Genomic DNA, 115343 nt, shown 5'->3' on the forward strand with positions numbered 1-115343 from the left:
AAAAATAGTTGCAAGTTCAGTTAATTTATTTAAGCAATTTTTAAGTTAATTTATATATTCATTCCCTGAATTATTTCTATTTTTGGGAAAATAACGTTTTAGAGTTATGAATAAAAAATCAAGACTTGGATTAAGTTGTGCAATCGTTTGCATTACTGCGAATTTTATAGATGCACAAACTTCTATTCAGGTGAAAAATACTCAGGATTTTGCACGAAATGAAGTGGTTGCGATTCCGGTGGGCCACTTGAAGTCGTTTTTAGGGAAAAATAAAGAGTCAGATCTTAGAATTAAGGATGCTCAAAATAATTATCTTACGATTCAGTGGATGGATAACAATGGAGACGGGAAGAGTGATGAACTGCTTTTTCAAGCGAAAGTGGAAGGGAAAAAGACTACTTTTTATACTATTGTTGCGGATGGAAAAACTCAGATACCGGTAAGTAATGTGACTACATATTCAAGGTTGGTTCCTGAACGTGTGGATGATTATACTTGGGAAAATGATAAAATTGCATTCCGAGTGTATGGCCCGAAAGGACAACAGGAGGCTTTGGCTGGAGTAAAAGGTAGTACGCTTTCAAGTGGAGTGGATATTTGGCTGAAAAGAACTGATAAATCAATCATTAACGAATGGTATAAAGGATATTTGACTGATCCGATGTATTATCACAGAGATACGAGAGGAGAAGGTTATGATCCTTATCAAGTAGGAGACAGTCGTGGAACAGGAGGAATTGGAATCTGGAAAGATGAAAAGCTTCAGGTTTCGCAAAATTTCGTCACCTCCAAAACAATCGCAGAGGGCCCGTTGAGAACGGTCTTTGAATTAACTTATAATCCATGGAGTGAGTTTGGAGTGAAGGAAACAAAGAGAATTTCTCTGGATCTGGGTTCTAATTTTTCAAAATTTGAATCGACTTTTGAAGCTGAAAAGCCGGTTCCGAATTATACGATCGGAATTACGCTTCATAAGAATGAAGGGGAAGCAAAGCTGAATGATAAAAACGGGTATTATTTGCATTGGGAGAAAATTGATGATGCTTTTGTGGGAGAAGGAATAGTTGTTGATCCTAATATCGTAGAAAAATCAATGGCTTTTAAATCTGAAATTCCGGATCAGAGTAATTTGTTGGTTGTTACAAAACCTCAAAAAAAACTGACTTATTATGCCGGATTTACATGGCAGAAAAGCGGACAAATTCAAACACAGAAAGATTGGGAAAATATGTTGCAAAAACAGGCTCAGATTATAGCAAATCCTTTAGAAATAAAGGTTAAATAATATTTTAAGGATGAAATTAAAAATATACGTATTCGCTTTTGGGTTAACTGCCGTTAACCTTTCCGCTCAGGTAAAAGATACTTTAGCAGAAAAAATGTTGATCTATCAGCTTCCAATTGGAGGTTGGGGAAAACAGCTGGAAGATAAATCTGTAGTCAATTACAGTTTACCGTTAGATAAAGATCTTTTAAGAAAAATAAAATCTACAGGGGATGATCATGCAACCATTGATAATAATGCCACTTCAAAGGAAATTAATGCTTTGATCAAGGCATATTCAACGACAAAAAATCCTGAATATTTGAAAGCGGCAGAAAAAGGAATCAGCTATCTTCTTTTAATGCAGTATAAAAACGGAGGTTTTCCGCAATATTATCCGAATACAGGGTTGTATAGAAAGCAGGTGACATACAATGACAATGCGATGATTAATGCTTTGACGGTGTTGTACAATGTAGCGGAAGGTAAAAATGATTTCGATGTTGTCGATTCAAAATTAAAAGAAAAATCAAAAGATGCGGTTAAAAGAGGAATTGACTGTATTTTAAAAACTCAGGTATTACAAAAAGGAACTCCGACCATTTGGGGAGATCAGTATAACGAAGTGACTTTACAACCCGATAAAGCCAGAGCTTTCGAACCGATTTCGTTGGCAACAGGAGAGTCAGTTGGGATTGTACGTTTTTTAATGTTGCAGTCAGTAACTCCCGAAGTTGAAAAATCAATAAAATCTGCGGTAAAATGGTTTAGACAAAATAAAATTGAAGGCTATAGCTACAATGTTTCAAAAGTGAACGGAAAAGCTGTCCGAACGTTGACGGAAGATAAAAAATCTGTAATCTGGGCGAGATTTTATGACGTTAACAATAACAAACCTCTTTTTGGAGACCGAGATGGAAGTGTAAAATATAATTACAATGAAGTTTCGGAAGAAAGAAGAAATGGGTACAGTTGGTATGGTGATTTTGCAGAGAAACTCTTAGGAAAAGAATATCCAAAATGGTTGGAAAAAAATAAAATTTCTGATAACTAGTTCATTTAGGTTCTCGGAATATTTAGTAAAAAAAGAGCTTATTAAAAATAAAAAAAGACTGAGAAATTTCTCAGTCTTTCTTGTTTTTATAGTGTTTAATTATAAAGAATTACAGATGTTTCCTGTAAGAGTTGCACCAGCATTGGCTGTTACGTCAGACTTTACAGATGATAAAGATAAAGTCGGGATAGAATATGGTGGAGTAAATGCTGTTCCGCTTCCTGCCGTATTTCCTGTAACATTCGTAAAAGTGTTGTTTGAAGTCACAGTTACTGCGGTGTATCCGCTCATTAAATTGATAGGCTCTTTTACATTTTCAAAAACGTTTCCGTCTACACGAATGTTAGCCTGAACTCCTGCTGCAATACATTTATTGCTTACGGTGCTGTTGAAATAGCTGTTCACGATATGGATTTTTCCAAATCTCACTCTTGGCATACGCTCTCTGCATCCCGGAGCCCACCAGCAACGAACGAATGTTACATTTAGTTTTCCTACATCTGTTGTAGAGGAATCGCTGGAACCGATAAGATTAGAGAATCTGTGGTCGTCTGTTCCGCCTGAACCTCCTGCTTTCGGAGCTTTTAAATAATGAAATTTAGTATAAGAAACCGTGATATAATCCGATTTGTTTTTAATGTCGAAATTCCCGTCAACACCATCTCTGAATTCACAGTGATCGATCCAAACATTTCGGCAATCATCTAAAATAGCGTTGTCCCAACCGTCTGTATCATAGGCTCCCGGTCCTTCAAAAATCAGATTTCTGATAACGATATTGTCACATCTTTTAATGTTGATAATTCCTGAACCGTCTTTTGTCTGATCGGTAGACACCAATTTTGCACCACTTGTTCCGTAGATTGTTTTTCCACTCTGATCCTGAAATGATAAACGTGCTGTGATGGTAATGGTTCCGGTTACTTTGATCACTTTTACGGCGGTATTTTCAATAGCTGCTTTTAGTTGAGCATACGTGGTAACTGTTGTTTCTGCAGCGGTTCCGCCTCCAGTTGTTCCCCCGTTTTGAGAAGCCCATCCCGGAGCAACGCAATTCGCTAAAGGAACAACTGCATTGGTCTCAAGAATGTCATTCATGGTAAGGCTGTTCGGATTTTCTGTAAGATCAGTTTTGATGTCTTCCTGTCCGCATCCGGTTAAGGCAAAAGTTGAGCTCAGAGCTACCATCAGAATGGCAGCTTTCAATGTTTTTTTCATAGTAATAATTTTGTTGTTATTTGATACAGGTGTAAAATTATATATTTAATATGTAAATGTTTTATATTTTAACATATTAATATTTATATAATTATAATGTTATTAATTTAATTAATTCAATCGGTTGCATTTTATTATTTATTTAAAATATTTGAATAAAATGAGTTTTTTAAATAAAATTCCTGCAAATCTCAAAATTAACAGAAAATAATCTATGTAATTTTGAAATCTATGGGAGATTTACGTTTTATTATTTGTTAAATAGTATTTATTTAAGCCATTCCCAGCGTTTTGCCCAATCAAGAAGAATATCGTTTTTCCATTTAACAATTGTTTTTCCACCTTGGTATTTTCCTTCAAAAAGAGCGGGATCAGACTGATCTGTAAACCAAGTGTTGCCTAATGGATAATCTGTGTTGTGCTGTTTTCCCGGCCAAAGATTGACAATGTTTAATTTTCCTTCATGATTGTTAAGTTCCGGAATATCGGAAACAAATTTATAGTTAAGAGTTTCTGTGGCTTTAGGAGCATATTTCAAAGCGTAATTTCCATCTCCGAGATAAGAACCGGGCCATTTTTGAATATCTTTCTTATGCATCGTTTCCATATAAAAAGGAACTTTTCCTGAATTTTCCTTTAATAGAGGACCTTTAAAATGAAATTCAATTAATGAGCAAAATGCAATATCGTCAGAAGTTCCTTTTATACCGTCAACAATAATGTTCGGACTGTATTTTATTTTTTCAAAACTTCCACCCCAGCTTTCTCCGGTGGGATCTTCAGGGTTTCCATTCATCAAATAAAAAAGAGAAGGACTGTCACCCATTTTCACCTCACCATTGTAGTAATTTTTGAAGTCTTTTCCCATCGCTCCATATCCTTTGATGTAATGGTCATAATATTCCGTACTTTTCAGAATATTGGGGTCATCATTTTTAGAGAAGAAAGAATAATAGGTAGAATTGACTTCAATAAACCAGAGATCAGGAAAATTCTTCACAAGATAAGAATAGGAATTGGCACTCCATTTTTTATTGGGTCCGCCGATCCAGTAGATTTTAATCTTATTCTTAATATCAGGTGCATCATGTAAAGCCTGAGCAACATCTTCCAAACCACCCCAAACCAAAACCCATAATGGTTGAGCAGATTTTTTTCTGGCGGACTTTACAATCCATTCCGAACCTTCCGTTGATTTTGAAAACCCTTCGAAAGGCGCATTTCCACGTAACCCTTGTTTTGAAATTGAACGAAGATAGGATGGGGAAGGAAAGCCTGAACTGTGTTTTTTTAGTTTTGGTAAGTCTTTTTCGTAAAGATTAATCATTTTTACAATTTCTTCCTTGCTACCATCTCCGAAAGATGGAGAGGAAACCAACCCTTCAATATTGAATTTATCAGCATACATTAATAGATGGGTCATTGATTGATTGTCATCCGGATCTGTACCTCCGATATCTGTACTTATGAGTATTCTTGGTTTTTCTGCAATTGATTTTTGCGCTTTAATACCAATAATACTGCAAGTAATGATCAGTAAGTGAATGATTTTCTTCATGATGGTAATAAAATTTGATAGGAGAGGTTGGAGTCTAAGAGTTTCTTAAAATCGGAGCTAATTTTTTTAACGCAAAGTTTTTTTTTAATACTGTATATTAAAGTGAGCCAAGAAAATAATCAACAAGTTGATTTGATGAAGCTATGTTTTCCACGCTTCGCGAAGCAAATTTTATTTGTCTTTGCCTTCTAAAATAATATTTAGCATCAATATAATCTTTGCGTTAAAAATCAATAAGGTATTTCCGTTGCTATACATCTAGGAAAAGCAAAACTTTATTTCACTTCAAAAGTATACGTTCCTCCTTTCTCCGTAGCAAAATCAAAAACCTGAGTTTCGGGAACCGAATATCCTTTTAATTGAGCTTTCTCTGAAACTAAAGGTGTTTTAATAGAATTTACCTGATAGTATTCGTTTGGATTTTCCCCTTTTGCTGAGGTTAAATTTGTTTTAGATTTTAAGTTTAAATTCTTTGCCACTCTGATTCTCACATTTCCTCCCAGAGTAGATCTTAGAACCAATTTTGTTAATTTAGAATTTTTCCAGTCAATATCAATTTCAAAACCGCCTCTTGCTTTCAGTCCTTTTACAGAACCATTAGGTAAAGCATCCGGAAGTGCCGGTAAAATGTAAAGATACCCATCATAGCTTTGTAATAACATCTCTGCAATACCTGAAGTACAGCCAAAATTTCCATCAATCTGGAAAGGGGGATGCGCATCTAAAAGATTGGGATACGTTCCTCCGGACTGACCTTTGGTTTCCATCGGTGCGGGAGTCAATTGATCTGAAATTAATTTAAAAGCACGGTTTCCATCCAGTAATCTTGCCCACCAATTCACTTTCCATCCCATTGACCAACCTGTAGATTTATCTCCTCTGTAGGTCATTGAATTTTTTGCAGCTTCTGTAAGATCAGGATTTCTGAACGGAGAGATTTGTCCGGAAGGGAAGAGGCCGTAAAGATGCGAAATATGTCTGTGTTTATCGTCGGTTCTGTCCATATCTTTCAGCCATTCCTGCAATTGAGCGTGTTGCCCAATCTGCATAGGCGGAAGTTTGCTTAAAGCTGATTTTACTTCCTCCGAAAGATTTTTAGCTTCATTTAAAATTTTTGAAGCATTGATGAAATTATTAAAAACATCAAAAACCAATTGATTGTCCATGGTTGTTCCGGCTGTAATTCCGACGCTCTTCATATACGTGTTTTCAGGAGACATAGAAGGGGAAACAACAAGGTATTGTTTGGAAGGATCCTGCTGAAGAACATCCAGATAAAATAAAGCGCAACCTTTTAAAGCGGCGTAGTTTTTCTTTAAAAATTCTTTATCTCCGGAATATAAATAATGATTCCAGATATGCTGTGTTAACCAAGCTCCGCCCATTGGCCACATTCCGTAGAAACCACCGTCAACAATTCCTGTGATTCGCCATAGATCGGTGTTGTGATGCATATTCCAGCCTCTTGCGTGATACATTTCTTTTGCAGATTCCTGTCCCGTTACCGACAGATCCTGAATCATGTCGAATAAAGGTTCATGCATTTCACTCAGATTCGTATTTTCCGCAGGCCAGTAATTCATTTCCGTGTTGATGTTCACGGTATATTTACTGTCCCAAGCCGGATTCAACTGGTAATTCCAGATTCCCTGAAGATTGGCGGGCTGAGTTCCCTGTTGTGAAGACGAGATTAAAAGGTAGCGCCCGAACTGGAAATATAAAGCTACCAAATCGGGATCGCTCGAAGTTCCGAATTCTTTGATTCTGATATCGGTTGTCTTTTTCGCCTGTTCAGAAGTTCCCAGATCTAAGCTTACCCGTTTGAAGTATTTCTGGTATTTTTCAATGTGAGCCTTTAGCTCAGTATCATATTTTTTGTTTAAAGCGGATTGTAAATATTCTGAAACTCTTGCATCAGGATTTCCGGAAAGGTCATTGTACTTTTTGAAATTCGTTGCAATAGAAACATAAATTACCACTTCATCAGCTCCGGAAATTTCTAATTGATCTTTTGTTGAGGTTAATTTTCCTCCTTTCAACACAGGAAAAGCGACCGTTTTAAAATTGATTTTTCCGGTTTTATTATCCACAGAACCACTTGTTCCATTGATGACTAATTGGTTTTTCTCTGTGAAAATAGATTTCTGTAAGTGTGGAGTAGAAGCATTTATGGAGAAGTTTAAACTGCCTTTTTTGCTGGAAGAAAGTTTGATGATAATCACATTATCCACAAAAGAGGAGAAGATCTCACGTTTGAAAGTTACCCCATTTACTTCATAAGAAACGGCGCTGAGTGCTTTTTCAATATCTAAAGACCTGTTGTAGTTTTTCACTTTTTCATGTCCTTTAAAATCTAAAAACAAATCGCCCATCGTCTGATAAGGCATTCCGTAATTTAAATCTTTCGGAGCCTGTCTTGGATATGTTCTGTTGGAAACATTTTGTGCTTCCTGAAATTTACTTTCATTCAACAGTTTTCTGATTTTCTGTATACTGTCGAAGGTGTTTTTCGGAACATTATTTCCCGGTTCTCCTGCCCAGATTGTTTCTTCGTTGAGCTGTAGATGTTCCTGAGAAGCACCTCCGAAAACCATAGCTCCTAACTTTCCGTTTCCGATCGGTAAAGCTTCGTTCCAGTTTTCTGCCGGCTTGTTGTACATCAGTTTTAAATTCTGCTGTGCATGAACCGAAACCGAAATAATGGTTCCGCAAGCCAGCAAAAATATTTTATGTTGAATGATCTTCAGCATTTTTAGATTATATGAAAATTTTAAAATTACTCATTACTTATTGCCAATCGTTTTCAGCCAGTCAGAGCACAGTTTTTTCCAGTTATCTGTCAGTTCAGATTTGTTGGTGATTCCGATATTATGCTCTCCTTCAGGAAAAATGAACAGGGCTCCTTTTACTTTATTTTTAATCATAGCTTCATAATATAGTATACTGTTAATAACCGGAACGGCGGGGTCATTTTGTGCATGAAACAAAACGGTTGGAGGTGTTTTTTCTGACACCCGGTTTTGCATAGAATATTCTTTGATCTTTTCCTGAGAAGCATTTTCTCCTAAAAGATTGATCCGGCTTCCTTTATGGGCAAATTCTCCCAGATCGATCACCGGAGAAACCAGAATCGCAAAATCCGGAATTGTTGATAAATTTTCCCAATCTCCTTTTAATTCTGTGTAATCTGTTGCGATATTACTTGCCATTGCAGCCAAATGTCCTCCCGCGGAAGTTCCCAACACTCCTATCTGATCAGGAGAAATGCCATATTGATCTGCCTTTTTTCTCAGTAATTTTATGGCCGCCTGAACATCCTGTAAAGGACCGATTTCTCTTTGTTTAAGGTCGGGAGAAGTAGGAAGTCTGTAATTGAGAACAAATGCTGAAATTCCTAAAGTATTCAGCCATTTTGCATATTGAAAACCTCCCAAATCATACGTAAGATGTCTGTAACCACCACCCGGAATGACAATAACTGCCATTTTTTTTCGGTCTTCTTTTGGGGGTAAAAAAGCAAAAAGTTCGGCTTCCTGAATCTGAGTAATCCGTCCTTCTTTTTCTTCTTCAATTTTTAATTGTAATCCCTTCGAATTTGGCATCTGACCTTTTTGCCAAACTGTAATTTTTTCCTGTGCAGAAATATGAAGTGAGAGAAAAATAATGACGATTGAGAATATTTTTTTCATTGTAAATGCTTTTACAAAACAGAATTTGAAACTTTGTTACTTATTATCTATGGTTTTCAGCCAATCAGAACATAATTTTTTCCAATGATCAGTTAATTCCGATTTATTGATCACCCCGATTCTGTGTTCACCTTCAGGAAAGACAAAAAGGGCTCCTTTTACTTTATTTTTAGTCATTGCCTGATAATAAAGCAGACTGTTCATTACGGGAACAGTTTTATCATTTTGGGCATGAAGCAGTAGGGTCGGTGGTGTTTTTTGCGTCACCTGATTCTGCATGGAATATTCTTTGATTTTTTCCTGAATGGCATTTTCGCCCAGAAGGCTGTTGCGGCTTCCGACATGGGCAAATTCTCCCAAATCGATCACGGGAGAAATTAAAATGGCAAAATTCGGTAGAGTAGAAACAGAGGTCCAGTCTCCTTTTAATTCTGTATAATCTGTTGTGATATTACTTGCCATTGCAGCCAAATGTCCTCCTGCGGAAGTTCCCAACACTCCGATCTGATCAGGAAAAATTCCCCATTGGGCTGCATTTTTCCTGATGTATTTTATAGCCGCCTGAATGTCCTGCAACGGAGCCAGCTCTCTTTGTTTGACGTCCGGAGAAATAGGCAGTCTGTAATTAAGAACAAACGCTGAAATTCCTAAAGTATTCAGCCATTTGGCATTTTGAAAACCTCCCTGGTCATAAGTAAGTTTATAATATCCACCTCCCGGAATGACAATCACCGCCATTTTCTTCCGGTCTTCTTTTGGAGGTAAAAAAGCAAAAAGTTCGGTTTCTTTAATCTGAGTGATCGTTCCTTCTTTTTGCTCTTCTATTTTTAAGTTCAGACCTTTGGAATTCGGCATTTCTCCTTTTGGCCAAACATTGATTTTTTCCTGTGCGGATAATTGAATGAAAAGGAAAATGACTAGTAGAAAATTAATTTTTTTCATAACCTTTTGATTTTGGTGAAGTATAGATAAAGCTCATAGGTTACAAAAATCTATGAGCTTTAATTTTTTTAATTAATCTTTAAGGAAATCCTCTCTGAATGGGGTAAAAGCATCAATCAGTTGTCCTGCTTCCAGACATTTTACTCCATGGAAAATATTAGGTTGGGCAAAAAATCCGTCACCCTTTTGCAATATTTTCGTTTCACCATCCACAGTTACTTCAAATTTTCCTTCTGCAACATACGTAATCTGAGAATGAAAATGCTGATGTAAAGCACCAATAGCATCTTTTTCAAATTTTACAATCACCATCATCACCTGAGAATTGTACCCGACAAATTGTCTTGAAACTCCGTCTCCTAAATCTTCCCATTCGGAATTACCGTCAAAGAAGGGGGCTTTTTTGAAATTCATTTTTTGTATGTTTTTGAATTTTAAATCTAAATTATTTATTTAGTTTGTCATTCCGTCGGAATCTAGACTTTGAAAATTCTCTGTTGAATTAATTGGCCTAGATTCTACTCTTTACTTCGTTCCGCTCTGAATGACAAGCTAATTATTTTTCTTTCGCTGATTTTGCAGATTACGCTGATTTTTAAAGTTGTCATCTGTGAAAATCTGTGTAGTTTGTTGGTAACTATTTAATATACTTTTCCAGTCCGATTTTTAAAGTCTTCAGATTTTTCACCGCCAATTTAGCAATAGATTCTGCTCCCAATGTTGATAAATGGGTATCATCATCTTTTCCTTTCGGATAATAAGGATCTTCTCCTTCTTTGTAATGCAGGTGCAGTTTTTTTGAATTTTCAGGACCGTAAGAAACTTCCAGTTGTTCAGTTAATAACTGCATATCTACAAACGGAACTTTCAAATCATTGGCTACCATTCTTACTACCAAAGGATATTCTTTGTGGGTATCGATTAAAACTCCATTTTCATTGAAGTTTCTTCTTACAATAGAAGTCATCAGAATGGGGATCGCTCCTTTTGCTCTGGCTTCGTTCACATATCTTTCCAGATTGGCTCTGTACTGCGTGTAAGGATTGGTGAATTTTGTTGAATCTTTTAATTTCTGGTCATTATGCCCAAACTGAATGATGACAAAATCTCCTTTTTTCAATTGTTTTTCCACTTTATCCCATCTTCCTTCCGTTCTGAAGCTTTTTGAACTTCTTCCGTTCATCGCGTGATTCTGAATTTCAATTCCAGTAGTAAAAAATTGTGGTAACACCTGTCCCCATCCGTGTTCAGGATTTTTATCCGGATTTTCTTTGTTGGCCATGGTGGAATCACCGATTAGGAAAAGGGTTGGTTTTTGTTGTGCAAATAAGAATGTTGCTAAACAAATGCAGAATGTTAAAAGTATTTTTTTCATTTTAAAATAAATTTTTAATTAATATTCTTTTGTCTTGAAACAAAAGAATCAAAAGTTCAAGACTTGAAAAATTCCGCTAAAAATTATTTCTGCTCTCTAAAAATTCTAAAACTCGCGCGAATTCAAGATTTGTCTTTCAGTTAAATTTTTTTATCGCGCTCAAACAGTAGAATCTTCTTAACGTTCACAGAACTAATTTTCTTAACGCTCCATTTTCCTATGTCAATTTAGCTATGCTTATAATTATTCATTGCCTATTACTTATTACTCATGTTTGGGTTCCAGCCGTTGAATATTTTTTCAACAGTATAATTTTTCGACTCTTTTTTGGTCAATTGATGCGACCAGCTCACGCGTTTTGAAGTGTTTCCGCCTTCTCCTTTGCTTCCGGATTCGGCGTAATAAGCAGTCTTTTCTTTATCCGGGAACATTTTGTCACCTTTCCATGGGTTCCAGCCTTCGGGAAGAATGTGTTTTCCCATTTCGGTGTTGATGAAAACAGTTTTCGCGTAAGGTCGCCACGGTCTTCCCAGATAGACTTTGGTGATCCCTTCTTTAGCAATCAATGTACAGTCAAAAAAGACAAAACCATATTGTCTGTCGGCTTCTGTCGCTGCTGCGGTGATATAAGAATCGGCTAAACTTTTAATGGTACAGTTTTTAAAAACAACGGTGGCTTGTCCGAAAATAAAATCAGTCGTTCCTTCGATATAACAGTTTTCAAAATATTGTCTGCTGTGATTGGTTGCGGAATAAATTGTGTCCTGACAACCTAAAATATTGGAGTTTTTAATCACAAAACGGTCACCTTCCACATGGAGAGAAACCGCTTGTCCTTCGTTGCAGGAAGAGTTCTGAATGGTCAGATTACTGATTTTAATATCATCACCCATTACCAGTAAAGTGTAGGAATTGAATGTCGTCATTTTTTCATTAAACGAATCTTTTTTTCCTGAAAAATCATTGTTGGTAATGATAGTATTGTCTTTATTCTCGCCTTCTAAAGTGATTTTATGTTTCGACGAACCAATAATCACTTTTTCATTATACGTTCCGGATTTAATAAAAACCAATGCTTCTCCCGGTCCTAAATCTCTGATGGAGTTTATTGCTTTCTGAATGGTGGTGAAATCTCCGCTTCCGTCTTTGGCAACGGTAATTTTTATGTAGGGTTCATTTCCTGCAAAGAGAAAATTTGCTGCTGAAAGGAGGAGAATTAAAAATAATTTTTTCATAGGTTGAATTATTTTTTTTGACGCAAAGTTTGTTTTTTCTGGTTGCAGATTTTTAGTGAGCAAAGGAGAAATCAATGTATTGATTTTTATTAAGCAGACGCATTATCATTTAGCTTCATCAGCGACTTGTCGCTTTCTTTGCCCTCTTAAAGATTTAATATTATTGTTTATAAATCTTTGCGTTTAAAATTATTACTTCAAAACTTTATTTAAAAAGTCCAATGTCAAATTCAAAGTTTCTGTAAACCAAGGTTCTGCCGACCAGAATGAATGCGGAGTATCTTTGATCTCGTGAAATTCTGTTGGAATATTATAGCTCTTCAGTTTTTTCATCATATCATCACGTCCTGCGTGAAAACGGGGTTGTGAACTGTTGATGAAAAGGGTAGGAGGTGTATTTTGATCCACATACTCCAATGGAGAAGCTTCTTTCCAGATTTTCGGATTGTCTTTTTGCTGATAACCCAGCCAATACGCATCGTAGGTTCCTTCTTTTCCGGATTCTTCATGAACAAAAGAAACAACACCATCAACATTTACAATAGCCTGAAGTTTATTCTTTTTCTTAACGCCAACCAAAGTTGCAATTTGTGCTCCTGCAGATTCTCCCAAAACCACCATTTTCTTTTTATTCAAAGAGTATGTTGAGTGGTTTTTCTTTAACCATTGAATTCCTGTTTCAATATCTTCGACTCCGGCAGGATATTTGGCAACATCAGCTAATCGATAACCGATAGCGATTACCACATAGCCTTTTGAAGCCAGTTCCATGGCCATAAACTTTTCATTATCCTTACTTCCTGAAACCCATCCACCACCATGAACCATGGCAATTCCCGGATATTTTTTTGATTTATCTAAAGGATAATAAACATCTGCTTTTAAAGAAAGTCCGTTGATATTGGTATATTCTACATCTTTATCGACTTTGATGTTTTGTGGAACCGGTCGGTCGATAGGGGTGATGAAAGGATATTTTTTCTTGAATTTTTCAAAGGTTCCTTCGTTTGTGTAAGGAGTAGCATTCGGTCGATTGACCTGCCCGAATGCCATTGTCCCCACAAAAAAAATAGAAATATAAGTATGTTTTCTGTTAAAAATCATGTTGTCAAATTTTAAAATTTTGAACCATTAAAAAGATTGAAAAAATTAAGTTTATTTAAGAAAATCATTTTGATATTACCTTAGAGCAAAGGCACTTAAATATTCTTATTCACTTAATTAATCTTAATGGTTTAATTCATTGATACATTTATTTAACTGCATTTTTCGCTACATCTGTTCCGATAGAAAGTGAATTTTTATCGGATGTTACTTCTTTCGGTAACAATACTGCTCCCGTTTTGTTTCCTAATACTTTTACAACCGGTTTATTGGCTGATTCAAATTTCACGGTAGAAAGGTTAATATTTTTACTGTTGTAAATGGTTGCCCCTGTTCCTTCAGCATATTTCAGTTTTACATTTTTCAACTGAATTCCGTCTGCATCTACGATCGTTAAAGCTTTTCTCGTTTCAAACTGAGAATCTTCAATCACAATATTTTTAAGGTTCATTTCAGCCAAACCAAATAGGGTAATTGCTTCATCAGAATTCACTGCACTGATGTTTTTAAAGTAAATATTTCTGAAAATCGGGGTTTCTTCCGTTACAGCATACACTTTTTCCGGAGCTTTGTTTCCTTCTTGTTTTTGTCCGTCTTCAAGCACCGGTGAAGCTCCTTCATAGAACATATTGAATCCGATTACCTGAGTCGGAATATTAATCATATCAATATTCTTGATGTAAATATTTTCAACAATTCCTCCTCTTCCACGAGTCGTTTTGAAACGAAGCCCGATATCTGTTCCAATGAAAGTACAGTCGGAAACGTGAATATTTCTCGCTCCTCCAGACATTTCGCTTCCGATCACAAAACCTCCGTGACCATGGTATACGACATTGTTTTTAATGATTACATTTTCAGTCGGCACTCCTCTTTTTCTTCCGTCCTGATCTTTTCCTGATTTAATACAGATCGCATCGTCACCAACATCAAACGTATTGTCATAGATCAAAACATTTTTACAAGATTCTAAATCTACCCCGTCACCATTTTGAGAAAACCAAGGGTTTCTAACGGTAAGGTTTCTTAAAATAACGTTTGAACACATTAATGGGTGAAGATTCCAGGCAGGAGAGTTTTGGAAAGTAGGTCCGTCTAACAACACTTTGTCACAACCTACCAAGCTTACCATTACCGGACGAAGGAAATCTTTTACTGTTGTTAATTCATCTTTAGAAATTTTATCTGGAACATTGAAGCTTGAGCTGCTTTCAAATCCTTTTTTATAACTTTCTGAAGGGTACCAGTTTTTACCGTCTGCTGATAGAATTCCGCCGGATTTTACGATATTTTTCCATTCAGATTCTGAAACTTTGCTTTTTTTGATCGCTCTCCATGCATCACCGCTTCCGTCGATTACTCCTTTTCCCGTGATGGCAATATTGGTTGCATTTTTTGCGGAAATAGGAGATTGGCAACGGATTGTATTTAATCCTTCAAAGCTTACGTCTACCAAAGGATAATCGTTTTTATCTTTACTGAAAACGATAAATGCTCCTTCTTCTACATGAAGATTGATGTTGCTTTTTAACTCAATAGGACCTGTTAACCACATTCCTCTCGGAACGACTAATTTCCCACCGCCTTTTTTGCTAAGGTCTTCAATTGCTTTTTTGAAAGCTTCGGTATTTTTTACATTTCCTCCCGAAACACCACCATATTGTGTGATGGAAACTGTGTTGGCTGCAAATGACGTTTCTGTAACCTGAGGCATTTTAAACTCAATGTTTTTATAAATATCCAGATTCTGAGCATAGATTTGCCCTGAAAACATCATTGCTGCTACTAAACCGATCACTTTAAGAGACTTCTTCATTTTATTTTTTTTGAGTTTTAATTACTTTTTTAAATTCCTGATATACTATTGATGCCACTGCTTTTGCACCATCCGGCTGAAAATGGGTGTTGTCTTTTTGGCCTTTCGGATAGGCTTCGTACACATTCTCCGGAAGATTCATGAAGTAATGGCTGGTTGTGAAATCCTGTCCTTTTTTAGTAAAATATTCCATTGAAAGTTTGTTTAAATCGATATATGGAACATTCATTTCTTTGGCAATATCAATGGGAGCCTGCCCATATTCTCCGTGTACATTTTCCAATTTTCCGTCTTTCCAAGGGTAATTTCTGGCAACCGGAGTCAGAATAATCGGATTTCCTCCTTTTTGTTTGGTTTGGGTTACAAACAATCTTAAAAATTCTTTATACCCTTCAATATTTACATAGCGTTCCGGATTTTTTTCTGAACCGTCATTATGTCCGAATTGCATAATGACATAATCGTTTGGCTGTAAATGTTCGTAAACATATCTCCATCTTCCTTCCTGAAAAAATGTTCTTGTGCTTCTTCCGCCATGCGCTTTGTCGATAATCGCAACAGAATCAGTTGTAATAGCAGGTCGTAAAGATGTTAAACCATCTTTTACAAAAAACGGCTGAAAAACTTGTCCCCATCCTGTAATTGGGTAACGGACTTTCATATAGTCTTTTCCGGGTTCGTAATTTCCGGTATAATCCGCCATCGTAGAGTCTCCGATGAGGTATATATGGGTAACTTTTTTATTGCGCTTTGCCGCTGTCTTTTGAGCATTAGTTTGTGATTGGCATGCAGACAACAGCAAAACGACGAATAAAAATGAAACTATATTGTAAATTTTTTTGTTCATTAATTTATTTCAAAATCTTTCTTTTCTCCCACGGATTTCACAGATTTGCACAAATGATTGTGCATAGTTTTTAAAACTTAAAAAAATCAACATAAACATCTGCGTTATCTGCTAAATCTGCGAGAACTTTAAAATTTAATTTTTAGTAATTCTAAACCAATCGAAATCTGCATATCCTCCACGTGGTGCTTTTGCAGTGCTTATACTGTATAAACCGACTTTAGCACCAATCCATTTTCCTGGTTTTGCCTGAAAAACGTCACCTACTTTTGTGAAATTTTTTCCGTTTTCGCTGTAGCTGAACTGGCATAAACCGTTTGGTTCGTTTACATTCACTTTTAAATACGCTTCGTTTCCTTTTAATTTGGTTTCGAATAAAACTTTTTCCTCACCTCCTTTATCTGCTTTTTCAGCTCTTCTTAACTGAAGGTAGAATCCGTCAGGTTTGTTGGTGATCACAATCGATTGATGATCTAATCCCATTACTAAAAGCCCTGCGGTTTTTCCTTCTTTGGCATCTTCCGGAGCTAATTTAACTTTTGTAGATGCTGCAAAATTAGGAGCCGGAAATTTTTGAGTTAATAGATTCGGAACGTTCCATAAGTTTTTTTCGCCTTCAGGAACTTTTATAGAGAATAATCTTAAGAATTTCTGTCCGGGAAGTTTGGAAGACCAAACGATATTTTCGTTCGCACTCCATTGCCACTGTATGCCTAATTTTTCACCATCAAATTCATCAGTTTCCGGTGGAGTAACGATAGGATAAGTTTGCCCTACGTTTGGTTTTTTATAGGTTAAAACCGGTTCTCCGATTCCGTTTTTATTATTGTCAATTCCCATAACAGGCCAGTCCTTTTCCCATTTCATTGGCTGTAAGTGGATAATTCGTCCTCCTGCATCCACATCCTGAAAATGATAGAACCAATCTTCACCTGAAGGGGTATCTACCCAGGCTCCCTGATGAGGTCCGTTGATCTTTGTTGTACCTTGTTCTAATACAACTTTTTCTACATAAGGACCATAAATATTTTTTGATCTTAATACCAGTTGCCAACCTGTAGCCACTCCGCCTGCCGGTGCAAAAATGTAGTAGTATCCGTTTCTTTTATACATTTTAGGACCTTCAACCGTCGGATGAGATTCGTGACCGTCGAAAACATGAACGCCTTTATCCAAGACTTTTGTTCCTTCAGGATTCATTTTATTAAGGGTCAGAATACTTTTTACTCCGGCACGGCTTCCTGCCCAACCATGAACTAAATAAGCATTTCCGTCTTCGTCCCAAAACGGACAAGAATCAATTAATCCTTTTCCTTCCATGACCAAAACGGGTTCTTCCCATTTTCCAAGTGGGTCTTTGGTCTTCACCATATAAATTCCGAAATCAGGATCGCCCCAATAAATGTAGAATTCTCCTTTATGAAAACGCATACTTGGTGCCCAAACAGCATCTCCTCTTCTTGGAACTGAAAAATGTTCTTTAGGTAACACATCCTGTATTGCATAATTCACTAATTTCCAGTTTACCATATCTTTTGAGTGAAGAATCGGTAATCCGGGAGTTTCATTGAAACTGGATGCTGTCATATAGTAATCTTCCCCTACACGAATGGCATCCGGATCAGAATAATCTGCGTAAAGGATTGGGTTTTTGTAATTCTTTCCCTGATCGGCAGTCCAGACTTCGGAAACGTAGTTTTTTTCCTGTGCGTTCAAATAGTTTGATGCAATTGAAAAAATGGTTACTGAAAATATATTTAAAATGTTTTTTGTCTTCATAAAATCAGATTCATTATTTAGGTGATAGGAATTAGGTTACAGGTTTTAGTCTTACTTTTCAAATTCCAAACTTGCCAAGATAAATGGTCCTGTTCCTTTTCCGTCGTTGGAACGGATCTCTTCATTTACATAATATTCGTAAGAACCGTCTCTGTAAGGTTTTCCTCCTAATCCGGCAACTGCACAACATTTGTTTAAGTTAACCACACCGTTTTCATCAACAGTAATTAAATTTTTGATAATTCCGTCGTAGCCTTTTTTTGCTGCGGCTTTGTATGATTTTGGAAGATAACCCTCATTTACTGATTTGATAATAGTATAAACAAACATTGATGATGCCGTAGCTTCTTCATAATTTCCTTTTTCTAAAGGTTTATCCAATACCTGATACCAAAGACCGGATTTTTTATCCTGAACTTTAATCACCGCATCTGCGTAAGATTTGATGTAAGAAATTAATCTCGCTCTTCCCGGATGGTCTTTAGGTAAATAATCCAATACATCTACCATTGCCATTCCGTACCAACCCATTGCTCTTCCCCAGAAGTTTGGCGAAAGCCCTGTTTGTTTATTAGCCCAAGCTTCCTGTTTGCTTTCATCCCAAGCGTGATACAGTAATCCTGTTTTTTTGTCTAAAAGATTTTTCTGAACGGAATCAAACTGCAGCATAATATCATCATATGCTTTTGTAGCATCTGCTCCTTTTACAAAATCATGAGTGTAATGAGTATAGAAAGGCATTCCCATATACAACCCATCCAACCAAACCTGATAAGGATAGATTTTTTTGTGCCAGAAAGACCCCTCATTTGTTCTTGGTTGCCCGTCAATTTGTAAACGAAGCGTTTGAAGCGCTTTCAGGTATTTATCTTTTTTCTCTTTTTCGTAAAGATAAAGAAGAACATTTCCGCTATTAAGCATATCGATATTATACTTATCAAGATCGTAGGTAAGAATGGTACCGTCTTCTTTGATCAGGTCTTTTCCGAAATTACTGATGTAATCGTAATATTCTTTTTTACCAGTTTTTGCATATATTTTTTCGGCACCATCCAAAACAATTGCTGATGGATAGGTCCATTTCGGACTTTTACTGAAGTCAAGCATCCAAGCTTCCGGGAAACGGTGCATTTCGGAAAGCATCATTCTTTCTGACCATTTCAAATTGGTAGGGACTACTTTTCCGGATTTTGCAGTTTCTGTAGCTGGTTTTGCCGGAGCTACAGATTTTGTTTGAGCGCAAGCTAAGAACATTCCAGAACCTAAGACTGCAACAGCGTATGCTTTTATTTTATGATTAATGAAATTCATGAGTTCTAATTTTAAAGTTGGTTGTTTTTATCTAAAATTTCCAGTTTTTTATCTAAATCCTGATAAAAAGACTCTTCTGTTGTTAAACCATTAGGCTCCAAAGACCAGGCTCCCAAAAAGTAATAGGATACATTTTTTGTTTTCTTGAAAACGATGGTATGGGTAGATTTTGTTTTCACATATTTATCAAAGTTTTCGAGAGGGTAGAAGACTGCCATTCCCAGATTGTCGTCTTTTTTGGTTTCGGTTTGGTTACCGTACGTGGCAATATAAGCCCATTTTTTATTTTGACTGATTCCTTGTTTTAACGGAATGTTTTTAATAGCAACAATTCCGGTACATAATCCTGAAATGGTATTACTTAAATTTAAATCTACTTTTACAAAGCGATCTTTGTTGAAAATTGTGAGTTTAGATTGTAGATCGATTGCATCACCCCAAGTTTTCCAGCCTTTGTAATTGATAGTAGCGTAAGATTGCTCTTTTTCATTGACAACTTTTACCGTGGTATTTTTTACGATTTTAAAAGTTTCAACAAAATCATTTTGTTCATCATATCTTCCGTAAGAGCCAACGCCAATGGTACGACCGGATTTCAAAACGTCTTGTCCCCAAGTTGCATCATGATGATAAGATTCAAAGCCGTCTTGTCCTACTTCAGGTAAAACCAACGTATTTACTTTTTTACCGAAAATATCGGTTGCATTTCTCCAGTCCAAATACAATCTGTACGCGATTTGGTTATTTTCTAAACCAATTCCTTCGTATCTGATGTACGTAGAATGGTCAGTGTGCGATTCGGGAAGCGTAAGTTCCTGAATATTTTTGAAAGTTCCACCAATGTACTTATTACCGTCCCATTTTCCGCCTTCTTTTACGGAAAGCTCAGCGTAAGAAAAGCTTTTATTTGGGTTCTTTTTAATGCTTTCAATCACAGAAGTCTGTGCTGAAAGATTTGAAGTTATAAATACCCCTGCAATTAATATTTTAAACACTTTAAGTTTCATAATATTTTTCATTAGATAACCGATTAATAAAGAGTTTTCATGGTTATTTTATTGTTTTTCGGTTATTTTCTTCACTATATCATTAAAATAGACTTCAATATTATCGTAGTTTTTATCTAAATCTCTTCCGTTGGCGTTGGCAAGCTTTGGATCTAAATGATTTTTAATTTCCCATTCATCAGGCATTCCGTCATTATCCGAATCGGGTAGAGGTTTACCTTGTTTTAATTCTGGAAATCCACCGACATCTTTTTGAGAATCGATGATTCCGTTGGTGCTTCCTTTGGAACCTTTGTATTTGAAAGTTCCGTTTTTTACATCTTTTATGACATGTACATCAACAGCGTCTCTTACAAGACTTGCTCCTCCAATCTGTAAAACTTTATCATAAGCTTCTTTCGGAGCATCTGTTTTTACATTATTTTGAATATCGTGAGGCTGATTGATTTTTATGTCATTTTTATCTTTTTCCGTTAAGTTGTAAGAAGACTTCATCTGTGCAAAAACACCTTGTGTCCAATTGTCTTTCGATATTTCCGGATTGCCTTCAACTAAATTTCCGTTGATGTAATATTTACCCCAAATATTGTAAACTTCAGTCTCCGGTTTTTCATTTTTGTCGATGGCAACAATTCGTTGTTTAGTCATTGTCGCAGGTCCCGGTTTGTAATAATTGTTGACAATATTTACATTCATTCCTTCACCGCCATAAACGTTGTTATGTCCCCAGTTGTAAATGACATTGTTTCTGAAATCGGTAAGGTCTGTCAATGCAAATTTACTTCCCGCATATTCTCCCAATCTAGGATTTCTGCTGTCGTGGTGAGCATAGAGATTATGATGAAAAGAGGCGAATTTTCCTCCTGCAATTCCACCATAGCCATGAGCTCCTTTCTGATGCGCAGAATTTCTGAGACTTTCTGTAATCATACACCATTGAAGCGTTGTATTTTCGTTTACATAAATAGAAACCGTTTCATCTGTTGACCAACTCATTGAGCAGTGATCAACGATCAGATTTTTAATGAATCTCGCGCCCAACGCATCGCCTTCAAAATTTTTCTGGTCACCCATTCTGAAACGCATATAACGGATAATCACATTATCAGCTCCAACAAATGTTTCATAATTGGCAATGGTGATTCCGTCTCCGGGAGCGGTTTGCCCGGCAATGGTAACGTCGCCTTCTTTTATTTTTAAAGGAGATTCAAGGTAAATGGTTCCTCCTGTTTTAAATACAATATATCTCGAACCTTTTTGATCTAGTGCATATCGTAAAGTTCCTTCTGAACCGTCATCCGAAAGTTTGGTCACAACATAAATCTTTCCGCCACGACCACCTGTTGTATATCTTCCAAAACCTTCTGCACCAGGAAAGCTTAAAACATTCTGAGCGTTAATTAATGTGGAAATACCGCATAAAATTCCTATTGTGAAGAGTTTTGTGAGATGTTTTTTCATGACTGAAAATCCTTTGGTTTGTTGAGGTTTTAGATTGGCTTATTTCAAATTTTTCTTAACGTTCCAGTTATCTTTTCCTTTTAAAATAATATAGGTTTTGTATTTTTTACTTTCTTCTTTTGTTAATTGATGTGACCACGGAACTCTTTTAGTACTATCTGATCCTGCTCCTTTTGAATTAAATTCTGCGTAGAAAGTGGTCTTTTCAGCATCGGGCTTGCTCCAGTTGTGCCATCCTTCAGGTTTGATAGTTGAGTTGATCTCACAATCAATGTAAACCGTTTTGGCAAAAGGTCTCCATGGTCTTCCTAAATAGACTGAATTTTCTTTTGCATTTCCAATGATTTTTGAATTGATAAAAACAAATCCGAATTGGTTTTCCTGTGGAGTAGAAGCGGCCGTTACGTAGCTTGCTGTTTCTTTTGAATAAATTGTACAGTTTTCAAAAACACCAGTTCCCGCTCCGAAAATATAGTCAGTCGTACCTTCGATATAGCAGTTTTTAAAATAATTTCTTGAGGGTTTTGTTTTGTCCGGTGAATCCTGTACTCCTTTTAAATATAAAGTGTCCTGATTTCCCAGGAGCCTGCAATTTTCAAATGCTATTCTGTCTCCTGAAGTTAATACTGCCACTGCTTGTCCGACTCTTCCAGAACTGTTTTCAAATGAAATATTCTTTGCTGTAAAGTCATTAGAATAGATGAAAATGGTAGAAGAACCTGTTGTCCCAATATCTTTTCCTTCCGAATTCTTTTTTGAAGCAAAATCATCATAAGTGATGATGGTCGTTTGAGGATTTTCACCTTCCAGTAAAATTGCGCCCTTTGTGTCCGGAATGATGATTTTTTCTTTGTAAGTTCCTGCTTTAATTAAAATTTTTGTTCTTATGGAAGAACCATTTTCAACCGCATCAATGGCTTGCTGTACTGTGGTAAAGTTGCCTTTTCCGTCTTTTGAAACCACGATCGTTTTATCAGCAGTTTTAAAAGAAAGAAGACTTAGCAAGATGATTGAAAAGATTGAAAGTGATGTTAAATTTTTAAGAAAAGTGGAAGTTTTCATTGAAAAATTTTTAGTTAAAATACAGACTTCTCTTTTTACGGAGGAAGTCTGTATTCTTTGATATGAATGTGAATTTTTTATCTAGTAACCGTAATCTTGGGTAAGATTGTAGTTGGAGTTAATAACATCCAAAGCTATTGGAAGTAATTCTTTTTTGTTTGGCTCGAAATAGTATGCATAACTCTTGATCGGGTCACCACTGATGTATGGCTGAGTCATCGCAAGTCTCCAGTTTACTTTTGTATAGCCGGAAGGTGTTGCCACACTTTGGTTCGGGCTATAGAAAATGTCTGCTTTTGCTACTCCTGTTGCTGTATAGAAATCAATATCAGTAACATTTTGCTGAGCTGTTTTTGTTGGTGTATAGGTTACTTTTTTATAGAAAATATATTCCGGAACATTGGCATAAGCCCCTGTGCCATTCATGAATTGGGTAAGCTTAGCTCTTGTTTCGTTAATTTTAGTTTCCAATAAATTCCAACGGATCAGGTCATACTTTCTAAGTCCTTCTCCTCCGAATTCCAATTGTCTTTCTTTAACGATATAATTAAAGAATCCTGTTTTATCTGTTGGGATAGTTCCTACCTGACCTAAATTACCTGCGTAAGCTCTTTGTCTTACAGCTAAAACGGCATTAATAGCTTCTGTAGAAGGTCCGCTATGAAGCTCATTGTCTGCTTCAGCAAACATAAGTAGAATGTCAGAATATCTTAATAGAGGCCAATCGATTCCAAGGTTTTGAGAAGTTCCCGTGATAGAGGTCCAAGATTTTCTAAATTTACCATCATTCCAGTTAACAGAGGTCTGAAGTTCTTCTTGTTTTGTCGTGTTTACTCTGAAGATGGCAATATTGATATCTCTTCTCAGGTCATATTTTGTAAATTCATAAAAATATACCGGAATTGCACTGATTCCTCCAGAAGATTTCCAGTCTGTGTCATCATGTCTCAATCCATTGTAATATCCAATTTTACTATCTGTTTTTGAGTTTCCTCCAAATGCACCGATTGCATAGATTACCTCATTAGTTGTATCCTGAGAATTGGTATGCAATGATCTGAACATTCCTTCATAACTTGGATTCAATTGATGCTGTCCAGAGTTGATGATATCTTTACACTCATCATAAGCGATCTGATAGTATTTTTGAGGATTAGATCCCTGTAACATTTGCTGAGGAGCTCTTCTTAATGAATATCCTGCTCTTGCTAATGCTATTCTTGCTCTTAATCCTTTAACGGCTCCTTTTGAAATTCTTTGAGCTGTAGTACCTCCTTCCGATCTCCAAGGAACAAGATTTTCAGCTTTTAATAAATCATCCAAAAGTTTATCATAGATAACGTCTCTGTCTGTTTTTGCTAAATATACGCTCGGAAGATCAGCTGAAGGAACATCCTGAAAAGGAACATCTCCCCAGTTTTTAATAAGGTCAGAATAGAATTGGGCTCTTAATGTTAAAGCCTCACCCAAATATCTGTCCATAAGTTTTTTATCTGCGTCAGAACCGGTTTTGTAAACAGGAGAAAGAGGGATGTTTTTAATAACAAGATTGGCTCTTTCAATTCCTGCATAGGTATCTAAGAAAGGTCTTAAAAGCTCTGTATTGGTAGGAATAGCTCCAAAGCAGCTAACTCCTCTTCTGTCATTGGCATTATAATCACCAGAAGTTCTTAAATCGTCTCCTGATTGTGTAAGGATTAGGTTCATTCTCTGACCATAAGTATTATCACCCATGGTAGAGTTGTAAACTCCCACTAATGCGGAAAATGTATCCGGAGCGGAATCGAATTGCTGTGCTTCAGCGGTATTAGATAAGCTTTCTACATCCAGATATTCTTCACATGAGTTTAATGAAATTAATCCTGCAATGGAAAATAGAATTGCTAAAAATTTATTTTTCTTCATAATATTAGGTTTAAAAAGTAATATCAACTCCTGATAAAATAAATCTGCTACGCGGATAAGCTGCATAATCTACACCAGGTGTTAAAGGGTTTCTTCTTGTGTTGGCTTCCGGATCGTACCCAGAATATCCTGTGATTGTAAACACATTATTCATGGTGAAATACAATCTGAAATTTGAAAGACCTAATTGTTTAGTAAAATCTTTTCCAAGAGAATAACCGATAGTTACGTTGTTTAATCTTAAGAAAGATCCGTCTTCGATAGCATATGAATGAAGGAAGTAAGCACCTGCAGGAGGAGTCCATCCCGTTGTATTGGCGTTTAGAGCTGCCAATGCTGTTGGGTCATTCACCTTGTTACCTGCATCATCAAACCATCTCCATCTGTTAGCGACTTCTGCTAACATGTTATTGTCTTTATATAAATACTGTGTTGAATATTCAATTTTGTTGGCATTATATACTTTATTTCCAACAGAGAAGTTGAACATTAAGCTCATATCCCAGTTTTTGTAACGGAAAGTTTGGTTGAAACCTCCATAGAACTTAGGTTGAGCATTTCCTAAATCGGTCATATCTTTATTATCAATAATACCGTCACCATTTAGGTCCTGAAGTTTAAGGTCTCCTGGCTGTACCGCTTTTGCTCCGTTTGCTGCAGCAGCTGAACTTGGAACTCCTGCTTTTAGTGTATAAACCTGCGTAGCCGCATTATAATCGAAATCACTTACTTCATATCTTCCTGCTGTTACATATCCCCAATAAGTACCTACCGGTTTACCTACCTGTACCAAGAAATCATTTAAACTGTTTTGCCAGCCTGAAGGGTACAAATAAGAATTAGCCGTAGCTGAAGCACTATTTCCTAAACTTTTGATGGTATTTTTGTTTGAAGAGATATTCGCATCAATTTTCCATGTGAAGTTATTCTTATTAATGATGGTACTTCCCACAGAGAATTCAATCCCTTTGTTAGTTGTACTCCCCGAATTTTGATATTGATATTCGTAACCTGATGTCTGAGGAATTCTAGCTAAAAGTAATAAGTCTTTAGTATCTGTTTGATAAAGATCAAGAGTACCATATACTTTCCCTTTAAATAATCCAAAATCCATCCCAATATTTTTAGAAGCTGATGACTCCCATTTAACATCAGGGTTAGCCATAGTATTTCCGGTTGTTGCACCAGGAGTTACATTGGTTCCGAAAGCATATCCATAATCGGATGATGTAATAAAGAAAGTATCATATAAGAAAGCTCCGATTCTGTTATTTCCGGATAAACCGTATCCTGCACGAAGTTTTAATTCACTAATTACTTTGCTATCTTTTAAAAACTCTTCTTCGGCAACTTTCCAAGCTACAGAAGCTGCAGGGAAATATCCCCATCTGTTTCCTGGACCAAATACACTCGAACCGTCGGCTCTCATAGAGGCTGTTAAGATATATTTGTTCTTAAATATATAATTGGCTCTCCCAAAAAATGAGGCTATTCGATCGGGTAAAACATTTGTTCTTGGAGCATCCTGAATCATTCCAGATGGAGCTGAAACAGACTGGATGTTAGCAAATGCTTCCTGAGCGCTTATCGATTTAGGAAGCCATTTAACATTCATTGATAATGACTCGGCATCTGTCTTTACAATTTCTTGTCCCACTAAGAAATCTAATTTATGATTTCCAAGTGTTTTTCTGAAATTTAATGTATTCGTATTGGTTATTCTTCTGGATTGTGTTTTGCTTAAAAAAACGACCGGTTGATCATTATTTTGTCTTGCAAGGCTGGTAATCGGACCAGAGAACTGATTGACAAATTCATCTCTTTGAACATACCCAATTACACTTCTGAAGGTAAAATCTTTATTGATTTTATATTCAAGAATTCCATTAAGAAGCAAGTCGTTTCTCCCATTTTCTTTAACTTCATTGTTAGTTAAAAGGATAGGGTTTACAAGATTGGTTTCATTAGCAAACAAAGGATCAAAATCATCTACGTTTACAGTAGATCCTCCTTCAAATGGTTGATATCTTACAGCATTTCTTAGTCTATTGGTTCCTTGTGAACCTGTAGAAGATGTACCTGCACCAAAAATAGTTTGTCTACTATATCTGGCGTTCAAAGTCATACTTACTTTCTTTGAAAGTTCGTAATCATATTTGAAATTGGCCATATTTCTCTTAAACCCAGAACCAATCATAATTCCGTCTTCCTGTACATTATTTAATGATAGTGAGAAAGATGAATTGTCAGATCCTCCAGTGATAGCAAGATTGTGAGTAAAGTTGAATGCTTCCCTTCCAAATACTTCATCCTGCCAATCTCTTTTTTTGACATCTTTGTATTTTGAAAGCTGATCATAAGTACCATATCTCGCTTTAAAAGCATCTATATCAGTCTGTACCCCTGCTTTATTGTACAATTCGTATTGATAAAGTACATATTGATATGGGTCTAATACATCAATGGTATTTTGAATTTTTCTTACCCCTAAGAAACCATTATAGTTAATAGACGTTTTAGCCCTTTTACGGCCTCCTTTTGTGGTAATCAAAACAACACCATTTGCTCCTCTTGCTCCGAAGATGCTGGTAGAAGATGCGTCTTTTAAAACCTCAATAGATTCAATCTCTTTTGGGGATAAAATGGATAGTGCATTATCCATTTGAACTCCGTCTACAATATATAGCGGAGCATTACTCCCTGTAATTGAGTTACCTCCTCTGATGACGATATCTACATCGGCACCGGGAGAACCTTCACTTAATGAAACCTGTACTCCGGCCATTCTTCCTTGGATGGCTTCCGCAGCATTTGTAGAAGGCATATCTTTAATTGCATCCGCCTTTACAGAAGAAACAGCATTGGTTACATCTTTTTTGGAAACCTTTGTATAGCCTACCAAAACCACTTCATCAATGGTGGTTTCCTTTTCCTTTTTTGGCTCTTTTTGCTGAGCCATTGCAAGGATAGGAAGTAGAAAGACAGTTAAATATAACCACTTTATTGATTGTACTTTTTTATCCATTTTGTATCCTTATAGTTTTATTTTGGTTGAAAGTTTTTTTTCAATCTTTGTTTTTTTTGGATTTTAAGTATTCTACTGTTTTTTAGTGGTAAATATTCTTAGAAATGAGTTACGCTTTTAAGTGCAATCGATTGCGTAATTTTTCATAAAAAATATTCTGGCTCCTAAACTAATATTATTTTCCAATACGCAAAGAAAAAAATATTATTTTTTCATTAATTTGATTGTTTAAATGAATAGTTTTTATAAAACTTACGTTTGTTAGGTATTTTTAATTTATTGATAATCATGTATTTATTTTTATTTTTGATATTTTTACGAATGTGTTAATTTTTTTTAAATTTTTTCGTGTTTAATATTTGAAAACTTAAAAAATACTTAAAATTTAAATCGATTTCTAGTTTGAAAATTCCCCAAATTAATGCTCGAGAACAAAAAAAATGAACTTTTCCTGATTTTTGTCATATTTTTGAGATAGATTTTAAACTCAATTTTCTACTTAATAATAATTAATCCTATTGTCTATAATATAAAGAGTGATTATAGGTAATTTTTATAGAATCAATATTGGCTATACCCGTGTTTTATTTTGGCATGATTTTATATTCGTACATAAGTTGAGTATTAATTTTGGTTAATCTCACGCATAGAATTCTCTTAGAATATTTCTGTTTTTCTTACTTAATTTAATTTTATTCATTTGTAAATCAGTTTGTTGAAAATTAAAATTAATTTTTTGTTAACTAATTGAAGAATAATTATATATTTAACCCACAAGTATTTCTACAAAATTTTAGTGTAATTTTATGCAATCGATTACGCAATGTTTAACAGGTTTTGATAAAACCGCAAAAAGAAAAAGTATAAAGTAGTATGACAAAATCAGAATTTCGTTACGCCCATCATCCCGAAGATGTAAAAAAATATACAACTGAGGATTTGAGAAGGGAGTTTTTGATGAATGATTTATTTAATGAAGATCAGATCAATGTAGTGTATTCTATGTATGATAGAATGATTGTTGGTGGTGTAATGCCTGTAAAAAGTGCTTTAAAACTGGAACCAACAGACGATCTTAAAGCAGAGAATTTCTTAGATAGAAGAGAATTAGGAATCATCAACGTAGGTGCTGCCGGAAAGGTGACTGTTGATGGTGAAGTTTTCGAATTAGGAAACAAAGAAGCTTTATACATCGGAAAAGGAGCAAAAGATGTAGTTTTTGAAAACGGAAATGAAGGTCAGACTTTATTTTATCTCAATTCTGCACCGGCTCATCATGCTTATCCTACAAAGAAAATCACGAAAAACGAAGCTGAAATTGTAGAGCTAGGCGAAACAAAATATGCAAACAGAAGAACAATCAATAAACTGATTGTAAACAGCGTATTAGAAACTTGCCAACTACAAATGGGAATGACCGAGCTACACGAAGGAAGTGTTTGGAACACAATGCCTTCTCACACGCACACAAGAAGAATGGAAGCTTATTTTTATTTTGATTTGGAGGAAGGTCAGGCTGTAAGTCATTTCTTAGGGCAACCCAACGAAACCCGTCATATTTTTATGAAAAACAATGAAGCGGTATTGTCTCCGGAATGGTCGATTCACTCAGGCGTTGGAACTTCCAACTACACATTTATCTGGGGAATGGCAGGAGAAAATATGGACTACGGTGATATGGACGCTGTTAAAACTAACGAACTAAAGTAATTTTTCTAATGAATTTATTTGATTTATCCGGCAAAGTAGCTGTCGTTACAGGTGGTACTCACGGATTAGGAATGGCAATGGCAGAAGGTCTTGCCGCTGCAGGTGCTGAATTGGCAATCACAAGTACAACGCCGTCAAAATTAGAGGAAGCTTTAAACTACTATCATTCCAAAGGATACAAAGCAACCGGTTATCTTTTTGATGTGACGGATGAATTGGAAGCCGCTCAGAAAGTAGCTTTAATGGAAGCTACCCATGGAAAAATAGACATCCTTGTCAATAATGCAGGAATCATCAAACGTATTCCGGCAATTGAGATGGAAGTAGAAGACTTTAGAAAAGTAATTGATGTAGATCTTACAGGACCTTTTATCATGTCCAAATTAGTTGGGAAATATATGATCAAAAGAAAATCTGGAAAGATCATCAACATCTGCTCGATGATGAGTGAGCTGGGTCGTGACAATGTAGTAGCGTATGCTTCTGCAAAAGGCGGTCTGAAAATGCTTACCAAAAACTTGGCGACAGAATGGGCGAAACACAATATTCAGGTGAACGGAATCGGTCCCGGATATTTTGCGACTTCTCAGACAGAACCTATTCGAGTAGATGGAAACCCTTTTAACGATTTTATCATCAGCAGAACTCCGGAAGGAAGATGGGGAAATCCGGAAGACCTTGCAGGAACAGCTATTTTCCTGGCTTCAGATGCAAGTAAGTTCATCAACGGACAAATTATTTACGTTGATGGAGGAATTCTGGCAACCATCGGGAAACCTGCTAATGAATAACAACAGAATTAGACTAGAATGAAACCTTTTATTACCGATAATTTTTTATTACAAAATAAATACGCTGAAGAATTATACTTCAAGTACGCAGAAAAACAACCCATCATTGATTATCACAATCACTTGATTCCTAAAGATATTGCAGAAGACACTGTTTTCGAAAATATCTCAAAGGTTTGGATCGCAGGTGACCATTACAAATGGAGAGCAATGCGTACTATGGGCGTGAACGAAAAATTCATCACGGGAGATGCTTCCGATAAAGAAAAATTTGAAGCTTGGGCAAAAACAGTTCCGTATACTTTGAGAAATCCTTTGTATCACTGGACGCATTTGGAATTGAAAAGATATTTCGGAATCGATGAATTGCTGAATGGAGACAATGCATCAGAAATTTATGATAATATTTCATCTCAGCTTCAGACTCCTGAAAAATCAACAAGAGGTTTATTAAAAATGATGAATGTAGAATCTCTGTGTACAACGGAAGATCCTACAGATATTTTGAATTACCATCAGGATTTAGCGAAAAGCGATTTCTCGATTAAAGTGAGTACAGCTTTCCGTCCTGATAAAGCAATTTTAATTGAAAACCACAACTTTGCAGATTATATTTCTAAACTAGGCGAATCTGCCGGAATCGAAATCAACTCTTACCAAACGTTGTGTGATGCTTTAACGAAAAGAATTGAATATTTCCATGAAAACGGATGCAGACTATGTGACCACGGGCTGAACAATATTTCTTTCGAGGAAGTTTCAGAAGCAGAAGTAAGCGCAATTTTCACGGATAAATTGAACGGGAAAGTTATTGCTGAAAAACAGGTAAATCAATTCAAAACAGCCATTTTATTATTCTTAGGTGAAGCTTACCATAAATATGGTTGGGTTCAGCAGTTCCATTTAGGAGCCTTGAGAAATAATAACGAAAGAATGCACAGAATTTTGGGCCCTGATACAGGTTGGGATTCTATCGGTGACTTCGTTCAGGCTGAAACGTTATCTAAATTGTTGAATACTTTAGACGGAAAAGATAAATTAACGAAAACCATTTTATATAACTTAAATCCTGCTGACAACGAAATTTTCGCGACGATGATCGGGAATTTTAACGACGGAAGCATCAAAGGAAAAGTACAATTTGGTTCAGGATGGTGGTTCCTTGATCAGAAAGACGGAATGATTAAACAGATGAATGCCCTTTCAAACATGGGATTAATCAGCTGTTTCGTTGGAATGTTGACAGATTCAAGAAGTTTCCTTTCTTTCCCAAGACACGAATATTTCAGAAGAGTATTGTGTAACCTTTTTGGTGAAGAAATGAAGAACGGTGAATTACCTGATGATATTGAACATGTTGGAAAAATAATTTCTGATATTTGTTATCACAATGCCAAAAATTATTTTGATTTTTAATTAAATAAAAACTCTCGCATATTTGGCAGATTAAGCTTTAAAAAAACACAATCATTTGCTAAATCTGCGAGAGATAAAAATAAAATTCACCTTGAATAAAGGTTAATTAAAACTATGAGCAACAAAATAGTCACATTCGGAGAAGTCATCATGAGACTTTCGCCACCCGGAAACAGAACGATGAAGCAAAGCCATGAGATGGAATTCTTTTTCGGTGGAACCGAGCTTAATGTAGCATCTTCATTGGCAACAATGGGTTGTGATGTGAGACATATCAGTAGTGTTTCAGATGATTTTGTGGGAGAATCGGCACTTTCTTTTGTAAAAAGCTTCGGAATTGATACTCATTTTATTTCTAAAAATGAACATCCTCTAGGGTTGTACTTTTTAGAAGTAGGATCATCGGTTCGTGCAAGTAGAATTGCTTACAACAGATTGAATGGTTCGTTTGCCAATATTCAGCCTGAAAATATTGACTGGAAAAAAGCACTTGAAGGTTGCCAATACTTTCATTGGACAGGAATTAGTCCTGGAATTTCTAAAACTGTTTATGAAGCTTTAAAGGAAGGTTTGCAAACAGCCCGTGAATTGGGAATTGAAGTGACAACTGATCCAGCTTACCGTTCCAATCTTTGGAAATACGGTAAAAACGGAAACGAAGTGTTGAAAGAACTGGTTTCTTTATCGACTATTTTTATTGGTGGAGTGAATGAAATCAACGAAATTTTAGGAACTCAGTTTTCATCAGATAAAGAAGGTTTCATGGAAGCCTGCAAAGAGTTAAAACAACAATGTCCTTCTATTCATAAAATTTTCGATAAAATAAGAATCGGTGTTACAGCAAGTTCCCAGCAAACGCAGGGGAGAGCTTTAGTCGATGATAATTATTTTGAAACTGAATTGTTGGAAGTAAATCCTGTCGTTGACAGAATTGGAACTGGTGATGCTTTTGCAGCTGGGTTAATTTATGGCTTGATCAATTTCGATGACGAAAAAGCATTAAACTTTGCCAATGCAGCTTGTGCCATAAAACATACTATTTTAGGAGATATCAATTATTGCAGTGCAGAAGATATTCTGGAAGTAATGCAAGGGAACTCAGGAGGTCGAATCAAAAGATAATTCGTTTTAACTAAGACTAGAACATTGCGAACTTTGTTAAGTGAACAGCTTTTGAGAGCTTAAAAATTTACATCAAGTTTTAAAAAGAAATCTTACGTCCTTCGCGTTAAAAATAAAGTATTGCAAGTACAGCATACTAAAGGATGGATTTGATCCCATCAAAAATTATTTTTAAACAAGATAATTAAACAAAATGACAAAAATTCAAACCGTTACCAACGCCATCATCAATCAGGGGATCTTACCTCTGTATTACAATGCTGATGAGACGGTAACTATAGAAATACTGAGATCACTTTACAAAGCAGGAATTCGTGCCGTAGAATATACAAGCCGAGGCGAAGCTGCGTTGAGTAATTTCACCAAAATGGTAGAAGTTCGTAATTCAGAAATGCAGGATATGCTTTTGGGAATAGGAACGATTAAAAATATAGCGCAAGCAGAAGAATATTATAAAGCAGGTGCAGATTTTTTCATCAGTCCGGGTTTTGTTGCTGAAGTGGCAGCATTTCTGATTCCTAAAGATCTGTTGTACAGTCCGGGTTGTATGACTCCGACTGAAATTATCGAAGCAGAGAATTCAGGAGTAACTTTCGTTAAATTATTCCCTGGAAACGCTTTAGGAACCGGATTCATGGGTGCGATAAAAGATGTTTTTCCCAATCTGAAATTTATGCCGACTGGTGGAGTTGATACGACGAAAGAAAGCATTGAAAGCTGGTTCAAAGCCGGTGTTTCTGCAGTAGGAATGGGGAGCAAATTGGTAAGCAAAGAATTGATGCTTGCTAAAGATTATGCAACGATTGAAAATGAAACGAAGAAAGTACTGGAAATCATTCAGACTTTAAAATAATAACTAAATTCTAAAGATTGATATGAGTTCAGTTAAGTCTCTTAAACCGACTAATTTCAGATGGACAATTTGTGTATTGTTGTTCATTGCAACAACGATCAATTATCTGGATCGTCAGGTTTTATCATTGACATGGAAAGATTTTATTGCTCCGGAATTCCACTGGAACAATAATGACTATGGAAATATTACTGCTTTATTCTCTATTTTTTATGCGATAGGAATGCTTTTCGCAGGGAAATTTGTAGATTGGATGGATACTAAAAAAGGTTTCCTTTGGGCGATCGGAATTTGGTCTATCGGTGCAGTTTTACACGCTTTCTGCGGAATTGCAACCTCAGGATTTCTTACAGGAAACTGGTTTGCAGGTTTTCATGGTTCTAAAGAACTAATAGGAACAGTATCGAATACTTCTGCAATTATCAGTACCAGTGTTTCGCTATTTATTTTTGCACGTTTTGTATTGGCAATTGGAGAGGCAGGAAATTTTCCGGCGGCAATTAAGACGACTGCAGAATATTTTCCTAAAAAAGACAGAGCATTATCTACCAGTATCTGGAATGCAGGAGCGACAGTAGGAGCTTTGGCTGCACCTATTACAATTCCTTTCATTGCAAAATCAATGGGGTGGGAATGGGCGTTTATCATTATTGGTGCATTAGGTTTTCTGTGGATGGGACTTTGGGTATTTTACTATAAAAAACCTCACGAACATCATAAAGTTAACGAACATGAATTAACATATATTCAGCAGGATCAGGAAGATTTTCCGACTGAAGAAAATACAACACAAACAGAAGAAAGAAAATTCTCTTTCAAAGAATGTTTCAGTCACAGACAAACTTGGGCTTTTGCCTTTGGTAAATTCATGACAGATGGAGTTTGGTGGTTCTTTTTATTCTGGACTCCGGCTTATTTAAGCTCGGTTTACCAAATGGATTCCACACAAAGTGCATTCCCACTATTCGTTCTTTACATGATTACTTTATTGTCGATCATTGGAGGGTGGCTTCCAAAATATTTTGTGGAAAAGAAAGGTATGAACGCTTATTCTGGAAGAATGAAAGCAATGTTAATTTTCGCATTCTTCCCTTTATTAGCTTTATTGGCGCAGCCTTTAGGTTCAATGACGTACTGGATTCCGGTTTTAATTATTGGTATTGCAGGAGCTGCACACCAAGCTTGGTCGGCAAATATCTTCTCAACTGTAGGCGATATGTTCCCGAAAAAAGCGATTGCAACCATCACTGGAATTGGTGGAATGGCAGGTGGAATCGGTTCATTCATTATCAATAAATCTTCAGGAGTATTGTTCGATCACGCTCACAAAGCCTGGTCAACGGTAGACGGAATTCCTTTATTGGAAAAATATCCTCAATACATCAACGAAAGATTACCGGACGGATTCTTCGAGCAATTGGAAAAATCCGGAGCAGTAGTGGTAGACGGAATTGATAAAGGCTACATGATTATTTTCTCAGTGTGCGCGGTTGCATACCTGATTGCATGGAGCGTGATGAAAACATTAGTTCCAAAATATAAAGTGATAAAATAATTGTTGAACCATTAAGAAAATTAAGAAGTTAAGAGGCGTTCAGAATTTGCAAGCAAATTAGAAAACAAGCTTAAGAAATTTATTTCTCTTAAATCATCTTAACTCTTTAATAAAATCTTAATGGTTTAAATTAATATAGAAAGTAAAATTGAATTAAAACTTTGTGATCTTATTTAAGTGAAATCGAAGATTCGACGGAGTCAAACGCCTTTGCGAACTTAAAAATATACATAGAGTTTTAAAAAGAAAAATCTTAGCGCTCTTTGCGTTAAAAAACAAAATCATCGAGTTAGAAAGATGGAAAATCAGATAAAACAAAAATTAAATCGTGAATTAAACGGTTCTCAGGAAAAGCTTCCCATCAAAATTGTACAATTTGGAGGTGGAAATTTCATGAGAGGATTCACAGATTATGTGATTGATAAATTAAATAAAGAAGCAGAATTCAATGCAGGAATTGTAAACGTACAGCCCACTCCAAATGGTTCAGTTCACAAATTAGAAGAGCAGGACAATTTATACACGCTTTTTACAAGAGGAATTAAAAAAGGAGAAATCCATGATGATAAGCAGGTGATTTCTGCGATTCAAAAATCGATTAATCCCTATGCAAATTATGATGAATTCTTAGCATTAGCAAAAGAAGAAGAATTAGAATTTGTATTTTCAAACACAACAGAAACTGGAATTGCTTACGATGAAACGGAAACTTCTTACGAAGGTCCGCACAGGAATTTTCCTGCGAAAGTTGCGGTGTTGCTTTACGAAAGATTCAAACATTTTAATGGAGCAACAGACAAAGGTTTGAGAATTATTCCTTGTGAATTAATTGAAGACAATGCGTTTGCCTTAAGAGATATTATAGTTAAATATGCCCAGCTTTGGGATTTGGAAGCTGATTTTGTGCAATGGATTACACAAAATAATTATTTCCATAATACATTGGTTGATAGGATTGTTCCGGGTTATCCAAAAGACGATGCAGAATCTTACGAAGATCAGCTGGATTATGAAGATAAAATGATGGTAGTTTCTGAATGTTTCCTACTTTTTGTGATTCAGGAAGCAGGAAATTTAAATGAAAGAATTCCATTCAACAAAATCAACGAACAGATTTTGGTAGTTGATGATATTCATCCGTATCGTTTAAGAAAAGTGAGAATTCTGAATGGAGGTCATACGTTAATGTTAGCTCCGGCGGTTTTATCAGGAAAAGAAACGGTAAAAGAATCTATTGATGATGCATTTATCGGGAAGTTTTTAAGCGAAACCATCTTCAATGAAGTCAATCCTACTTTAGGGTTAGATGAAAACGAATTGAAAGATTTTGCAGAAGAAGTTTTCGACAGATTCAGAAATCCTTTTATCAAACATTATCAGGCAAGTATCGCTTTATATTTTGTTTCTAAATTTAAAGTAAGGGTTCTTCCTAGCTTGTTGGGATATGTTGAAATCAATAAAAAATTACCATTGAATCTGACATTCTCTTTAGCAAGTTTAATCAGATTCTATCAGGGAAGCTTTGGTGAAAAATCTTTGCCAATCAATGATGAAGAAGCAATTGTTGCTAAATTTAAAGAGATTTGGGCAAACGGAGAGTATGATAAAGTTGCGGAATTATCATTAAGTGAAACAACTTTCTGGGGAACAGACCTGACTCAGGTTGAAGGTCTGAAAGAGGCAGTAGTAAAAGCTTTGTCGGAAATCGATAACAATGGCGTAGAAACTGCATATAACAACTTTATACAATCTTATTCTTAAGAAATCATGCAAAAGAAAGTACTGAAAGTAAATCCGAAAGACAACGTTATTGTAGCGTTGTTGGACTTACCTGCAGGAGAATCGGTACATCTTGACGGTGCAGATTACACGATTCTCAAAGATATAAAGGCAAAACATAAATTTGCTGCCACAGATTTTGAAGATGGCGATCACATCATTATGTATGGAGTAATTGTTGGAAAAGCCAACCAATCCATCAAAAAAGGCGAAGTGATTACTACCGAAAATGTAAAGCATCAAAGTGCAAAAGTGGAAGGTAAAACGGCTACCTTAGGTTGGAATCCACCTAATGTAGACAAATGGAAAGACCGTACTTTCATGGGATATCACCGTGAAGACGGGCAAGTAGGAACAGAAAACGTGTGGCTGTTCTTTCCTTTGGTTTTTTGTGAAAACAAAAATATTGAAACATTAAAAGATATTTTTGAGAAAGAATTATTACACGAAAAAGCAAGTAAACATCAACTTTTATTAAGATCCTTACTAAATGGTGGAGCAACTTCTGATGTAGCTGTTGAGGAAGAAGAGGATACTAGAGTATTTAAAAATATTGATGTAAGATTTATCACTCACCAAGGTGGTTGTGGTGGAATTCGTCAGGATGCGGAAGCATTGGGAAGATTATTTGCAGGATATGTTAACAATCCAAATGTGGCAGGAGCGACTGTTTTAAGTTTAGGCTGTCAGAATCTTCAGGTGCAGATCTTTATGGATGCACTTCAGGCTTTGGCTCCCAATAATAAAAAACCGATTGTTGTTTACGAACAGCAAAAATCGGGAACGATAGACGAAATGCTTACCGGAGTTATTAAAGATTCATACGAAGGAATTAAAAAAGCTAATGATATTGAAAGAAAGCCAGCATCGATCACGAAACTGAACATTGGTTTGGAATGTGGTGGTTCAGATGGTTTCTCTGGAATCTCAGCAAACCCGGTTTTAGGTGAGGTTTCCGATATTATGTCTGCGGTGGGAGGAACAACTATGCTTGCTGAATTTCCTGAACTTTGCGGGGTAGAACAGGAGCTGGTCAACCGTTGCCTTAACGATGAAGACGGAGTGAAGTTTCTTAAGCTGATGAAAGATTTTGAAAAATCCGTTGTAGCAGCAGGATCAGGTTTTGATATGAACCCATCTCCCGGAAATATCAAAGACGGTTTAATTACCGATGCGATGAAATCTGCCGGAGCCTCTAAAAAGGGTGGAGCAGCTCCTATTGTAGAAGTTCTTGATTTTACAGAATATGCTACAAAACCAGGGCTTAATCTGCTTTGTACACCCGGAAACGATGCTGAATGTACTACGGCTTTAGCCGGATCAGGAGCTACTGTTGTGCTTTTTACAACCGGTCTTGGAACTCCAATGGGAAATCCTATTTCACCGGTAGTGAAGATATCTTCCAATACGGTTTTGGCAGAAAAAATGTCGGATATTATTGACTTTAATGCAGGTACTGTTATCAGTGGAGATAAAACAATTCCTGAAGCGGCAGACGAGCTTCTGGAGTTTATCATCAAAGTGGCAAGCGGCGAAGTAAAAACCAAAGCGGACACTCTTAATCAGAATGATTTCATTCCATGGAGACGAGGTGTCTCTTTGTAATGGGTTAATTATATTAAATATTAGGGTTGAAACTGCTTCTTACTTTTTTGTAAGGAGCAGTTTCTTTTTGGTTTAGTTAAGACTTTGTATATTTGAATTATACCAGGAATTTTCTCAAAATTTTGTTGAAATATGAAAGTTAAGTTATTCTCTATAATCCTAATCTTGTTCATTTTTTATGGTTGTAGCTTTTTAAAAACGGAATGGCGAATTGATGAGCTTTATATACAGAAAATAGAAGGTTCATCTAAAGTTATTTATAATTTTAGTGCTTGGGGAGGACTTGATTCAAATCCTCGTGGATTTATTGTTTTAGATTCAACAGAAACTTTTCAGGTAGATGTTGAAAAGATTCTACCAATTTATCAATTATCTGATATTCCAAATAAATCTTACTTTGAAGGGATAACACATGATTGCTATGGAACTTGCGGAGAAACATATTATGATAGTGCTCCTATTTTTAAGCCTATGAAGTTAGAAAAAATGAAAATCGAAGATATTGAATTTACAAATCGAATCTATCAGTATAAAGGTTATTCAGAACATGATAGAGGTTTGGAAAACTATGTTTTTGAAAAATTTAAAGAGACAAAAGATAGCTTATATTTTTATAATTTAGATGATGTGGAAAGTATGGATGGACAGCATCTGAATGAATTAAAAGTGAGAAAAGGAGAGATTTACATTCAATTGGCTAAAAATAAAGACATAAAAAAAATAATTGCAGATGATGTAAGACTGAATTCAGAAACAAAAGCAGTCGAACAAATTAGACATATTGTTCTTACTCCTAAAAGTAAAATAAAAAATGACAAATTATCAGAAAGAGGAATATTCAGAGAAGTGAAAATTTCAAATTGACCTTTCTTATTTTCTTAAAACAAAAAGAGAGCTGGAGCTTTATTAGGCTTATTTAATGAAGTATTTACCCTATAATAAAAGATTTTAACCCATTTTGCTTTTTGAATTCAGACCAAATTTCGATTAGTCTACTCTCATCATTACTACTGTGAGTGTCTACAGTATGCTTATTTTGAATGATACATAATGCCCAATGAATTGGTAATTGATGCTCTATAAAAAATACTCCATAATCATCTTCCAGATCATTAAGTAAGTTTACAAAATATGTATAGAAGTCATTTTTAATAATTTCTTTTTTAAAGAAATCTGTAATTAAGAGACAAACGAATTCAAAATATTTTTCTCTCAAAAATATTTTTGTATTACCATCATCACTAAATATAAATTGATTTTCTTTGATAGGAGTCATTACTTCCTTTTAGAAGATTTTCTAATATAAATCTGCGGTTTCAAAACTACTTTTTTCTCAATAGAAACACCCGAAGAGTTGTCTTTAATACGATCAAGGAATACCTGTCCTGCCATTTGTCCCATCGTAACAGGAGTTTGATCAACAGAACTCATGGGAAGCTCCATAAACTGGGTAAAAGGCTCATTAGAAAAACCAATAACAGCTACTTCTTCCGGAATTTTAATCTTACGCTTTTTTAATTCCTGACAAGCACCCAATGCGGCAAAATCACTCGAAGAGAAAATAGCATCCGGAACTGATTTTTTACTCCAAAGCTTCTTTATTGCTTCAATTCCTGCATCAATAGAACTTCCGGTAGTGATGATGTTATCCTCTTTTACAGGCAATTTATGATCAATTAAAGCTTGCTTGTAACCATTCAGACGGTTTTGATAAATTTCAAGGTTTAGATCCCCTGCAAAGTGGCAGATATTTTTATAGCCTTCATCAATCAAATGGGTTGTAGCCATATAACCTCCTCGATAATCATCTACGGTTACCGTACTGATTCCGGGGATATCTTTCTTACGGTCAAAAAAGATAATTGGCGTATTGGAAGTACTTAAAATATTCTGAATATGTTCCGTATCCACAGTGGTTCTGGAAACAGACATAAAGATTCCGTCAACCTGAGCATTAAGTAAGGTGTTGAGATGCTTTTTCTCAATATTAACGTCTTCATGGCTCTGACAAATAATGACATGATAGCCATAGGTAGAAAGCTCTTCTTCGATCCCGCGAATAACCGATGAAAAGAAATTGGTGTTTACGAACGGAACAATGATTCCTACATTTTTAGTTTCACCACTTTTTAGCGCTTTAGCAAGATTATTTTGCTTGTAGTTCATTTCCTTTGCGGTTTTTACTACAAGCTCTTTAGTTGCCTGGCTGATTCTCGGATGATTGTTTAATGCCCTTGAAACGGTTGCTACACTTATGTTTAGCTTTTTTGAGATATCATAAATCGTGGCATTTTTTTTTGTCATAGGTATTCTGGACTAACGTTAAATTTCCCTTCAATACTCCTTTCAGAATAGACGTAAATTTAATCAAATTAATGATACCGATAGCCGAAAACCTGCTTTTTTATCATTTTTTATAAAGGACAATCTTTTTTTCAGGATTTTCAGTTTTTAAAACGAGCTTATCATCTTTAGCAGTCACAATTTTGAATGATCTGCTTGGAGTATTTTCCTTTTCAGAATCTTCATATTCCAAGGTTAATATTTCGCTTCCGATCAGGTAGCTTCCTGTAGTAAATGTGTTTACATCAAACGAAAATGTTTCTTTAAACTTTTTTCTGTCTAATATTTGTAAACAATATCGCTCTGTTTTTGTACAATATTTTCCGGGTTTAATTTCTTTTGTTTGTGAAAATAGAAGGTTGGAACTGAAAACTGAAAACACAATAAGACAAAAAAGTAGTGTTTTTTTCATATGCTAATGGGATATTTTAAATAATTTCCAAGTTTAAGAATTTTCTTTTAAAATTTTGTGAAATAATTTGAAAATTTAATAAAAAATTAAGTGAAAGTGGTTTGTTCTTCATATTTGGTACTCTTTTTTTATCTTTTTGAAATTGATGTGTTTATATTCTAAATTTTATTCTTGTCATTCCGTAGGAATCTAGGTTCATTTATGTAAATGATTTAGAGATTTTCCATTCTTCTTGATTGATTTGGAATAGTTCCATTTCTTTATGGTTAAAAATCACTTTTCGGCCTAATTGCATTCCATTTTTAAGGGCGACTTTTTTAGAGTTTTCGTTTTCAGAAAAGATTATAGAAACGAGCCTGTCATGAAAGTTATTTTCAAAAGCAAAATCTTTGCATTTTTTTGCGGCTTCATAGGCAAAACCTTGCATTCTGTACTGAGGAAGAATTGAGTAGGCAATTTCAAGTTCAAAGGAATTATCAATTTCTCTCACTAAAAGTCCACTTTGTCCGATGATTTTATCATGTTCTTTGGAAACTAAAATATTTTGTCCACCAAGATTATTTTCATACCTGTAAAAAGTCCATTCAAACCATTTTGCACATCTTTCTTCTGGAGTTTTAAATTCATCCATTCCAAGAAGTTTTGTGGTATTGTCATCTTTGAATAAATCTTTCCATATTTCAAAATCGGAATTTTCAAGTTTTCTGAATTGTAGCCTTTCAGTGTCTTGATTTATTAAGAGAAATTTCATGCCGTTTTTTGGTGAATATTTATTCAAAAATAAGCAAATCCAAGAAAAAATTGGATGTAGAACAATATAAAAAGAGCATCAAAATCTGATGCTCTCAATTTAAATGATGATATGAAAAAAATAATTACTGTTTCCAGAATTTTTCGATTTGTTCCAGAGATTTACCCTTCGTTTCGGGTACCCATTTCCAGACAAATACTAAAGACAGAACACTCATTACACCATAAAAGCCATACGTGAATGCTCCACTGAATTCCATCATAAAAGGATACGTTGAAGAAATCAGATAATTGGCTGCCCATTGAGCGGCAACAGCAATAGCAATAGCTCCTCCACGTATTTTATTAGGGAAAATCTCAGAGATCAATACCCAACAAATCGGTCCCCAAGACATCATGAATGATGCCGTGTAAAGAATGATAAATATTAAAGTTGCGATACCAATGATATGCAAATAAGAGAAGATCGCAATCGCAAACATTCCGATAGCCATTCCGATAGAACCGACAATCAAAAGAGGTTTTCTTCCCCATTTATCCACTGTGAAAATGGCAATGACGGTAAAAACTACATTCACAAGTCCCATCACTACAGTTTGCAGCATTGATGCATCTTTGTGAACACCCATGCTTTCAAAGATTCTCGGAGCGTAATACAATGCTACGTTGATTCCTACAAACTGTTGAAAAACTGATAATAAGATTCCTATGACAATGACTGTTTTTCCAAAAGCAAAAATTTCGCTTTTAGCTTCTGCTACGGTTCCTTTGATCTCTGCGAAAATTTCTTTAGCACGATCCTGTCCGTTAATCTTTGTCAGAATTTGTAAAGCTTCTTCATCTTTTTTAATAAAAGTAAGATAACGCGGAGTTTCAGGAACAAAGAATAATAAGATTCCGAATAGAGCAGAAGGAATCGTTAATGATAAAAACATATATCTCCATCCGATTTCATTGATCCATTCTACCGTTTGTCCGCTTGCTATTCCCCAGTTCACAAAATAAACGACCAACATTCCGAATATAATGGCAAACTGATTCAGAGAAACCAATCTTCCGCGAATTTCGGCAGGAGCAATTTCTCCAATATACATCGGGCAGACTGCAGAAGCAAGACCTACACCAATTCCTCCGATAATTCGATAAAAATTGAAAGCCAGTAAAACACCCATAGAATGTTCACCTTGCTTAAAAAATAAAAATTCAGGATAAGCGGCTCCTAAAGCACTGATGAAAAATAGGAAAGCAGCCAACATCAAAGACTTTTTTCTTCCTAATTTAGTTGAAAAGTAGCCTGAAATAGCTCCTCCAATGATAGATCCGATCAATGCACTTGATATCGTTGCTCCATGTGCCAATGAACTTAAACCCAAAGGAATAATAAGATATTCCTGAATCGATTTTTCAGCTCCTGAAATCACAGCAGTATCATATCCGAACAGTAGTCCTCCCAAAGTCGCAACCAAAGTCAGTACGGTAACGTACACCATGTTGATCTGAGCTTTTGTTTCCGAAGAATACTGAGGTCCAGAATCAATTATTTGCATAGTTTCATATAGTTTTAATTATAATTAATTTGTGTTTAATTTAAAATTAGTTAAATATTTTATAAGTATTGATTGATCAGGCTTTCCAAATATTCCTGCTTTCCGCTTTCTCTTCCTACTTCTCCAAGACCTTCTGCATGAGACGCTAAATCGGTTAAAGCAAGTTTTCCTTCTTCAAAATCTTTTCCTTTTCCGCTGTCAAAAGAAGAATATCTGTTCGTTCTGATTTCAGAATATTTTGATTTTTCTAAAATTGCATCTGCCGCAAGGAATGCTCTGGCAAAATTGTCCATTCCGCTGATGTGAGCAATGAAAATATCTTCCAGATCCGTTGAGTTTCTTCTGATTTTAGCATCGAAATTTACTCCACCACCTTGGAAACCTCCGGCTTGAATAATTACCAACATCGCCTGAGTCATTTCGTATAGATCAACTGGGAATTGGTCGGTGTCCCAACCGTTCTGATAATCTCCTCTGTTCGCATCAATACTTCCCAACACATTATTGTCTGCAGCTACCTGAAGTTCATGTTCAAAAGTATGTTGAGCTAAAGTCGCGTGGTTAACTTCCAAATTAAGTTTGAAATCATTTAATAAATCATACTGACGAAGGAAATTTAAACACGTTGCAGCATCAAAATCATACTGGTGTTTTGTAGGTTCCATCGGTTTAGGCTCGATAAAGAAAGTTCCCGTAAAACCTTGTGAACGCGCATAATCTTTAGCCATATGTAAAAACTTGGCCATGTGTTCCTGCTCACGTTTCATATCCGTATTAAGCAAAGACATATATCCTTCACGACCACCCCAAAACACGTAATTTTCTCCGCCTAATTTAATAGTAGCGTCCAAAGCGTTTTTCACCTGACCTCCTGTATAAGCCAATACATCAAAAGATGGGTTGGTTGCAGCACCATTCATGAATCTTGCATTGGAAAAGCAATTGGAAGTTCCCCATAGTAATTTTACGCCGGAAGCAGCCTGTTTTTCCTTAGCATAATCAGTGATGAATTCTAATCTTTTAGTAGACTCTACGAAATTATCCGCCTCGTCAATCAGATCATAATCGTGGAAGCAGTAGTAAGGAACGCCTAGTTTTGTGAAAAACTCAAACGCAGCATCCATCTTTTCTGTAGCTCTTTGTTTAGCGTCACTTGCCGTTAACCAGTCAAATTGCTGTGTTCCCACTCCGAACGGATCTCCGCCGGTTGCACAGAACGTATGCCAGTATGCCGTTGCAAATTTGAAATATTCTTTCATTGTCTTTCCACGGACAATTCTATTCTCATCATAAAATTTAAAAGCCAAAGGATTGTCAGATTCTCTTCCCTCAAACTGTACTTTTCCTATCCCTTTGAAGTATTCTTTGTTACCAATTGTAATTGCCATTATATTTTAATTTGTTTTAAATTTCTTTTTAAACTGCAAAATGCAATCGATTGCATTTTTGAAGCGAATTTTTCCGAAAACTTATGTTGTACTACGTAATGATTTTTGGAAATTCTAGGACTTACTTATTTATCAATATCATTTATTAATTAAAAGGGTTGTTTTATTAATAAATGAGTGTCTCTAAATGTAATAATTTTATATAATATGCAATGGAAATTTTTATATATCTTATTTTTTATGATAAGGGTAGGTGTATTTCTTTATTTAGTAGCGTATTGAAAGTTTTTTTATGATGATAATTTTAAGATAAAAATTAATTTTTTTTGTTTTTAAGTATATTTTATTTCCCGAAAATTGCAGTCAACAAACTTTTTTAATGAGTGAACTAAATCTTATGAAAGATTGTAGTGATTTTCCTTAAAAATTCTATTTTTGAGTATGAATAACAGAAACCGTGGAAAAAATACAGGAGATGACACGCTGTTTGGAACCGGAAAACAAATTGATAAATTAAAATCGGCAGTTCAGGACATGCAGTATTTGCTGAGCCGTGATTACGCTGAAAAAGCTTCTTCCGAACTTGTAGGAAATAGATACAGACTGAAAACCCGACAAATTCAGTCGGTTCGTGGAGCTTCTGCTTCTAATGCTCAGATTCAAAATAGAAAATCTAAACAACTGGAGGTTTCGGAGCTGGAAAATACAACCATTTATTTGGATGGTTTTAATGTGTTGATCCTGTTGGAAAGTCTGCTGTCGGAAGCCTATATTTTTCAGGGCTTAGACGGTTGTTTTCGTGATCTGTCAGAAGTTCACGGAACTTACAAAAGAGTCAATCAAACTTTTTCTGCAATAGAACTGATTGCAAAATTTTATCAAAATTCTAAAGTCCAAAAGATTGTTTGGATCTTTGATAAACCCGTTTCCAATAGTGGGAGAATTAAACAAACCATTCTTGACTTTGCAACGGAAAATAATTTCAACTGGGAAGTAGATTTAGAATTCAATCCGGATAAATTTTTAGTGGAAAATGCTGAAATCGTGGTTTCTTCCGATGCCTGGATTTTAGATCATTGTAAAAATTGGTTTAATCTGATTCAATATGTAATGGATGAGGAAAAGCTTGCCGTTAATCTCATAAAAATGTTTTAAAAATGAATCTTTTCGAAAAATATATTCCCTTATTTTCTGAAGGTTGGAAAGAAAAATATCAAGCTATTTTGGAAACTGAACATGTAGAGGCTTTACATAAAAATACTCAGGATTTTCAGCAGAAAATTTCAGATTGGGAACTTCCTTATTTTAATGAAGAAATAAAGATTGACAGAAAAGAAAGCTTCAATCTGTTTCTGGATATTTTTAAAAGTGAAGAACCGGAAGAAATTAAAATTCAAAAATTAGAAGAAATTCCATTTGAACACTGGCTGAATATCTTAGGGCAAAGATTGACTTCGGCAAGTATTCGAGATGAAAGCACCATTCCCCCTTTAAGAAAAACTCTGATTGAGGCTTGTCAGCAACCCTTCAATGATGAAATTACCATTGCGCAAAGAGCTTGGGAAAAACACGTGGGAAGAATGGATGATCAGTTTTGGGGTGAAGTGAAAGGAAACAATCAGCAGAAACAGGAAAAAGTAATGGAGAAAATCAATTTCATCTTAGATAATAAAACATGGTGGAATTTATTCTTTCATTATAAACACGAACTGGTTTTTGAAGTACGTGAAAAAGACGGTCACGGAATCCGTTGGAGTCATGGCGGAAAGCATTTAATCGGTTTTCTTGAAGTTTTTATGAATGAATGAAATGAGATTGAAAATATTTTTTCTGTACGTAAAAACATTGCGTACTGCTCCGATAATTTTGCATGAGTAAAATAAAAAGCAATGGATTTTTCTAATCACAACTTTACGAAAAACGAATGGGAAACATGTCTCAAGGTGCTGAATGCTTTGAAAGATGAACCGTTTCAGAATCCTGATAATAAAACCTTTTCGGGATTAATTACGAAAATTCATAAGAACGCCAAAAAACAAAATCGTCAGGAAAGTTATGCCGAAATGAAAACACATGACTTGGAAATCAATTCCGAATCTGTCCTGATGAAAAAGGCTTTGGCGGGAGCTTCTGCTTTTTATGACGATCAAAAAGACGAAACACAACTTACAAAATTACAGATTCCCAAAAACTGCTACTGCTGTAACCAAAGTTATCAATATGCTCATTCTTTTTACACAAGACTGTGCCCGAAATGTGCCGATGAAAACTACGAAAAACGTTTTCTCTCAGCAGATTTGAAAGGTAGAAACGTGATCTTAACCGGAGGACGAGTAAAGGTTGGTTTCGCAACAGCATTGAAATTGTTGAGAAACGGTGCCAATTTGGTTTTGACGACCCGTTTTCCGGCTCTGGCATTGGAAACTTTGCAGAAGGAAGCAGATTATGACGAATGGAAAGACAGACTTTGGGTATATGGTTTGGATCTTAGAAATTTAAAGGCAATTCAGGAATTTATAGATTTTTATAAATCGAATTTTGAGACTTTAGATATTTTAATCAATAATGCAGCGCAGACGATTAAATATCCTTATCAATATTATTTACCCATCATCAAACGTGAAAATGAGATGTTGGTTGAATTTAAAAACAATCAGAAATTAATTCCGAATGCAACAGAAATTTCCACAGAGATCGGAAAGCTGGAGTACGCACAAAATGAAGAAACGAATATTGCTTTAACGCGTTTTGGGCAGCCTGTCGATAGTCGTGATAAAACAAGCTGGAATTCTACATTGGAAGAAGTTTCAATGTATGAATTGGTTGAGGTGAATTTAATTAATCACATTGCCCCATATTTTTTGATTAAAGAACTAAAGCCTTTAATGAAAAACTCAGCTTTTAAAGAAAAGTTTATCGTTAATGTGACGTCTTCAGAAGGTATTTTCAGTTACGATAATAAAACAATTTTCCATCCGCATACTAATATGACGAAGGCTGCCTTGAATATGATGACGCTCACTTCCGCAAAAGAATTTGAAAAAGATCAAATCTATATGACAGCGGTTGATGTAGGTTGGATCTCTACAGGAGCGAAGGAAAGTTTGAGAAAAAAACAGTTTGAGCAGGGATATATTCCACCATTGGATTCTGTGGACGGCGCAGCAAGAATTCTGCATCCGATTGTGGAAGGTATTAATGGAAAATATTTCAGTGGAGTTTTATTGAAAAATTATAAAATTAATAACTGGTAAAGATAGAGGAAGCGTTAGCTCAGCTGGAAGAGCGGCTGCACTGCACGCAGGAGGTCGTGGGTTCGAGTCTCACACGCTTTCCAAAACGGAGATAATAGTAATAAAGGAAAAATACATTTTGCTAAAATGAGTTGCAGGTTCGATTCCTGCTTATCTCCCAAAATAGAAATGTTAGCTCAAAGGAAGAGTACTGACCCTCCAAGTCAGAGGTTGCGGGTTCGAATCCTGTACATTTCACAGGAACATATCGTCTAACGGAAGGACTCTATTACTTCATGATAGCAGTGCAGGTTCGAATCCTGCTATGTTCCCAAAATGAACACAATAATTTCAGTGTTATAAATACTCACAAAACCGACCTAGGAAACTGATGCGTTAAGAAAATTGAAAATTAATCCGTTAAAAAATTTCCACTGTTCGAAGCGTGATACAAATATCAAATCGAAGTACAAACGGTGAATTCGCGCAAGTTTTGGGAATTTTAGGATTAAGTTTTAATTTTTAGCGTAAGTTTCCCAATCTTGAATTTTTGTTTCTTTTGCTTTAAGGCAAAAGAAAATTAGTCATTTAAAATAAAAACCATGAAAGAATTAAAAGAAATATTAAATACTGTCATCAAAGAAAAAAAAGGATACATCACTTTCCTTACCGGAGCCGGAATTTCTGCGGAAAGCGGGATTCCTACTTACCGTTCTATTGACGGAATCTGGATTAAAGGAACAAAATATCATAAACCTGAAGAATTCGGAACATATAAATACTTTAGCAAAAATCAGGAGGAAGTCTGGCAATACAATCTTTTCTGGAAAAAACTGATTGAGGAAGCACAACCCAATTCCGGACATTTTGCGATTACGGAAATGGAAAAACTTTTGGGAGAAAGATTTAAATTAATCACACAAAACATCGACGGGCTTCATCAAAGATCGGGAACGCAAAAAGTGTATGAAATTCATGGAAGTAAACAAAAAGTCCGTTGTTCGAAAGAATGCAGCGAACCGATTAATGTTCCTGATAATATTACATTTAAAGAATATACAGAAGACTTAACACCAGATGATATTGATAATCTGAAATGCAAAAAATGTGGAAACTGGCTTCGACCTCATACTTTGTGGTTTGATGAAAGTTATAACGAAAAATATTACCATTTTGATACGGCTTACGATATTGCAGACAATACCGATATTTTGTTTGTTATCGGAACTTCGGGATCAACAGCCTTACCTGTAAACATTGTTGAAACCGTAAAAATCCGAGCCAAATGGATTGTGCTCATCAATCCTGAAAGTGATACGTATTTCGATTATATTTTAAGAGGAAGTAAAACATTGCATTCTATTCAGGAAAGCAGTTCCGTTGCGCTTCCACAACTAAAAAATATGATTGAAGAAGTGATAAACTCTTAAATTTTCAGACAAAGCAATAGTTTAATGGAAAAACACATCCTTCTAAGATGAATTACAGGTTCGATTCCTGTTTGCTTTGTTTTTTGATTAAAATTGGATGAGGTCTAATATTTTCCTCTCGCAGATTTTAACAGATGACGCAGATTTTTTCTTAATATCATTCTGCTTCTTGACTTTTTAAATCGACTTAGGAAACTGAAGCGTTAAGAAAATTAATTCTGTAAACGTTAAGAAAATTCTACTGTTTGAGCGCGACTCAAATTCAGAACCGAAGAACAAATCTTGACATCGCGCGAGTTTTAGAATTTTTAGAGAACAGGATTAATTTTTAACGTAAGTTTCCCAGTCTTGAATTTTTGTTTCTTTTGTTTCAAGACAAAAGAAAAGTAATCATAGAATAACAAAAGTAAATTTAATAAAACAAAAAAATGAACACATTTATCGACATTGGTATTAACCTAACCAATAAACAATTCCACGGCGAACAGGAAGAAATCATCAACCGTGCGCTCGACAATGGAGTAGAGCAAATGATCCTCACGGGAACTAGTGTAAGAGGAAGTAAGGAAGCGGCGGAAATTGCGGAAGATTATCCTGATATTTTATTTTCAACGGCTGGAATTCATCCGCACGATGCCAAATCTTTCAATAACGAAAGTATACCTGAATTAAGAAAACTATTAAAACAAGACCACGTTGTTTCCGTGGGAGAATGCGGATTGGATTTCGACAGAGATTTTTCTCCAAGACCTATTCAGGAAAAATGTTATCGTGCTCAGCTCGAATTGGCAATAGAAGTGAATAAACCGCTTTTCCTTCATGAAAGATCGGCTTTCAAAAGATTTAATGAAATTACGGACGAATATATATTCAGACTTCCAAATGCAGTTGTTCATTGTTTCACAGGAACTTTAGATGAGGCCAAAAAGTATTTGGACAAAGGTTTTTATTTGGGATTTACCGGAGCAATCAGTGATCAGAATAGATTCAAACATTTGGAAGAAGTGATTAAATATACTCCTCTCGATAGAATGATGATTGAAACCGATGCGCCATTTATGCTGCCGAAAAATATGCCGAGAACGCAGAACCGCAGAAATGAACCTGCATTTTTACCTTATGTGGCTCAAACAATTGCGAATCTAAAGAAAATCAGTATTTCCGAAGTCGCCAATGAAACGACAGAAGTCGCCCAACATTTTTTCAGCATATAAAAAAGAGTTTTACAGATAAAGTAAAACTCTTTTTTATTACATATTTTTAAGCACTTTCTCAGTACTTTTTTTTTACAAACTTTTAATAGCCGCTTCCAAAGCAAGTTCCATCATAGGTTTCAAAGCTGTCTCTCTTTCATCAGCAGAAATTTTCTCGTGAGTAGGGATAATATCTGTTACCGTAAGAATGGTTGCAGCGTTTTTTCCTAAATGTTGAGCATTGGCAAACAATCCGAATGCTTCCATTTCTACCGCAGGACAGTTGTATTTTGTAGCAATAGTTGGAACGGCAGGATCTTTTCTGTAGAAAATATCGCTACTATGAACGTTGATTGCTTTTGTGGTTAAAGATAATTCATCAGCCGTTGCATTGATCGTGTCAAAAATAGTTCCCTGATGAGAAAGAATATCATCTTCAATTTCCCATGCGAATTTGGCGTATGTACTCTCGCTTGCTGCTTTTTCAACATTTAAAATATCAAACGTTTTTAGGGCTGTTGTGTAGGCACCGCAAGTTCCGATTCTGATAATTGTATCCACTTCATATTCTGTAAACAGTTCAAAAGAATAAATTCCAATGCTTGGAAATCCCATTCCACTAGCACCTACAGTGATTTCTTTTCCTTTGTAAAGCCCTGTATAATAGAAAATGCCTCTTGTTTTGCTTACTAATTTTGCATTTTCCAAATAATTTTCAGCAATATATTGTGCGCGAAGCGGATCTCCCGGCTGTAGCACTACTTTAGCAATTTCTCCTTTTTTTGCACTAATGTGAATACTCATAATTTTATTTTGAAGCAGCAAAGATAACAAATATGTGAATAGAGAATTGTCAATTTACGGTTTCATGAATTTTTTTTAATTGATACTACTTTTTAGGTAAAATTTATCAATGTGGTTCTTTCCTGAACTGTGTGGGAGTTACCTTTTTGATTTTCTTAAAAACACGGTTGTAATAGGGAATGTCATTAAAACCAGAAGCAATACAGATTTCCGCAATAGACAATTTTGTTTTTAACAGCATTTGACACGAAGATTCGATCCTGAATTCTGTTAAGTAAGTAAAAAAAGATTTTCCGGTCATTTTTTTGAAGAAAACACAAAAGGAGGATTTCTGCATTCCTACAGATTTTGAAATTTCTTCCAAGCTGATATTCCGCTGAAAATTGCTTAAAATAAAAAGATAAATTTCCTGCAACTTTTTCTCTCTTTTGTTTTCTATGACTGGTCTTCCGACAATCTGCATGTCTTTACAATAAGAAATCAGTTCCAACAATTTAATAAAGGAAGAAACTCTTTCAATGCTATTTTGATGAATCATAGAAGTCATTAAAATCTGAATTTTTTCTAATAATCCATCTTTAAAAGACACAGCATTTTCATTATTTTGAAGTTCAGAAATACTGTTGAAAAGTTCAGGGAAAATATTTTTACAGCTTTCCAAAAAATCATTTTCAAAAACAATGGTGATATTTTCAATTTTGCCTTCGTTATCATGAACAGACTCATCGAAAGACCAACAATGCGGAATATTCGGTGGAATTAAAATAACTTCCCCTTTCGAAAAATTTTCGACAACATCACCGATAATTCTTGCCCCGCTTCCTGTGATAATATAAGACAGTTCCCAGGTTTCCTGCTGATGAAGCGGAACCTGTTGATCCCATTTGATATGAACATGATCAAAGTGAAAAGTATGGGTTCTTGCTCTTGGATAATATTTTAAATTTTGCTTCATTTAAAGTGATGAAATCAGAATTATGTAAATATAAGACAATAATTAAAAAATATAGAACAATCTTTTTGGGACAATAGCATCTATTTTTGCATTAAATTTTAAGTGAAAATATGAATCAAACCTTAAATATTTCTCAATCTAAACCGCATTATGAAATCCTTGACGGATTGCGTGGTGTTGCCGCCATTATGGTCGTATTTTTCCATGTTTTTGAAACATTTTCAAATGGAGATCACACGAAACAGATTATCAATCATGGTTATTTGGCGGTTGATTTTTTCTTTATGCTTTCAGGATATGTGATTAGTTATGCTTACGATAACCGCTGGAATCAGATGACGTTGAAAGATTTTTTCATTCGTCGTTTGGTGAGATTACAGCCAATGATTATTATCGGTTCCTTGGTTGGAGCAGTTTTATTTTATTTCCAACATTCGGAAGGACTAGGATGGGGAGGAATTTCAACAACTCCGGTTTGGAAATTACTATTGGTGATGTTTATTGGAATGACAGTAATTCCTGTTGGAAAAAGTTTAGATATTCGAGGCTGGAATGAAATGCACCCGTTGAACGGTCCGTCTTGGTCTCTGTTTTTTGAATATATCGCTAATATTGTTTATGCTTTGGTTTTAAGAAGAGTTTCCAAGATCGTACTAGGAATTTTAGTGATTATTTCAGCAGGATTTACCATTCATTATGCTTTTACCAATCCAAATGGAGATATGATTGGAGGTTGGTCAATTGATGATGCAACGCAATTGAGAATTGGATTTACAAGATTGGCTTTTCCTTTTTTAATGGGAATATTTTTGGCGAGAATAGTTAAATTAAAATTCACTAAAAATGCTTTTTTTACCACGAGTCTTATCCTTATTATTTTATTTGCATTTCCACGTTTAGGAGGAACTGAAGCACATTGGCAGAATGCTTTTTATGAATGTTTTACCTTAATGATTATGTTTCCGGTTGTTATCTTGTTGGGAGCCGGAGGTAAAGTGGTGGGTGAGAAAGCCAATCAGTTATGTAAATTTTTAGGAGATATTTCATATCCTATTTATATTACACATTTTCCGCTAGTATATGTTTATATGGCATGGATTGTGAATGGAAAACATACATTGGAAGAACCTCAATCCTGGATTTTTGGTTTGCTTACGGTAGCTGTTTCAATAGTTTTAGCGTATTGCTTTATGAAGTTCTACGATATTCCAGTGAGAAAATGGCTAAATAATAAATTAATATCAAAAAAATAAAAGTTTAAATGAAAATAGAACACGTTGCCTTTTGGGTAAAGGATTTGGAGAAGATGAAAAATTTCTATGAGAAATATTTCGGTGCAGTTTCTAATGAAAAATACCATAATCCTGTAAAGAATTTTGAATCTTATTTCCTGAGTTTTGAGAACGGAAGCAGATTGGAAATCATGACAAGACCCGATATTCAAGAAGGAAACAATTCTTTTGAAGCTCAGAAATTCGGAATCATTCACCTTGCATTTTCTACAGGAAGCAAGGAGAAAGTTGATGAATTAACTGAAATTTTGAGAAATGATGGTTATAAAGTAGCTGGAGAACCCAGAACTTCCGGAGATGGCTACTACGAAAGCGTCATTCTCGATCCTGAAAATAATATTATCGAGATAATAAAATAGTTTTTAATTCTCAAAGTGAACGTATTTACTTTGGCTCGGCTCAGATCTAAGATCTGAGCCGATTTTTTATTGAGAATAGACCTTTTTTGAAGCTGGAATATCTATTTACAAATAAAAGTATTATTTAATTATTAATCATGGAATTAAAAATTTTATTCTCAGAGAAATAATTATATTTTTGTTTATCATGGAAACCAAATCCCCATTTTTAGACACTTTATTTCTGCTTCGAAAAGAAGAATGCATTACCATTTTTACAGATATTCAGGAAATTTCTCAAAAGGAAGAACAGGATGCTGCAGATTATTTTGAATCCGAATTCGAAAAAGAGCGATTGGAATTTTTATCCGATCAGATCAATTGTGACCGCGAAACGGCGGTTTGGGCTGCAAAAATAATGTATCACAGTGCTCAATTACATTTGATAAGAGAAAATACAGCGAAAGATTTAAATAAGTTAATTCCTCCATTTAAAGGGAAACGAGATACTTCATCCCTATTATCTGCTGATTTATCGTTAAGATTTTTACCGCAAATTATTGCTGTTTTACAAAGTGCAGATCAGGAAGATGCTGTAATCAAAATGTTGGAAAATATTTTAAAACAATTTCATTACTCCGCCATTGGATTTGATTTGGAACTGGAAAATATCAACTGGGAAGAGGAATTAAAAGACAAAACCTACCGAAAATTATATCTTGAAAGAATTGTGGAAAAGAAAGCTTATCCATTGGCAGAAATTCCATACATCAATCAATTGCTTATCGCTGAATTTGGGATGTATAAAGATATTTTTTGGAGAGAACTAAAAATAATCAATGATTAAAAACCTTTGTTTACTTTGTTAAGTGAAACACCTTAGTGAACTTAAAAACATTTAGTTATTAAAAAAGAAACTTAGTGCTCTTTGCGTTAAAAAAGCAGCATCAAAATATAAAACAAATGACTCAAAATATAGAAAAATTAAACACCGTTCTTACCTACGTAAAAGACACATTTGTCGGAAAAAATGACGTAGTAGATTTATTAGGAATCTGCCTTTTGGCAAGGGAAAACGCTTTTTTGTATGGTCCTCCTGGAACGGCAAAATCGGCAATTGTAAGAACTTTAGCAAAAACCGTAAAAGACGGAAAAAATTTCGAATATCTTTTAACACGTTTCACGGAGCCGAACGAAATTTTCGGACCTTTCGATATCAGAAAATTAAAAGAAGGTGAACTATTGACGAATACTGAAGGAATGATGCCTGAAGCATCATTGGTTTTTCTGGATGAAATTTTCAATGCCAATTCTGCGATTCTGAATTCCCTTTTAATGGCCTTAAATGAAAAGATTTTCAAAAGAGGAAAAGAAACAAAAAATCTTCCTGCATTGATGTTTGTGGGAGCGAGTAACGTTCTTCCCGAAGATGAAGCCCTGAACGCTTTGTTCGATCGTTTTTTGATTAGAATTAATGTAGATTATGTAAATCCCGATCTTCTTCAACAGGTGCTTTTAGCTGGAAGAAAACTGGAAAATAATATCGAAACAGAAACTCCCGAAATTCTTTCGCACGAAATAAAAGAACTTCAAAATCTATGTAAATCAATTGATTTAAAACCGATTTATGAAGTTTATTTAAATACAATCATCAATCTTCGAAATACAGGAATCGCGATTTCCGACCGTCGTGCTGTGAAATTACAGAATTTGATCGCAGCAAGTGCTTTAATTTGTGGTCGAAATGAAGCCATTCTTTCAGATTTATGGGTGTTGAAACACATTTGGGATACCGAAGAACAGATCGAAATTTTAGAAGGAATCATCAACCGAACGATTGAAAAAGATGACAATCCGAAATCTCATCCACAGGCTTTACAAAACAAAACTCCGAATCCGGAAGAAGTGATGAAAGACGTAAAAATTCTGATTGAAAAATGGAATAATGAAACGTTAAGTTTTGAGGAGCAAAATGTGATTAAAGATAAATTGAGATATCTTCAAACACGTTGCGACTGGATCAAAAATCCTGAACAAAAACAATACATTCAACAAGAAATTGAAAGTCTATGGCAAAAGATTTTGCAGACAGTTTAAAAGACTTTTGGGCAGAAATTCCTCGTGTTGATGAAGATTTTCTAGGTTCAATCCGTGACTGGAAAAATGTTCAGATTGCGTTGGATGAAGATACAATTTGGGTAAAAGGTTTTACTGATGAACAGGCTGTTTCGTCGGAAATTCAACAATTGCCTAATTTTATTTTATATGAATTAAGAGATGGACTTTTATTCCGAAAAGATGCGTTGGTTCCAAGTAAAAAAGTGAGAACGGCTTTGCTTTGGACATCGATTGATAAAGCATTGCGATTAACTTTTCCATCATCAAACAAAAACTTTTTTGGAATAGATGAAAAAATTGAAATTAAATTAAAACCAAGCGAAGAAGAGCAACCAACAGCCGCTTTATTAAGTTCAATGAATGATATCAAAGACGCAATTATCACTTTACCAAAATTCAAATTGGAAAAACTGGATTGGATGGTCATTAATGATAAAGCATTATTTTTAGGAACTCCATTATTGAGTTTTCCCGGAAAAACATTCTGGATGAAAGATAATCATCTTTTACCAACAGGTTTCGATTTTGAGTTTAAAAATTTGAGTTCTTTATTGCAAAGAAAATATAATGCAAGTCAGGATCAATGGCTTTTATGGGACGAAAACGGAAGTGTTTTACATCTTAATAAAAATGATTTCCGAAAACTGTCCGTAAGCACATTTCGTCTGACTGAAAAATCACAAGAATGGATATAATCGCTTATTTTCAATCATATATAAATTATTTCTGGGAATGGACGACTGATGAAGATGTTCCTGATGACACTGGGTATAATGAAAACAATCTTATTTCGATACCGAACGTAGGAGCGATTGCTTATAGACCTTATGTAATAGAAATTTTGAAGCAATTACAACCACAAGGTTTACCTCCTTTTGGTGCACTCCTTTTGCTTTTATATGCATCACAAGATGGATATTTAAATTTAGATGGAATTTCTTATCATTTAAAAAGAGTTCAATTAAATCATCTCGATGTTGAAAGATTGAATATTGATAAAGGAATTAGATTTTTAGAAAATGTAAGAAACTTAGGAAACAAATATAAAAAAGGGCAAAACAGAATAGTACTTTTACAAACTGTTTTTGCTCATTTACCAGTTGTCGCTTCGTCTGTTAGTGCTGATTTGATGCTGAAGGTATTTGCTAAAAGACCACATATAATTGCAGAATCTGCACATAAAAAACAACCAAATGATTCGGTTATAATAAAAGATATTCGAACTTTAGCAATATTGGATGGAAGATTCCCAACAACGGAATCAATTATCAATGCAATGAAAGGCATGGTCGATATTCCCGAATTAGAGGACGAAGTCATTGAAGAAGGAACCACCGTCGAAACCGACAAAGACTTTATCCAACAATTAATTGAAGAACCAAAAACTTTTCAGGTTGGAAGTTTAATTAAAAGGATCTGGAGCGGTCTGAAAATCCCGATGCGTCACCTTTCACCTGGTGAACAGCCAATTGGCGGAATTTCGGATATGACCAATAAAGGCGAACTTCACAGAATGCTTTTGTCCGAATTTGCTAATGAAGACGAGGTTTTCATGAATCGTGTCGCAAATAACGAAGCGTTGTACATTCAACGTGAAATTCCACCTGAGGAAAATATTTTTGAACGAATTATTTTGATCGATACTTCCTTAAAAAATTGGGGAACTCCGAAAGTTCTAGCTTTTGCATCGGCGATTGCGGTCATCAAACATCCAAAAGCACATTCTGAATGTAAAGTTTTTGCGTTGGGACAAAATAATATCCCAATTTCATTGGATAAAGTGGATGAAGTGGTGGAAAACCTAAATCAAGTGAGTTCGGTTTTGGAAGTTTCTCATGCGCTCGAAAAGTTTTTTGATGAAGAACATACAGAAAAAGATCTGGAAGTTTTTTTCATCACGCATCAGGAAAATTTAGTCAATCAAAATCTTCAAAAAGTTATTCATGAAAATCGGGATCGATTGAAGTTTTTGGTCACGACTTCTTCGGATGGCGAGTTGAATTTTTATAAACATCATAAAGGAACACGAAAGCATATCCAGAAAATTGTGCTTCCGTTGCAGGAATTGTGGGCAAATCCTCCTCAAAGAAGACAAAGGAGAGAGAATGGCATTTCAAGCAATGGAAAAAAAGCCGATGTACCTTTGAATTATCCGATCTTATTTCCAGCACCAGTTAATAAAATCGCGACATTCTTATATGAAGGTGAGTTTTATATTCTAAGCAATAAAAAACAATTGTTGAGAACTTATTTATCTGATAATTACTATAATAAAAACTATTACGATTATTATAAAATTCATCATGGGTGTGAAGTTTTAATTGAAGATATTTCCGTAAAACCGAAAGGTCAGTTTGCGTTGGCGAGAAATAAGCAGCAGGAATTTATTTTATGTCAATATCAACCAGATAAAAAAATGATTTCTAAATTAAATTTAAATACAAAAGAATATTCTGAACTGAATTTGACGGGGAAAAGAATTCCGCTAAACCATAAGCTCGTATATTATGACAAGAGCTTTTATCTTCACCAACACGATATTCCTTATAGTTACAAAATACCTATTGAAGGAAATGTCTACCTCGAAGAAGTACTTGAAAAGGATAAAGAAATGGATAGAAATACTTCTAAAGTTGAAACAGAGATCAAAAAATTATCCGGTAGCGGTATTAAAATTCTAAATAATTTCAGCAATATTGGAATCAATGCAGAAAAAAGACTGGTCATTTCGAATAGTGAATTGAATAAATTATATGATAATTCGATAGCGCTATATAGAAATGGTCGCCAGTTGAGAATTTATGCGGAACAAAATAAAAATAGATTTACTTTTTCCGACGGAAGCGAAATCATTACAGATACACGAGGAATGTTGGCTTTTAAAAGCAGTAATAAAAATATTCCTGAATTCTACATGCCATCAACGGATCATGGATTTTTGGCGTTGGCGACGAACACGGAATTTGGAGGTTCAGAATATTATTTACCTCAAAATACTTTGTTGAAAGTGAAAAAAATGGAAGAGATGTATGAGGAATGTCTCGAAAGATTTATAGATCAAATTTGGGAATATGGAACTTAGAATTAAACCTTTTCCGAAAAACAATTATCCTAAAAAAGGACTTTTAATAAAAGGTTCTTCACCATTGACGTGGCTTCACGAGATGGAAATTTTAGGAATAGATTTAAATCAGATTCAATCATTTCCAATTCCTTCCGATGAACCGAATATTTTGTATGGCTGTTTTTTGATTTTCCAAAATTCGGCTCCAAGTGAAATTGGAAGAAATTCTTATTTTCAGTGTATTGATAGTAAATTTTTCATTCCTGAGAACACGACTTTTTATCCAAAGCTCAATCCTGAAGATTGGCAAAATATCGGTGCTGAATTTTTGATCATGCATCCTGAATTTGGTTTGGTAAAATTAAATGAAGAAATCGATTGGCTTTCTATTATTCAACATCCAAAACAATCGGAAGATAAAATCCGAAAACCTTTGAATGGCGTAAAAATTCCTCAGAAAATTGAGAGTTACACCGTTGAAATGGATGATGAAAAAATTCTCGAATCCCTTCAAAAGCCACAAACCGAAGAAGAATGGATGAAAAACCTTCCGTTTGACCTTAAAAAAGTAATGGCTGGAAACAAAAAGGAGATTGAAAAATATTTAAAGTATATCGAAAAATATCCTGACAGAGCCGTAGAACTAGGAGTTCCACTTGATGTGATGGGAACTTCAAGAGGTGACGGTTTTGGGATTTTTAAATTTCAAAATACATGGTTAGGAAAGTTATTTGGTAGAAGAAATTCAGACGGAGAGGATTCAGAATCTACTTATTCCGAAAAATATAGGTGGATATTTTGGACTTTTTTAATTGGAATTGCCTTATTCAGGTTTTTCATGCATGTGAGTAAAGACGAACCTGGGCAAAGTCCTCCGATGGCTTCATCGGGAAAAGTTTCAGAAGTAGATAAAAATATGATGAAACCTGTTGTGGCATATCAGTCGGGAGTTACAGATATTGATATGAAGATCGATTCGATGTACGGCAGAAAAAGAAATGATCTGATGAATGAAAGAGTTATGCTTGTCGAAAATATGCAAAAAGATAGGCTTTATTATGATGAATACTTAAAGAAAGGTGGAAAACCTCTTCCTGATATTACTAAGGAAGAGTTCGCTTTGGAAGGTGAAATTAAAACAGCGACAGATTCGTTAAAAAGAGTTTATAGAAAGAAAATTGTAAAATATCTGGCTCAAAGCGAAGTAAAGTATAAAAAGAAAATTACAGATTCTCTAGAAAAAATAAATTCAGAAAGGCCTGCGGATCAAGGAATTGTAAAAACAGTTTTGAAGAAGAAGCAAAAGCTGGTTGAAGACTCTTTAGGACGACTTTACGGAACAAAAGATATCGTTGAACCTCCAATCGTACAGAATAAACCTCCACAAGTGGCAACAAATTCTGAAAATGAAAAACCTTATTCCAAATACAATATTTCTTTCTCGGAAATTATTTGGTTAATAATTTTTATGACAGGCGTTGTTGGGCTGTATAATTTTATTGTAAGGAAAAGATCTATAAATATCGGAGGAGATAATGTACCAAGCGGAATTAAAATTTTTCTTGTCATTGTTCTTGTCGGAATGTTGGCGTATATTTTCTATCCGTTGATCGAAATGTTCGGCTACAACTGGTTTGTATGGATTCTCATTATCGGTGTTGTGTTGCTTCTTTACCGTCTTTTTAGCGAAGATAAAACCATTTTAAACTCAGACAAAGATGAATAGGCAGAAGTTTATAGACAAGTTTATGGCGGCATTTTTCATTCTGGTAATCATTAAGGTTATCGGGATTTTTGCGCAGTTTTTTCATCAGAGTTTTTGGAGTGTTATCGGGACTTTGGTGATTTTTGCGATCGTTGCTTTCATCATTTTTGTGGTGTTAATGCAGTTGGAAAAGAAAGAAAAAGAGAAAAATCAATCGGGGAGAAGAGGTGCAAATGGTGGCGGAAATTTTTATCTTGAAGCCTCACTTTTCGATAAAATCAGGAATAAATATGAAGAGCTGGCTCAAAAATATATTGATGAAAAAGATTACAGAAGAGCAGCTAAAGTGTATATGAATTTGCTTCGTGACAATTATCGCGGGGCAAAAACTTTAGAAGACGGCGGTTTATATAATGAAGCGGCAGTGATTTATCTTAAAAAATTAAAAAATAAATCCGAAGCGGCGAATTGTTATGAAAAGTCTAAGCAATACAGAAAGGCAATCGATTTATATAAAGAACTCGAACAAAAAGAAAAAGTAGGGGATTTGTATCGTGAAATTAATGATGTTAAAAATGCAAACGTCTATTATCAGATGGTTGTAGATGATTATGTAAACAACGGTCAAATGGTAAAAGGTTCTCTTATTTATCGTAAAAAAATGGAAATGTCCGATGAAGCTCAGAAAATTTTGTTGAAAGGTTGGGAGGAAGATCGAGATGCATTCAATTGTCTGAATAATTATTTTGCAAATATTTTTGATGTGAAAAAACTCGATCAGCAAATTCAGGAGTTGTATGAAAAAACACCTTCCGATAAAAAGATCACTTATCTTGAAGCCATGAAGTATGAATTTAAAAAAAATCCGAAACTTCAAAGTACAACAAGAAATATCGCTTATGAAATTATTGCAGAAAAAGTAGCAACTCGTTCAGAAATTGTGAATGAATTAAAACATTTTAATCCTGATGATGAGGTTATTTTGAAAGATATTTCTAGGTATAAGACGGGTCGAAATAGAATGTTTAGGAATTGAGAATTCGTCATTGCGAGGAGTACAACGACGAAGCAATCTCAATGCAAAAATTATGTAATATAAGATTGCTTCACCTTCGGTTCGCAATGACAAAATAAAAAACTATTAATAAAAAGATTTATCTTTGCACCAATAAAATTATGACAATACAAAGAGCACATATCAGTTTAAATCTATGCGATCGCCCTGTAGTAAAGGGATCGTTCGGGTATGAATGGATGATATTGAATGAGGCGAAATGTGCTTGCTTTGAAAATTATTTACTGTAAACTCGTAAAAATTTAATCAAAATACTGCAGAAACGCCTCGATGATCGGGGCGTTTTTTGTGTTTTTAGAGCAGAAATTATTTAGAATGAAAAAAAATAACCATAAAAATGAAAATTATTTAATAACAAATGAACAATTAATAAGAAAATAGAGCGTGATAAGTAACCCGATGAGAGACAGTTATTTAGGTATTTAAGACATCTGCAAAATATTGCGGACGGAAATTCTCAATTCTAAATTTTAATTATAATTAATTGATTTTCAATGATTTAAATGAAAAATAAATTTGCGAGTTAAAAAATTTCATCCTTACTTTGCAACCGAAAATTAAAAGCAACACGTTTTTAATCATTTCAAAAAACTTTTTTAAAACAAGAAAAATAAAATGAAACAATTACATAACATATCTAATTTATCTTCAAGACAACGCAGTGTAGAACCGATGGGGCAAGGATATGCTTGTATTATTCTTCTTGATAGTGAATTTGTGGATAAAAGGTGCTTATATAAATGGGTCAGCTAATGTAGCGACACGTCAAAATATATAAAGCGCCTCCCGAAAAGAGGTGCTTTTTTTATGATTATGGTTTCTTTAGCTTATTTGGTAAAGCGTCGGTTTGTGGCACCGGAGAACAGGGTTCGATCCCCGGAGATACCCAAAAAAGTGAATAGTCAATGATTAATTTTACTTCGTAAGTGAATTGTTAAAATTGATAAGCAAAGCGGATTGACGATTGCCTATTCACAAATTAAAAATAATCTCATAGCTCAATTGGTTGGAGCATCGGTCTGATACGCCGAAGGTTGAAGGTTCGAGTCCTTCTGGGATTACAAAAAATGAATGGTGAATTTTGTTTCACAAGTGAATTTAAAATTAACAAGCAAAGCAAGTTGACAATTCACCGTTCACAAATAAAATCTCATGGCTCAAATGGTTAGAGCACCGATCTTTTAAATCGGGGGTTGAAAGTTCGAATCTTTCTGGGATTACAATGGTCTCGTAACTCAACTGAATAGAGTATGGGTTTTCTAAACCCACAGTTACAGGTTTGAATCCTGTCGAGATCACAAAAGGTCTATTGAGGTAATGGCTAACCTTCCTGACTGTCGCTCAGGCACTGCGAGTTCGATTCTCGCATAGACCGCAAAGATTCACGGAAAATTTCGGATCCGACTGTCTCTCGGAGAAGATTTTTAAAGTGAATCTGCAAAACTGGAAAGATAACGGTGGTTGTTTACCCGTCTTGGACGCGGGAGGTCGCAAGTTCGAATCTTGCTTTCCAGACAATTTGCTCCATTCGTCTAATGGTTTAGGACGGCTGCCTTTCGAGCAGTAGATAAGAGTTCGATTCTCTTATGGAGTGCAAAAATGTGAATAGTCAATAGTGAATTTTAAAAATTGACAAGCAAAGCGGATTGACGATTTACTATTCATCAAATTAAAAACGATTTCGTAGCTCAATGGTTAGAGTATCGGTTTCATAAGCCGAAGGTTGAAGGTTCGAGTCCTTCCGAAATTACAAGAAAAGTGAATGGTCAATAATGAATTTTATTTCATAAGTGAATTTAAAAATTGACAAGTAAAACGAATTGACAATTCACTATTCACACTAAGTTAATTGTTTCAAAAGAGAAAAAGAAAAGGTTTGTCGAGAGCAGAAGATCTTTACGCCAAAAACACGATATAATATAGACAGGCTTTTTCTTAACTCACTTTGAGGCTGGAAGATTGAAGATGGATGATGGAAGTTTTAAACATAATATAAATTTTTAGGTAAAATAAAGTTTGTCAAAGCGCAGGAGTTCTTATATCAAATAAAAATTAAGACAGGCTTTATTTTTTATTAGAAGTTAGATTTTAGAGATTAGAATTTAGAGATGTAATGTTATCTAAAAACTATCAACAATCAACCAACAACTAAAATAAAAACGATGGTTCGCCGAAGTGGAAGAGTCGGGGCGGTCTGCAAAACCGTTGCGTAAGCTGAGTGAGTTTGAAATGTTAAACATTCGTGAATTCAAAATAAAAAATAAAATGGTTATGAACAATCTCATAACCATCTCAAATAACTAAAATGAGATTAGTTCCGAAGAAAAAGAAAAAGTTTGTCGAGCGCAGAAGTTCTTATATCAAACTAAAAATAAAAGACAGGCTTTATTTTTCTTCACAAGAAAGAAATTAGATGTTAAAAATAGGAGGTTAGAAGTATAGTATTATCCAAAAACTAACAACCAAAAAAGGAAGTACGCCGAAGTTGGAGAGTCGGGGCAGACTGTAAATCTGTTGCTTCATTGCTGAGTAGGTCCGAATCCTACTACTTCCACCAACCGCTGATAATGTAATGGCAGCATGCAGGAAATGTACTCTTGTTGTTCAGGTTCGACTCCTGGTCAGTAGTCAAAGAAGTGAAATGTGAATAGTGAATTTACTTCGCAAGTGAATTTTAAAATTGACAGCAAAGCAAATTGACAATTCAGAATTCACACAAAAATGCTCTATTCGTCTAACGGTTCAGGACGCCTGCCTTTCGAGCAGAAAACAAGGGTTCGATTCCCTTATAGAGTACTAGATTTAAATGGAAAGGGAAAAGTTTGTCGAGCGCAGAAGATCTTTACGAATATAACAGGCATAGTTTATAAATATAGACAAGCTTTTCTCAGACCTAATTTTTTATAAATGATGGATGATAAATTATAATTGATGAAAGTATTATGTTTTTAAATCATTTATCTCTAATCAATTATTATTTATAAAAAATTCGCGGGAATGGTGGAAATGGTAGACACACTTGATTTAGGCTCAAGGTTTTGGGGGTTCGGATCCCTCTTTCCGTACAAAATTGCCTCTCTATTCCAATTGGCAGAGAAAACGGCTTTAAACCCCGTAAAGTCCCAGTTCGAATCTGGGGAGAGGTACAAATTATAATTGATAAATCATCAATGATAAAAGTAACAATGGTATCATTTATAACTTATCAATTATAATCCATAAACAAGGAAGAGTAGTGTAGCAGGTCTGCACGTTAGTCTGAAAAACTAAAGGTACAGGTTCGATTCCTGTCTGTTCCACAGAAATATAGTTGATAAGTCATCAATGATAAATGATTAACCCCAAAAAATAAAATCACTCATCATTTATCAATTATAATTAAACTGATTCATAGTGTAATTGGTCAGCACACAAGACTTTGACTCTTGTTGTTCAGGTTCGAGTCCTGATGAATCAACAAAAAATTGCTTCGATGGTGTAATGGTAGCATCTCAGTCTCCAAAACTGATGGTATTGGTTCGGGTCCAATTCGTAGCGCAAGAAAGTGAATGGTCAATCGTGAATTTTGTTTCACAAATAAATTGAAAAAAATTGACAAGCAAAGCGAATTGACTATTCACAATTGACATAATAATTAATAAAAATTTAGACAAAACAAAACATGTAGAAAAAATGGAAACGCAACAACAAACATGGCAGAACATGACGGGAAAAATTTTCCAACATTCTATCACACAGTTGGTAGAAGAAGCCATCATCCGCGAACAGGCAAATGGACATCGACTGAAAGTATGTGTGGGTTCAGATTCCCACGTTTATGGTGATGCCATTAATTATGCTACGGCAGTTGTCTTTATTCGTGAGGGAAAAGGAGCGTTTACCTTTATCAGAAAAGAAAGAGAAATACAGAGTATCAGTATCAAAGAGCGTATGCTGAACGAGGTGAACAAATCCGTGGAAATCGCTTATGCAATTTGCTCTATTCTGGAAACTTATGATGTGGAAATGGAGGTACACGCAGACATTAACACCGACCCGGATTTCAAATCCAACGTCGCTTTAAGAGACGCAATGGGTTATATTCTGGGAATGGGATATGTTTTTAAAGCAAAACCTTACGCATTTGCAAGTTCAAATTGTGCTGATATGATGGTGTGATAAATTTAGCTGGAAGTGGGATGTAGGAAGATGGAAGTTTTTTGAAAACGTAAATTAGTTTCCTTCATCCAGCTTCTAGCCTCCATCTAAAAAATAAAACAATGAAAACAATTTTAATCATCAACGGAGAAAAATATTGGAAAGATTATTTCGGAGGATTTAATGTGGTTCAGAAAAAAGTTCAGACCTCTGAATTTATCGTGAAAGATTCCGAATTGTATGTGATTGATGCAGATGGAGCCTGCAAACCTGATGTGATTTTTTGGAGATTGGGAGCAATAAATCCTGAAGCAAAACACAGAAATATTTTAGAATTAATTGAATATTCTGGAGTTCCTTGTGTGAATTCAGCTTCAACATTACTAATGGGTTACGAAAGATTATCAATGTTAAATCGATTGAAAAAACTGGGATTGCCTGTTGTTGATTTTAATGTAGCAACGAACATAACTCAATTGAAAAATCTGGAAATGCAATTTCCTTTCGTAGTTAAAGTTGGAAATCATCACGGTGGATACGGAAAAAGTTTGGTTTCGAACGAAGAACAATGGGAAGAACTGAAAGATTTACTTTTCATCCACCAAGATTATGTGACGACCGAGAAATTTATTAATTATAAATATGACATTCGTTATTTGGCTATCAATAATAAAGTTTGGGCGATGAAAAGAAAAGGCAAATATTGGAAAGCCAATTCTTTAACTCAAGAATATCAAATCATTGAACCTGAAAAAGAATGGGTGGAAAAAGTAAAGCTGTTACAGGAAAACATCAAAGCAGATATTGTTGCGATAGATGTTCTGGAAGCAGAAAAAGGAGAAAAAGTGATTTTAGAATACAACGATATTCCCGGACTTTCAGGATTTCCTGAAGATGCAAAACTGGAATTGGCGAGTATTGTAAAAAGTAAATAAAAAGAACCTTAAAAACTAGTAAACATGTATTTTTTAGTTCAGGCAAATGTATATTTAGATCCCGATCATTACAAGATTTTTGATGCTTTGGAAGAATTAAATATCGATTACAGTGTAATTAATATTCCTCCAACCGCAGAAAAAATCGATTTCGAAACAGACAGAAAAGATGTTTTCGTGTATGGTTCGGTGACGATTGCAAGATTGGTAAAACAAAATGCAGATTGGTTTCCTGGTTCTTTTTACGGAGGTAATCATTTGTATGAGGTATATTCCAAATATTATGGTAAAAACCTTTTGAATCATAACGTTTCCGTACATAAAATTTCAGAGGATTTGATTTGGAAAAAAGGTGAAATTAAATTCATCAAACCTTACAATGAAGCGAAAATTTTTACAGGAAAAGTTTTCAACGAAACGGAATGGAAAGATTTTGTTTTTGAAGCTTTGGAAAATCAAACCAACAGAATTACGGAAGATTCTTTAGTTCAAATTTCTGAAGCAAAACGAACGATTAAAGAAGCAAGGCTTTGGATTGTTGGCGGACAAATTATCGATGCGGGATATTATAAATTTAATGATAATGCTCCTTTCGAAGAAAAAGTTTCAGAAGATGGTTTGAATTTCGCCAATGAAATGATTGAAGTTTTCAACCTGGAAGAAGCTTTTGTAATGGATATTTGTTTAACTGATGAAGGCTGGAAAATTGTTGAAATAAATTGCATCAACAGTTCCGGATTTTATCCAAATACAAACGTGAAAAGTATTATCAAAGCTTTGAATATTTACTTTTCAAATTAAAAAAATAAACCAATGGAAATAACAAAAAGATTATTATTTCTGGATGATATAAGATATCCGATTGAGGCGTATCATTACACCAAACAGGACATTTTCCTCAGAAAAGATTGGCATATCGTTCGAAATTATGAGCAGTTTGTCAACAGGATTTTGGAAAAAGGACTTCCAGAAATGATCTCTTTTGACCACGACCTTGCTGATCAACATTATTTAAAACCAAACTCTCAAGAATTTGTAGAGAAAACAGGTTACGATTGCGCAAAATGGTTGGTAGAATATTGTATGGATAATTACTTAGACTTACCAAAATTCTATTGCCATTCAATGAATCCTGTTGGAAAGGAAAATATTGAAAGCCTTTTAAAGAATTTCAAAAACTATTAAAAACTAAAAAATGATTTTCAAAACATATAACTCCATAGAAAACGCTTACCAAACCCGCGTGATCGATCAGATCAGGATACAGGGTTTTGGGGATGAGGTTTTCATCGTGCAGGAGAAGGTTCATGGTGCAAATTTCTCTTTCTTCACCGACGGAAAGGAAATTAAGATTGCGAAAAGAACCGCTTTCATCGAAAAAGATGAAAAATTTTTCAATGCACATCAAATTTTAGAACGTTACAGAAAAAATGTAATTGAAGTGTTCGAAAAAGTGAAAACGATGCATCCTGATGTTGAAACCGTAGTGATTTACGGTGAATTGTTCGGAGGTGGTTACAAACATAAAGAAGTAGAACCTGTAAAAGATGCAATTAAAGTTCAAAAAGGTGTTGAATATGCACCTCACAATGAATTTTACGCATTCGATATTAAGTTAAATGGTACAACTTATTTGGATACAGATTTAGTCAACCAAATTTTTGAAGAAACCGGATTTTTCTATGCAAAAATCTTATTTCAAGGAACTTTGGATGAAGCTTTAAATTATCCGAATGTTTTTGATTCTAAAATTCCGGCTTGGTTGGGATTACCTGAAATCGAAAACAATATGTGTGAAGGAACGATTGTTAAAACTTTGAAAACCAAATATTTTGGAAATGGCTCAAGAGTCATTTTGAAAAATAAAAATGAAAAATGGGTTGAAAAATCTAAGGTGGTGAGAAAACAGAATAAAACGGTTCAAAAACAAATCAACTTTAGTGAAAAAGCTCAGAATATTTGGGAAGAAATCCAAAAATATGCAACTGTAAACAGATTGAATAACGTTGTCAGCAAAGTTGGTGAATTCGAACCCAAAATGGTAGGAAAAGTAATCGGTCTTTTTGCTCAAGATATTTTAGAAGATTTTGAAAAAGATTTTCCGGAAGTTTTCAAAACCATAGAAAAAGAAGAACAAAAAAGAATCAACAAAAAGTTGAATTCTTTAGTGATTGATATTGTAAAAGAAGAATTAATTTCAGCAAAAGTTTAGTTTTGATAAGTTGCCGATGAATGAAAATTTTTGTGTTAAAACAGATTAAAAATGAAAAAGATAAGTACATTATTCAAAAAAGATATAAATAATTTAGGAAGAGTTATTAACGAAATTAATCCTGAAAACAACTGGGTTTTTGACGGAAAAGCTGTTGCTACGCAAAAGTTTGATGGTTCTGCATGTGCAGTAATCAACGGTAAATTATACAAAAGATACGATGCAAAGAAAGGAAAAACGGCTCCTGAAGGCGCAATTCCGTGTCAGGAAGCAGATCTTATTACCGGTCATCATCCGCATTGGGTAGAGTGTGATTGTACTAAAAAAGACGATCAATACTTCTGGGAAGGCTTCAATGCTTTGGCCGAATCTGGCAAGGTAGAAGACGGTACTTACGAACTTATCGGTGAGAAAGTACAAGGAAATCCCGAAAATATTAAAGGTCATTTATTGATAAAACATGGACATAATATTCTTAGTTTGGAAAGTTTGGATTTTGAATTCATCAAGAACTTTTTAAGCAATCCTGAGAATAATATGGAAGGTATCGTTTTCCATCATACAGCGGATCATCGTATGTGCAAGATCAGGAAATCTGATTTTGGTATACGTAGAAAAACTTCAAAAGAACTTATTGTTTAAAATAAAGATTAAGTTTCGGTAATCCATTTTATCGAAACTTTTTTACGTGTTAAATTGAACTATAAAGCTAAAAGATTTATTATTTAAACGCTCTCTTTGTCATTCCGTAGGAATCTAGGCAAAGTTTGTAGAAGTAATAAAAAATATACGCTTAGATTCCTACGGAATGACAAACTAAGTGTGATGCGGTTTTATGATAATAAAAAATTAAAAAGAAATGTTACAAGCAGAAATAAAAAGTCTTTTAAAAGAAGACATCAGTATATTAATAAAAGTTCCAAATTCGGCAAAACATTATTTATGTGATTGCGGTGAAGCGAGTTTGCTGACGGTGAAAGAAGTTCAATCCGTTTCAGCGATTTTCATCAGTCATACTCATATTGATCATTTTTCAAATTTTGATGGAATTTTCAGACATCAGATTGGAAGCGGCGAAAAAATTGTTATTTGTGGACCGAAAAATATTCATCAACAAATTGAAGCTAGGTTAAAATCTTACACTTGGAATTTAATTGATGAAAATGCAATTGAATATGAAATCAGAGAAATCGTTTCGAAAGAAGAAATTAATGTCTATAAAATTCGTCCACCACATTGGAATCTTGAATTTGTTAAAACACAAAATTTCCTTTTTGAAGACGAATATGTGAATGTTGATTTTGCTATTCTCGATCACAAAACAGATTCTATCGCTTATTTATTCAAGGAAAAAGATTCGGTGACTTTTAATGAAAACGGTTCTGAATTTAAAAAAGGAAAATGGATCAGTGAATTGAAAACAGCTTTTGAAAACAACGATTCTGACAAAGAAATTCAGATTGAAGAAATCGTTTACAAAGCTTCAGATTTATTTCATTTTTTGACTAAAAACGCAGGTTACAAATTAGGCGTAATTATGGATCATGCCGTTTGTGAAAGTAATTATGAAAAAATCAAAACGGTTTTCAAAAATGCAGATATGGTTTACATCGAAACTTTTTATAAAGATGAAGATCAGGAATTTGCAAAAATCAATTATCACAGTTTCGCATCCGCATCCGGAAAGATTATGAATGAATGTGAAGTAAAAGAAACAATTCCGATTCACTTTTCAAGAAGATATGTCGAAAGCGATAAACTGGAAATTGAAACGGCTTTTTATAAAGCGTTTCGAGGAAATTAATCAAAAATATTTATTAAACTAAAATTAAAAAAACTAAAAATAATCATGCAATTTAAAATACCTTTTCATTTCGATATGGAAACGGCTGATCCTGATGATTCTATGACATTGGCTATTTTGGCTACGCATCCGAAAGTTCATCTGGCAAGCGTTTCTGTACATCCGGGAGGAAAAGATCAGATAGGTTTTGTAAGACGCGTCTTGCAAATTTTGGGTAGGGAAGATATTCGCATTGGATCTGGAATTCCGAAAAATTCAGCCAGTCGGGTTTCGAGTTTTTACCGAAGCTGGGTTGGAAAATTTGAAGACTCAGAAGCAGATGATACTGCAGCAAATATTATGACTGAAACACTTCGTCAATTTCCCGATTGTACTTTATTGACCGGAGCAGCACTTACAAACCCTCATGCTTTTTGGGAAACCGGCGTTTTCTTTGATCGATGGTTTTGCCAAGGCGGTTTTGCAGGGGATAATATTGTTCCGAAAGAAAACCGATTGGAGAAATTTGATGGAAAAATTACCTGTGCGACTTTTAACCTGAACGGAAATCCATTGGCTGCAGAAAAGTTGCTTTCAATACCAATGACTGAAAGACGATTGATTAGTAAAAATGTATGTCACGCTGCGGTTTTTACAAAAAAAGATGCAGAAATGTTGATTCCATTTCGAAATGAAAATAAAGGATTGAAGTTGTTTCTTAAAGCAGTGGAGCTCAAAGAAAAAGCACTTCATGATACCGTGGCAGCTTTATTGGCGATAGATCCTTCAAAAGCAGTTTGGGCAGAAGTTATTCCTTACAGACAGCGCGGTGAGTGGGGTTCAAAGGAAGTACAGGAAAATTCCGGACAGAATTCATCACTGATTACAACTCACATTCCGGATTTAAAAGATCTATGGATGGTGATTAAACCTTAACGAATTAATATTTATTAAACTAAAACTGCAAAAAGTTATTAATTATGCGTTTAATTGTCATTCAGGACGTAACAAAGTGGAGTGAAGAATCTCTAAAAAATTATATTCAGATTCTTCCTTCGTCAGAATGACAACATCATGTAAAATCAGAACTTTTGTAGTTAAAAAACAAACAATTAAAAAAATGAAACCAAATATATTTTTCACAGCAGACCACCATTTTGGTCACGAAAATATTATAAAATTCTCCGAAAGACCTTTTGAGTCTTTGGAACAAATGAATGAAGAACTCATCAATAGATGGAATGAAAGGATCGGCAAGGACGATACTGTTTACCATTTAGGCGATATGAGTTTAGGCAAACCAGATTTCACGAAAGAAATTTTGGATCGCTTAAATGGAAATATTCATTTAATAAAAGGTAATCACGAAGGCGCAGCTCTGACTTATCCTAAACGATTTGCATCCATCAGAGATTATCATGAGCTGAAAATCGATGAACCTGAAAACGGCAACGGCAAACAGAAAATCATCCTTTTTCATTACGCTATGAGAACCTGGAACGGTTCGCATCGTGGAGTTTGGCAACTTTACGGTCATTCACACGGAACATTACCCGATGATGAAATGGCTCTGAGCTTCGATGTCGGCGTAGATTGTCATAATTTTTACCCGATTTCTTACGAAGAAGTCAAAGAATTAATGAAAAAGAAAAAGTGGACTCCACCATTTGCTCCGAGAAATTAAAAAATGCTCCCTTCGGGGAGTTTTTTCTAAATTATTTTTTACTACGTAAATAGAATGCGTACTGACGGTTTTACCTTTGCACAACTTTAGCAGTAGCAGCAATTCTTCTTTAGGGTATTTCTTCCCGCTTCTCCAACGAAAAACCAAATGCAGATGAATGAAAATATGTAGAATAAAATAATAAAAATGAAAACAACCAATGAAATAATCATTATCGATTTGGAAGCCACGTGTTGGGAAAATGACAGAATTCCCGCTGGGCAAAAAACCGATATTATAGAAATAGGAATTTGCGAATTAAACAGAACAACACAAGCAATTTCTAAGAAACAAAGCATTTATGTAATTCCAGAAAGGTCTAAAATTAATAAATTTTGTACAAATCTGACCGGAATTACTCCGCAATTAATTGAAGAAAAAGGAATCTATTTTGAAGAAGCCTGTGAGAAAATCAGAGATGAATATCATTCAAATCAGCTTACTTGGGCAGGTTTTGGAAATTTTGATAAAGAGCAAATCGTAGAACAATGCGATTATCTCGGAATCGAAAATCCTTTTTCAGAAAATTATATCAATGTGATGTATCAATTTAAAAATTATATCGGATTTCATAAAATGATGGGTTTAAAAAGAGCTTTGAATTATATGAACATGGATTTTGAAGGCAATCATCACAGTGGAGCAGACGATGCTTACAACGCCGCCAAAATTTTGAGAGAAATTTTGGGGTGAATTTGGGTTGGAAGTCTGAAGCTGGAGGCTGGAAGTAAATTACGCACTGTAAAAACTTCCATCTTCCCGCATCTATCTTCCAGCCATTAACAATTAAATTTTTAAAACAAATGAAAACAACAGATAATATATTAATTATAGACCTTGAAGCCACGTGTTGGAATGACCGACCGCCGAGAGGTCAGGAAAGCGAAATCATAGAAATCGGAGTTTGCATTATGGATGCAAAAACCGGTAAGATTTCGCAAAATGAGGGAATTTTAGTGAAACCTCAATTTTCAAAAGTGAGTCCGTTTTGTACGGAACTAACTTCTATTACTCAACAAATGCTTGATGATGAAGGCGTTTTGCTGGAAGATGCATTAGATATTCTGAGAGCGGAATATGATTCTGAAGATCTGACCTGGGCAAGTTACGGAAACTATGATTTGAACATGCTTCAAAATCAGGCAAGAAGATTTAATGTCGATTATCCTCTGAGTGACGATCATATCAATGTGAAAACATTATTCGGAGAATTGCATCCGACTGTTCGTAAAAGTGTTGGCATGGCAAGAGCTTTGGGAGAGTTGAATCTCAAGCTTGAAGGTACGCATCACAGAGGTGTGGATGATGCTAAGAATATTGCGAAAATTTTACATTGGTGCTTGCAGAGATAATGTAACAATGTAGCAATTTAGAAATGTAATAATGACTCCCTTTTCAAAAGGGAGTTTTTTTATTTCCGATCCTGTCATTGCGAGGAGCGAAGCGACGAAGCAATCTATTATTTACACTGAGATTGCTTCACTTTCAGTTCGCAATGACAAAAAAAATTAAATAAAAATTTAACAGCGCAAAAACATTGCGCAATTCTATTTTTACTTTGCATCATCAAAATGAAACAACACTAAAATTTTGAAAAACAGATTTTAGTCAAAATATCAGGCAGGTCTTGTTGGGTGTTTCTGTATATCACTATTGCAGAAGAATTTGTTGAGAAACATGATTTCTTTCTGTTCAACTTGGCTTGAAGGTTTGAGGAGTTTGCCAAAAAACTTCTACCATGCGCTATGGGTCGGAGGTTCGAATCCTTCTATTTCCTTCGGGGGAATATAACTCAGTTCGGTTAGAGTAATAGCTTTTTTGATTTGTGGGTTCGAGTCCCACTGCCGATCCGAATAGATTGGTATGGCGAAATTGGTAAACGCACTACATTACGGTTGTAGCTTATGTAAATAGACTCAAAATCTATTTTTTCGAGTTTTGAATATTCTCATTAAAAATATTCATGGAAAAGTCTGGGATTTTTTCAGTTGCTGAATCAACATTTTGAAAAAGCCTGTAAGAAAAGATATTTTCTGAAAATGAAATAGAGACGAAGAATCAATAATTCTTGGATGAATTTTCTAAAAAGGACGATCGTCCGCGTGAGCGATGGTAACGGATATCCTTTTTTGTTTGCAAAAAAGATAGAAGTGAACGTAGCGACCCAAGCTGCTGGTAAAGCCAAGGCGAGGGACACTCCCAAAATCTGAATAGTTAGAAACCGAATTTGAAAAAAAGATTCTAAGCTCAATGAATTTTTCTGAATTGCTTTCCTTCCGCCGTTTTGGAAGAAGAAATTCCGGGTTTTCTTTTTTTAATTAAAAAAATATTAGAACTGATTTTAAATTAACCACAAAAGAGACAAAAGATATTAGAAATGTAATTATTAGATAATCAAAGCTCTCAAAAGAATAAAAATCAAAGATTTTTTAAAAACTGATGTGTGCTTTTTTGCATGTTTAATGATAAACTTTAAAATGAACATCAAAATCTTTGTGCCTTTTGCGGTTAAATAAAAAGTAAAATTAATAACCATTTAAAATATTAAAACGATGATAAAGAATGTACAAATTAAAGCGTATGAGACAGGTTTGGTTTTCAAAAACGGAAACCTGACTGAGATTTTAAGACAAGGTAATTTCTGGATTTTCGGAAATAAATCTGTGGAAATTTATGATATGAAATCTTTGTTTAAATCTAATACCGATCTTAATCTTTTATTGAAAAATGAAAGCCTGAAATCTTTATTGGACGTGGTTGAAGTGAAAGACGGCGAAATCGTTTTGATGTACGAAAACAGAATTTTCAAAGAAGTTCTGAATGTAGGTCAATATGCTTTCTGGAAAGGAATTTTGAATAGAGAATTTCAAAAAATCGACTTGACGAAAGTTGAGATCACCGAGAAAATATCCAAAACAATTCTTGAAAATATGAAGTTGAAAAATTTCGTAAGAAAGTTTGTGGTTACTAATCAATATAAAGGACTTTTGCTGATTGACGGAAAATTAATCAAAGTTCTTGAAGCCGGAACTTATTATTTTTGGAACAATGAAATTTCTATCGATGTAAAATCTGTTGATGTGAGAATGCAGCAAATGGAAATTGCAGGTCAGGAATTGTTGACGAAAGATAAAGCGATGCTTCGTATTAATTTTTATGTACGTTTTCAGGTGGAAAACATCGAAAAAGCGTTGATGGAAAATAAAGAATACGATAAGCAATTATATATTCTGATGCAATTGGCTTTGCGTGAATTCGTTGGAACTTTGACGTTGGATGAATTGCTTGTGAAAAAAGATTCTGTAGGAAAAGAGATCCTTGAAAATCTGGGAAACAAAGCCGAAGAACTAGGTTTAAAAGCTTCTGATGCAGGAATCAGAGACGTGATTTTGACAGGAGAAATGAAAGAAATCATGAATCAGGTTTTGATTGCTGAGAAAAAAGCTCAGGCAAACAGCATCATGAGACGTGAAGAAACTGCTTCCACAAGAAGTTTGCTGAATACAGCGAAACTGATGGAAGAAAACGAAGTCCTTTGGAAGCTGAAAGAAATGGAATATATGGAGAAAATCGCCGATAAAATTGGAGATATCACCGTTTCCGGAAACAGCAACATCGTTTCTCAGTTGAAGGAAATCTTCACGAAATAGAAACTAATAACTTTTATGATAGAGATGGGTTTTGTGAAAGCAAAGCCTGTCTTGCTTTTTAGTAGAAGAGTCCCGAAGGGACGATTTATGATAGAATCGGATGATAATCCGATTAATTAATCAAATGATATGCAACAAAAAGTCAGATTTAAATTTTAAATCTGATTTTTATTTTTTCTCCAACCAATCTTCATAAGAAAGTACACCCAATTCCGGTTTTCCGTCACCTTCCAAAATCGAAATAAATTCTAATTGGTTTCCATCCGGATCATTAAAATAAATTGCTAAAGCGGGCATCCATGCAAAAACCATTGGCTGAAAACTTCCGTCTTTCAGGAAGTTGTAAGGCTTTAAATTTTTATTTTTCAAAAACTCAACGGAATAATTCAGGATATCTTCCTTTTCGGCGGTAAAAGCAAAATGTCTTGTTTGCAAGTTTTCTTTTTGTTCCCACAAACCGAGCATCGATTCTTTATTTTTTCCAATCCATAAAAATGCAATGGGGCGGTTTTCATCTTTATGGGCAAATTCCAATCCCAATACTTTTGTATAAAATTCTATCGCGTTTTCTAAGTTGCTTACTTGTACATGAGTTTCGTATAATCCTTTAATCATCGTTTTAATTTTAATCAAACAAAGCTAGAAAAGAGATTTCTAAAAATATCCAATTAGTAATTTCCTTATTTAAAATGAATGATAGACAAATTGTATTTGGTTGTTTGTTGCTGGTTCAGCGTTATGTTTGTCATTCAGAGCGAAACGAAGTGTAGCGTGGAATCTCAATAATTAAAACCGCTTAGATTCCTACGGAATGACAAACTTTGTGAATATTTATTTTTAAAATTTCTTTATCAGACATAATACAACAAAATTTTTATCAACGATAAAAATCCTTGAGGCTTAAAAACAGCATTAATAAAGAAAAACTTAGCGTCTTAGCGATTTTCCAACAAAAAAATAAAAACTTATTCACAAAAAATTATACTACGCAAAAACATTGCGCAAAACTATCCTTACTTTGCATCAGAAATCAGAGAGGAAGTGATAATCCTCCAAAAATGTTTAACTAAAAAACAGTAACCATGAAATTTAATTTTTTAAGAAAATCAAATAACGTAGTAACTAATTACGAAGGTGCAAAAGCATATACCATGACACCTGCAGAAGAGCTATATAGTGCTGTTGTTACAACAGGATTATCAAACGCAACTTATGAAAAAGGAAATGACAGATTGGCGAGAATCCAGTCTCTGATTCAGAAAAACGATCCTGAATTCGTTGCAAAACTAGCGGTCTATGCAAGAAAAGATATGTATTTGCGTTCGATTCCATTGGTTTTGACGACCGAATTGGCTAAGCAGACTTCCGGTACAGACTTGGTAAGCAGAACAGTTGACGGTGTAATCCAAAGATCAGATGAAATCACAGAACTATTGGCGTATTACCAATTGGCAAACGAAAGAACAGATTTGAAAAAATTGAATAAGCTTTCAAAACAAATCCAAAAAGGTTTGGTAAAATCATTCAACAAATTTGATGAATATCAATTCGCAAAATACAACAGAAAAGCTGAAGTAACTTTGAAAGATGCCTTGTTCTTGGTACACCCAAAAGCAAAAGATGAAAATCAACAAGCAATTTTCAACAAAATCGTAAACGATTCGTTGGAAACTCCATACACTTGGGAAGTTGAACTTTCAGTTTTAGGTCAGACAAAATTTGCCGATGATGCAGAAAGAAAATTGGCTTTCAAAAACAAATGGGAAGAACTGATTTTCAGCAACAAATTGGGTTACATGGCAACATTGCGAAACCTTAGAAATATTTTGGAAGCCAAAGTTTCATCGGATGCGATGTACAAAGTGTGCAATTATTTGTCGGATGAAAAAGCGGTGAGAAACTCAAAACAATTGCCATTCAGATTTTTGTCAGCATATAGAGAATTGAAAACGATCGATTCGCCTTACTTGTCATCAATCCTGGAAGCATTGGAAGATGCTGTGATGGTGAGCGCAAAAAACATCAAAGGTTTTGGCTTCGATACTTCAGTGGTAATCGCCGCAGACGTTTCAGGTTCGATGCAACAACCGGTTTCTCCGAAATCTAAAGTATTGTTGTACGATATTGGTCTGTTGATGTCGATGATGTTGCAGTCACAGTGCAAAAATGTGGTTTCAGGTATGTTTGGTGACACTTGGAAGAGAGTTCCGATGCCTAAAAACGGTATCCTGAGAAACGTTGATGCATTCTATAAAAGAGAAGGTGAAGTTGGTTACTCCACAAACGGTTATTTGGTGATCGAAGATCTACTGAACAGACGTGAAAAAGTGGATAAAGTGATGTTGTTCACCGACACTCAGCTTTGGGATAGCAACGGTGGTAGAAATTCTTTCGAAAATTCGTGGAATCAATACAAAAGTTTCAACCCAAATGCAAAATTGTATATTTTTGATTTGGCTGGTTACGGAAGACAACCGTTGGATGTCAGAAAAAATGATGTATACCTTATCGCAGGTTGGTCCGACAAAATTTTCGATGTATTGAATGCTTTAGAAGACCGAAAATCAGCGGTAGAAATGATAAAAAAAGTAGTGCTGTAAAAGGCACTGCTTTAAAATATAAGCTATAAGTGATAAATGATAAGTGATTTTCAGATTGGATAATTACTTTTATTTAGGAGCTTAATCTCGCTTTCCACTGTATCTTTTGTTCCGCTTTGCTGCACAAAAGGATGCCGTTGCAATCAGGGCTAGGAAGAAGCAGTGCTTTAATTGACGGTTAGTTTGTCATTCAGAACGGAATGAAATGAAGTGAAGAATCTATTTTGAGATTGCTTCGTCACTTTGCTCCTCGCAATGACCTAAAAAGAATAGTAGTAAAAACTGACCTAGGAAATGGAGGCGTTAAGAAAATTTGAAAAAATTCCGTTAAAAAATATCCACTGTTTGAGCAAGCGTTGGAAAAAGCAAGGCGTGAGTTTGGAGATTTTAGGAATTTTTTAAAATTTTTAGCCGGAATTTCCAAGTCTTGAACTTTTGGTTCTTTTGCTTCAAGGCAAAACGAACAAAAACACAAAATATTAAAAAAAATAATTTCAACAACGTAAAAATATTGCGTACTACCACAATAATTTTGCAGTAACAAAAAACAATAACCATAAAAACTCAAAAAAACAATCGATGTCGTAAGAAAAGAATTCCTTCGATTTCCACTTGAACTAGAGTCTTTTCGCGAGATTGCTCGATTTAAACTAACCAATGTCGTTATCTTAAGAGTTCCATCGTCAAACTTCCAATTTGAACAAATTCAAAAAACTCTTATAACTTGTTACTTGGTTTTTAATTAAAAAAATAAACTGCGTAAAAAGAATGCGCATTAGCTAAATAAATTTGTATCAACAAAAACAATAACCATGTATTATTATAAAAAACTTCTTAAAGAAGCACTGTATTGAGGTTAAATACTCAATACTTATGAAAAAATTGAAGTCATTAAGACAAGCTTTTGGAATCAATAAATATGGATTAATTGATTTTCCGAAGAAAATTTCAAATGTCCAGGTTTCCAGAATTATATATGGAATTGATATAGGATGTTCTTATTGTTTTCCACACGGCATTGAAACCATTAATTCAAAAGAAATTAAATTTCAGAAAAATTGGAAAAAATATAGAAAAACCCCATGGAAAAATAAAAAGTAAGTGTCGTAAAATAGAATTTCTTCGTTAAGGAGCGGTTATATAGGTTCGAGTCCTATTCCCGAAAATTCGGGATGGCGTAATTGGTAGCGTGCCGCATGCAAAGTCTCTGTTTGATTTTTTACCTTACTTAAAAATAATCGATGCCGTCAGAAAAGGAATCCTTCGACTTTTAATTGAATATGAGCCTTTTCGCCGTGTTGCTCGATAAAAAAATATATTTAAACATAAAAAATCAAGTGTCGTTTTAGAATCATACTTCGATTGTGGCTCATTAGGTCGCAGGTTCGATTCCTGCCTTCTCTGTTGTAAACGAGATGTAGCTCAGATGGTAGAGCAAATGGTAAAGAAAGGATTCTGCCAATATTACCTTGATTTAATAAAACAAAAGAGTGCCGTAGAAAAGGCTTACTTCGAGTCAGAATTTAGACCTCAAAAATCTAAGGAAAAGTGCAATTTCCTGAAGAATAGTAAGGATCAGGTGCATGTCTGTCTTTTCGCCTTTTGCCTCTTTTTTTGTTAAAAATTTGAAATATATATCAAGTGTCGTAGTATAGAAATGCTTCGTCACGCTTAAGATGTAGGTTCGAATCCTACCAGTAAAAACAGTAGTCTAATGATAAGATGTAAGCCATAAGTATCTGTACGAAAATTACCTTGATAAAAACAAAGAGTGCCGTTAGAGAAAACTTACTTCGGTTAATCTTATGATGTTGGTTCGACTCCAGAATAAATCTGAAAATGGTTTATATAAAGGTTTTCTTGTCTTTTGCCTCTTTTTAATTATAAAACTTAAACAAATAAGTGTCGTAGAGAAGGGTTCCTTCGTAAATATCACGGTCCTAAGGTAGCGTAATTTGGGCGACCGAACTAGCGAGGTTGGGTTGAAAACCAACTGGGCAAAAGTTTTCGCAAGAAAGCTTAAGTCTCTCGTAGATGTAGAATTGCCGGCTCACTGCCCAAAATGGGTAAGAGCGGCGCTCTGAAAAGAGCACACCTTTTTCGCCTGTTGCCTTATTTATTGTAAAATAGAAACAAGTGCCGTAAAATAGCGATACTTCGCTCATCACGACAGGGTGTCCTGCCTTTTCCACTTTCTAAAAACACAAATCTGGATAGGAAAAGTAGCTCAGTTGGTTAGAGCACGACATTACGCTTTTTGGTTGTTGCCTTGTTTAAAAATATATAAAAGTGTCGTAGGAAAAAGTTACTTCGTCACCATTTGAAGGGGAGGAATAGCGAAGTCGGTAACTCCGGCAAGGCTATCCGGTTCGACTCCGGCATGACGCTGCCCCGCTACTTTTTTCGATTTTTACCTTTTATTCTCTTTAAATTTTTATCCTTTTCCTTCAATAGGAACAAGGATATTTTTTGTTTAAAAGAAATATATTCGCGCACCTTATAGTAAGGTTTCTTGATAAGTTAAATTATACTATTGCTTAATAAATGATATTTATGATTATTTAGATTCCTTCAAGGAAGTTTGTATATTTGGAAGTTGTGATTAAAATGATAAAAAAGAATTTGTTAACATAAACAAAAAGAATGCTCTTTAATTCCATAGAATTTTTAATTTTCTTGCCAATAGTCTTTATAATATATTGGTATTTAGCTAATAAAAATATTAAATTTCAAAACGGATTATTATTTTTAGCAAGTTACTTTTTTTATGCTTGTTGGGATTGGCGCTTTCTTTTTTTACTGATGTTTTCCACTTTACTGGATTATTTTACAGGGTTGAAAATGCAAAATGCCCGAAACTTAAAGATCAAATGTATTTGGTTTTGGTTTAGCATTATCGTTAACCTAGGTTTTTTGGGAGTATTTAAGTATTACAATTTTTTTGCTGAATCTTTTGCTGGTCTTTTTTCTCAGATAGGGTGGAAAGCCAGTCCGATATTAATTAATGTAATTCTTCCATTAGGTATTTCTTTTTATACTTTTCATGGTCTTTCTTATGTAATAGACGTTTATAAAGGTAAAATTAAAGCAGAAAATAATTTTGTTGATTATGCTTTGTTTGTAAGTTTTTTTCCTCTTTTAGTTGCCGGTCCCATAGAAAGAGCTACCCATCTTCTTCCACAAATCAAAAAGAAAAGAATTTTTGATTATAATAAAGCGGTAGATGGTTTACGACAAGTATTGTGGGGATTGTTCAAAAAAATAGTGATCGCTGATAACTGTGCTGAATTTGCTAATCAGATCTTTAACCACTCTGCAGATATGAACGGGAGTACATTGGCTTTGGGAGCCGTGTTCTTTGCCTTTCAGATTTATGGAGATTTTTCAGGATATTCAGATATTGCTTTAGGAACGGCCAGATTATTCGGATTTGATTTGTTGCGTAATTTTGCCTTCCCTTATTTTTCGAGAGATTTTGCTGAGTTTTGGAGACGTTGGCATATTTCTCTTTCTTCATGGTTTAAAGATTACTTATACATTCCTTTAGGAGGAAGTAAAGGTGGTAAGTGGATGTGGATACGAAATACATTTATCATTTTTATAGTGAGTGGATTTTGGCATGGGGCAAACTGGACGTTTATCGTATGGGGATTATTAAATGCCATATTCATTATGCCTTCTATTCTTATGAAAACCAATAGGAAAAATTTGGAAATTGTTTCTAAAGGCAGACAATGGCCAACAGTAAGTGAGTTTTTACAAATAATAATAACTTTTGGCTTAACTGTTTTTGCATGGATCTTTTTCAGAGCTGAAAATATTACTCATGCTTGCCAATATATAACTGAAATGCTTTCTAGCTCACTTTTCAGAATACCTGAATTTGAAGAGAAGAAAAAAGCGATTATAACAATTCTTCTGGTGATCATTTTTATTCTGATTGAGTGGAAAGGACGTGAAAATCAATATGCGCTTGAAAAATTAGGTTTACATTGGGAGAAACCTCTGAGATATGCAATGTATTACGCAATTATTATCTCTGTTTTTTGGTTTGGAGGAAATGCCGAGCAGTTTATTTACTTTCAATTTTGATGAATGATAAAGAAATTTATACTTAAAACAGCTTATTTTATTCTTCCCGCAGTATTTCTGTTTGGGATTTCATTCATTGGGTTGATCAGAACGGAAAGTCCGGATGTTTTAAGAATGGGAATGATCCCCAATATCTATAAACATTACAGGGATCGATTTGATTTGTCTGAAAAAGAAAATTTTGAAAGACTATCGAAAACAAAAAAAAGAGATTTTGATTTTCTTACAATGGGAGATTCTTTTTCGGAACAGAAAGGTTACGGATATAATCATTTTTTAGCTGAAGAATACAATACTTTACATGTTGATGAATTCATTTCGAACAATCAACTTCAAACCTTAATTAGCCTTATAAATGGTGGTTTTTTTGATGACTATAAGGTTAAGTATGTAGTTCTTCAAAATGTAGAACGAGAGTTTATTGATAATAGTAAGCGAATAAGTTTTAAAACAAAAATATCACAAAGTCAATTAGACTCTTTGATTGTAAATCATCATGAGAAATTAGAAAAAGATGAAAAAGATTCTGAATTTTTTTCCAGATCAACACTTCAGTTTCCACTTTATTATATGCCTAAGTTTTTTATTTGTAAGGACTATCTCTCCAACGATTTGATTTATAATTATAGTTTAAATTCAAAAAAGCTATTCAGTAATAAATCTGATAAATTACTTTTTTATAAATACGATATCATCTCCCTTACCGAAAGTAATAAATTATTAAATGTAGTTTCACTAAATACTATACTTAATAAAATATCTCACAAGCTTCAGGAAAAAAATATCAGACTCATTGTGCTGCCTTCCCCAGATAAATATGATATGTATTATGATTATATAGCCAATAAAACCAATTTGATGAAGCCATTGTTCTTTGAGCACTTTCGACCTCTTAAAAAAGAATATTTATATATCGACTCTAAAGAAATCTTGAAAAGGCATCTGAATGATGAGCCAGATATTTATTTTTATGATGATACCCATTGGTCTCCTATAGCTTCCAAAATTCTTGTCAAAGAAATCAAAAAAGTTATTCAGAATAGATAGGATGGTGGTTTTTTAGGGAATTTAAAAACATGAAATTGTGCAATCATTTTCAAGTTTTTATCTTTGCAGAAATTATGAGAACAAAAACTAAGACTTCTTCTGAAGTTACACCGCCTTAAGGATTTTTTATTTCTCTGTTTTTTTCAATTCCTGAAAAAGGCAGAACTTATTGTTTTCAAAACTCAATTTTTAATCCTTAATCTTTTTTCCAATGGAAAAATCTCTTAAACTTTTCGACTTTTCACAGAGAATCAATTATAAAAACGAAATTTTAGCAGGGCTTACGGTTGCTATGACCATGATTCCTGAATCCTTATCATTTGCCATTCTTGCAGGGCTTTCACCTTTAATGGGGTTATATGCTGCTTTTATGATGGGATTGGTAACGGCTATTTTGGGAGGTCGTCCCGGAATGGTTTCCGGTGGAGCAGGGGCAACAATTGTTGTTTTAATTGCTTTAATCAAAACTCATGGGATAGAATATCTCTTTGCAACAGTGGTTTTAGCAGGTATTTTTCAATTAATGGTTGGTGTTTTCAAACTTGGAAAATTTGTGAGATTAATTCCGCAACCGGTCATGTATGGTTTTTTGAATGGTTTAGCGGTCATTATTTTTATGGCACAAGTTGAACAATTTAAAATCATTGATGCAAACAGAGTCGTTGGCTGGCTGCAAGGTTCTTCCTTGTATATAATGTCCGGTCTTACCCTTTTGACGATTGTGATTGTTTACTTTTTTCCTAAAATTACGAAAGCCGTTCCTGCTTCTTTAATCGCTATTTTAATAGTTTTTGCAGTGGTATTAGGGTTTAATATCAATACTAAAACGGTTGCAGATATTGCACATATCAGTGGAAGCTTACCAAGTTTTCACATTCCAAATATTCCATTTTCATTGGAAACTTTACAAATTATCTTTCCTTATGCTTTAATTATGGCAGGAGTTGGTTTAATTGAATCACTTTTAACCTTATCAATGGTCGACGAAATCACCAATTCAAAAGGAAGTGCCAATAAAGAATCTGTAGCACAGGGTGTAGCAAATATCACCAACGGTTTCTTTGGCGGAATGGGAGGTTGTGCGATGGTTGCACAAACTTTGGTTAATTTAAATGCAGGTTCAAGAGCCAGACTTTCTGGAATTATTGCTTCTATAACGATTTTAATTATCATTTTAGTTGGAGCTCCATTTATCGAAAAAATTCCGATGGCGGCTTTGGTCGGTGTAATGATGATGGTGGCAATCAGTACTTTTCAATGGGTATCAATCAGAATTGTCAATAAAATGCCGAAGTCTGATATTTTTGTAGGAATAACGGTGGCTTTAATTACCATTGTTCTTCACAATTTAGCTTTGGCAGTTTTGGTTGGGGTTATTATTTCAGCTTTAGTTTTTGCCTGGGATAATGCAACAAGAATTCGTGCGCGAAAACATACAGATGAGAATGGGATTAAGTATTACGAAATTTTGGGACCACTATTTTTCGGTTCTGTTACAACATTTACAGATAAATTCGATCCTGCAAATGATCCTGAACAAGTGGTTATCGATTTTAAAGAAAGCCGAATTGTCGATATGAGCGCAATTGATGCTTTAGATAAATTGTCAAAAAAATACGTCCAACAAAATAAAAAATTACATTTAAAACATCTCAGCGAAGATTGTATCAAAATGTTGAAGAATGCAGAAGCTGTAATCGAAGTAAATATTCAGGAAGATCCAACATATAAGGTAATGCCTGAGAAGTAGGAGAGTTTTAGGGTTTGAGAATCGGAGTGTTTTGGTGTTTATATGACTGGAAGTTGGAAGTCAGGTGCTGGAAGTTTAAAAATATTACGCAAACATCTGTGCAAATCCGTGAAATCTATGGGAAAAGAATTAAGCAGGAAGCTCGAATCAAGAAGATGGAAGTTAAAATATCACGCAAAAATCTGCGCAATCAGCAAAATCCGCGAGAGAAAAAATTCACAATTCACCTCTATAACCCAAACAAGGACTGCAAAATAAAATTTACAGCCCTTGTTTTTTTAGGTCATTAATGTATTCGCGATGAAATCAGGAACTAAAGCATAGTGCGACAATTTCATGCTGATCGAAGCTCTACCGCTCGTCAACGTTCTCAGATCAGAAATATATCCGAAAGTAGAAGCCAAAGGAACTTCCGCCGTGAAAATTTTTCTTCCTGATTTTTCATCAATCGAAGTGATGATTCCTCTTCGCTTGTTGATGTCTGCGGCCACAACTCCTGTGTATTCTTCAATCGATTGAATCTCAACCTTCATAATGGGTTCCATTAATTTAGGCTTACAAGATTTTCCAATTTCTCTGAAACCATCTCTTGCCGCAATTTCAAAATCTTGAGCATGAGAATCATTACTGTGAGTCGAGCCATCCAGAAGTGTAACTTTCATACTTTCCAAAGGATTTCCACTCAAAACTCCATTTTCCATCGCTTCTCTGAAACCTTTTTCAACGGACGGAATAAATTCACTCGGAATCACACCTCCTTTAATTTGATTAATGAATTCCAGACCGATTTCATTATCTTCTCGAGGTCCGATTTCAAAAGTGATGTCGGCAAATTGTCCGCTTCCACCGTTTTGTTTAGAAAGTTTTTCTCTGTGTATTCTGGTTTCCGTTAAAATTTCCTTGTACGAAACTTTCGGTTTTCCTTGATTGATTTCAATTCCATGATTCAACCGAATCTTTTCTAAAGTTACTTCAAGATGCAATTCTCCCAAACCACTCAATAATGTTTCACCTGTCTGTTTGTCTCTTTCAACAACTAATGACGGATCTTCTTCCTGAATTTTCGCTAAAACCAATCCGAAAGATTTTTCATCAGCATTCGTTTTCGGTTCAATCGAAACACGGATAACCGGAGCAGGAATCGTGATAGATTCAAGTAAAACGGGTCTTTCAATACATGATAAAGAATCTCCTGTTTTTGCATCTTTTATTCCTGTTAAAGCAACGATATCTCCCGCTTTTCCTTCTTCAATCGTTAACGTTTTGTCCGACTGCATCTGCAAAATCCTCGAAATCCTGAAACTTTCACCCGTTCTAACATTTTGAACGGTATCACCAGATTTTATCTTTCCTGAATAAATTCTAAGCATCGCCAGTTTACCCATATGTTTATCAATGACAACCTTGAAAACCAATCCTGAAAAAGTTTCTTCTTCATTTCTTTCAAGCTCGATTGTTTCTTCCGTTTTCGCATCTTTTCCTGTAATAGAAGGCAACTGATTTGGAGCTGGAAGATAACTTACAATGGCATCAAGTAAAGGTTGAACGCCTTTATTCTTAAAAGCAGAACCACATAAAACAGGAACTAAACTTCTTGACTGACAAACTCTTTGTATGGCTTCAAAAATCATCTCTTCAGAAATTTGAGTTTCAGAATCTAGGAAATATTCAAAAAACTTTTCGTCGAATTCGGCCAAATTTTCCATTAATTTCATTCTCCATTCATCTGCTTCATCTTTATAATTTTCCGGAATTTCTGTTTCTACAATTGTTTCTCCGTTTTCATCGATCCAGTACAATGATTTTTGTTTGATTAAATCAATAACGCCTTCAAAATTGTTTTCAGAGCCCATCGGAATTTGCAAGGCCAAAGGAACTGCATCCAGTTTGGTTTTAATTTCATTCAAAACAGCAAAGAAATCAGCTCCGATTCTATCCATTTTATTAATGAAACAAATCTTGGAAATTCCATGTTTTTCTGCTTGGAACCAAACGTTTTCCGTTTGTGGCTGAACTCCCGAAGAAGCGCAGAAAACGGCAACAACGCTATCCAAAACTCGTAAAGAACGTTCAACTTCCACTGCAAAATCAATGTGTCCTGGAGTATCAATAATATTGATATTGAAAACGTTATCATTTTTTTTCCATTGTGTAGAAATCGCAGCAGATGAAATCGTGATTCCTCGGTTTTTCTCCTGAATGTCTTTATCCATCGTGGTATTTCCTTCGTCTACGTTTCCTATTTTGTGGATCATTCCCGTGTAATAAAGCAATCTTTCCGTGAGCGTAGTTTTTCCGGCATCGACGTGTGCTATTATCCCTATATTTCGTGTGTTGTATTTCATTTTGTTTAATTTAAATTGTTGATTTTTAAACTTCTGAAATAATGTTGAGTGATATTTTTTTGAATTTTTTGACGCAAAGATTTATTAAAACTTAAACTAAATTCAAGAGGGCAAAGCCTAAATCAATAAAATTGATTTTAAGAAGCGTACTTCATCAGCGACTTTGTCGCCATCCTTTGCTCACTGAAAATATGCAGTTTAATTATAAGAAACTTTGCGTTTAAAGAAAAAATCTAACTTTTATCACCGAACAACAGAAGTTTTTCGAATGTAAAAAGCTGAAAAGTAGGGTAGCAAAAAAGACCTATCTGAACAGATAGGCCTTTGTTATATTTTTTGTTGTATAAAGGTCGATCGTTATTCAGATAAATATTTAGTGCTACCAAAGTACACAGCTCTGATAGGATTGCTTAATGTTATAATATTTATCATTTTTGTTGACATTGTTGATTGTTAATCGGTTGCGAAATTAGAAAAAAAAATCAATTGACAAAAATTTTTGTAAAATAAATTTTCAAATCATAAAAATATCTTAAAACAGTGAACTAAATTGAGTGGTTAATTTAAAAATTTTATCTTTGGGAAGAATTGAGTAATTCAAACACAAATAGATGAAAAAAAATAAATCTTTTTCAAAGAAAGAGCTAAATCAAAACTTTTAACTTGTAAATGTCTTGAAAACAGATATCGATATTCACAACCATAGTCATTTTTCTTTTGACTTATGGCTCACTTTAATCAAATCTCATCCCGAATTTAAAGCAAAAAGAGTTGAGCTGTTCGCCTCATTTTTTAATGTAAATAAACCTATTGCTGAAGTAGCGAAAGTGGTAAAATATTATGATGATCTTTGTAACTCTATTAATGAAATTACCGGAGGTAATATTGCTACTTTTGAAATTTATTTATTGATATTAAATGCATTGAATGTTTCTGTAAATCATTTAGATAAAGAGGATTTGAATAGGTTTTATCAGAAAAGCGAAGACTTGTTTTTGGAATATAGTCCTCTTGTGATTTTCGAAAATATTCATGAAGTATTTGATGAAATTAAAAATCAAGGGAAAACAATAAATATTCTTAGTAATACAGGATTTATTCAAGGAAAAACAATGAGGAAATTTTTGATCAATGAGAACCTTGATCAATATATCGATTTTCATATTTATTCTGATGAATTAAACTGTTCAAAACCGAATCCTTTTGTATTTCAGGAAGTGAAAAATAAGATTAAAAATCAGGATCTTGAGCTGCATCAGATTTTGCATATTGGTGATAATCCGATTGCTGATTATAAGGGAGCTAAAGATTTTGGTTTCAGTGCACATTTACTTACACACAAATTATAATATGAATAAAAGATACAGCTTACACCACATTCATTCTGCGGAAGAATTCAGTTTTTCTCCTGCAGAGTACAGCTATTTTAAATATGGCGATAAGTCGTATGCAGAGAAATTTGCAAAAGAATTATTCGAGGGTTTTATTGCAGATAATGAGCAGCTTTTAGAGACAGATAAAGAAATCGTGGTTTTGCCAAGTCCTTATATGTCAATTCCAACAGCTTCCAATTTTTTATGTTTTTATTTTAAGAAGCATCTGGATTTTTATTTATTTCAAAAAGGAAAAAAATCAAGCATTCTATCAAAAATTAACAGAAATCATACCTATACGACAGATTATGGAAATCTAAGTTTTGAAGATCGTAAAAATTTGATTGCCAATGATACTTATTATCTGGATAAAGATTTTTTAAGAGGAAAACTTTGTATTTTTATAGACGATATCAAAATCACAGGAAGTCATGAATTTACCGTGAATAAAATTTTAAAACAATATAATGTTGAGGGAGAATTTTTATTCATGTATTATGCTGAACTGATGAATTTTGAGATCGATCCGACAATTGAAAACTTCTTCAATTATTTTGCAGTGAACACTATAGAACACATTGCAGAAGTTATGCTGAAGGACAGTTTTCAGTTTAATACAAGGATTGTAAAATATATTTTAGGGTTAGAATCAAGTAAATTTGAATATCTTTCGTCTAAAGTAAAAAAGGAACAAATGGATCATTTGTTGGAATTAGCAATTAGCAACAACTACCATTTAATAAAAGAATACGAAAACAATATAAACATATTAACACAAACCGAATTATATTATGGCTATTAACTTACAGAAAGGACAAAGAGAAAATATAAATGCACCTAAATTTACAGTAGGTTTAGGATGGGATATCAACAATACATCTACAGGAACTGCTTTTGATTTGGATGCCTCTTTATTTTTATTGGGGGAAAATAAAAAGTTAATTTCTGATAATCACTTTGTTTTTTATAATAATCTTGAATCTCCGGATAAAGCAGTGATTCACTCTGGTGATAATTTAACTGGTGATGGAGCTGGAGATGATGAGCAAATTAAAATTGATCTGACAAAAATTGATGCTGCTGTAAAGGAAATCACTGTGGTAGTTACCATTCACGATGCAGATGCTAGAAAACAAAATTTTGGACAAGTAAGAAATTCTTTCATCAGAATTTTTAATACGGATACGAATGAAGAAATCTTAAAATATGAATTAGATGAAGATTTCTCAATAGAAACGGCAGTTGAGTTCGGAAGAATTTACAACAGAAACGGAGAATGGAAATTTGAAGCGGTTGGAGCCGGGCAAAGAGAAGGTCTTGAGAAATTTGTATCAATTTATCAATAATTATCATGGATAATCAACCTAACCAGTCTATTGATCCACTTCAGTCAATAGAACCTCTAAAAACGTTTGAGCCTACTCCTGTGACACCTTCAGTTCAGGGTACTGCTCCTGTTCTTGTAGACAGAGATGGAAATGTGAATCTTACTCAGTTACAGGTAGAAGAGCGTCAGAAGTACGAAACGATGGCAAATGCGATTGATGAAACCAATCCGGGATCTATTGTGAATTTCGGTGCGGATCTTCAAAAAACATTAGCCAATCAAAGTGATAGTTTCTTAGGAAATGTAAGAAGGTCAAATTCCGGAGAAGTAGGAGAGCTGATCAATAATTTACTGATCGAGCTTAATTATGTAGATGTAGATGAAATCAACAATAAAAATCCTGTAAAAGGTTTCTTAAGCAGGTTGCCATTTATGAAAAAGGTGATGACGCAAGTAGAAAATCTTTTTGCTAAATATGATAAAATCGTCAATAATATTGACCAGATTTCTCATAAAGTAAATGCAGGAATCATTACTTCGTCTAAAGACAATGCTGTTTTGCAGACTATTTTTGACAGCAATATCAATTCTATTAAGCAGATTGAGGATCTTGTGGTGGCTGGAAATTTAAGAATGGAAAGAGCATCTCAGGAACTTGCCGAAATGGAAGCTAATGTTCAGAATTATGCTGATTATCAGATTGCAGATAAAAGAGATTTTATTGCAAGGCTAGACAGAAGAATGGCAGATCTTAAAGTGGTTCGTCTTATTATGATGCAGTCTCTTCCTCAGATCAGACTGGTTCAGAATAATAACGTTTCTATTGCAGAAAAGGCGCAAACGATTCTTACGACAACGTTGCCGGTTTGGAAAAATCAGCTTTCTTTGGCTGTTGCAATGCACAGACAACAGCAAAATATTGAAATTCAGCAGAAAGTTTCTTCTACAACAGAGGAAATTTTAAGAAAAAATGCGGAAAGACTTGGTCAGAATTCAAGAAATGTAGCAAGAGCCAATGAACAGACTATTGTCTCTGCTGAAACATTAAGAGAAACAACCAATATGTTGATCAGTACTTTAAATGAAGTAAAACAGATCCAAAAACAGGGAGCAGAAAACAGAAGAAAGCTGGATCAGGATTTACAGACATTGGAACACGAACTAAAAGCAAATATCAGAAGTTAATATATACAGTACAAAGTGGATGATGACGCTGTAAGCATAATGTCTCAAAGTAAAAGAAGGTTAACAAAACTTAAGCTTCTTTCAAATTTTTTTGAAAATGTTGATATAATTTCCATTTATATCAAGACGGATATTATACATAAACTTTTTGAAGAAAATAAGACATTAGATTATAACAAATTAGAGCTTTTTCATCTTCAGTATACAGACAGTTTAATAGAATTGCTTACCAAGATCAAAAAAAAGAAGGAAAATGATCTGTTGGCGGTTATTAATGAGATAAATATTAACAATCAATATATTTCGACTTTTGAAGAACGAAAAATTGATAGTTTCGAAACAGACAGAAAAATATATAGTGGAGTATTTTCACAGCATCTGAAAAAACTGTATAAAGACCTTACAGAGGATAAATTTACCCTGAATTGGAATGATGTTTTGTATTTTCAGAAAAGATACTCTTCAGAATTTTACAGAACGGAAGCTGATGAAAGTAAACTGAAATCACATTCGATTTCATCTTATAAATATCAGGATTATTCGATAGAAAGGAAGCTTCTGGGTAAGCTGAATATACAGAACTTTAAAGTTCGTTTCATCTGTGGTTATAGAATCAACAGAAATGAATATGAATTGTTTAAAATATTTCAGTCAGATGAGCACTTTATATTTAATGTTGAAGAAAAAGAAATGTATTTAATAGATGATGAATTATCATATCTGAATACTTCTGAAAATGAATCTAATCAAATTTCAATTATTAATCAGTTGAAAAATAAAAATGAAGAACTAGAAGAAACCATTCACGAAAGAAAAAGAACCTTACCGGATGATGTAGAATTTGTCTTAAAAGACTATTTAAGAAATCTGGAAAGTATTGATATTATGAGCAAAATATTTGATGTAAATGAAGAAACAAACATTCTTCGTGCTATGTTGAATTTGAATATTAATAATTAAAATTTTAAATCGTAAAGGTGTCTTTTTAATAATTTAAATTTAAAAAACTAAACATAAAATGGCTATTAACTTACAAAAAGGTCAAAGAATTAATCTGACAAAAGAAAATGGAACTACGCTTACCCAGGCTTGTGTAGGAATCAACTGGGGTGCAATTGAGAAAAAAGGTTTTTTCGGTGGGGTTACAAGAGAAGCAGTAGACTTAGACGGAAGCTGTATTTTATATGATTCAAATAAAAATGCAACGGAAGTCATTTATTTTGGAAACCTAAAATCTAAAAATGGTTCTGTAAAACATAGTGGTGATGATTTAACAGGAGATGTAAACGGAGATGATGGGTTGGATAATGAAGTGATCACCGTAGATTTCAGTAATTTGGATTCTAATGTTGAACACGTAGCATTAGTATTAAACAGCTACAAAGGTCAGGATTTCGGAACAATTCCTTTTGCCTCTATCAGAATTTATGAAGGAAGCCCAACCAATGTAAGAGAAGTTTTTGCTAAATATGATATTGCAAACGATGCCTCTTTCAAAGGTCACGTTGCAATGGTAATGGGAGTTTTCTACAAAAGAAACGGAGAATGGAAATTCAACGCCATCGGAGATCCTACTGCAGATAAAAAACTTCAGCAGACTATAGAGACGGTGAAACAAAAATATTTGTAGAAACATACATTCATCATCAATAGGTTGATAGGAACCTATTCAGATAGAATGATTTTAAAATATAATTAAAACGGCAATACTTGTACCTCGTACAGCTATTGCTTTTATCATATAATATAAGTACATAAAAAGTGGATAAACATCAAGGTATTTTAGATCTTCATCCCGGTCTGGTTTGGGGATTTGCGATAACGGTAGTTATCATGTTGCTCCTTGACTTAGGGGTTTTCAATAAAAAAAGTCATGAAGTTTCTTCCAAAGAAGCTACCATCTGGTCTATTGTATGGATTTCTTTGTCAATGATCTTCTCAGGGGTTGTATATTGGGCGTTCAATACAGACGGTTCACCGGAAAGTCATGCTCTTGCAGTGGAGAAATTTACACAATATCAAGCTGCCTATTGGATAGAAAAGGCACTTTCCGTAGATAACTTATTCGTATTTATCCTTGTTTTCGGATTCTTTAAAGTTCCGAAGCACCTTCATCACAAAGTTCTTTTCTGGGGAATCATTGGAGCATTGATTTTTAGAGCCATTTTCATTTTTGCGGGAGTAGGTCTTATCAATCTTACATACCTTCCTGAAATGAATATTTTCGGGCATCCTGTGAAGATCAATATTGTGATGACCCTGTTCGGATTATTTCTTGTGTATGCCGGAATTAAATCTTGGGGAGAAGGAGAAGAAGATGACAATGAAGATTTCAGTGATACACCGGGAGCGAGATTGGTGAAAAAGTTCTGGAAAGTTTCAGATAATTATGACGGAGATAAATTCTTTACCATTCAGAATGGAATAAAAATGGCAACTCCGCTATTAGTAGTTGTGGCTGTAATTGAGTTTACCGACGTTCTTTTTGCGGTGGATTCTATTCCTGCGATTTTTGCGATTTCAAATGATCCGTTTATCCTATATACATCAAATATCTTTGCAATTTTAGGATTAAGATCTTTGTATTTCCTTTTGGCGAACTTCATTCATATGTTCAGCAAATTACCTTACGGATTAGCCGTTATCTTGTCCTTCATTGGGGTAAAAATGTTAATTGCACCTTGGATTCACATTCCGTCACCAGTATCATTAGGAATTGTTGGAGGAGTATTAGTAATCTCGGTTCTTTTATCAATTATTTTCCCGGAAAAAGTGACCGGAGATAAAGAAAAAGAAATAGAAGAATAAAAAATAAAGAAGGTTGTCTCAAATGAGGCAACCTTTTTTGTTTCTAGTGATAATCAGGGAAGGATTTCCAACAGTATTATTTATATTTCAGGAGCTTATTGATCTTTTTTCTTGTCTGTAGAGAAACCTTATACGCTTCATCCCTCAATTTTTGAATCTTTCCTACCGGTTGAAAAATCTCGGCACTTTCAAAAGGATTAAAAGACAATAGTTCATTCTCGCAGCTATTCGAATTCTGGAAACAGCCTTTTTCAAACCGTATCTCTCCTAATTTTATGAAAGGGGAGTTTTTCCATTCAGTATTTAATTTATTGATTGGCTGATCTTTTAGATTGTAGCACAATTGAATGAAAACTTCAGCCGTATAATCATTGCTTTCAAAATAGTTTTTTAAAGCCTTCTTTACATCTCTTCTCGTTCCGAATTTTTTTTGAACCTGTTTTGGGCTTATTTTTACTTTCATCATTTTATCATCCAGTCTGTAAGCTCCTACAGAATGATAGTCAAACGATAAAATAAAATCATTTCTTTTGAAAAAAAGACCGATACTATGTTGTATAAAAGATAATGTAAATAAAGAAGGAATCGTTTTCCAAATATTCTTTGCAAACGAAAGCCAATTGCCCCATTTTTTGAGATAAAACCTATTGATTGCAGTAAAGGTTTTTAAAAATGTGGATACTGAATTGATGGGTAGCAAAGGGAAATTCACCAAAGGGTAGTTTGAGATCGTACGTCCCAAATCGTCTTTTATCTTAATGGAAAATCCATAAGCCGGAATATCTTTTTTATTTTTCTGTATTTTCAGGTTCGCGTTAGAAAGCCTTGCAGTTATTTCATACTGTTCCTTATCAAAAAGATATTTTAAATCCTGTGGGAGATGAGTGTCGATAATAAATTGTCCTGACAGAACAGCATAGGTTTTAGCATGAGCATTTCTGGTAGCATAATTGATATCACTTATAGAAGCGGATTGCTCTACAAAATCAGCGATACTTTTTTTGGTTTCTTCCAGAAGTTGTTTCTCCTCATACGAAAGCTTATCAAAGTTCTTATTATATTTTAATGGATCTGGCATTCAGTTTTTAAATCCAATTATAACGCCAAGTTTCGGAAACGGTGTTAACTGAGTATTAAAGTTATTTGAATTTTTAGAGCATTAAAGGACTATAAAGTTATGTTTAATTGTACTTATTTGAAAATTAAAGGATTAAATAATTTCAAACTGAGAAAATAGAACTTCTTTCTTCCCGTCTTAAAATCCTATCTTTGTAAAAATATTTAATTATGGGAGTAGCAGATTTGTTATTTAAACGTAAAAAAGAATTGGCAGAGAAAAACCTGAAAGACGGTAAAGAATACATGGAAGAATATGGCAAAAGAGAAAGCGTAGTAACTTTGCCAAGCGGATTGCAATATGAGATCATTACAGAAGGTGATGGAGCAAAACCAGGTCCGAGATCTACCGTAAAATGCCACTATCACGGAACTACAATTACAGGAAAAGTATTCGACAGTTCTGTAAAAAGAGGAACACCTGCGTCTTTTCCTTTGAACAGAGTAATTTCCGGATGGACAGAAGCTCTTCAATTGATGCCTGTTGGAAGTAAGTGGAGATTGATTCTTCCTCCGCATTTGGCTTATGGAGATCAGGAAATCAGTAAGGAAATAGGACCGAACAGCACCCTTGTTTTTGAAGTGGAGCTATTGGGAATTAAATAAATTTCTTTAAAAATAAATTAAAAATTCACCTGAATTCGGGTGGATTTTTTTATTTATAGTATATTAGTATAGTGTAGTTTTATCCTGACCATACAAAATGATATACGATGAAAAATTTGTTTTGCTGTTTAGTGATTTTAAGTTTGCTGACTTCCTGCGTTTCAAAGAAAAATCAGGTCATCAATCAGAATATTCTTACGTTGAGAGACAGCTACTGCAAAGCTCCTTTTAAATACAATTATACCAATAAAATTCCCTCTTACAATTCCGATTCAATCATTGCTGCGAATAAAGAATTGAAAGGAACCTTCTCAGATCAGAGTATTTTAATTTTGAATGCTTTGAATAATCTTGATGAGGTTCATAAAATTATTACACTAAAAAAAGACTCTTCTTTAAATGCGCAAGTGAAAGTGTTACAGCTTAAAAGTGTTATTAATAGTAAAATAACCATTGCTCTTACCGAACTGGATGCTGTAGCTGCGGAATTTGATTGTGAGGGAGAAAGAGTGGCGCAAATCGGAAATTATGTAGATAATCTGAATGATTCCAGAAATAATAAGATGATTTTATACTCTATTATTGCTGGAGCCAGTGCATCAATTGCAGGAGGAATTGTGAAAAGTGAAGGTTGGAGCAATGCGATTGATATAAGTGGAGGGGTTTTAGGAGCCGGTTTTGGATTGGCTACTCTTAATCCTAAAGGTAAAAAAGTAGAATTTATTCATCAGAGAAACCTTTTAAGAGACATTTGGAATGAAAAACTTGAATCTCCCAATTTTCCGCCATTCATTTGGTATATGTACACCGAAAAGAAATTTTCAAATAAAGAACAGCATTCCATTATCAGCAGTATGAAAGAGAGATGGCTTCATTATCAGTTTGATGATGATAAAAATGCCGCAGATCATTCAGTGATTTTTAGTGATGGTGGATATTACAGAGCCAATGATCTGCATGACAGAGCGGCAATGCTTAATCAGATGCAGTCGGCAACCAGAACGATTAATCAGAATATTAATTACCTGCTTTTAGACTTAGATAAATTAATATTATAATTTAATTGTAATAAAACTTGTTACAATTATAAATTTGTTTATCTTTGCAATGTAAAAATGAACAATACAAGATTTGCTACGGCAATACATATTATGACACTATTGGCAAAATCGCCTCAGGATTGGTTAAGTTCTGAGTGGATTGCAGGTAGTATCAATATAAACCCTGTTATCATACGTAAAGAGATCAGTGTATTGAGAGAAGGAGGGCTTATTGTGAGTAAACAAGGAAAAGAGGGAGGAAGCCAGCTTTCTAAAAAAGCAGATTCAATTTCTATTTCTGAAATCTATTCAGTAGTGAGGAATACAGATGTTTTAGGAAAGAAAAATCAAAATCCGAATCCGGCTTGTAGTGTCGGAAAGGAAATAAATAATCATCTGACTCAATTATTTATAGAAACAGATGAATTGGTTGTAAAATTTTTAGGAAACAAATCACTTCAGGAATTTAGCGATCAGTTTGAATAAAATTTTTTATCTATAAATGTAACAAAATTTATTACAATTTAATTTTAAAATATAATATTATGAAAAAAGTAGCAGTAATCGGTGCAACTGGGTTTGTGGGAACACAAATAGTAAACGAATTAGCAAACAGAGGGTATAAAGTGGAAGCTATTGTAAGAGATGCTTCTAAGGTTCAGCAAAACGAAAACGTATCTGCAAAAAGTGTGGACGTGAACAATGTTGATGAATTATCGAATGCTTTACAAGGAAATGATGCGGTAATCAGTGCTTTCAATGCAGGTTGGACGAATCCTAATCTGTATGATGATTTCCTAAACGGATCCGTAAATATCGAAAATGCAGTTGAAAAATCAGGAGTGAAAAGATTTATTACCGTTGGTGGAGCAGGAAGTTTATTTATTGATGGAAACCAGTTGGTAGACGGACCAGATTTTCCGACAGAAATAAAACCGGGGGCAACTGCAGCAAGAGATTACCTGAACAAGATTAAAGAAAATAAAACATTAGACTGGACATTCTTCAGCCCGGCAATTGAAATGCATCAGGGAACTGCGGGAGTAAGAACAGGAAAATATAGAACCGCTTTAGAAAATCCTGTATTTAATGAGGAAGGAAGAAGTGTACTTTCTGTAGAAGATGTTGCTGTAGTATTAGTCGATGAATTAGAACAAAACAACCATATTCGTGAGCGTTTTACAGCGGCTTACTAATAGGTTATCTAATATATATTTAAAATTTCGGGCGGCACCTTTGGTGCCGCCCGAAATTTTATAAATTCATAAACAACTTCGGATTTACCGGAGTATTGTTTTTGTGTACTTCATAATGAAGATGAGGTCCCGTAGAACGTCCGGAATTTCCAGACTTTGCAATTACCTGTCCTACTTTTACCTTATCGTTTGCCTTGGCAATAAGCTGAGATAAATGTCCGTAAAGCGTAGCCAAACCATTTCCGTGAGAGACAATTACGCAATTTCCATACCCTCCTTTTTGGCCTGAAAAAATTACAGTTCCAGCCGCTGCTGCTTTTACGTCGGAACCAAATGCAACCGCAATATCCAATCCTTTATGGAACTGCATTTGATCTGCTTCAGCAGGAGGATTATTCTTTTCGATACCTGTTTTAGATGTTGTGGCAACAGAAGATTTTGCCGGAGTTGAATTGGCAGCAACGGCTGGAGCAGCTTTTAGAGTTACCATTACTTTTACCTCTCTTTTATTTCCGTAGCTGTCGGTTACTTCAATGATTTTTTCTACAGGTTCTACTTTTACTTCAGGAGCAGGAGTGGAAGCGGCAACTGGTGCTGCAACGTTAGGCTTTACAGAAGCATATACTGTTTTAAAAGGAATAGGGTTTTTTCTGATTCCGAAATTTGATGAAATATATCCGTCAGTAGGCATTCCTAGAGGAACCTGCATCAATTTTTTCTGAAGATCCATCAAATATTGACTGTATCGGTTGGCCTGTTTTGCAAGATAAATAGAGTTGGAAATACTATCCTTGCTCAGAACTGTCAGTTTTCCATTCGTAATATCTTTTGATCTTAGGAAGGAGTTCAGTTCACTTACAGTTTGATCTACTAATGCAAGATCAGTTTTCATTTTCAGATAATCTACACTGTCTCTTTCAGTGTTTATTTTTACAAGGTTTACTTCGTAATTCTTATTGTCTTTTTCAGAAAATAATTTTGCAATGAATATACCTTGTGCAAAAACTACTGATAAAAGTCCACCTAAGAGGAAATTTACGTTCTTTTTGCTGCTTAGAAATCTCTTCATTTTTTCTTTTCTTAGTATTTAAAAACGGTTTTGAGTGTGCAAATTTAATTAAAAATAATTTTTTAAGAATATTTGTGGTAAAAATTTAGTTTTTTATCTATTTAACGGTTAATTAGATATTTAATTGTGTGCAAGTGTTAATTTTATCTAAAAATGGCTTTTATCATGCTATTAAAAGTCCCACGCAATCTTTGTTTTAATATATTTGCAGTTCACAATCAATTATGGCAAAAAATAAGATAATGTCAGAATCATCAAATTCCAAAAAGAATAAAAAAGACATTGCTGTAGGCGTTGTAGGAAGCGGAAGTTTTGCTACGGCAATTGTAAAAATGCTGGTTGAAAACTGTAAAGTAGTGCATTGGTGTGTAAGAAATGAGTTTGTAAAAGGAGCAATTGAGCTTCGTGGTCACAATCCGACTTATCTTACGGCTGTAAATTTTAACCTTAAAAATTTAAAACTTACAACAGATATTAATGAATTAGTTTCTGCGTGTGATGTTGTAGTATTGGCAACACCTTCAATTTATCTTTCAGACACGTTGGATAAAATGAGTTGTGAGTACACAGACAAAATTTTCGTTTCGGCAATCAAGGGAATTATTCCTAAAGTGAATGATGTGGTTGCTCACTATCTTAGAGATGAATTCAAGATTGGATTCAGAAATCAGGCGGTGATTGCAGGACCTTGTCACGCAGAAGAGGTGGCGATGGAAAGACTTTCTTACCTTACAATTGCCACTGTAGAAGATGAAATTTCAGAAAAACTAGTTGGTATTTTTAATTCGGATTTTATTAAGGTTCATTCCAGTAAAGATATCTTAGGAAACGAATATAGTGCGATTCTTAAAAATATTTTTGCAATCGGGGCAGGAATTGCAAGTGGATTAGGATATGGAGACAACTTTACGGCTGTTTTTGTTTCTAATGCCATCCGTGAAATGGAAACATTCCTGGAAGCTATCTATGAAGCGCCTAGAGATGTCAATGAAAGTGCATATTTAGGAGATTTATTGGTGACAGCTTACTCTTTATTCTCGAGAAACAGAAACTTAGGAAATCTTATAGGAAAAGGGTATACCGTAAAATCTGCAATTCAGTCGATGAACATGGTAGCGGAAGGATATTATGCAGCGGATTCTATTTATAAAACTTCAAAAGAAAAAGGCTTAAAGCTTCCAATCGTCGATACGGTGTACGGAATTTTGTATGAAGGGAAAAATGCAGAAAAACAGTTCAAAAAATTGACTACGAAACTGAATTAAAAACGAATACAAACAAATATAAAAAGCACCGATAATTTTGTCGGTGCTTTTTATTTATAGATTCAATTTCAATCAATTGATATTTTCCATTGTATTTTCTTCGTAGGGAAAAAATGTTGAAAATGATCAAAATAAGATGCTGAAATCAAATCAATTTTAATAAGTTTTCCCGAAATTTGATATAAAATTTGAAATTATGTCACAATCGCTTATTAGCAGAACACCGAAACCCAAATATGACGTTGTACTGATAGGTGGCGGAATTATGAGTGCCACTTTAGCAACATTACTTCACGAATTTGATCCCAATCTTGAAATAGCAATTTTTGAAAGATTAGGCAGATTTGCAAAAGAAAGTACGGCAGCATGGAATAATGCAGGAACAGGGCATTCTGCTTTTTGTGAACTTAATTATACCCCTGAAAAAGAAGATGGCTCAATAGATATTTCAAAAGCTGAAAGTATCGCTGAGCAGTTTGAAATTTCAAAACAATTCTGGTCTTATCTTGTAAGCAAAGGATATATTCATGATCCGAAAGATTTTATCAATTCTTGTTCGCACATGAGTTTGGTATTTGGTGAAAAAGATGCTGAATATCTTAAAAAACGTCATGAGAAACTATCTGAATCAGTTTTGTTTCAGGGAATGGAATTTTCAACCGATCATGATAAACTAAGAGAATGGATTCCTCTTGTTATGAGTAAAAGAAATGAATCTGAAGTCTTGGCGGCTACCAAAATGGATTTAGGTACCGACGTAAACTTCGGAACTTTAACCAGAAAGATGGGGAGACATTTGTTAGAAGATTCCAATGTAGAAGTTTTTTTATATCATGAAGTAAAAGACATTAATCCTAGAGATAACGGAAAATGGGAAATGAAGGTGAAAGATAGAATTCACAGTCATAAACAAGAAGTTGTTGCAGACTTTGTATTTATTGGAGCTGGAGGATATGCTTTACCGTTATTGGATAGTTCAGATATTAAAGAAAGTGAAGGATATGGTGGTTTTCCGGTTTCCGGACAATGGCTGGTTTCTCACAATCAGGAATTGGTAAAAAAACATCAGGCAAAAGTCTATACTCAAGCAACAGTAGATGCACCTCCGATGTCTGTTCCACATTTGGATTTAAGAATTATTGACGGTGAAAAAGCACTTCTTTTTGGTCCTTTCGCAGGGTTTTCAACGAAGTTCCTGAAAGAAGGAAGCTATCTTGATTTGCCGGAAAGTGTGAATACTAAAAATTTAAAATCTTTATTCGGAGCATGGTGGCATAATATTCCTCTGACGAAATATCTGATTCAGCAAGTGGCAATGACTAAAGCGCAAAGAATGCAACATTTGAGAGAATTTATAAAAGATGCTAAAGAAGAAGATTGGGAGCTGAAAGTTGCCGGACAAAGAGTACAGATCATCAAAAAGGATGAAAAAGAAGGCGGAAAACTGGAATTCGGAACTGAGGTTGTTGTGAATAAAGCAGGAACTATCGCTTCGTTATTGGGAGCTTCACCGGGAGCATCTACGGCGGTATATGCCATGCTGAAAGTTCTTGAAAAATGTTTCCCTGAAAAACTAGAGGGAGAATGGAAGGACAAATTGTTGGAAATGATTCCTTCTTATGGGCAAAATTTAGCTGAACACCCTGAGTTGACAGAGAAAGTGAGAAGCTACTCTAAAGAAAAACTTGAATTAGAATATTAAAAAACAACCATAATAAATAATGAGTAATGTAACGATTACTCATTATTTATTACCCATTACGTATAAAATAAACCGTGGCAGAAACAATTAATAAACCTGTAATAGTAAAAGAAATTATAGAATCTCTTCAAACCAAAATAGAAGAGGAAAAGCAGGTTATTGTTCATTGCTGTTTTCCAGCATCTCCGTTTTTAGGAAATCTTATTCGAATATGGCGTTCGACATATTTGTTTGATAATAACTCTGACCATAAAAGTAAATTGATCCACGCTGAAAATATTTCAATATATCCTAATTGGACACCGGTTCCCTTTATGAAAGACTTTTGGTTTACCCTTGTATTTTCTGGGCTTCCAAAAGATTGTAAAAGTTTCGATTTTCAGGAAGTGATCCCCGAAGAAGGAGGGTTTTTTGTGCAATCCATTAAAAGAAACGCTTCAGATATCTATAAAATTAAAATTTCCGAATAGTAATGAAACCGTATATCATATTTTTATTTCTAGTGATTCCTTTCTTTAGCTTTTCTCAAAAGAGTTTAGCATCTAAAAAAACTTTAAAACAGGAAACTAAAGAAATTAAAGAAATCAAAAAGTTTCAAAAAGAATTGAATGAAGAATATTTAAATCCGAAGGAAACACCATTAAGAGGAGATAATTTTACTCAATTTAAAAAACATCCTTTCTTTCCAATCGATTTGAAATACAGGGTAGAAGCTAAATTTATTAAAACGGAAAATCCTACACCATTTGATCTTCCGACATCTTCTGGAAAAAGCAAATCCTATCAGGAATTTGGGAAGGCTACATTTGAACTTGACGGAAAATCTTATACGTTGACGATTTACCAAAGTCTGGATTTGATGAAAATGGAAAAATACAAAGATCATCTTTTTCTTCCTTTTCGAGATGCCACCAATACCAAAGAAACATATGGAGGAGGGAAATATCTGGACTTGAAGATTCCTGCAGGAGATTCTATTATTTTAGATTTTAATCAATCATATCATCCTTATTGTGCATACAACGCTTATGATTACAATTGCCCGATTGTTCCGGAGGAAAATAAGCTTCCTGTTGAAATCAAAGCGGGAGTGATGTATCAGGATATTTATCATCATTAATTAATTTTAAATGGTTCACCTGAAATTTTTTGTTTCCGAAGATTTAACCAACCTGAACTATGTTTTGGATGAAGCGCAAATCCTTTATACTTCTACCGCAGAACGGGCTTTAGAAAGAATAAAAGAAAGAGACGATAGCTTAGCATTTCCTATCTCTATTTTCGATGATGAATTTTTAGTGGGCTTTTTAGTCTTAGACTTTGGAGCGGATAAATTTGATATTACAGATAATTCAGATTCTGTTTTATTGCGATCATTATCTATTAATCCAGCATTTCAAGGAAAAGGAATTGGAAAATCGGTAATGGTAGTAGTTGATGAATTTATAAAATACCATTTCGAAAGCTGTGATGAAATTGTTCTTGCTGTCAATCAAAATAATACCATCGCTTATGAGATTTATCTTAAAACAGGATATCTCTTTGATGGAAAAGTCAGAGAGGGGAGAAGCGGTCCCCAATTCTTAATGTCGAAAAAGTTGTAAAAACTATTCGAAAATCTGCTGAATAACTTCTAAAGATGTAGGAGTCCTGAAATCTGCGAAATGATAATGATAATAGATCAAAATACTATCTAATAGAGTTCTTCGGAGTTTTGATGGTATTTTTACCTCGTAAGGATTTTCTGAGGAAAGAATATTTTTCCAAATCATAGAATTGTACTCATCAAAATACTGATGCATTATTTCAAAGGTGAAGGTTCCAGTTTCAGGATCAAGATATTTACCATCACTTTCCAATGGAGCTACTCCATGTATTTTTAATATTTTAATTAAAAAAATTAAATGAGATTGATAGTTCTTGAGATTGAGTTCACTTAGAAATTCATCAATTCCTGCAAATATTGCTGTATTTTTATTTTCAATTCTTAAAATCTGGTTTAAAAAATCAGAAATAAAAAATACAACGGTATTCGCATTAATATCTGTATAAAAATCATAAAACTCTACCAGTTCAAACCTTGAAATAGTAGGAATACTGTTTCCTTTTGCAATATTAATTACAAAATTAAGCTTATTTAAAGGAAGAAGAAATGCTTTTTTCTTGTTCTTTTTGCTGTAGATGCCTTTTAAAAAATAACTTTGAAAGCCATCATTTTCTGTAAATGCATGAATGATGGCATCATTTTCCCCATATTTTACATAAGAAAGTAGAAAGCCTGCTTGTAGGTTCATTAATTAACCACAGCTATTTTTGCAGTAGCTTTATCAGAGCCGTCTTCATTGGTCATTAACACAAAATAGATTCCTGAAGCGACTCTTGTACCACGTTGGTTATTAAGATCCCACTCGTAATATCCCGCTCTGGCTACCGCCGAATGAACAAGATTTCCGGCAGTATCCGTAATTCTGATATTGGTTTTCTCTGCTAAACCTTTAATGGTAACTTTTCCTTTGAAATTCGAATAAACAACAGGATTAGGATATACCAAGACATTTCCAAAGTTGGAAGTTACGTCACCAACATCTCCTTGGTAAGTAACGATTCCGTCATAGGTTACGAAATAAACTTTTCCGGTTTTTTTATCAACTTTTATATCGGTTACACTGTTTGTCGGAAGAGGAGAATTTTCTTTAGTAAAATGCTTAATTGTTTGTTCTCCACTTGCTGAAAGATAATAGATACCACCTCCATCTATAGAAACCCATTTTTGATTTCCTGCGTCTGCTTCAATTTGGAGAACCTGAGAATCTTTAAAAAGCTCCTCTGCTATGCCTCCTTGTTCAATGACAATAGGTTCTACTTGTGGATTATTTTTTACTTCTGCGACTGCATTAGGTAGAATTCTTAATCCGGCATCTGTCCCAATCCAAGCATCTCCGGATTTATCAATAGTTCCAGAAAGTGTAGTTGCAGGGAGATTATTAGATGCATCTAAAATATATTGTGTATCATCAGAAATATTTACGGTTTGCTTATGATCATATACTAAGAAATTTACAGATCTTGGAAGAGGTACCCAAAATAGCCCTTGGTAAAAAAATGGTTGTTGAAGACCATTACTTGTAAGAATTATCGTTTTTACCAAAAAATTGTCTGTTGCTCTATCATAAAAAGCCATACCTGGATATTTACCTTCTGTAAAGGCTAGTCCAGCAACTAAATTATTCTGATCATCATAGGCGAAACCAACAGGTCGTCGATCCCAGATTCCATCTGCACCTACAGTATAGAACTTTGTAAAATCAAAGTCTTTGTTAGAACTATTATACTTCATTTTGTATATTCCTTGTCCTACTGCTGTGCTATAATTGGTGAAAAATAAATCTGATGGACTAGCAGGATCAAAGAGAGCGTCTAAAACATTAAATTTTGTACTGCTTCCTTTAAAATAAGAAGGATAAATCCATTGCATTCCATCAAAATAATAAAATCCAGGATTTTTTGGATTATCAGCTCCCTCATTAAATCCATTAAGTCTCGCACCAGTTGAAACCAATAATTGGTTGTCATTAAATATTCTTATTTTATAAGAGTCATTAAAATAGGGACCATCTGGTTTGAATGTATTACGATCTTCATTTTTTATCCCGGAAAGTTTAGTTCCTGCATAAATTTTTGAATTGGCACGTGCTGCTGTATTGCATTCTTCACCTACTGAAACATTTCCTGTCAATCCTCCAGTGAGGCTATAACTATATACGTTATTCAAATCTGCTACTAAGACATTATCACCATTTACAACAACATCCTTTACAGTGGTGAATGTTTGTGGAAGGGTAGTGAATGTGCCATTAACAAGTAATTGTACACTTGTAGATGAAGAAAATGCTACCGTAGACTCTGAATCTACATTGGTAAATGCTCCCGTAACTTCTGTTACCCAAGTTGAAAAAACAGGGAATGTTGTGTTTAAATCATGGGTTTTAAGTCCGGTATTCGTTACAGCATATACTTTATTATTTAAAATTGTTGCTTCGTTACTTGCCTGATAAACACCTCCTGAAACAAAAAAAGCAGAATCTCCGAATTCTTTCTTTTTAAGATCAAAAATAGAAACTCCATACCCCACAGAAACAATTGCCTTGTCTCCTGTAATAGAAATGTGGTTGATTTTTTTACTTCCGTTGTAACCCGTTGCGATAGGAATATCTACAATATAGGTAACACCGTCCGGAGCAATAACATCTAATGAACCGTTTTGATAACCTATTAATCCAATTTTTGTTTGAGGATTGTAATCAAATGCTGAAATCTTTACTTCATGAAGTCCATTAGCTTTAGATAGCTTTGTAATTTCTCCTGTTGAAATGGTATAATAAAAAATTCCGTTTTCGGTTGCAGCGACTATTTTTCCATTATCTTCTTTCATAGCCAGAACGTTATTGTATGAGAATAAGTCCGACCACTTTTTAGAAGTAATGTTTTGTGCATTTACAAAATGCAGAGAAGCTAAAACGCCAAGAGAAATTAAAAGTTTTTTCATGTTATGCTATTATGCTGCTGTCAATTGCCTGATTATTCCAGGAAATATGTTTTACGTTTTTATTTGAATCGAAGAAGAAATCTATTCTGCCTAAAAGAAGACCTGCCCATCCAACCTGATTGACCAATACATTTTTACCTGCTCTGTTGGTAAAAGTTTGTGGTTCTGGTAGGAAAGTATGCGTATGTCCGCCTAAAATAATATCAATATTTTCTGTTTTGGCAGCTAAGATCTTATCACTGATTTTATTGGGTTCATCTTTGTAATCGTAGCCAATATGTGAAAGACAGATTACCAAATCACATTTTTGTTCGTTTTTCAGGAAGTTAGAATAATGCTGAGCTACTTCAACAGGATCTGAATACACTGTTTCTCCATATTGCTTTTTACCCACCAATCCGTCTAATTGAATTCCTACTCCGAAAAGACCAACCTTGATTCCGTTTTTGTTGAAAATTTTGTATTGAGAAGTCTTTCCATCAAGGACAGTATTCTTAAAATCATAATTTGAACAGATAAACGGAAATTTTGCATTAGGCAAAACCTTTAAAAATCCGTCTAAACCATTATCAAAATCATGATTTCCCATCGTTGAAGCATCGTACTTCATCATGGACATTAATTTAAACTCTAGTTCACCTCCGAAAAAGTTGAAATAAGGAGTTCCTTGAAAAATATCGCCTGAATCAAGAAGCAGTACATTGCTTTCCTGATTTCTGATTTGCTGAATTAAACTTGCTCTTCTTGCAAAACCGCCCTGATTGGGATTTTTGGTATAGCTTGTATCAAAAGGCTCTATTCTGCTGTGTTGATCATTGGTATGAAGAATAGTCAGTTTGTTTGCAGATTTTAAATCAAGAATATTTAATTCTTCCGCCATCATCATATTGGGAGCTAAAGCCATTGCTAAAGTTCCGCCACCTATTGCTTTTAAAAACTTTTTTCTATCCATTATTTCTTACCGATAAAATTTAAACGAACATCCGTATTGGGAACTACTTCAGGACTTTTTTTAAAATAATCAATAAATAAATCTCTTAATTTAATTCCTGTCGGGATAGATTCTCCTTTTGAGAAGAATTTCATGTTGTCTCCACCTAAAGCGAGATAATCAGACGTGGCAATATAATAATCCTGAGTTGGGTTTACAGTTTTTCCGTTGATTAAGCTTTTGGTTAATTGTCCGTTATTGGTTTCAATGTATAAATGAGAAACAGGATTGTTGACCTGAGTTTTTGCATAATAGTCAAAAAGCCCCTGCAAATCCGAACCTTTCATTTTTACAATAATCACTTCATTTTCGAAAGGCATTACTTCAAAAACACTTTTCAGGAGAATATCTCCTTTACCGATCGTTGTACGGATTCCTCCGATATTGATCAACGCTGCATCAACATTTTTTTGAAGATTTTTTTTCGCCCATTCATCAGCTCCATCGAATGTATAGTCTGCTAAAAGATTGCCCAAATTACTATTATCACCCTGCTTGGTAAGATCTACATTGGTGTGGGAGATTTTCTGATTCATCTCTTTATCCAATTTTAGCTTATAAGGTTCAATAATTTTTGCAAACTCCTCATCATTCTTTAGCTCATTATTAATAGAAATGTTTTTCTGGATTTTCACCTCCGAAAGCTGTATAGAAGAGGCCGAAGAAGCCGTCTTACAACCGGATAGCGTTGCCAAAGCAATTCCTAGTAATATGAATTTATTTTTCATAATATCTTTTAGTATATGCAAATATAATTATATGTATAATAAAACATTATTATTTATTATAAATTCTTAGTGTAAATGATTAAATTTGGCAAAAATAATTCTAACAGATGAGCATTTTAAAAGGAGTAGGTGTTGCATTGGTAACACCCTTTAATGAAGATTTATCCGTAGATTTCGATAGTTTAACAAAATTAGTTGATTACAACATCGAAAACGGAACCAATTATTTAGTTGTTTTGGGAACTACAGCCGAAGCTGCGACGCTTTCTGCTGATGAGAAGAAACAGGTTATTGAGCATATCATTAAGGTTAATAATAAACGCGTTCCTTTGGTTTTAGGAATTGGCGGTAATAATACTCTTGAAGTCAAGCAACAGATTGAAGAAGCAGATTTATCAGCATTTGAAGCGGTACTTTCTGTGTCTCCATATTATAACAAACCTAATCAGGAAGGACTTTATCAGCATTATAAAGCTCTTGCTTCTACAGGTAAAAATATCATTATTTATAACGTTCCTTCAAGAACAGGACAAAATATTGATGCGGAAACCACTTTACGTTTAGCAAAAGAGTTCCCGAATTTATTTTTGATTAAAGAAGCAGCTCCAAATATTCTTCAGTATTTCGATATTTTAAGAAAAAAGCCTGAAGGATTCAATTTAGTTTCAGGAGATGATGAATATACACTTCCTGTAACTTTAGCTGGTGGAAATGGAGTAATTTCTGTAATCGGACAAGCATATCCAAAAGAATTCTCTGCCATGGTTCAATTGGCTTTTGATAGAAAAGTTGATGAAGCTTATGAGATCCACAACAAATTAGTAGAAATTACAAGATTAATTTTTGCTGAAGGGAATCCGTGTGGTATTAAAGTTATTTTGGCAGAAATGGGGATTATCAAAAATTATTTGAGACTTCCATTGGTTGCTGCTTCAGAAGGTCTTCATACGAAGATTAAAGCTGAGATGGCAAATATTTAATATAATTTCAGTAACATTTTAAAGTTACTGCAAACATATAAGGGTGAAAGGTTTTATACTTTTCACCTTTTTTAATCAATAAATTTTAGCAATAATGAAACTTATAGAAGCAAACGAAAATGATATTCCTTTAATTCAGGACTTGGCGAGAAGATCATGGGAAAATGCTTATGCAGAGATTCTTTCTAACGAACAGATGGAATATATGTTATCCACTATGTATTCTGCAGAGGAAATTGGAAGCCATTTGCAACAGCCGAATTATCATTATTATTTAATTCAAGATGATGCTCATGGCTCTTATGAAGGATTTATAGGGTACGAAAACAGCTATGAAGAAAATACAACAAAACTTCACAGAATATATCTTGTTCCTGAAAGTAAAGGAAAAGGATTTGGAAAAGACGCTTTGCTATTTTTAAATGAGAAGACTGCCAAATATGGAGATAAAAGGATTGTTTTAAATGTAAATAAGAACAACTCTGCAAGAAATTTTTACGAATCTCAAGGCTATAAAGTATATGATGAGGGAGTTTTTGATATTGGAAACGGATTTTTTATGGACGATTTTTTAATGGAGTATATCGTAGAGAACTAAAAATTATATAACATTTTAGTATAATTCTATAATATGTGAATTTATTTATCTTGTCATATTTGCAAGTATCAAGTCGCTTATAAATAATATACATATACTTTGTTATTAGCATTTTTAGCTTTTTAGTAAGTATATTTTTTTTCATCCTTAGTGTTTAATTCCTGTGCTTAAATGTTGCAGGAATTTTTTTTGTTATTCTATATCACTTTTATTTGAAATAATGAGTATATTTACTCTTAAATATAAACACACTTAGATTAGGATGAAAATGTACGTTAAATTTGATTTCAATGCGCTCTGTAGGAAAGTGCTGGATGAAAAGTTGCAAGAATATGGAGTAAAATACCGAATGCTCGACTTTGGTGAAGTGGAGTTTTATGAAGATTTTACGCAAGAGCAACATCTTGTCTTTAAAAAAAGACTTCAGGATTATGGCATTGAAATTATCGAAAGTCAGAAAATAGCTTTAGTGCAGAAAATAAAAGATGCTATTGTAGAACTTGTGTTTTCACAAGATAATATTTCTGTGAAAGCTTCTATTTATATCGCTGAAAAACTAAATCATAGCTACGGATACTTATCGAATATGTTTTCAGAAATTACTTATACATCGATAGAAAACTTTATTATCATTCAAAAAATTGAATATGCTAAAGAGTTGATGATGAGTAATAAATATAGTTTAACTGAGATTTCGTTAAGGCTGAACTATTCAAGTGTGGCACATTTAAGCAGCCAGTTTAAAAATATTACAGGACTTACCCCTTCTTTGTTTTTAAAGATTATTGGAAAAAGAAAAAGTCTTAAGGAAAAAGAAAGGACACTAAGTATAAAAAATTTAGTATGAACAAAGAGTTTTTGAATGTTACATTGTTAGACTCTAGCGTCCATAGTCTTATTCTTTTAAAAAAAATATTTCAAGAGCATAGAATAAAGATAAGATGTACCGATTTTTATAGTGATGAAGACTTGAGCCAATATTTAAACAAAGCAGCGTTTGGAGTTCCTGATGTTATTTTTATAAATTATCAAGATATTCAGAATACAGATTTTCAGCTTATTCGGGAAAGAATAGATGACACAAGATATAGCTCTGCTATATTTGTTGTCTATTCAGGTAATTTAGATGATAACGAAATAGAAAATATTCTTATTTCCGGAGCTAACATATTTTTGAAAATGAATGAAGATTATGCTAAGTTAAAAAAAACAGTTTCAGAAATTATTACTATGATTTGGCAATATCAGACTTCTGGACTTAACAAAAGTAATTTTATTATGAAAATGGGTTAACCTTTTTTAATTATACAACGCATAATATTCACTTAAAGGTGATAATTATGTAAAAAAAAATTATAATGATGTAAATTTTTTATGTTGGGATATGGCAAATTTGTAATGGAAATTAATAACACAAATAAGCCATATAAAAAAACACACTGAAATTTATCTCTTGAATCTTAGATAAAACGTTAGTTAAACAAAATGAATGATTGGAGTTTCCAATTTAAGCGTAGAAGATCTTTAAATAAAACGGTACAATCATGAAAACTCAAAAGTTAAAAGAATTTTTCTCTTAACTCAAATAGTTGGTTTTTATAATAATATTTGGAAACTCTATTCATTTTGTTATTTATTTTGCCTTTCAATTTCTTCTTAATAACAGTTTTATAAAAGCCGTGGGAATTTTTTTTCCACGGCTTTTTTTATGAAATTTTACTCCATTTATTTTTTCCTCGGTAGTACTTCAGATAATAATTTTTGATCAACAAGTTATCGGATCGAGCAAGAAGAGGGTCAGTTTCCAGAATTTTATCGACCGTTTTTTTTGTCAGTTTTATAATTTGAGCATCTTCAACTAAGTCCAATCTTTTAAAATCTACAACACCGCTTTGCTGAGTTCCCAAAATATCTCCGGGACCACGAAGTTTCATGTCCACTTCAGAGATTTTGAAACCATCATTGGTTTCTGTCATGGTTTTAATGCGGGTTCTGCTGTCGGAAGACAATTTATCGGAAGTCATCAGAATACAATAACTTTGTTCCGCACCACGACCAACACGACCTCGCAATTGATGAAGCTGCGATAAGCCAAACCTTTCAGCACTTTCAATCACCATTACAGAAGCATTAGGAACATTTACACCGACTTCAATTACTGTAGTAGCAACCATAATTTCAGCTTTTCCTGAAGCAAAATAACTCATAGCTGCATCTTTTTCATCAGGTTTCATCTTTCCGTGAAGCATCGTGATATTGTACTTTGGGAAATTATCCATCACATTTTCTAATCCTACCATTAAGTTTTTATAATCTAATGTTTCAGACTCTTCAATTAGTGGATACACAAAATACACCTGTCGCCCTTTTTGAATTTCCTCTCTACAAAAATTGTAAACGTAAGCTCTGTCTTTTTCTCGTCTGTGAGCTGTTATAATTGGCTTTCTTCCCACCGGCATTTCATCGATTACAGAAACATCAAGATCAGAATAAAAGCTCATGGCAAGTGTCCTGGGAATAGGTGTTGCGGTCATTACCAGAATATGCGGCGGAATTTTATTTTTAGCCCAAAGCTTTGCCCGTTGTGCAACCCCGAATCTGTGCTGTTCATCAATAATAGCTAATCCAAGATTTTTAAATTTTACTTTGTCTTCCAAAATAGCATGAGTTCCCACTAAAATAGAAAGTTCTCCATTTTCAAGCTGTTCATGGATGATTTTTCTTTCAGATGCTTTGGTTGAACCGGTTAAAAGACGAACGTTTACGCCTGTATCAACAAGTAAATCTTTAATTCCATTATAATGCTGTTGAGCAAGAATTTCGGTAGGAGCCATCATACAGCTTTGAAAACCGTTGTCCATTGCAATAAGCATCGTCAATAAAGCGACCATAGTTTTTCCCGAACCTACATCACCCTGCAAAAGTCTGTTCATCTGGATCGGTTTTTTCATATCCTGACGAATTTCTTTCAGAACTCTTTTTTGTGCTCCCGTAAGTTCGAATGGAAGATTATTCTTATAAAAACCCGTGAAAAAATCTCCAACAATAGGAAAAGGATTTCCATGTGACTGGGTTTTATGATGAAGTTTTTTTAATGCATAACCCAACTGGAAGAAGAACGATTCTTCAAACTTTAATCTGTAATCGGCTTTTTCAAAATGTTCGATGTCTTTTGGAAAATGGATATTCAGATAAGTATGCTGTCTTGATAAAAACTTAAAATGTTTCATCATGTATTCAGGCATATTCTCTTCGATCAGATTGGGAATTTCTTTACAGATATTCTTTAAAACGGTTTGAAAGAATTTTTGATTTAATCCTCTTTTGGTAAGCTTTTCAGAACTTGGATAAATGGGTCTTAGACGATTGTCACTTTCTTTTTTTTCTTCAACCTCGATTTCCGGATGTGGCATCGAAAACTGATTATTAAAGACATTGATCTTTCCGAAAATATAAATTTCCTTATTGACAGGAATCTGCTCTTTCAGCCATTTAGAATACTGAAACCATACCAAATCCATAGATCCGGTATCATCATTGAATTTAGCCGAAAGTCTTTTTGTTTTTCCAGTCTGTACTTCTTGAATACTGGTGATTTTTCCTTTTAGCTGAACATCTGTATTGACATTATTAAGCTGAGAAACCTTATGAACTTTACTTTTATCCAAATAACGAAGAGGGTAGAAGTTCAAAAGATCTTCCACGGTGGAAACTCCTAACACATTTTTGATGAGTTTGGCTTTTTCAGAACCGATACCTTTTACATATTCTATGGAAGTTTCGAGATTCATTTTTTTGAGTTTCGAGATGTTATCCTCGATTTTTTGAATAGAAAAACAAAGGTTCGAATTTCGGTAAAATAAAAAAGACTTCCAAAAAAATTGAAAGTCTGTCTGATATTTTTTAAGATTAAATTCTAAAATGTTGAATTATGAATCACATTCCTCAAAATTCCAATTAATCTTTTATTTTAGATTTAAATTTTTTCTGATAATCTTCCCACTGTTCTCTCGAACGGATTTTTTTGAACATATCCTTAGAAATAAATTCTAAATAAGGTTCCAGCTCTTTAGCTGACAATTCACCTTGTAAAATGGTAATTGGGCCACCTTTCTCATCCAGGAATACCGTACTGGGAACAGCTCCTACATTCATATACTGGGTAAATTCATGTAAGGAATTTCTTCCTTTTTTTACCTCAGTATTGGGATTTGAAAATGTTCTGTCAAAAATTTCAATTGAGTTTTTTTCTTCTGCATTAAATTTTACGGGATAATAATTTTGATTGATAATATCAGCAATGATCTGATGCCCGTAGGTTTTTTTATCCATTATTTTGCATGGACCACACCAGTCAGCATAGAAGTCGATCAATATTTTTTTAGGATTCTCTTTCTGAGCTTTCAATG

At 34.4% G+C, this 115343-nt stretch carries 97 protein-coding genes and 20 tRNA genes (1 of these 117 running past the window's edge); 81 read left to right on the top strand and 36 right to left on the bottom strand.

The features are described 5' to 3' along the window. Positions 1-106: 106 nt before the first annotated feature. Together RM51_RS13775 and pelA are read left to right on the top strand one after the other, a co-directional pair. Complete coding sequence (locus RM51_RS13775) at positions 107-1285, top strand: DUF4861 family protein (RefSeq protein WP_039370704.1); 1179 nt, start codon at positions 107-109, stop codon at positions 1283-1285. Positions 1286-1295: 10 nt separating this feature from the next. After that, positions 1296-2318, top strand: coding sequence for a pectate lyase (gene pelA / locus RM51_RS13780; RefSeq protein WP_039370706.1), 1023 nt, complete (start codon positions 1296-1298; stop codon positions 2316-2318). 99 nt (positions 2319-2417) lie between these two features. Here the strand turns inward: pelA and RM51_RS13785 are convergent, their stop codons facing one another. From RM51_RS13785 to RM51_RS13870, 18 genes are all read right to left on the bottom strand, one after another. Then, on the bottom strand, positions 2418-3536 hold the full coding sequence (locus tag RM51_RS13785; protein ID WP_039370709.1) for a pectate lyase family protein: 1119 nt from the start codon (positions 3534-3536) through the stop codon (positions 2418-2420). Between the two features lie 268 nt (positions 3537-3804). After that, positions 3805-5094, bottom strand: a complete 1290-nt coding sequence (locus RM51_RS13790) for a nucleoside hydrolase-like domain-containing protein (protein WP_084111141.1) — start codon at positions 5092-5094, stop codon at positions 3805-3807. A gap of 275 nt (positions 5095-5369) precedes the next feature. After that, positions 5370-7844: a glycoside hydrolase family 95 protein gene (locus RM51_RS13795; RefSeq protein ID WP_039370715.1), complete on the bottom strand. Its 2475-nt coding sequence runs from the start codon at positions 7842-7844 to the stop codon at positions 5370-5372. A gap of 33 nt (positions 7845-7877) precedes the next feature. Further along, positions 7878-8783, bottom strand: coding sequence for an alpha/beta hydrolase (locus RM51_RS13800; protein ID WP_039370718.1), 906 nt, complete (start codon positions 8781-8783; stop codon positions 7878-7880). A gap of 36 nt (positions 8784-8819) precedes the next feature. After that, positions 8820-9725 (bottom strand): alpha/beta hydrolase, encoded by a 906-nt coding sequence (locus RM51_RS13805; RefSeq protein WP_039370721.1) that lies wholly within the window; start codon positions 9723-9725, stop codon positions 8820-8822. Positions 9726-9797: 72 nt separating this feature from the next. Further along, the gene (locus RM51_RS13810) at positions 9798-10139 is read right to left on the bottom strand and encodes a cupin domain-containing protein (RefSeq protein WP_039370725.1); all 342 of its coding nucleotides are present in this window, start codon (positions 10137-10139) and stop codon (positions 9798-9800) included. 223 nt (positions 10140-10362) lie between these two features. Next, positions 10363-11100, bottom strand: a complete 738-nt coding sequence (locus tag RM51_RS13815; protein WP_039370728.1) for a rhamnogalacturonan acetylesterase — start codon at positions 11098-11100, stop codon at positions 10363-10365. 257 nt (positions 11101-11357) lie between these two features. Then, complete coding sequence (locus RM51_RS13820; RefSeq protein ID WP_039370731.1) at positions 11358-12335, bottom strand: pectinesterase family protein; 978 nt, start codon at positions 12333-12335, stop codon at positions 11358-11360. Between the two features lie 192 nt (positions 12336-12527). Then, positions 12528-13439, bottom strand: coding sequence for an alpha/beta hydrolase (locus RM51_RS13825; protein ID WP_039370734.1), 912 nt, complete (start codon positions 13437-13439; stop codon positions 12528-12530). Positions 13440-13587: 148 nt separating this feature from the next. Then, positions 13588-15255, bottom strand: coding sequence for a glycoside hydrolase family 28 protein (locus RM51_RS13830; protein WP_039370737.1), 1668 nt, complete (start codon positions 15253-15255; stop codon positions 13588-13590). 1 nt (position 15256) lies between these two features. Next, entirely contained in the window at positions 15257-16102 is an 846-nt protein-coding gene (locus RM51_RS13835; protein ID WP_039370740.1) for a rhamnogalacturonan acetylesterase, read from the bottom strand. 135 nt (positions 16103-16237) lie between these two features. Then, positions 16238-17881, bottom strand: coding sequence for a glycoside hydrolase family 43 protein (locus RM51_RS13840; protein WP_039370743.1), 1644 nt, complete (start codon positions 17879-17881; stop codon positions 16238-16240). A 51-nt stretch (positions 17882-17932) separates the two neighbouring features. Next, positions 17933-19192 (bottom strand): glycoside hydrolase family 88/105 protein, encoded by a 1260-nt coding sequence (locus RM51_RS13845; RefSeq protein WP_039370745.1) that lies wholly within the window; start codon positions 19190-19192, stop codon positions 17933-17935. Between the two features lie 11 nt (positions 19193-19203). Next, positions 19204-20199, bottom strand: a complete 996-nt coding sequence (locus tag RM51_RS13850; protein WP_039371073.1) for a DUF4861 family protein — start codon at positions 20197-20199, stop codon at positions 19204-19206. Positions 20200-20247: 48 nt separating this feature from the next. Next, entirely contained in the window at positions 20248-21660 is a 1413-nt protein-coding gene (locus tag RM51_RS13855) for a pectate lyase family protein (RefSeq protein WP_039370748.1), read from the bottom strand. 39 nt (positions 21661-21699) lie between these two features. After that, entirely contained in the window at positions 21700-22722 is a 1023-nt protein-coding gene (locus tag RM51_RS13860; protein WP_039370751.1) for a pectinesterase family protein, read from the bottom strand. An 81-nt stretch (positions 22723-22803) separates the two neighbouring features. Continuing rightward, complete coding sequence (locus tag RM51_RS13865; protein WP_039371075.1) at positions 22804-24627, bottom strand: RagB/SusD family nutrient uptake outer membrane protein; 1824 nt, start codon at positions 24625-24627, stop codon at positions 22804-22806. Between the two features lie 10 nt (positions 24628-24637). After that, entirely contained in the window at positions 24638-27652 is a 3015-nt protein-coding gene (locus RM51_RS13870) for a SusC/RagA family TonB-linked outer membrane protein (protein ID WP_039370753.1), read from the bottom strand. Positions 27653-28525: 873 nt separating this feature from the next. Here RM51_RS13870 and kduI point away from each other — a divergent pair. The 9 genes from kduI (at position 28526) to RM51_RS13915 (ending at position 39347) form a co-directional block, all read left to right on the top strand. Further along, complete coding sequence (gene kduI / locus RM51_RS13875; RefSeq protein ID WP_039370756.1) at positions 28526-29362, top strand: 5-dehydro-4-deoxy-D-glucuronate isomerase; 837 nt, start codon at positions 28526-28528, stop codon at positions 29360-29362. An 8-nt stretch (positions 29363-29370) separates the two neighbouring features. Continuing rightward, positions 29371-30153, top strand: coding sequence for a gluconate 5-dehydrogenase (locus RM51_RS13880; protein WP_039370758.1), 783 nt, complete (start codon positions 29371-29373; stop codon positions 30151-30153). Between the two features lie 18 nt (positions 30154-30171). Next, positions 30172-31569, top strand: a complete 1398-nt coding sequence (uxaC, locus tag RM51_RS13885) for a glucuronate isomerase (RefSeq protein WP_039370761.1) — start codon at positions 30172-30174, stop codon at positions 31567-31569. A gap of 114 nt (positions 31570-31683) precedes the next feature. Beyond that, the gene (locus RM51_RS13890) at positions 31684-32691 is read left to right on the top strand and encodes a sugar kinase (RefSeq protein WP_039370766.1); all 1008 of its coding nucleotides are present in this window, start codon (positions 31684-31686) and stop codon (positions 32689-32691) included. Positions 32692-32884: 193 nt separating this feature from the next. Then, complete coding sequence (locus RM51_RS13895; protein WP_039370768.1) at positions 32885-33544, top strand: beta/alpha barrel domain-containing protein; 660 nt, start codon at positions 32885-32887, stop codon at positions 33542-33544. A gap of 22 nt (positions 33545-33566) precedes the next feature. Further along, on the top strand, positions 33567-35099 hold the full coding sequence (locus RM51_RS13900; RefSeq protein ID WP_039370772.1) for an MFS transporter: 1533 nt from the start codon (positions 33567-33569) through the stop codon (positions 35097-35099). A 297-nt stretch (positions 35100-35396) separates the two neighbouring features. After that, complete coding sequence (locus RM51_RS13905; RefSeq protein WP_039370775.1) at positions 35397-36860, top strand: tagaturonate reductase; 1464 nt, start codon at positions 35397-35399, stop codon at positions 36858-36860. 6 nt (positions 36861-36866) lie between these two features. Then, positions 36867-38483, top strand: coding sequence for a UxaA family hydrolase (locus tag RM51_RS13910; RefSeq protein WP_039370777.1), 1617 nt, complete (start codon positions 36867-36869; stop codon positions 38481-38483). 132 nt (positions 38484-38615) lie between these two features. Continuing rightward, entirely contained in the window at positions 38616-39347 is a 732-nt protein-coding gene (locus RM51_RS13915) for a hypothetical protein (protein ID WP_039370780.1), read from the top strand. Between the two features lie 64 nt (positions 39348-39411). Here RM51_RS13915 and RM51_RS13920 read toward each other — a convergent pair whose 3' ends face one another. The 6 genes from RM51_RS13920 to xylA all read right to left on the bottom strand — a co-directional run bounded on the left by RM51_RS13920 (position 39412) and on the right by xylA (position 44923). Beyond that, on the bottom strand, positions 39412-39759 hold the full coding sequence (locus tag RM51_RS13920; RefSeq protein ID WP_039370783.1) for a hypothetical protein: 348 nt from the start codon (positions 39757-39759) through the stop codon (positions 39412-39414). Then, positions 39759-40787: a LacI family DNA-binding transcriptional regulator gene (locus RM51_RS13925; protein WP_039370785.1), complete on the bottom strand. Its 1029-nt coding sequence runs from the start codon at positions 40785-40787 to the stop codon at positions 39759-39761. The genes RM51_RS13920 and RM51_RS13925 overlap by 1 nt, the downstream gene beginning before the upstream one ends. Positions 40788-40890: 103 nt before the next feature. Next, positions 40891-41238 (bottom strand): hypothetical protein, encoded by a 348-nt coding sequence (locus RM51_RS13930; RefSeq protein ID WP_039370787.1) that lies wholly within the window; start codon positions 41236-41238, stop codon positions 40891-40893. Between the two features lie 199 nt (positions 41239-41437). Next, positions 41438-41989 (bottom strand): GNAT family N-acetyltransferase, encoded by a 552-nt coding sequence (locus RM51_RS13935; RefSeq protein WP_039370789.1) that lies wholly within the window; start codon positions 41987-41989, stop codon positions 41438-41440. Positions 41990-42113: 124 nt separating this feature from the next. Continuing rightward, positions 42114-43535, bottom strand: coding sequence for a D-xylose transporter XylE (gene xylE, locus RM51_RS13940; protein ID WP_084111144.1), 1422 nt, complete (start codon positions 43533-43535; stop codon positions 42114-42116). 59 nt (positions 43536-43594) lie between these two features. Then, a complete protein-coding gene (xylA, locus tag RM51_RS13945) occupies positions 43595-44923 on the bottom strand; it encodes a xylose isomerase (RefSeq protein WP_039370791.1) in 1329 nt (442 codons plus the stop codon). A 441-nt stretch (positions 44924-45364) separates the two neighbouring features. Here xylA and RM51_RS13950 point away from each other — a divergent pair, with 441 nt between their 5' ends. The 9 genes from RM51_RS13950 to RM51_RS13985 all read left to right on the top strand — a co-directional run bounded on the left by RM51_RS13950 (position 45365) and on the right by RM51_RS13985 (position 50800). Then, positions 45365-46078 (top strand): DUF434 domain-containing protein, encoded by a 714-nt coding sequence (locus RM51_RS13950; protein ID WP_039370793.1) that lies wholly within the window; start codon positions 45365-45367, stop codon positions 46076-46078. A 2-nt stretch (positions 46079-46080) separates the two neighbouring features. After that, positions 46081-46731, top strand: a complete 651-nt coding sequence (locus RM51_RS13955; protein ID WP_039370818.1) for a hypothetical protein — start codon at positions 46081-46083, stop codon at positions 46729-46731. Between the two features lie 81 nt (positions 46732-46812). Then, positions 46813-48177 (top strand): SDR family NAD(P)-dependent oxidoreductase, encoded by a 1365-nt coding sequence (locus tag RM51_RS13960; RefSeq protein WP_039370821.1) that lies wholly within the window; start codon positions 46813-46815, stop codon positions 48175-48177. A gap of 8 nt (positions 48178-48185) precedes the next feature. Next, positions 48186-48258, top strand: a tRNA-Ala gene (locus RM51_RS13965). An 84-nt stretch (positions 48259-48342) separates the two neighbouring features. After that, a tRNA-Gly gene (locus tag RM51_RS13970) sits at positions 48343-48414 on the top strand. A gap of 3 nt (positions 48415-48417) precedes the next feature. Continuing rightward, positions 48418-48488, top strand: a tRNA-OTHER gene (locus RM51_RS19505). 270 nt (positions 48489-48758) lie between these two features. Then, positions 48759-49586, top strand: a complete 828-nt coding sequence (locus RM51_RS13975) for an SIR2 family NAD-dependent protein deacylase (RefSeq protein WP_039370823.1) — start codon at positions 48759-48761, stop codon at positions 49584-49586. A 10-nt stretch (positions 49587-49596) separates the two neighbouring features. Continuing rightward, positions 49597-49665 (top strand) — tRNA-Arg (locus RM51_RS13980). 349 nt (positions 49666-50014) lie between these two features. After that, a complete protein-coding gene (locus RM51_RS13985; protein WP_039370825.1) occupies positions 50015-50800 on the top strand; it encodes a TatD family hydrolase in 786 nt (261 codons plus the stop codon). Positions 50801-50872: 72 nt separating this feature from the next. On the opposite strand, the gene deoD is transcribed toward RM51_RS13985, so the two are convergent. Continuing rightward, on the bottom strand, positions 50873-51583 hold the full coding sequence (gene deoD, locus RM51_RS13990; RefSeq protein ID WP_039370827.1) for a purine-nucleoside phosphorylase: 711 nt from the start codon (positions 51581-51583) through the stop codon (positions 50873-50875). 106 nt (positions 51584-51689) lie between these two features. Further along, on the bottom strand, positions 51690-52538 hold the full coding sequence (locus RM51_RS13995) for an AraC family transcriptional regulator (protein ID WP_039370831.1): 849 nt from the start codon (positions 52536-52538) through the stop codon (positions 51690-51692). 110 nt (positions 52539-52648) lie between these two features. Here RM51_RS13995 and RM51_RS14000 point away from each other — a divergent pair, with 110 nt between their 5' ends. From RM51_RS14000 to RM51_RS14155, 36 genes are all read left to right on the top strand, one after another. Beyond that, complete coding sequence (locus tag RM51_RS14000; protein WP_039370832.1) at positions 52649-53791, top strand: acyltransferase family protein; 1143 nt, start codon at positions 52649-52651, stop codon at positions 53789-53791. Positions 53792-53799: 8 nt separating this feature from the next. Continuing rightward, a complete protein-coding gene (locus tag RM51_RS14005; RefSeq protein ID WP_039370837.1) occupies positions 53800-54189 on the top strand; it encodes a VOC family protein in 390 nt (129 codons plus the stop codon). A gap of 187 nt (positions 54190-54376) precedes the next feature. After that, positions 54377-55015, top strand: a complete 639-nt coding sequence (locus RM51_RS14010) for a hypothetical protein (RefSeq protein WP_039370840.1) — start codon at positions 54377-54379, stop codon at positions 55013-55015. A gap of 116 nt (positions 55016-55131) precedes the next feature. After that, positions 55132-56265, top strand: coding sequence for an AAA family ATPase (locus tag RM51_RS14015; protein ID WP_039370841.1), 1134 nt, complete (start codon positions 55132-55134; stop codon positions 56263-56265). After that, on the top strand, positions 56238-56981 hold the full coding sequence (locus tag RM51_RS14020) for a hypothetical protein (protein ID WP_039370843.1): 744 nt from the start codon (positions 56238-56240) through the stop codon (positions 56979-56981). Before RM51_RS14015 ends, RM51_RS14020 begins: the two co-directional genes overlap by 28 nt. After that, positions 56972-59368 carry a hypothetical protein gene (locus tag RM51_RS14025; protein ID WP_039370846.1) on the top strand — a complete coding sequence of 799 codons (2397 nt, stop codon included), beginning with the start codon at positions 56972-56974 and terminating at the stop codon, positions 59366-59368. Before RM51_RS14020 ends, RM51_RS14025 begins: the two co-directional genes overlap by 10 nt. After that, positions 59358-61076 carry a hypothetical protein gene (locus RM51_RS14030; protein WP_039370849.1) on the top strand — a complete coding sequence of 573 codons (1719 nt, stop codon included), beginning with the start codon at positions 59358-59360 and terminating at the stop codon, positions 61074-61076. Before RM51_RS14025 ends, RM51_RS14030 begins: the two co-directional genes overlap by 11 nt. Beyond that, a complete protein-coding gene (locus RM51_RS14035; protein ID WP_039370853.1) occupies positions 61069-62091 on the top strand; it encodes a tetratricopeptide repeat protein in 1023 nt (340 codons plus the stop codon). Before RM51_RS14030 ends, RM51_RS14035 begins: the two co-directional genes overlap by 8 nt. Positions 62092-62951: 860 nt before the next feature. After that, positions 62952-63019: transfer RNA gene (locus RM51_RS14040), tRNA-His, on the top strand. 98 nt (positions 63020-63117) lie between these two features. Then, positions 63118-63191, top strand: a tRNA-Ile gene (locus tag RM51_RS14045). Positions 63192-63276: 85 nt separating this feature from the next. Beyond that, positions 63277-63350: transfer RNA gene (locus tag RM51_RS14050), tRNA-Lys, on the top strand. A 4-nt stretch (positions 63351-63354) separates the two neighbouring features. After that, positions 63355-63428, top strand: a tRNA-Arg gene (locus RM51_RS14055). A 5-nt stretch (positions 63429-63433) separates the two neighbouring features. Then, positions 63434-63505 (top strand) — tRNA-Asp (locus tag RM51_RS19510). A 68-nt stretch (positions 63506-63573) separates the two neighbouring features. Then, a tRNA-Pro gene (locus RM51_RS19515) sits at positions 63574-63645 on the top strand. Between the two features lie 6 nt (positions 63646-63651). Next, positions 63652-63724, top strand: a tRNA-Glu gene (locus tag RM51_RS14060). A gap of 83 nt (positions 63725-63807) precedes the next feature. Further along, positions 63808-63880: transfer RNA gene (locus tag RM51_RS14065), tRNA-Met, on the top strand. A 720-nt stretch (positions 63881-64600) separates the two neighbouring features. After that, positions 64601-64687 (top strand) — tRNA-Tyr (locus tag RM51_RS19520). Between the two features lie 166 nt (positions 64688-64853). Continuing rightward, positions 64854-64926, top strand: a tRNA-Glu gene (locus tag RM51_RS14070). A gap of 195 nt (positions 64927-65121) precedes the next feature. Then, positions 65122-65195: transfer RNA gene (locus tag RM51_RS14075), tRNA-Leu, on the top strand. A gap of 7 nt (positions 65196-65202) precedes the next feature. Next, a tRNA-Leu gene (locus RM51_RS14080) sits at positions 65203-65276 on the top strand. A gap of 80 nt (positions 65277-65356) precedes the next feature. Next, positions 65357-65429 (top strand) — tRNA-Phe (locus RM51_RS14085). A gap of 85 nt (positions 65430-65514) precedes the next feature. After that, a tRNA-Gln gene (locus RM51_RS14090) sits at positions 65515-65587 on the top strand. A 9-nt stretch (positions 65588-65596) separates the two neighbouring features. After that, positions 65597-65667: transfer RNA gene (locus tag RM51_RS14095), tRNA-Trp, on the top strand. Between the two features lie 135 nt (positions 65668-65802). Further along, positions 65803-66288, top strand: coding sequence for a ribonuclease H-like YkuK family protein (locus RM51_RS14100; RefSeq protein WP_039370856.1), 486 nt, complete (start codon positions 65803-65805; stop codon positions 66286-66288). 101 nt (positions 66289-66389) lie between these two features. Then, on the top strand, positions 66390-67202 hold the full coding sequence (locus RM51_RS14105) for an ATP-grasp domain-containing protein (RefSeq protein WP_039370857.1): 813 nt from the start codon (positions 66390-66392) through the stop codon (positions 67200-67202). 24 nt (positions 67203-67226) lie between these two features. After that, positions 67227-68003, top strand: a complete 777-nt coding sequence (locus tag RM51_RS14110) for an ATP-grasp domain-containing protein (RefSeq protein ID WP_039370860.1) — start codon at positions 67227-67229, stop codon at positions 68001-68003. Positions 68004-68015: 12 nt separating this feature from the next. After that, a complete protein-coding gene (locus RM51_RS14115; protein WP_039370863.1) occupies positions 68016-68387 on the top strand; it encodes a cyclic-phosphate processing receiver domain-containing protein in 372 nt (123 codons plus the stop codon). Between the two features lie 10 nt (positions 68388-68397). Beyond that, positions 68398-69414 (top strand): RNA ligase, Rnl2 family, encoded by a 1017-nt coding sequence (locus RM51_RS19165; RefSeq protein ID WP_052248511.1) that lies wholly within the window; start codon positions 68398-68400, stop codon positions 69412-69414. Between the two features lie 51 nt (positions 69415-69465). Beyond that, positions 69466-70056 (top strand): RNA ligase 1 family protein, encoded by a 591-nt coding sequence (locus RM51_RS14125; protein WP_039370866.1) that lies wholly within the window; start codon positions 69466-69468, stop codon positions 70054-70056. Between the two features lie 217 nt (positions 70057-70273). Next, positions 70274-71218, top strand: a complete 945-nt coding sequence (locus RM51_RS14130) for an MBL fold metallo-hydrolase (RefSeq protein ID WP_052248512.1) — start codon at positions 70274-70276, stop codon at positions 71216-71218. Between the two features lie 45 nt (positions 71219-71263). Then, positions 71264-72133 (top strand): nucleoside hydrolase, encoded by an 870-nt coding sequence (locus RM51_RS14135; RefSeq protein WP_052248513.1) that lies wholly within the window; start codon positions 71264-71266, stop codon positions 72131-72133. Between the two features lie 184 nt (positions 72134-72317). Beyond that, positions 72318-72881, top strand: a complete 564-nt coding sequence (locus RM51_RS14140; protein ID WP_039371088.1) for a metallophosphoesterase — start codon at positions 72318-72320, stop codon at positions 72879-72881. Between the two features lie 186 nt (positions 72882-73067). Then, positions 73068-73613, top strand: a complete 546-nt coding sequence (locus RM51_RS14145) for a 3'-5' exonuclease (protein ID WP_039370869.1) — start codon at positions 73068-73070, stop codon at positions 73611-73613. Positions 73614-73723: 110 nt separating this feature from the next. Then, entirely contained in the window at positions 73724-74272 is a 549-nt protein-coding gene (locus RM51_RS14150) for a 3'-5' exonuclease (RefSeq protein WP_039370872.1), read from the top strand. A 430-nt stretch (positions 74273-74702) separates the two neighbouring features. Further along, positions 74703-74772: transfer RNA gene (locus tag RM51_RS19525), tRNA-OTHER, on the top strand. Positions 74773-75472: 700 nt separating this feature from the next. Continuing rightward, on the top strand, positions 75473-76570 hold the full coding sequence (locus RM51_RS14155) for a slipin family protein (RefSeq protein WP_052248514.1): 1098 nt from the start codon (positions 75473-75475) through the stop codon (positions 76568-76570). Positions 76571-76738: 168 nt separating this feature from the next. On the opposite strand, the gene RM51_RS14160 is transcribed toward RM51_RS14155, so the two are convergent. Next, positions 76739-77185, bottom strand: coding sequence for a VOC family protein (locus RM51_RS14160; protein ID WP_039370875.1), 447 nt, complete (start codon positions 77183-77185; stop codon positions 76739-76741). A 467-nt stretch (positions 77186-77652) separates the two neighbouring features. Between RM51_RS14160 and RM51_RS14165 the strand changes: the two genes are divergently transcribed. From RM51_RS14165 to RM51_RS14185, 5 genes are all read left to right on the top strand, one after another. Continuing rightward, positions 77653-79170 carry a TROVE domain-containing protein gene (locus tag RM51_RS14165; protein ID WP_039370878.1) on the top strand — a complete coding sequence of 506 codons (1518 nt, stop codon included), beginning with the start codon at positions 77653-77655 and terminating at the stop codon, positions 79168-79170. 873 nt (positions 79171-80043) lie between these two features. After that, on the top strand, positions 80044-80271 hold the full coding sequence (locus RM51_RS14170; protein WP_039370882.1) for a hypothetical protein: 228 nt from the start codon (positions 80044-80046) through the stop codon (positions 80269-80271). 1542 nt (positions 80272-81813) lie between these two features. Then, positions 81814-83262: an MBOAT family O-acyltransferase gene (locus RM51_RS14175; RefSeq protein WP_039370885.1), complete on the top strand. Its 1449-nt coding sequence runs from the start codon at positions 81814-81816 to the stop codon at positions 83260-83262. Between the two features lie 3 nt (positions 83263-83265). Continuing rightward, positions 83266-84309, top strand: a complete 1044-nt coding sequence (locus RM51_RS14180; protein ID WP_039370887.1) for an alginate O-acetyltransferase AlgX-related protein — start codon at positions 83266-83268, stop codon at positions 84307-84309. Between the two features lie 211 nt (positions 84310-84520). Then, entirely contained in the window at positions 84521-86059 is a 1539-nt protein-coding gene (locus RM51_RS14185; protein WP_039370889.1) for a SulP family inorganic anion transporter, read from the top strand. 278 nt (positions 86060-86337) lie between these two features. Here the strand turns inward: RM51_RS14185 and fusA are convergent, their stop codons facing one another. Further along, a complete protein-coding gene (fusA, locus tag RM51_RS14195; RefSeq protein WP_039370892.1) occupies positions 86338-88404 on the bottom strand; it encodes an elongation factor G in 2067 nt (688 codons plus the stop codon). 674 nt (positions 88405-89078) lie between these two features. Between fusA and RM51_RS14200 the strand changes: the two genes are divergently transcribed. From RM51_RS14200 to RM51_RS14230, 7 genes are all read left to right on the top strand, one after another. Then, positions 89079-89753, top strand: coding sequence for an HAD family hydrolase (locus RM51_RS14200; RefSeq protein WP_039370895.1), 675 nt, complete (start codon positions 89079-89081; stop codon positions 89751-89753). A gap of 1 nt (position 89754) precedes the next feature. Continuing rightward, the gene (locus RM51_RS14205) at positions 89755-90579 is read left to right on the top strand and encodes a phosphoribosyltransferase family protein (protein WP_039370897.1); all 825 of its coding nucleotides are present in this window, start codon (positions 89755-89757) and stop codon (positions 90577-90579) included. Next, positions 90569-91123 (top strand): TerD family protein, encoded by a 555-nt coding sequence (locus RM51_RS14210; protein ID WP_039370900.1) that lies wholly within the window; start codon positions 90569-90571, stop codon positions 91121-91123. The genes RM51_RS14205 and RM51_RS14210 overlap by 11 nt, the downstream gene beginning before the upstream one ends. A gap of 5 nt (positions 91124-91128) precedes the next feature. Beyond that, complete coding sequence (locus RM51_RS14215; protein WP_084111149.1) at positions 91129-92289, top strand: toxic anion resistance protein; 1161 nt, start codon at positions 91129-91131, stop codon at positions 92287-92289. Between the two features lie 39 nt (positions 92290-92328). Then, positions 92329-93249 (top strand): hypothetical protein, encoded by a 921-nt coding sequence (locus tag RM51_RS14220; RefSeq protein ID WP_039370903.1) that lies wholly within the window; start codon positions 92329-92331, stop codon positions 93247-93249. 58 nt (positions 93250-93307) lie between these two features. Next, positions 93308-93919: a TerD family protein gene (locus RM51_RS14225; RefSeq protein ID WP_039370905.1), complete on the top strand. Its 612-nt coding sequence runs from the start codon at positions 93308-93310 to the stop codon at positions 93917-93919. Positions 93920-94050: 131 nt separating this feature from the next. Next, the gene (locus RM51_RS14230) at positions 94051-95097 is read left to right on the top strand and encodes a TerC family protein (protein WP_039370907.1); all 1047 of its coding nucleotides are present in this window, start codon (positions 94051-94053) and stop codon (positions 95095-95097) included. Positions 95098-95173: 76 nt separating this feature from the next. Here RM51_RS14230 and RM51_RS14235 read toward each other — a convergent pair whose 3' ends face one another. Further along, complete coding sequence (locus tag RM51_RS14235) at positions 95174-96175, bottom strand: catalase family protein (protein ID WP_039370910.1); 1002 nt, start codon at positions 96173-96175, stop codon at positions 95174-95176. 209 nt (positions 96176-96384) lie between these two features. On the opposite strand from RM51_RS14235, the gene RM51_RS14240 reads away from it, so the two are divergent. The 4 genes from RM51_RS14240 to RM51_RS14255 all read left to right on the top strand — a co-directional run bounded on the left by RM51_RS14240 (position 96385) and on the right by RM51_RS14255 (position 99055). Further along, positions 96385-96819, top strand: a complete 435-nt coding sequence (locus RM51_RS14240) for an FKBP-type peptidyl-prolyl cis-trans isomerase (protein WP_052194148.1) — start codon at positions 96385-96387, stop codon at positions 96817-96819. 107 nt (positions 96820-96926) lie between these two features. After that, on the top strand, positions 96927-97877 hold the full coding sequence (locus tag RM51_RS14245; protein ID WP_039370913.1) for a hypothetical protein: 951 nt from the start codon (positions 96927-96929) through the stop codon (positions 97875-97877). Between the two features lie 57 nt (positions 97878-97934). Continuing rightward, on the top strand, positions 97935-98345 hold the full coding sequence (locus tag RM51_RS14250) for an Rrf2 family transcriptional regulator (protein ID WP_039370915.1): 411 nt from the start codon (positions 97935-97937) through the stop codon (positions 98343-98345). Between the two features lie 59 nt (positions 98346-98404). Then, positions 98405-99055: an NAD(P)-dependent oxidoreductase gene (locus RM51_RS14255; RefSeq protein WP_039370918.1), complete on the top strand. Its 651-nt coding sequence runs from the start codon at positions 98405-98407 to the stop codon at positions 99053-99055. A 58-nt stretch (positions 99056-99113) separates the two neighbouring features. On the opposite strand, the gene RM51_RS14260 is transcribed toward RM51_RS14255, so the two are convergent. Beyond that, positions 99114-100124, bottom strand: coding sequence for a M23 family metallopeptidase (locus tag RM51_RS14260; protein ID WP_039370921.1), 1011 nt, complete (start codon positions 100122-100124; stop codon positions 99114-99116). A 242-nt stretch (positions 100125-100366) separates the two neighbouring features. On the opposite strand from RM51_RS14260, the gene RM51_RS14265 reads away from it, so the two are divergent. The 5 genes from RM51_RS14265 (at position 100367) to RM51_RS14285 (ending at position 104695) form a co-directional block, all read left to right on the top strand. Then, entirely contained in the window at positions 100367-101389 is a 1023-nt protein-coding gene (locus RM51_RS14265) for an NAD(P)H-dependent glycerol-3-phosphate dehydrogenase (protein ID WP_052248520.1), read from the top strand. A gap of 196 nt (positions 101390-101585) precedes the next feature. After that, positions 101586-103091, top strand: a complete 1506-nt coding sequence (mqo, locus tag RM51_RS14270) for a malate dehydrogenase (quinone) (protein ID WP_052248515.1) — start codon at positions 101586-101588, stop codon at positions 103089-103091. A 74-nt stretch (positions 103092-103165) separates the two neighbouring features. Beyond that, entirely contained in the window at positions 103166-103561 is a 396-nt protein-coding gene (locus tag RM51_RS14275) for a hypothetical protein (RefSeq protein WP_039370924.1), read from the top strand. A gap of 2 nt (positions 103562-103563) precedes the next feature. After that, positions 103564-104211, top strand: a complete 648-nt coding sequence (locus RM51_RS14280; protein WP_039370927.1) for a DUF1684 domain-containing protein — start codon at positions 103564-103566, stop codon at positions 104209-104211. A gap of 10 nt (positions 104212-104221) precedes the next feature. Next, the gene (locus tag RM51_RS14285) at positions 104222-104695 is read left to right on the top strand and encodes a GNAT family N-acetyltransferase (RefSeq protein WP_039370929.1); all 474 of its coding nucleotides are present in this window, start codon (positions 104222-104224) and stop codon (positions 104693-104695) included. 3 nt (positions 104696-104698) lie between these two features. Here RM51_RS14285 and recO read toward each other — a convergent pair whose 3' ends face one another. From recO to RM51_RS14305, 4 genes are read right to left on the bottom strand one after another with little or no spacing between them, the layout of a single operon-like run. Further along, entirely contained in the window at positions 104699-105385 is a 687-nt protein-coding gene (recO, locus tag RM51_RS14290; protein ID WP_039370932.1) for a DNA repair protein RecO, read from the bottom strand. Further along, a complete protein-coding gene (porZ, locus tag RM51_RS14295) occupies positions 105385-107637 on the bottom strand; it encodes a type IX secretion system anionic LPS delivery protein PorZ (protein WP_185095011.1) in 2253 nt (750 codons plus the stop codon). The genes recO and porZ overlap by 1 nt, the downstream gene beginning before the upstream one ends. A gap of 1 nt (position 107638) precedes the next feature. After that, positions 107639-108589 (bottom strand): bifunctional metallophosphatase/5'-nucleotidase, encoded by a 951-nt coding sequence (locus RM51_RS14300; RefSeq protein WP_039370935.1) that lies wholly within the window; start codon positions 108587-108589, stop codon positions 107639-107641. Next, the gene (locus RM51_RS14305) at positions 108589-109356 is read right to left on the bottom strand and encodes a 5'-nucleotidase C-terminal domain-containing protein (protein WP_039370939.1); all 768 of its coding nucleotides are present in this window, start codon (positions 109354-109356) and stop codon (positions 108589-108591) included. The genes RM51_RS14300 and RM51_RS14305 overlap by 1 nt, the downstream gene beginning before the upstream one ends. A 107-nt stretch (positions 109357-109463) precedes the next feature. On the opposite strand from RM51_RS14305, the gene dapA reads away from it, so the two are divergent. The 4 genes from dapA to RM51_RS14325 all read left to right on the top strand — a co-directional run bounded on the left by dapA (position 109464) and on the right by RM51_RS14325 (position 112227). Then, positions 109464-110336 (top strand): 4-hydroxy-tetrahydrodipicolinate synthase, encoded by an 873-nt coding sequence (gene dapA, locus RM51_RS14310; protein ID WP_039370942.1) that lies wholly within the window; start codon positions 109464-109466, stop codon positions 110334-110336. 94 nt (positions 110337-110430) lie between these two features. Continuing rightward, positions 110431-110934 carry a GNAT family N-acetyltransferase gene (locus tag RM51_RS14315; protein ID WP_052248516.1) on the top strand — a complete coding sequence of 168 codons (504 nt, stop codon included), beginning with the start codon at positions 110431-110433 and terminating at the stop codon, positions 110932-110934. Between the two features lie 262 nt (positions 110935-111196). Next, a complete protein-coding gene (locus RM51_RS14320; RefSeq protein ID WP_039370943.1) occupies positions 111197-111781 on the top strand; it encodes a helix-turn-helix domain-containing protein in 585 nt (194 codons plus the stop codon). Further along, a complete protein-coding gene (locus RM51_RS14325) occupies positions 111778-112227 on the top strand; it encodes a hypothetical protein (RefSeq protein ID WP_039370946.1) in 450 nt (149 codons plus the stop codon). The genes RM51_RS14320 and RM51_RS14325 overlap by 4 nt, the downstream gene beginning before the upstream one ends. Positions 112228-112640: 413 nt before the next feature. On the opposite strand, the gene recG is transcribed toward RM51_RS14325, so the two are convergent. Continuing rightward, positions 112641-114725, bottom strand: a complete 2085-nt coding sequence (gene recG / locus RM51_RS14330; protein ID WP_039370949.1) for an ATP-dependent DNA helicase RecG — start codon at positions 114723-114725, stop codon at positions 112641-112643. Positions 114726-114891: 166 nt separating this feature from the next. Then, positions 114892-115343 carry the 3' portion of a thioredoxin family protein gene (locus tag RM51_RS14335; protein ID WP_039370952.1) on the bottom strand. 82 nt of this gene lie beyond the right edge of the window, so 452 of the gene's 534 nt are visible here — the last part of the coding sequence; the start codon falls outside the window, past its right edge; the stop codon is at positions 114892-114894.

Origin of the sequence: Chryseobacterium taiwanense (genome assembly GCF_000813825.1) — a bacterium.
GTDB lineage: Bacteria > Bacteroidota > Bacteroidia > Flavobacteriales > Weeksellaceae > Chryseobacterium > Chryseobacterium taiwanense.

Coding starts and splice junctions, on each gene's coding strand:
- RM51_RS13910 (WP_039370777.1), top strand. CDS start 36,867: ATGCAAAAGAAAGTACTGAAAGTAAATCCGAAAGACAACGTTATTGTA.
- RM51_RS13840 (WP_039370743.1), bottom strand. CDS start 17,881: ATGAAGACAAAAAACATTTTAAATATATTTTCAGTAACCATTTTTTCA.
- RM51_RS13985 (WP_039370825.1), top strand. CDS start 50,015: ATGAACACATTTATCGACATTGGTATTAACCTAACCAATAAACAATTC.
- RM51_RS13915 (WP_039370780.1), top strand. CDS start 38,616: ATGAAAGTTAAGTTATTCTCTATAATCCTAATCTTGTTCATTTTTTAT.
- RM51_RS19165 (WP_052248511.1), top strand. CDS start 68,398: ATGATTTTCAAAACATATAACTCCATAGAAAACGCTTACCAAACCCGC.
- RM51_RS14140 (WP_039371088.1), top strand. CDS start 72,318: ATGAAACCAAATATATTTTTCACAGCAGACCACCATTTTGGTCACGAA.
- RM51_RS14035 (WP_039370853.1), top strand. CDS start 61,069: ATGAATAGGCAGAAGTTTATAGACAAGTTTATGGCGGCATTTTTCATT.
- RM51_RS14240 (WP_052194148.1), top strand. CDS start 96,385: ATGGGAGTAGCAGATTTGTTATTTAAACGTAAAAAAGAATTGGCAGAG.
- RM51_RS14010 (WP_039370840.1), top strand. CDS start 54,377: ATGGAAACCAAATCCCCATTTTTAGACACTTTATTTCTGCTTCGAAAA.
- RM51_RS14100 (WP_039370856.1), top strand. CDS start 65,803: ATGGAAACGCAACAACAAACATGGCAGAACATGACGGGAAAAATTTTC.
- RM51_RS14265 (WP_052248520.1), top strand. CDS start 100,367: ATGTCAGAATCATCAAATTCCAAAAAGAATAAAAAAGACATTGCTGTA.
- RM51_RS13960 (WP_039370821.1), top strand. CDS start 46,813: ATGGATTTTTCTAATCACAACTTTACGAAAAACGAATGGGAAACATGT.
- RM51_RS13865 (WP_039371075.1), bottom strand. CDS start 24,627: ATGAAGAAAAATAAATTTTTAGCAATTCTATTTTCCATTGCAGGATTA.
- xylA (WP_039370791.1), bottom strand. CDS start 44,923: ATGGCAATTACAATTGGTAACAAAGAATACTTCAAAGGGATAGGAAAA.
- RM51_RS14135 (WP_052248513.1), top strand. CDS start 71,264: ATGCAATTTAAAATACCTTTTCATTTCGATATGGAAACGGCTGATCCT.
- RM51_RS14220 (WP_039370903.1), top strand. CDS start 92,329: ATGTCTCAAAGTAAAAGAAGGTTAACAAAACTTAAGCTTCTTTCAAAT.
- pelA (WP_039370706.1), top strand. CDS start 1,296: ATGAAATTAAAAATATACGTATTCGCTTTTGGGTTAACTGCCGTTAAC.
- RM51_RS14185 (WP_039370889.1), top strand. CDS start 84,521: ATGGAAAAATCTCTTAAACTTTTCGACTTTTCACAGAGAATCAATTAT.
- RM51_RS13880 (WP_039370758.1), top strand. CDS start 29,371: ATGAATTTATTTGATTTATCCGGCAAAGTAGCTGTCGTTACAGGTGGT.
- recG (WP_039370949.1), bottom strand. CDS start 114,725: ATGAATCTCGAAACTTCCATAGAATATGTAAAAGGTATCGGTTCTGAA.
- RM51_RS14245 (WP_039370913.1), top strand. CDS start 96,927: ATGAAAAATTTGTTTTGCTGTTTAGTGATTTTAAGTTTGCTGACTTCC.
- RM51_RS14030 (WP_039370849.1), top strand. CDS start 59,358: ATGGAACTTAGAATTAAACCTTTTCCGAAAAACAATTATCCTAAAAAA.
- RM51_RS13900 (WP_039370772.1), top strand. CDS start 33,567: ATGAGTTCAGTTAAGTCTCTTAAACCGACTAATTTCAGATGGACAATT.
- RM51_RS14005 (WP_039370837.1), top strand. CDS start 53,800: ATGAAAATAGAACACGTTGCCTTTTGGGTAAAGGATTTGGAGAAGATG.
- kduI (WP_039370756.1), top strand. CDS start 28,526: ATGACAAAATCAGAATTTCGTTACGCCCATCATCCCGAAGATGTAAAA.
- RM51_RS13950 (WP_039370793.1), top strand. CDS start 45,365: ATGAATAACAGAAACCGTGGAAAAAATACAGGAGATGACACGCTGTTT.
- RM51_RS14160 (WP_039370875.1), bottom strand. CDS start 77,185: ATGATTAAAGGATTATACGAAACTCATGTACAAGTAAGCAACTTAGAA.
- RM51_RS14215 (WP_084111149.1), top strand. CDS start 91,129: ATGGATAATCAACCTAACCAGTCTATTGATCCACTTCAGTCAATAGAA.
- RM51_RS14205 (WP_039370897.1), top strand. CDS start 89,755: ATGAATAAAAGATACAGCTTACACCACATTCATTCTGCGGAAGAATTC.
- RM51_RS13810 (WP_039370725.1), bottom strand. CDS start 10,139: ATGAATTTCAAAAAAGCCCCCTTCTTTGACGGTAATTCCGAATGGGAA.
- RM51_RS13955 (WP_039370818.1), top strand. CDS start 46,081: ATGAATCTTTTCGAAAAATATATTCCCTTATTTTCTGAAGGTTGGAAA.
- RM51_RS13855 (WP_039370748.1), bottom strand. CDS start 21,660: ATGAAAAAACATCTCACAAAACTCTTCACAATAGGAATTTTATGCGGT.
- RM51_RS14325 (WP_039370946.1), top strand. CDS start 111,778: ATGAACAAAGAGTTTTTGAATGTTACATTGTTAGACTCTAGCGTCCAT.
- RM51_RS13925 (WP_039370785.1), bottom strand. CDS start 40,787: ATGACAAAAAAAAATGCCACGATTTATGATATCTCAAAAAAGCTAAAC.
- RM51_RS13820 (WP_039370731.1), bottom strand. CDS start 12,335: ATGAAAAAATTATTTTTAATTCTCCTCCTTTCAGCAGCAAATTTTCTC.
- RM51_RS13795 (WP_039370715.1), bottom strand. CDS start 7,844: ATGCTGAAGATCATTCAACATAAAATATTTTTGCTGGCTTGCGGAACC.
- RM51_RS14300 (WP_039370935.1), bottom strand. CDS start 108,589: ATGGATAGAAAAAAGTTTTTAAAAGCAATAGGTGGCGGAACTTTAGCA.
- RM51_RS13905 (WP_039370775.1), top strand. CDS start 35,397: ATGGAAAATCAGATAAAACAAAAATTAAATCGTGAATTAAACGGTTCT.
- RM51_RS14150 (WP_039370872.1), top strand. CDS start 73,724: ATGAAAACAACAGATAATATATTAATTATAGACCTTGAAGCCACGTGT.
- RM51_RS13845 (WP_039370745.1), bottom strand. CDS start 19,192: ATGAATTTCATTAATCATAAAATAAAAGCATACGCTGTTGCAGTCTTA.
- RM51_RS13790 (WP_084111141.1), bottom strand. CDS start 5,094: ATGAAGAAAATCATTCACTTACTGATCATTACTTGCAGTATTATTGGT.
- RM51_RS14110 (WP_039370860.1), top strand. CDS start 67,227: ATGTATTTTTTAGTTCAGGCAAATGTATATTTAGATCCCGATCATTAC.
- RM51_RS14105 (WP_039370857.1), top strand. CDS start 66,390: ATGAAAACAATTTTAATCATCAACGGAGAAAAATATTGGAAAGATTAT.
- RM51_RS13870 (WP_039370753.1), bottom strand. CDS start 27,652: ATGGATAAAAAAGTACAATCAATAAAGTGGTTATATTTAACTGTCTTT.
- RM51_RS14000 (WP_039370832.1), top strand. CDS start 52,649: ATGAATCAAACCTTAAATATTTCTCAATCTAAACCGCATTATGAAATC.
- RM51_RS13860 (WP_039370751.1), bottom strand. CDS start 22,722: ATGAAAACTTCCACTTTTCTTAAAAATTTAACATCACTTTCAATCTTT.
- xylE (WP_084111144.1), bottom strand. CDS start 43,535: ATGCAAATAATTGATTCTGGACCTCAGTATTCTTCGGAAACAAAAGCT.
- RM51_RS14305 (WP_039370939.1), bottom strand. CDS start 109,356: ATGAAAAATAAATTCATATTACTAGGAATTGCTTTGGCAACGCTATCC.
- RM51_RS13920 (WP_039370783.1), bottom strand. CDS start 39,759: ATGACTCCTATCAAAGAAAATCAATTTATATTTAGTGATGATGGTAAT.
- RM51_RS14015 (WP_039370841.1), top strand. CDS start 55,132: ATGACTCAAAATATAGAAAAATTAAACACCGTTCTTACCTACGTAAAA.
- RM51_RS14025 (WP_039370846.1), top strand. CDS start 56,972: ATGGATATAATCGCTTATTTTCAATCATATATAAATTATTTCTGGGAA.
- RM51_RS13835 (WP_039370740.1), bottom strand. CDS start 16,102: ATGAACAAAAAAATTTACAATATAGTTTCATTTTTATTCGTCGTTTTG.
- RM51_RS14250 (WP_039370915.1), top strand. CDS start 97,935: ATGAACAATACAAGATTTGCTACGGCAATACATATTATGACACTATTG.
- RM51_RS13785 (WP_039370709.1), bottom strand. CDS start 3,536: ATGAAAAAAACATTGAAAGCTGCCATTCTGATGGTAGCTCTGAGCTCA.
- RM51_RS13850 (WP_039371073.1), bottom strand. CDS start 20,199: ATGAAACTTAAAGTGTTTAAAATATTAATTGCAGGGGTATTTATAACT.
- RM51_RS14255 (WP_039370918.1), top strand. CDS start 98,405: ATGAAAAAAGTAGCAGTAATCGGTGCAACTGGGTTTGTGGGAACACAA.
- RM51_RS14285 (WP_039370929.1), top strand. CDS start 104,222: ATGGTTCACCTGAAATTTTTTGTTTCCGAAGATTTAACCAACCTGAAC.
- RM51_RS14175 (WP_039370885.1), top strand. CDS start 81,814: ATGCTCTTTAATTCCATAGAATTTTTAATTTTCTTGCCAATAGTCTTT.
- uxaC (WP_039370761.1), top strand. CDS start 30,172: ATGAAACCTTTTATTACCGATAATTTTTTATTACAAAATAAATACGCT.
- RM51_RS13935 (WP_039370789.1), bottom strand. CDS start 41,989: ATGAAATTTCTCTTAATAAATCAAGACACTGAAAGGCTACAATTCAGA.
- RM51_RS14315 (WP_052248516.1), top strand. CDS start 110,431: ATGAAACTTATAGAAGCAAACGAAAATGATATTCCTTTAATTCAGGAC.
- RM51_RS14155 (WP_052248514.1), top strand. CDS start 75,473: ATGATAAAGAATGTACAAATTAAAGCGTATGAGACAGGTTTGGTTTTC.
- RM51_RS14130 (WP_052248512.1), top strand. CDS start 70,274: ATGTTACAAGCAGAAATAAAAAGTCTTTTAAAAGAAGACATCAGTATA.
- RM51_RS14280 (WP_039370927.1), top strand. CDS start 103,564: ATGAAACCGTATATCATATTTTTATTTCTAGTGATTCCTTTCTTTAGC.
- porZ (WP_185095011.1), bottom strand. CDS start 107,637: ATGAAAAAACTTTTAATTTCTCTTGGCGTTTTAGCTTCTCTGCATTTT.
- RM51_RS13890 (WP_039370766.1), top strand. CDS start 31,684: ATGAGCAACAAAATAGTCACATTCGGAGAAGTCATCATGAGACTTTCG.
- RM51_RS13815 (WP_039370728.1), bottom strand. CDS start 11,100: ATGAAAAAAATACTTTTAACATTCTGCATTTGTTTAGCAACATTCTTA.
- RM51_RS14145 (WP_039370869.1), top strand. CDS start 73,068: ATGAAAACAACCAATGAAATAATCATTATCGATTTGGAAGCCACGTGT.
- dapA (WP_039370942.1), top strand. CDS start 109,464: ATGAGCATTTTAAAAGGAGTAGGTGTTGCATTGGTAACACCCTTTAAT.
- RM51_RS14260 (WP_039370921.1), bottom strand. CDS start 100,124: ATGAAGAGATTTCTAAGCAGCAAAAAGAACGTAAATTTCCTCTTAGGT.
- RM51_RS13895 (WP_039370768.1), top strand. CDS start 32,885: ATGACAAAAATTCAAACCGTTACCAACGCCATCATCAATCAGGGGATC.
- RM51_RS14020 (WP_039370843.1), top strand. CDS start 56,238: ATGGCAAAAGATTTTGCAGACAGTTTAAAAGACTTTTGGGCAGAAATT.
- RM51_RS14165 (WP_039370878.1), top strand. CDS start 77,653: ATGAAATTTAATTTTTTAAGAAAATCAAATAACGTAGTAACTAATTAC.
- RM51_RS13975 (WP_039370823.1), top strand. CDS start 48,759: ATGAAAGAATTAAAAGAAATATTAAATACTGTCATCAAAGAAAAAAAA.
- recO (WP_039370932.1), bottom strand. CDS start 105,385: ATGAACCTACAAGCAGGCTTTCTACTTTCTTATGTAAAATATGGGGAA.
- RM51_RS13830 (WP_039370737.1), bottom strand. CDS start 15,255: ATGAAGAAGTCTCTTAAAGTGATCGGTTTAGTAGCAGCAATGATGTTT.
- mqo (WP_052248515.1), top strand. CDS start 101,586: ATGTCACAATCGCTTATTAGCAGAACACCGAAACCCAAATATGACGTT.
- RM51_RS13825 (WP_039370734.1), bottom strand. CDS start 13,439: ATGATTTTTAACAGAAAACATACTTATATTTCTATTTTTTTTGTGGGG.
- RM51_RS14180 (WP_039370887.1), top strand. CDS start 83,266: ATGATAAAGAAATTTATACTTAAAACAGCTTATTTTATTCTTCCCGCA.
- RM51_RS13995 (WP_039370831.1), bottom strand. CDS start 52,538: ATGAAGCAAAATTTAAAATATTATCCAAGAGCAAGAACCCATACTTTT.
- RM51_RS14235 (WP_039370910.1), bottom strand. CDS start 96,175: ATGCCAGATCCATTAAAATATAATAAGAACTTTGATAAGCTTTCGTAT.
- RM51_RS13775 (WP_039370704.1), top strand. CDS start 107: ATGAATAAAAAATCAAGACTTGGATTAAGTTGTGCAATCGTTTGCATT.
- RM51_RS14115 (WP_039370863.1), top strand. CDS start 68,016: ATGGAAATAACAAAAAGATTATTATTTCTGGATGATATAAGATATCCG.
- deoD (WP_039370827.1), bottom strand. CDS start 51,583: ATGAGTATTCACATTAGTGCAAAAAAAGGAGAAATTGCTAAAGTAGTG.
- RM51_RS13805 (WP_039370721.1), bottom strand. CDS start 9,725: ATGAAAAAAATTAATTTTCTACTAGTCATTTTCCTTTTCATTCAATTA.
- RM51_RS14225 (WP_039370905.1), top strand. CDS start 93,308: ATGGCTATTAACTTACAAAAAGGTCAAAGAATTAATCTGACAAAAGAA.
- RM51_RS13800 (WP_039370718.1), bottom strand. CDS start 8,783: ATGAAAAAAATATTCTCAATCGTCATTATTTTTCTCTCACTTCATATT.
- fusA (WP_039370892.1), bottom strand. CDS start 88,404: ATGAAATACAACACACGAAATATAGGGATAATAGCACACGTCGATGCC.
- RM51_RS14170 (WP_039370882.1), top strand. CDS start 80,044: ATGAAAAAATTGAAGTCATTAAGACAAGCTTTTGGAATCAATAAATAT.
- RM51_RS13930 (WP_039370787.1), bottom strand. CDS start 41,238: ATGAAAAAAACACTACTTTTTTGTCTTATTGTGTTTTCAGTTTTCAGT.
- RM51_RS14320 (WP_039370943.1), top strand. CDS start 111,197: ATGAAAATGTACGTTAAATTTGATTTCAATGCGCTCTGTAGGAAAGTG.
- RM51_RS14125 (WP_039370866.1), top strand. CDS start 69,466: ATGAAAAAGATAAGTACATTATTCAAAAAAGATATAAATAATTTAGGA.
- RM51_RS14210 (WP_039370900.1), top strand. CDS start 90,569: ATGGCTATTAACTTACAGAAAGGACAAAGAGAAAATATAAATGCACCT.